Here is a 114,077-nt window from a genome sequence, read left to right as displayed (position 1 = left end):
TTCCTCCAGTACCTGGTCCAGACCGGCGCCGACGTCCGGATGTACCCGGCGGATGGCCTGGATCAGGTGGGCGAGCAGCCAGATCTCGTTGTCGTCGTCCCGGTCGATGCCGATCCAGGCGACCGCGGTGTCGCCTTCGCTGAGTTCGGCGCGCCACTGCGCGGCCAGCGTGCTCTTGCCGAAGCCCGCGGGCGCGTGGATCACTGCCAACCTGCGCCGCCCGCCCGCGCGCAGGATGTCCAGCAGACGCGGCCGTGGAATCGGCTCTCGCGTGGGCGTGGGCGGCCAGAACTTGGTCACGGCCGTCGGCGGCGTCGTCGGCACGACCGCCGGATGCTGGGAGACGGCGGGCCGTAGCGTCAACGGCCAGCTGCGCCGCGCGGTGACCGCGGGACGGGAGGCGGTCCACACCGCGGTCGGCTCGCCCACGGCTGCCGGGGTGGTCGTTTCGGGCTCCGGCGTGGTCTCCAGCAGCGCCATCTCGTCCGGCAACTGATCGTGGCCGCGCTGCACCGCGCGCAGCATTTCGCCGAACTCGTAGGCGCTGGCCGGGCGATCCCGCGGATTCGGGGACATGGCCTGTTCGATGACGCCGGCGACATCCGGCGGAATATCCTGTTCACGCAGATCGGGCACCGGCTGGGTGGTGATCCGCAGGAACTGCGCGACCACCCGCTCGCCCGCCTGCCGCTCGAAGGCCGCGTGCCCGGTGAGCAAGGCGAACAATGTCGAGCCGAGGCCGTAGACGTCTGAGCGGATGGTGGGCTCGTCACCTTTGAGGACCTCCGGCGCGGTGAACGCGGGCGAGCCGGTGATCATGCTGCTCGACGTGCGAAACCCGCCCGGGATGCGGGCGATGCCGAAATCCGTCAGCTGCGGCTCGCCGTAACCACTGAGCAGCACATTCGCCGGTTTCACGTCGCGGTGCAGGATTCGGGCGCGGTGCGCGCTCTCGATGGCTCCTGCCAGCTTGACGCCTGCTCGTAGCGAGTCCGCCCAGGTCAATGGGCCTTGATCGCGAATCAGCTTTTCCAGTGACCCGTGGGTGCAGTACGGCATGACGATGAGCGGCATTCCGGTTGCCGTCACGTCCACCTGGAGTATGTCTACGATGTTCGGGTGGCCGGAGAGCCTGCCCATGGCCTGTTCCTCGCGCAGGAACCGCTCTCTGCTCTCCTGGTCGATCTCCGAGGGAAGCACCTTCACCGCGACCACCCGGTCCAACGCGGTCTGGATACAGCGATACACCACCCCGAATCCGCCGCGGCCGATCTCCACCGCACCGGACAGGCCCATCGCCTCCAGTTCGTCGGCGATGTCGACGGGCGGCTGCCGCTGCGTCTTCGTCTCGGCCGCAGGGGATTCGGGGCGCACCCGGCCCGAACGCGTCTGTGGATTCATGTGATCACCTCGAACACTCACATCGAATCGGCGACATCGGCGACCAACTCCGCGCCGACCGCCGGACGCCGTGTCCGATATGCCTGCGCATACTCCAACGTAGCGCGGTGCGGTATCACGCGGGTGACGTTTCCGAACAGGTCGGGTGTGTTCCGAATCCGCGTGTTTCGCGACCGCTGAGCGGTTCCGGCGCCGATGCCGCCTTGGTTGTGACCACCGCCACTTCAGGTCCACATGAGCGGATACCCGGAGTCGATTCGACCAACCACCTCGGCTACGGGAACCCGCTCGGCGCGGTGGTGACCTGCCGTGATATTTTACTTCTTCAAAGATCTTTCTTCTTTGTAGAACTATCTACATGTGAGCAAACATTAGGTGCGGAGGAATAACCGTGTCGACACCTGAACCCGACCGCGAGCCCACGGCGCCCGGACTCCGCGCCGACGCCCGCGAGATCTACCGGCGCTACCTGAGCGCGGTCATGCTGCACGGACAAGCCGGGGCGCGGGCGGTCGATCTGGGCGCCACCGATCTGTACGCGCTCAACATCCTCGAACTGGCCGGGCCGATGACGCCGGGCGAACTCGGCGCGCGCAGCGGCCTGACCACCGGCCCGACCACCCGGCTGATCGACCGCCTGGAGGACGCGGGCTACGTGCGCCGCGCGCCGGTCCCTGGCGACCGCCGGAAGGTGATCGTCGAATTGATCGGCAAGCCAGCCGATCTCGACGAGGTGCTCGCCCCCGCACGGCAGCGCATCGGCGAGATCATCGGCGGCTACGCACCCGAACAGCGGGAGGTGCTGTTCGACTACTTCACCAGGGCGGCTGCCGCGTACCAGGCCGCCGCCGAGGAGCTGCGTGGCACGGACTAGGCCACGGCGAGGGCGATGATCTGGGTGATCTGGCGGCTGTCGAAATTGTCGTCGCTGACCAGAACCAAGGTGCGCTCACCGGAGGGCAGACGCGGCCCCCAGGTCATGCCCTCCACGTTGTCGACGGCGGCGAGCCCGACGTCGTCGAGATCCACCAGCAGCCGCTTGGCCACTGGGCGGGCAGCGCCGATCGAGGCGTCGAGGATGTTGGTCGCGGCGCTCAGATCGGCCTCGTAGACGCGGATCTTGTTGGGCGTGCCCGGCGAGAAGGACCGTTCCAGCACAAGAAGTTTCGTGGGGTCCAGCGGATCGGCGGCGAGGATCGAAGCGATCCCGTTCGTGCCGCGGCCGGGCTGCGACCGCGACTCGGCGAAGACCGGATCCAGCGGATACGCGTACTGGGCGAGCAGTGGCCCGGATCGCGCCTGGACGGTGATCCGCGTAAGTGCCCCGCTCGTCGTGGTCGCCGCCGGCCCGTCCTGCAGCAGCGGCCCTTCCGTGGCGGTGGCGAACAACGTGCCGCCCGCGAGGAAGGTCGCGGCCTCCAGTGCCTGGTTCTGTTGCGGCCCGGAGTCGGGGCGCATCCGCTCGTTCTCCGGGATCGGCAGGTCACCGACATAGGAGCCGTCCGGGTGCGCGATCCGCACCGACGGATCTTGCAGCAGCGCGCCGTCCCGCTCGCCTTCTTGCGTCCAGTAGTAATCGCCGGTCCACGGGTCCACCCGGATCTCCTCCGGGTCGACCGACATCGGCGCGTAGGGCGCGCCCGCCGCGGTCAGCAGGGGGTGCGTGCCGGTGAAGGTCACCGGTCCGACTCCGCGCTCGCCGACCTCGAAGCGCGCGGTGTAGTACCGCGCGGGGTTCTTGTTCGAACGATCGTCGCTGATCAGCACGAATTCACCGGTGCGCGCGGAGTAGTCGATCCCGGACAGGCCACCCACGGTGGTGCCCGCGAAGTCCAGGCTCGACGCGACGACTTGCTCGCCCAGCAAACGCACCGATGGCGTCGTCACCGGATCGGCGGCCGACACCGGGGCCGATGCGAGCGCGAGGGCGCAACTGGCGATCAGAACATGGCGACTACGTCTCGGCACGGCTGCCAACCTATCGCGCCGAACGGACGCGCAGGCGAACGGGCCGGAAAACGGCCGAAGCCCGCCACCGCGAAAAGCGATGGCGGGCTTCGGCGTTGCGTCGCGGCGCGCGATTACTTACGCAGCGAGGCCGGAACCTCGAAGCGCTCGCCGTAGGTCTTGGCGAGGTAGTCGGCACGCTCCACGAAGGCCTCCTGGCCACCCGGGTAACCGACGATGAACTGGTGCACACCACCGGTCCAGGCCGGGAAGCCGATGCCGAAGATCGAACCGATGTTCGCGTCGGCGGTGGAGGTGAGCACGCCCTCGTCGAAGCACTTCTGGGTCTCGATCGCCTCCGCGAACAGCATGCGGTCGATGAGATCCTGCAGCGGGACGCCGAAGCCCGCAGTGGTCTTGAAGTGCTCACGCAGGCCCGGCCACAGACCGGTGCGCTTGCCGTTCTCGTCGTACTCGTAGAAGCCCGCCTTCTCCAGGCGGCCCGGACGACCCTCGGACACCATGTAGTCGATGACGTCCTGCGCCGGGTGCCGCTTGACGCCCAGGGTGGTGTCGCCCGCCTGCGCGGCTTCCAAGGTCTCCTTGGCGATCTTCTGCATGAGCTTCATGTTCAGCTCGTCCGACAGCTGCAGCGGCGCGGCCGGGTAGCCCGCCTGCAGACCGGCCTGCTCGATGGTGGCGGGCTCGATGCCCTCCTTGAGCATGGCGATCGCCTCGTTGACGAAGGTGCCGATCACGCGGGAGGTGAAGAAGCCGCGGCTGTCGTTGACGACGATCGGAGTCTTCTTGATCGCGAGGGTGTAGTCGAACACCCGGGCCAGCGCCTCGTCCGAGGTCTTCTCACCCCGGATGATCTCCACCAGCGGCATCTTGTCGACCGGCGAGAAGAAGTGGATGCCGATGAAGTCCTCCTGGCGCTTCACGCCGGTCGCCAGACCGGTGATCGGCAGGGTGGAGGTGTTCGAACCGAGCAGCGCGTCGGGGGTGACGACGTCCTCGATCTCCTGGAACACCTTGTGCTTCAGCTCGGTGTTCTCGAAGACGGCCTCGATGACGAAGTCGACGCCGGCGAAGTCGGCCGCGTCCGCGGTCGGCTTGATCCGGTCCAGCAGCGCCTTGGACTTCTCCTCGGTGGTCTTGCCCCGGGAGAGAGCCTTGGCCTCGATCTTCTCGGAGTAGTTCTTGCCGCGCTCGGCCGCCTCGATGGAGACGTCCTTCAGTACGACCTCGTAGCCCGCCTTCGCGGAGACGTACGCGATGCCCGCGCCCATCATGCCCGCGCCGAGCACGCCGACCTTCTTGATCTCCTTCTTCGGCACGTCCTTCGGACGCGAACCGCCGTTGTTGATCGTCTGCAGGTCGAAGAAGAACGCCTGGATCATGTTCTTCGCGACCGGGCCGGTGAGCAGGTGCACGAAGTAGCGGGACTCGATCAGCGACGCGTTGTCGATGTCGACCTGCGAGCCCTCGACCGCGGCGGACATGATCGCGCGCGGCGCGGGCATGTTCGCACCCTTGATCTGCTTGCGCAGGTTCGCGGGGAACGCGGGCAGGTTGGCCGCGAAGGCCGGGGACGACGGGGTGCCGCCGGGGATCTTGAAGCCCTTCTTGTCCCAGGGCTGCACGCCGGCCTCGGGGTTGGCCTTGATCCACGCCTTGGCGGCGGGGACCAGCTCCTCGACCGAACCGACCAGCTCGTCGATCAGACCGATCTCCTTGGCCTTGGCCGGCTTGTTGCGCTGGCCCTGCAGCAGCACCTGCATCAGGGCGTTCTGCAGGCCGAGCATGCGCACGGTGCGGATGACGCCGCCGCCCGCGGGCAGCAGGCCGAGGGTGGCCTCGGGCAGACCGATCTGCGAACCCGGCACGTCCGCCGCGATGCGGTGATGGGTGGCCAGCGCGATCTCCAGGCCGCCGCCGAGCGCCGCGCCGTTGATGGCGGCGACGACCGGCTTGCCCAGCTGCTCCAGGCGACGCAGGGCGCTCTTGATCTCGGTGAGCTCCTCCATCAGCGTCTGGGCGTCGTCCGGGCCGACCTTCATCATGTTCTTCAGGTCGCCGCCGGCGAAGAAGGTCTTCTTCGCCGAGGTCAGGACGACACCGGTGATGTTGTCCTTCTCCGCCTCTAGCCGCTCGACGGTGGCCGTCATCGACTTCTTGTACAGCTCGTTCATCGTGTTGGCGCCCTGGTTCGGGTCGTCCATCGTCAGCACGACGATGCCGTCCGAATCCTGCTCCCAACCGATCATGTTGGTTTCGCTCACAGCTCTTGTGTCTCCTTGGTGAATTAGCGGCGTTCGCGGCCCTACGTGGTCACGCAGGCTGCCGCCTCCGGGCCCGACGCGCACGCCGCCGTGAATTCTCAGCTGTCGGTTGGGGCTCAGACCCGCTCGATGATGGTGGCCACGCCCATGCCGCCGCCGATGCACAGGGTGACCAGCGCGTAGCGGCCGTTGCGGCGCTCCAGTTCGTCGACCATGGTGCCGGTGATCATCGCGCCGGTGGCGCCCAGCGGGTGACCCATCGCGATCGCGCCGCCGTTGACGTTCAGCTTCTCGTCCGGGATGTTCAGGTCCTTCTGGAACTTCAGCACCACGGAGGCGAACGCCTCGTTGATCTCGACCAGATCGATGTCGTCGAGGGTCAGACCCGCCTTGGCCAGCACCTTCTTGGCGGCCGGGGTCGGACCGGTGAGCATGATGGTGGAGTCGGCGCCGCTGGTGGCGGTCGCGACGACGCGCGCCCGCGGGGTCAGGCCCGAGGCCTTGCCCGCCTCTTCGGAACCGATCAGCACGAGCGCGGCGCCGTCGACGATGCCGGAGCTGTTGCCGCCGTGGTGCACGTGGTTGATCTTCTCGACGAAGTGGAACTTCTGCAGCGCCACCGCGTCGAAGCCGCCCATCTCACCGATCACGGCGAAGGAGGGCTGCAGCTTGGCCAGGTCCTCGGCGGTGGTGCCGGGGCGCATGTGCTCGTCCTTGTCCAGCACGACGATGCCGTTCTGGTCCTTGACCGGCACGATCGACTTGGCGAAGTAGCCGCCGGTGGTGGCCTTGGCGGCCAGCTCCTGCGAGCGCACCGCGTAGGCGTCGACATCGTCGCGGCTGAAGCCCTCGATGGTGGCGATCAGGTCGGCGGAGACGCCCTGCGGGACGAAGTAGGTGTCGTAGTTGGTGGCCGGGTCCAGGGCCCAGGCGCCGCCGTCGGAGCCCATCGGCACGCGCGACATGGACTCGACGCCACCGGCGAGAACCAGGTCGTCGAAGCCGGAGCGAACCTTCTGGGCGGCGAGGTTGACAGCCTCGAGGCCGGAGGCGCAGAAGCGGTTGAGCTGGAAGCCGCCGACGGTGTCGGGCAGGCCTGCCACGGTGACCGCGGTACGGGCGATGTCCGCGCCCTGATCGCCGACCGGCGCGACCACGCCGAGGATCAGGTCGGAGATCCGGTCCTCGTCGAGGTTCGGGAAGCGCCCGCGCAGCTCCTGGATCAGACCGACAGTCAGGTCGATCGGCTTGACCGAGTGCAGCGAGCCGTTCTTCTTGCCACGGCCGCGCGGAGTGCGGATGGCCTCGTAAATGTAGGCCTCTGTGGTCATGGAGTGTTCCTTCCTCAATGTGCGGCGGCCGGACGTTCGTCCGTCCGAGCGCTCCTTGCGGTCGGCCGGTACGTTCGTCCGTCCGAGCGCTCCTGGGCGGTCGGCCGGACGTTCGTCCGTCCGAGCGCTGGTGTGCGGCGACACCGCGGATGCGGCATGGCTGCGGCTGACCTCGCCGACCGGCCTTGCGACCGACCGTTCCTAACGCTGTACAAAACCAGGCAAGACAGGACGAACGTACGGCCAGGTCGCCCGTACGCCTGGGCATACCATAGAACGTCGGCGTACCGAAGCTCCCGGCTACCCGTCCATACTACCGTGGAGTGCGAACTCCGGTTAACTTAACGTTGCGAGAACGATGGTTGTCAACCATCCAATCGTGTGGCACCCAGCTCACTCTTCAGCAATTCGAGGGCGACCTCGTCCGGGTCGCGACGGTCGCCGGGAGCCACCGGATCGGCCGCGGCTGCCATCATCTCCTGCTCCTCTTCCGGGGTCGAGGCGGGAATGACCCGGGCCCCGTCCCAGTCCAGGTCGGTCGACGCGTCGCCCGCGCTCGGCCCGGCGTCGTACCGCGGATAGTCCGCGGGGCCGGGGTCGTCGGGTAGGTCGGGGTAGTCGGGCGGCGGGATATCGTCGTCCGTGGAATACGGCCGCTTGTCGGCGCCGCCTGCGCCGGAACGCCCCCCGCCGCCGGCCTTGTCGGCGTTCGCGTTCTTCGCCTGACTCGGGCGGGAGAAGCGCGGCGCGGGCGCGGCCGAACCACGGCTCGCCGCGTTGCCGGATTCACGTCCCGGCTGGTTGCCCGCCTGCCCGCGGGGTCGGTTCGCGGCACCGCCCGATCGCGGCGCGGCGGCGGGCCGTGGCGCGGCGCCGCCCGCTTCCCAGCGCACCTCGTGGTCGCGGCCGAGCACCGCCCGTACTGCCGACCGGACCGCCTCCAGGTTGCGCGGATCGGACAGGCGCTGGGCCAGCGGCGCGTGCTGGTGCGCGAAGACGATGACCTCGCCCTCCACCCGGGCGACCGACGCACCGGCGAGCATCGCCTGCACGGCCGCACCGAACTCACGCACTTTGGCGCGAATGTCCGCCCAGGCGGCTTCCACTTCCCGCAACAGATCAGCGCTCGGTGTGGCAACAGAACCGGCGGCGAGCTCCTGCGCGGACGAACCGGTCGCATGAGACGCCGGCGCGGCGGACCGAGCCTGATCGCCGTGCCCGACGGCCCGCTCGGCAGCCGAATCAGCCCCGCGCTCGCCCCCGGCAGCAGAACCCCCTTGCTCCCGCCCGGCAGCAGAACCCTGATCGGCAGCCGAATCAGCCCCGCGCCCCAGCCCGGCGGTAGAGCCCCGTCCGGCAGCCGCATCAGCCCCTTGCTCCCGCCCGGCGGTAGAACCCCGTCCGGCAGCCGCATCAGCCCCTTGCTCCCGCCCGGCGGTAGAACCCCGTCCGGCAGCCGGATCGGTCCCTTGCTGTCGCCCGGCGGCCGGATCGACGACCGACGAGGCCGCCCGCGCATTCGTTTCCTGCTCAGACGATCCGCGCTCAGACGTCGCCGAATGGTCGGAAAACTTTCGTGCCTCTTCGGTTTCGGACGAGAGATCGCCCGGCATCGCGCTCGCGTCACGCGCGGCAGCGGATGGCGCAGACGCCGAGCCTGCCGTCCCGCGTTGCGGAGCACTCGACTCGATGGTCGCACTCGCCTCTCGCCGCGGCGTCATTCCTGCCGCACCACCGGATTCGGCGAAATCCGGTTCGGCCACCGGCACAGGGCGATCCGTACCCCCCTGCGCAGGAGAACCCGGCGCGACCGACTCGCCGGCGACAGGCTCCGTCGGACGCCCGCCTCCGGCACCCGGGAATTCCGCACCGGCACTGGAGCCCGCCGTATCGGCAGACGGATTCCCGGCTCGCACACCACCGACCGGCGTCGTGTCATCGACGTTCCCCGCACCCGCGGATGCGCCTCCGGCACGCTCCCCTGCCCCGACATGCGCCGAACCACCGGCTTCCGCAGCGCTTCCCGAGCGGTCACCCCCGCGGTTCTCGCGACGAATCGCGGCCAGCGCCTCGGCACCTCGGCGACGAGGCGGGTCCGACGGCGAACCAACCGCGGGCGACGGCGCGGGAGCATGCGCCGACGACGCGGCGGGCGCCGGGGAGATGGAACCACCGGCCAGACCGCGCTCGAGCCGTTCCAACCGTTGCAGAGTGGCGGATTCCGCGTCGGACACCGAGGGCAGCAACATGCGCGCGCAGACGACTTCGAGCAGTAGTCGCGGCGCTGTGGCGCCGCGCATCTCCCCGAGACCTTCGTGCAGCAGCTCGGCGTAACGAGTCAAGGTGGCCGAACCCAATCGCTCGGCCTGATCGCGCATCCGGTCGAGCACGTCGCCGGGGCCGGTGACCAGGCCGCGTTCGGTGGCGTCGGGCACCGCCCGCAGGAGGATCAAGTCGCGGAAGCGATCGAGCAGGTCGACGGCGAAACGGCGCGGATCGTGGCCCGCCTCCATCACCCGGTCGACGGTGCCGAACAAGGTCGCGCCGTCGTCGGCGGCCAGCGCTTCGACCGCGTCATCGATCAGCGCCACGTCGGTGACACCGAGCAGCGAGACCGCGCGGGCATACGTGACGCCCTCGGGGCCTGCGCCGGCCAGCAGCTGGTCCAGCACGCTCAGGCTGTCGCGCGGTGAACCGCCGCCCGCGCGAATCACCAAGGGGTACACGGCTTCTTCGACCGGCACGTGCTCCTGCTCGCAGATCCGCCCGAGCAGTCCGCGCATGGTGGCGGGCGGAAGCAGCCGGAACGGATAGTGATGCGTGCGCGAACGGATGGTCGGCAGCACCTTGTCCGGCTCGGTGGTGGCGAAGATGAAGATCAGGTGCGCCGGTGGCTCCTCGACGATCTTGAGCAGCGCGTTGAACCCGGCGGTGGTCACCATGTGCGCCTCGTCGACGATGAACACGCGGTACCTGGACTCCGCGGGCGCGTAGAAGGCGCGGTCCCGCAATTCCCTGGTGTCGTCGACACCGCCGTGGCTCGCGGCGTCGAGTTCGATGACATCCAAGTTGCCCGGGCCGCCCGGCCCGAGCGCCACACACGACGGGCAGGTGCCGCATGGCGTCGAAGTGGGCCCTTGCACACAGTTCAACGATCGGGCGAGGATGCGCGCGGAAGACGTCTTGCCGCAGCCGCGCGGACCGGAGAACAGATAGGCATGGCTGATCCGCCCCGTGTCGAGCGCGGTACTCAGCGGGTCGGTGACGTGCTCCTGACCCACCACCTCAGCGAATGTTGCCGGTCGGTACTTCCGGTACAGAGCCACGGCCAGAGGTTACCGGCGACCACCGACAACGCGCATGCCCGCCTACCGCCCGGATCAGCGGCACACGGTCGCCGATAAATGTGATCCAAGTCACAACATGCGCGTCGCCTTCTTCGACGGCCGACCGGGACATGCGCAACAGCAACCTCAGAGCTATCACTTATCCTGCGCGTGTGAATACCGGACGCACCCGCCGCGGCATCCCGTCGCGGTCGGAAAAGATGGACTCCGACCCCGATTTACCTCCACTTTTTGGAAATAACGAAACCGTCACCATGGGTGACATCGATGCAATCGTCTGGCTAACGTGGCAGACGGCAACTTCGGTAGCCAAACCTTCATCAGGTTGGTGACCCCGGCCGGTCCCTCATCCCGACCGGGGCACAACCAACAAAGCTCCGCCAACGGGTGACCAGCGCCAATCCCCACTTCCACCGGAGGACCGTCCACGTGTCGTGTGACGACATCGCCGCCGCCTGGCTCTCCAGCACCGATTTCGCAGGCGACCGCTCCGCCGTCGCCCTCTTGAGCCGCGCCATCAGTCCCCAGGAGTTCGCGATCAAGCGCGACTCGCTGCCGGTGACCGCGGCCGCCGATCCGGCCACCGCCGCCGCCATCCTCGAACTTCTCGAACGCGGCCAGGTGCCCACCATGGCGGCGATCCGCACCCTGACCGCGCAGAACGAGATGCGCCGCGAGGCCGAGCGCATCGAACGCCTCGGCCGCCGCGCCCAGCGCAGCATCGACGACTTCGGCCGGGTGCTCGCCAAACTCGCGGACGCGCACTGGACCGCGCACGGCTACGGCCCCACCCGCCGTGACGTGCTGTGCACCGAACAGATCATGACGCTGATCCGCACCCGCGTCGGCAATATCGCGCCGTCGGCGGTCAAACACCTCTGGCTCATCGAGCGCGCGCAGCGCGCGGGGTGGATCGCCTCCAACGCCAATCCCCGGTCCCTGTGCGCGGCGCGGCGTTTCTACGCGGCGCAGTACGGCAACCGGGTGTCGCTGCGTCCCGTGAACACCATCGGCACCGCGATCGCGACGTATCTGGCGGACTACCAGGCCGAGCACGGCCGCCCGCCGCGCTGGTCGGTGGTCGCGCAAGAACTGCGCGACGACCGGGGCCGCCGGATCTTCCACAACACCGCCGATGCCCGCGCCCAGCAGCTGTGGCTGACCACCGCGGAATGGGTGGAAATGTGCGACGACCTTCCCGTGCCCGGCCGAAGGGGCTTGCGGGCCATCCGTAAGTCCCGCGGTTGACCTCGGGCGCGTCGTGCGAGTTCGACAGCATAGGTTAACGGCGTTACTCTAACGCCGTTAACCTAGCGAGCGGAGCCGCGATGCTGACCCGGATGGCCCGATTCATCACCCGATCTCCGCGTACCGTGCTGGCCGCGGCGCTCGCGGTCGCCGTACTGTGCGGCGTCTTCGGCGCTACCGCGCCCGCGCACTTGAAATCGGGCGGTTTCACCTCCGCAAATGCCGAGTCCGCTCGCGTCGCCCAGTTGATCGCGGACAACTTCGCCGGGGCGGCGCCCAATTTCGTCCTGCTGGTCAGCTCGGACGGGGGCGCGGACGATCCGGCCACCAAGGCGGCGGGCACAGTGCTGGCCGACTCGCTCAAATCCCGCACGGACGTCCAGGGCGTCCAGTCCTACTGGACCACGCCGCAGCCGCTGGGGAACGCGTTACGCAGCACCGACGGCAAGAGCGCCTTGGTGGTTGCCTACATCGAAGGCGACGAGACCCAGGTGCAGCAGACCGCGAGCGACCTGGAACGGCAGTTCGCGGGCGTCTCCAACGGCATCACCGTGCGCCAAGGCGGCATCGCCGCGATCTATCACGACGTCACCGAGCAGACCACCCGCGACCTCGCGCTGGCCGAGGGCGTCGCGGTGCCGCTGTCGATGATCGTGCTGATCCTGGTGTTCGGCAGCCTCGTCGCCGCGTCCCTCCCGTTGGCCATCGGGGTGTTCGCCATTCTCGCGACGCTGGCGCTGCTGCGTATGTTCACGCTGTTCACCGATGTCTCCATCTACGCGCTGAACATGACGACGGCGATGGGGCTGGCGCTGGCCATCGACTCCAGCCTGTTCATCGTCAGCCGTTTCCGGGAAGAACTCGCCAACGGCTTGGATCCAGCCGCGGCCACCATCCGGTCCGTGCAGACCGCGGGACGCACCGTGCTGTTCTCCGCGCTCACCGTCGCGCTCTCGATGGCCGTCCTGAGCGTGTTCGACCTGTACTTCCTGAAAAGCTTCGCGTACGCGGGCGTCGCGGTGGTCGCCGCCGCGGCGATCGCATCGATCGTGGTCTTGCCCGCGGCGCTGGTGCTGCTCGGCCATCGGGTGAACTCCCTTGACCTGCGGGCTCCGCTGCGCCGCCTGTTCGGTCGCGGCGGGCCCGCACCCGGCCCGCAGGCGCCGGAGGACACCGCCTGGTACCGGTTGGCCGGCGTGGTGATGCGACACGCCGCGCCGGTCGCGGTCGCGATCATCGCGCTGCTGCTCGCGCTCGGCGCGCCGTTCCTGTCGGTCAAGTTCGGTTATCCCGACGACCGGGTGCTGCCGGACTCCGCCGCCAGCCGTCAGGTCGGCGACGCCCTGCGGACCGAGTTCCCCCAGGCCGACCCGGTCGCCAGCACCACGATCGTGCTGGACGGCTATCGCGGCGACAGCGCGGCGCTCGGCGGATACGCCGCGCAACTGTCCAAGGTGGACGGCGTGCCCGCGGTGCTTTCGGCCGCGGGCATCTACGTGACGGGCGCGCGAGTCGCGCCGCCGCCGCCCGGAATGATCAACGACACCGGGACCTACTTGAGCGTCGCGACCAAACTCGACCCCTTCTCGCCCGCCGGTGACCGTCAGCTGAAAGCGATCCGGGCGGTCCCCGCACCGGGTGACGCGCTCTACGGCGGCGCCGCGGCGGCCAACGCGGACTCGCTGCAGGCATTGGCCGCCAGGCTCCCGCTCGCCGCCGCCTTGATCGCGCTGACCACGTTCGTCGTGTTGTTCCTGTTCACCGGCAGCGTCGTGCTGCCGATCAAAGCGCTCGTGCTGAACACCCTGTCGCTGGCCGCCGCGTTCGGCGCGATGGTGTGGGTGTTCCAGGAAGGCCACCTGTCGGGCCTGCTCGGTTTCACCGCGGTCGGATACTTGGTGCCGACCATGCCGATCCTGATGTTCTGCCTGGCCTTCGGCCTGTCCATGGATTACGAGGTGTTCCTGCTGTCGCGGGTGCGCGAGGAATGGCTGGCCACGCACGACAACACCCGCGCGGTCGCGATCGGCCTGGCGCGCACGGGCCGGATCTTCACCGCCGCCGCCGTGCTGATGGCCATCGTGCTCGGTGCCCTGGTGACCGCGAAGGTGTCGTTCATGCAGCTGCTCGGACTCGGCCTCACGCTGACCGTGCTCGCCGACGCCACGCTCATCCGCGGCCTGCTCGCGCCCGCGCTCATGCGCCTGCTCGGTCCGGCCAACTGGTGGGCGCCCGCACCCCTGGCCCGCCTGCACGCCAAGATCGGGCTGACCGAGGGCGAGGAGGACACCGCAGCACGCCCGCTGGAAACCGCGGGACGCGCATGATCGGTGGGAGGCGTCCGCGGTCGCCGCGCGGTTCCGGAGCCCAGTTGCGCGACGAGATCCTGCGGGCCACGGCCGAGCTGCTCACCAGCACCGGGCACGCCGACGCCGTCTCGATCCGGGCGGTGAGCAAGCTGGTCGGGGTGAGCGCGCCGTCGATCTACCGGCACTTCGCCGATAAGGACGAGCTCCTCGAGGCGGTCGTCGCCAAGGTCTTCGAAGACCTCGCCGACGCGATCCGGGCCGCCACCGACCCCGCGACCTCTCCGTTGACTCAGCTGCACGACCAAGGCATGGCCTACGTCCGTTTCGCCCTCGAGCATCCCGAGCAGTACCGGCTGGCGACCGCGCCCACCGAGACCGGAGGAGCGGTGGATCAGGTCCTCACCAGCGGGGCCTTCCAGCATTTCGCGGCCACCGTGCGCAAGTGCATGGACGAGGGGACGATCGCGCCGCGCGACCCGCTGCCGATCGTGCTGGAGCTGTGGTCGGTGGGTCACGGCATCGCCTCCCTCCTGCTCGCCAAACCCTTCCTGCCCTGGGGTGACGCGGAAGCGACCGCCTCACGCGTGATGGGCGCGGCATGCATCGGCTACACCGTGCTCGACCTGGTCGGCGCGGACCCGCCCACGCCGGACGCGGTCGCCGCGTGGCTGCGCGGTGTCCGGAAGGATCAGCCCTCCGCCTGACTCGGGAGTCACACTTTCCCGATCTGTTGTCGGCCCGCGAGCGACCATTCGGTAACTTCCTCGCAGCGCATTCGCGCGGAAGGAGTAACCCGTGTCCCCGACCATCGACCCCGCGGCCACCGCTTGGCTGCTGATCAGCACGGCCCTCGTCTTGCTGATGACCCCCGGCCTGGCCATTTTCTACGGCGGGATGGTGCGCTCGACCGGCGTGCTCAACATGCTGATGATGAACTTCATCGCGATCCCGCTGGTGACCGTGGCCTGGCTACTTTTCGGCTACAGCCTGGCCTTCGGCGCGGACGCGGGCGGCGGCCTGATCGGCGGCCTCGATCACCTGGGCATGGCGGGCATCGATCCGGGTTCGGCGCACGGCTCGGTGCCGGAGTTGTTGTTCGTCACGTTCCAGCTCGCCTTCGCCGTCCTGACCGCAGCGCTGATCAGCGGCGCCATCGCCGACCGCGCCAAATTCTCCGCGTGGATGATCTTCGTGCCGGTGTGGGCGCTGGCGGTGTACGCGCCGATCGCCCACTGGGTGTGGGGCCCGGACGGCTGGCTCGCGCGGTTCGGCGCGCTGGACTACGCGGGTGGACTGGTGGTGGAGATCGCCTCCGGCGCGTCGGCCTTGGCCCTCGCGCTCGTGCTCGGCCCCCGCATCGGATTCCGGACCGACGCGATGCGCCCGCACAATCTGCCCTTCGTACTGCTCGGCGTCGGCCTGCTGTGGTTCGGCTGGTTCGGCTTCAACGCCGGTTCGGCGCTGGCGGCCAACGGCCTCGCCGCGGCCGTCTTCCTGAACACGCTGGTGGCGGGCTGCCTCGGCATGCTCGGCTGGCTGGCGGTCGAGCAGATCCGCGACGGCAGGCCGACCACCTTCGGCGCCGCCTCCGGCGTGGTGGCGGGCCTGGTCGCCATCACGCCCTCGTGCGGGTCGGTCAACACCCTGGGCGCGGTGCTGGTCGGGCTGGCCGCGGGCGTGGTGTGCTCGTTCGCGGTGGGCTGGAAGTTCAAGGCCGGTTACGACGATTCGCTCGACGTGGTCGGCGTGCACTTCGCCGGTGGAGTCGTCGGCACTGTGCTGATCGGCTTGCTCGCCACCGCGGTGATGACCGGCGGCGCCGATGGGCTGTTCTTCGGCGGTGGACTCGCCCAGCTCGGCAAGCAGCTGGTAGCGGTGCTGGTCGTCGCGGCCTACGCCTTCGGCGTCTCCTTCGCGCTCGGCAAGGGCATCGACCGGCTCGTCGGCTTCCGCGTCAGCAAGGAGGACGAGACCGCCGGGATCGACTTCGCCCTGCACGCCGAAACGGCATATGCGGAAGGGGTGCACGGACACGCGCCCCGCCGCCTCGGCGAGGGGCATTTCGGACGTCCACATCCCGATCGCACGCTCGACGACGATCCGAAGCTCTGATCGATGGGGCCACTCCCCGCAATCGGCACCGGGCTCGGGGCGGTATCGCGGACTATCTCACCGGAGAGCGCTGCCGCCCTTCGCCCGGCCTCAGCCGGACCGGATGACCACCGCGGGGCCCGTGCCCGCTCGGCGCGTCAGCTGACCGAGCCCGCCGACGCGGTGAACGTATTGCACTGGGCCGCACGGTTCTTGTTCAGTCCGGTCTCGAACCACTGACCGCCGTTCTCGGCGGACCCGTGGTCGCGCATGTCCCCGGCTTGGTCGCCGCGCCCATAGGCGTCCTTGCGGGCCACGGTGATCTGCGGATCGGTCAGCGAGCCGCCCTTCGACGACGAGGAGAGGTACATGCCGTCGAAACAATTGGCCTGCAATTCGACTCGCCGGGACAGTTCCAAACCCTTGGCGGTGCGCGGCCCGGCGTCGGCCCGATCGCTGTTGGCCTTGCGCAGGATGCCGGACATCGCCTGCACATGGTGTCCGTACTCGTGCGCGAAGACCGACAGGTAGACCACCCAGTTGTCCTTGAAGTAGTCCGTCTGCAACTGGCTGATCGGCATGTAGATGGTCTTGTTCGCCGGGCAGTAGAACGCCGCGAAATTGCTGGTCGAGCCGGTGCACGGCGTGGTTATGCCCGACGTGGTCGCGCTGACGTTCAGCGACGGCGGCTGGAACGGCAGATTCGCCTCGCGCAATACGGGTTTCCACGCCGACTCCAGGCACGACGCGGCGCTTTCGAAGAACTTGCGGGCGGCGTCGACCTGGGTGCCCCACGGCGAGTAGTCGCATCGCGCCGGAACGAGTGTCGTGCTCGGATCGGTCAGCAACGGGTTGGTTCCGGTTTCCGACGGTCCGGTCGACCCGTCCGGCTGGGCGTCGAACGTGAAACTCGGTCGCGGGCCGGACGCGTCGTTGTCGCCGCGTCCCACCGAGATCGCGTTGCGCACCAGCCCCGCCGCGACCAAGAACACGATGACGATCAGCAGCACCACCCATCCACCGCCACCGCGTTTGCGCCGCGGCGGGTAAGGAGGCCGCCCGGGCGGACCATAGGGCATCGGCGGAGGGACCGGAGAGCCGTAACCCGGCGGCGGTCCGTAACCGGGCTGGGCATACCCCGGCGGCTGGCCGTAGCCGGGTGGCGGGCCGTATCCAGGTGGCGGACCGTAGCCGGGGCGTGGTCCATAGGGCGCACCGTAGCCGGGCGGCGGAGGAACCGGACGCCCCCTGTGCGGGACCGGTCCGTGTCCGTACGGTGGTTGTGTCACGCCCCCGTACCCCCTCGTCTCAGTGATCGCCGACAGCCGCTGACGCAGAATAGCAAGCTGTCTAAAGTAGGCAGCCATGCTGACTTTTCGGGGGGCCGCCCTAGGCGTGCTGCTTCTCGCCATCGCGGCAATGTTCGCGGCGGCCCCGGTCGCCCAAGCCCAGCCCGCACCCGACGGCGTGACCATCACCGCCGATCTGAAGCTGAATCGCGAGGGTGTCCTCGAGGTCGTCGAACAGATTTCGGTGCCGACGGACGGATCGTTCCGGATGTCGCTTCCACTACGGCTGAAGGTGAGCGACGATGCCGAGCGCGTGTTCCGGGTCACCGATGTGAACACCGAAGGCCCTGGCACCGCGACGGTCGCAAACGACCAGTTCACCATCGAGGCGCGGCCGGGCAAGTCCACCTTCCAGTACTCCGTGCAGAACACCGTCAGTGACGCGCCGGGCACCCAGGTGTTCCATTGGCTCGGCGTGCTGGGCGCCGACATCGCGTCCATCAGCGCCTCGCTGATCAGCCCGAGCTTCGAAATGGGCATCGTAGACTGCAAACTCGGGCCGCCCGGCAACACCCGCCCGTGCGCCGACGTCAAGATCGAGTCCGACGGCGTCCTCTTTCTCGAGCAAACCGACCTGCACAAGGGCGACGCGATCGACCTGACGCTGCAATTGCCGCCCGGCACCGTGCCGAGCAACGCCGACGTGCGCGGCGGCGGCGACGCGGGCCCCTTCGCGATCACCGCCCCGGTGCTCGTGGCGTTCGGTGTCCTGCTGCTCGCGCTGGCGATCCTGGTCGTCTTCGTGCTGCGCGCCCGCCGCCAGGACGCGACGGTGGGCGGCGGCACGGAAACGATCGACCCGCTGCTGCGCGAAGGCGATCGAGTGCAGTTCACCTCACCCGAGGGCGCGCTGCCCGGCGAGGCAGGCCTGCTGCTGGACGGGTATGTCGATCCGGTCGACGTCGCCGCCACTGTGGTGGATCTCGCGGTGCGCCGGTACATCCGGATCACGCCGCTCAGCGACAGCGACTGGCGGATCACCCGGGTGAATACGCCCGACGATCAGCTGCGCGACTACGAGAAGGCCGTCTACGAGACATTGCTGCCCGGTGGCGCCGACGCGGTGACACTGGGTGAGCTGCGCGCGCCGGGCCGGATGACCTCCGGTCCGGTTCGCGCCGCACTGATCGCCGACGCCGTCGCCCGCGGCAACTTCCTCGATCGCCGACGTCCCGGCATCGCGGTGTGGCTCGGTGGGGCGCTGGTGGTCGCGGGTATCGCGGTGACCGTAGCGCTCGCGCTCACCTCGGGGCACGCCTTGGTCGGTGTCGCCATCGCGCTCGGCGGTGTCGCGACTCTGCTCTCCCCGAAGTACCTGCCGGTGCGGACGACTCGGGGGCTGGAACTCGCCCGGCAGATCCGCGCGCTCCAGCGCGGCCTGGAGACCACGCGGCGCGAACATATCCCGCCGATCGACCAGGAGACCGTGTTCTCTCGCGCCCTGCCGTTCACGGTGCTCGGTGCGCGGGCCGACAATTGGATCCGCGCCTTCCGCGACCTCGATCCGTCGGCCGACGCGCAACCGGGCCTCTACTGGTTCGGCGGCTTCGAACGCGACCGCAACTTGCAACGCTTCGCAAGCCACTTCCCGTTCTTCATCACGGCGTTGGAAGGCTTGTTCGCGAACGCGGGCGACCCGCATCGGTAAACGACCCACACGCACGAAAAGGGCGACCGGACAGCACGTCCGGTCGCCCTTCGTCGTATTGCTCAGTCGGTCAACGCGGTTCGCCGGACTGCGGCCAGCGGATCGGCGTAGAGGACGCTCAGCGAGGTCACCACGGCGGCGTATTCCTGTACCTTGCCACCGAATCCGCTGATGCGGATATCGGTGGGCGGCAGCGTCGAACCCTGGTTGAACGCGCGCGCCACATGCGCTACCGCCGGGCGATAGCCGGTGAAGGCCTGGCCACCGAGGATCACCCGATCAGGGTTGAGCATGTCGCGCACCATCGCCACGGTGTGGCCGAGGATGGTGGCCCGCTCGGCGAGCAGCTCGCGCGCCGATTCCGAACCTGCCTCCGCCGCGCGATACAGATCCGCGATGGTCGAGCCCGCGGTTCCGTTGTGCGCCGGAATGATGCCGCGGCCGACGGCCCTGGAGTGCAGCGACCGATCACCGACGGTCACCTCCAAGCAACCACGCCGTCCGCAGGTGCATTCGACGTCCGAACCGGTGGGGAGGTGCGCGATCGATCCTGGACCGTTGCTCGGCGTGTGCACGCGACCGTCCAAAGTCACCGCGATACCGGCGGTTTCACGCACGTAGAAATACAGGCTGCTGCCCCGCTCGACGCGGGCCTGGTCTTTGGGCTCACCGGTGGGCAGCAACAACTCCGAGCCTGCCATCGCCTCGACGTGCGGCGCGACCGAGACGGGCAACTCCAGCACCTCGCCGAGCACCGAACCCACCTGCGCGCCACGCCATTCCAGCTTCGGGTGGTCGACGACGCCGGTCAGCGGGTCGACTCGGCCACCGATCGCGACACCGGCCCACAGCGCTTTGCGACGGTGCCAGCGCTGCAGGAACGCCTTGGCGCTGCGGGCGACGGTGGTGGTGGCGAATTCCTGGCCGGTCTGCGGCGTGGCGATGGCCAAGCCGCCGAGGATGCGGCCGCGCAGATCGGCGGCGACGATCTTGGTGACCGCGGCGCCGATGTGGATGCCGATGGTCAGGTAGGCGTCGTGATCGATTTCGAAGGGGACGCGGGGGCGTCCGACCGCACCCGAGGCCGTCAGGTCGGGACGTTCCCGCAGCAGGCCGGCCGCGAGTAGTGCGGAGACCTGGCGGTTGACCGTGGCGATGCTCAAACCCGTTGTGCGCGCGGCATTGTCGCGGGAGACGGGACCGCCGGTCGCGGAGCGCAGCACCGCGGCCGCCGGATTGTCGCCGATGCGGAGCTCGGGGGCGACAACCGGGCGCTGGACGCGGGCACGGCTGCCCGCAACCCTGGAGACGGATCGTTCAAGGGTGGGAAGGGACATTGTGCAGATCCTTGCTGAAGTCCCGTAATCGAACGGGACATGCCTACATGGGCGGCGAGGCAGCAAACGAGCAGGAAAAACAGCTCAGCTGCAGCAAGAGAGGCGACACAGTTCGCGTGTCAACGGCAGCCGCAGACCCAACGCGGCGGTCACGTAAGTGACGCGCAGGAGGTTCCATCGGCCGGCAGACATGTCATTAAAATTAACACCGATTTGCCCGACGCACCAACCCTCGACGCGCCGCTGTGTGCACACGCACATTGTTTCCCCAGGTCGCGAGCACGCGAAAAAGACCCCGCTCACCCGGAAGACGGGCAGAGCGGAGTCTTTTCACGCGGAAGGATTACTTCGGTGCGACGAACGGCTGATTGATCGTCGTGAAGTACTGGATCGCGGCGCCGATGGCGACCGGGGCGGTGATCAGGATCTGGCCCGCGAGGGTGCCGAGCGCGCCGACGGCGACGATGCCGCCGAGGCAGCCGATGGCCGCGGCCGGGATGAACGCGCCGAACAGGCCGACGATCGCGGCGGAGGCGACGGTCGCCCCCGCGATGCCGCCGAGCACGCAGCCGATGGCGCCGCCCGCCAGGCCGCCGACGAGCGTGCCGATGGTCGCACCGGCGGAGATCGTGCTGGTCAGACGGGTCCAAGCGGCGACCTCACGGTCGTACTCGGTCTTCCACGGGGCCTTGTCCTCGTACGGCAGAGCGACCGGCTTGTAGACCGCGTGTTCCCGGTCGAACACCGGCGTCAGCGTCGCGGTGCGGCCGGAAACCGCTGCGGCGATCGGGAATTCGAAGTCGTCGAGTTGAAACCGCAGCGGCTGCGCGGCGAGCACGGTACCGTTGGAGGCCTTCACCTCGAGCACCTCGTTCTCGACCACCAGCGAGCCCGCGTCGATTTCGATGATCGACTGGGTATCGGTCGCGTGCGCGGTGAAATTGATTGCGCTTTCCGCGTTTTCTTCTGCCGGGGCGGCACCGGACGTACCAGCGGCCACTCCGGTCGCAATGGTCACCAGCGCCGCCACCACGGCGAGCTTCCTCATCCTCATGTCCTGCAATCCCTCATCTCAGGTGGAGCCGTACCAGCCAAAAGCATCGGGCACCGACTCTGCGATAACGAGGAAAAAACGCAGGGCGATTTCAAATAGGCAACCGGGGAGTTACGGTCACCGCACTACTTCGCTTTGGCTGCCGCTTTCGCCTGCTTCTTGAATTCCCTTACCTGCGCGAGGGATTCGGCGTCGGTAACGTCGGCAACCGAACGGCGCGAGCCCTCGTCGCCGTACGCGCCCGCCGCCGCGCGCCAGCCTTCCGGCCGCACGCCACGTTGCTTGCCCAGGAGGGCCAGGAAGATTTTCGCCTTCTGCTCGCCGTAGCCGGGGAGGTCCCGCAGGCGGCGCAGCACCTCCTTGCCGTCCGGGTCTCCCGCGGTCCAGATGTTCTCGGCCTTGCCGTCGTAGTGCTCGATGACGTAGCGAGCCAACTCCTGGGCGCGCCGGGCCATGGACCGCCCGTAGCGGTGGATCGCGGGCGGGGTCGCGGCGAGATCCTCGAACTCCTGCGGATCGGCCTCGGCGATGCGCTGGATGTCGAAGCCGCCCATCCGGTCGGCGATCTTCTTCGGGCCGCGGAAGGCGTGCTCCATCGGATATTGCTGGTCCAGCAGCATGCCGAGCAGCGTGGCGAAATGGTCCTCGGTCAGTAGCCGGTCCGCCTCGGCGTCCTGCGCCAGGCACAGCGTGCGCGTCACTGTCCCGCCTCTCCGTCTATTCGGGCAGTACCAGACTAGTCATCGACCATAGTGACCCACCTCACATCCCCTACGCGCGGGTAGATGACCTGCCGCGTAGGCTCCAGGCCATGCCTCAGACGACGGCGACACCGACCAAGACGACGGCAACGGCCAGGGATGGACACGGGCCCATGAACACCTACGCATTGCGCCCCGATCGGTTCGACCGGGCAGGCCACGACCAGCTCGTCGACGTGCGCGACCTACAGGCCGCGCTGCCCGGTATCCGCCGCTTGCGCACCTGGGCGCACGAAGCGCTCGCGCTGCGGCCCGGCGAACACGCCGTGGACATCGGCTCCGGCACCGGGTCGGAGGTCATCACCTTCGCCGAAGCGGTCGGCCCGAACGGCAGCGCGGTCGGCGTCGAGCCGGACCCGCAGCTGCTCGCCTCCGCCGAGCGCCGTGCCGCTCAGGCCGGCTCGACGGCCAAATTCCACTCGGGGGATGCCTACGGCGTGCCGTTCGGCGCGGACTGCTTCGACGCCGTTCTGTGCGAGCGCGTCTTCCAGCACCTCACCGCCCCCGCCCGCGCGGCCAACGAGATCGCCCGCGTGCTGCGTCCCGGCGGCCGCGTGGTCGTGGTGGACAGCGATTGGGGCACGGCGATCGTGCACCCCGGTGACCGGCGGGTTGTCCGCGAGGTGATCGAGACACTCGTGTCGGCGACCACCAATCCGCTGTCGGGCCGTCGCCTGCCCGGCCTGCTCACCAAGGCGGGCCTGGTGGTCGACGACATCGGCTCGGAGGCCCTGGTGCAGGACCGCAGCGTGGGCGCGGGCTCGCTGATCACCAGGATCTCGGCGATGGCGGTCGCGCGCGGCGCGATCACCGAGGCGGAGCGCGATCGCCTACTCGCCGACCTCGACGCGGGCGCCGCCAATGGCGACATCCACCTCTCGGTGACCATGTTCGCCGTCCTCGCGCACAAACCCCGCTGACCCGGCCGATGGCCGTCGACGTGCTGACCGACGTCGTGATCAACCGATCGCGCGAGCTGGTCGCCGCGTACTCGGCCGATCCGGGGCACGCTCCGGCCTGGTACTCGCGCATCCACAGCGTCACGTGGGAAACGGAGCCGCCGCTGCGCGTGAGCTCGCGGATGACGTTCGTCGCCCACTTTCTCGGCGGCAGGCTCACCTATACCTACGAGGTGGCCGACTACGCGCCCGGCCTGCGGCTGGTGATGCGTGCCGTGACAGGTCCGTTTCCGATGGAGACCACCTACACCTGGGCCGATACGTCCGAAGGCGGTACCCGCATGACGCTGCGCAACCGGGGCGAGCCGAGGGGTCTGCGAAGGCTGGCCGCGCCCGTGCTGGAAGCAGCGATCCGGCGGGCGAATCGCGCGGACCTGGCGCGGCTGAAGGAACTGCTGGAGACCGGGTAGGCGTCGGGCCTCGGTCAGGGTCCCGTTCGCGGCGCGGTTTCCGCCAGTGCCGCCAGTGGTGCGCGCGTCGCAGCACGGCTCGAAGCGGGCTCTTCGGCAGCGCAGCCAGCCGTCCCGCCTCGATCGGAACACTGTCTCCTTCGTTTCGGCCGCGCCTCCGGCGTTCGATACAAACGGGAACGCCCGGCACGAAATCCGTGCCGGGCGATCAATCGTTGGGGTCTGCTCCTACTTGCCGAGCAGCTTCTCGGTGGCCGCCAGCAGCACGCACGTGGCCAGCCCGTCCATCGCCTTCTCCAGCTCGGGCAGCTTCGGGAAGCTCGGCGCGATCCGGATGTTCTTGTCCTCCGGATCGTTCCGGTAGGGGAAGGCCGAACCGGCCGCGGTGAGCGCGATGCCCGCGTCCTTGGCGAGGGCGATCACCCGCGCCGCGGTGCCCTCGAGCACGTCGAGGCTGATGAAGTAGCCGCCCTTGGGCTCGGTCCAGGAGGCCACCTTGGAGGCGCCGAGGCGGTCCTCGAGGATCTTCAGCACCAGGGCGAACTTCGGCTCCAGGATGGCGCGGTGCTTCTGCATGTGCGCGCGCACGCCGTCGGCATCGCGGAAGAAACGCAGGTGGCGCAGCTGGTTGATCTTGTCGGGGCCGATGCTCTTCTTCGAGGCGTGGCTCAGGTACCAGTCCAGGTTCGCGGTGGAACCGCCGATGAAGCTCACGCCCGCGCCAGCGAAGGTGATCTTCGAGGTGGATGCGAACACCAACGGGCGGTTCGGATTTCCGGCGGCGGCGGCCAGCCCGAGCACGTCGATCACCGGGGCCGCGGTGTCGGTGAGCGGGTGCACCGCATACGCGTTGTCCCAGAACAACCGGAAGTCGGGCGCTGCGGCGGGCATCGAAACGAGTTCGCGGACAACCTCTTCGGAGAAGACGACGCCGGTCGGGTTGGAGTAGTTCGGCACCGCCCACAGACCCTTGATCTGCGGGTCGCTCGCCAGCAACTCGGCGATGGCGTGGGTGTCCGGGCCGTCGTGGCGCATCGGGATCGGGATCATCTCGAAGCCGAGCGCCTCGGTGATCGCGAAGTGCCGGTCATAACCGGGGGCGGGGCACAAAAACTTCAGCGTGTCCTCGGCGGCCCAGCGGCGCTCGGAATCATTGGTGCCGTACAGCATCGCGTAGGTGATCACGTCGTGCATCAGCTCGAGGCTGGCGTTGTTGCCCGCGAGCAGGTTGTCCACCGGGATACCGAGCAGCTCGCCGAAGATGGCGCGCAGTTCCGGGAGACCGTGCAGGCCACCGTAGTTACGGCAGTCGGTGCCGGTGCCGTCACGGAAATCGCCGTCGCCGGGCAGGTGCAGCAGTTCGGCGGACAGGTCGAGTTGCTCCGGCGAAGGTTTTCCCCGGGTCAGGTCCAGCGTGAGCTTCTCGGTCTTGAGCGTCGCGTAGTTCGCGGTCTGGGTGTCGTGCTCGAGCACGAGCTCCTCATGGCTCATCAAACCGATCTGCGTTTGCCGGGGCATCCTGGGCAGCCTTTCAAGCAGCGAGGGGACGATGGGTTTGGCCGGACCGATGTGCGGCGGCGACCGAACAGTTGTCCGCGCAGACGCACGTGCACCCGCGGACGGTGTTCACGTTACCCGTGCAGCGGCTGGAATTGGAGGCGTTATCCGAGGGCGGGATGCAGAGGCGAAACCGAACCGCGCCCGCACCGGCCGGGCACCGCACGAGGCCAATGAAAGGGGACCCCGCGCACCCGGCAGAGCCCGTTGACCCTTGCTGCCTTCCGGCCCTGGGGGGGTTCACAGGATGCGCGCCGCGCGGGATCCGTCGGCCAGTGTAGCGCCTCCGGCCCGCAAACCCATCTTCCGGGTCCACCACCCCCGACCGACCAGGCACTTCCCCCACGTCACCCCACCTATTTGGCGACCGGCCGGGGGCTACCGGTATGCTGCTCCACGGAGGATTCGCCTAGTGGCCTATGGCGCTCGCCTGGAACGCGGGTTGGGTTAACGCCCTCAGGGGTTCAAATCCCCTATCCTCCGCTGAAGGGCCTGGTCAGGACGGTTTTACCCCGTTCTGACCAGGCCTTTTCTCATCGGCGGCCGAACGCATCGAAGAGATGTCGGCTCGGTCGTAGCGCCTCTGGAGGGTGACCCGGCGGGCAGATGCCGACTCCGCGACCAGCGTCGGACAGCCTGTCCGACGAATAGCGCGCCCCGCCTCCATTGATTCGGGCGCGGGCCGAATCGCTGTATCCGGTGTGCCGGTCTACTTCTCCAGCTTCTCCGACATCCACGTGCCGAGGGCGTACATGTCGTCGGCGGGGATGGTGCGCGTGTAGTGCAGGGGCGGGGTTATCCAGCGGAACCGACGCCACCCAGTGGCCGGACGGATCACCCAACCGCCGTATTCGCGGTGAGGATGCCACTGGCCCTCACCGGTATAGCCGGGCTCGCGGGATTCGCGCCGGAACCAGGCGTGCATGTGGCGGCGCAACAGAAACCAGCGAGTGGACCATGTCGGAGGGCCGCTAGTGATAACGAGCAGCTTCATCGGAGTGAACCTAGCACTGGAGGATGGCGGTCACGGTTTCTTCGCGCCGGCCATACTGCGTTGCAAGTGGTCGAGCAAACCGCGTCCGACCGTGTCGCGAAGAAGCTGGCGAGGGTGTACAACCGCACCGGGCAGTTCGTGACGGTGGGCGCGGTGGTCGAGTTGCGGGAGCGGATGCGGCCACTGGTTGCCGCGACAGCATAGGAGCACATCGGGATGGTGCGGATCGGCGTCACCGGGCATATGAACATCACCGAGGCTACGGCACCGTTGGTGTACGACGCGGTGTGCGCGCTGCTCGATGAGCATGATCCGAGCGATCTGGTCGGGGTGAGTTGTATTGCGCGCGGGTCTGATTCGGTGTTCGCACGGGCGGTCCTCGATGCGGGCGGCCGGCTGGAGGTGGTGTTGCCGTCCCGGAACTACCGCGAGCGGAAGGTGAAACCGGATCACGCCGAACTGTTCGATGAGCTTGTGAAACGCGCGACCACCGTGCGCGTGCTGGATTTCGACGACGCGGGCCGGGAAGCGTACGAGGCGGCCAACGATGTCGTGGTCGGGTCGGTCGATCGACTGATCGCAGTGTGGGATGGCGACGCGGGGCAGAAGGCGGGCACCGGGACAGTGGTCGAGCTCGCGCGTGAACGTGGTGTGCCGGTCGATGTCGTGTGGCCGAACGGCGCCGCACGGGACTGACACCGGTCGAGCTTTCGGATTCCCCTCGGAGTTGCCGGACGAGCCCAGTTCGTCCGATCTGGGCTGTGCGACTGCCCATTCCGGTGGAATGATCTTCTCCGTGACTCAGTGGCTCCCGCTCTTCGGTTCTCTCATCGTTGCCATTGCGGCATTGGTCGGCGTGCTGGTCAACAACCGCACGAACCGTGCGGCGCTCACCGCCGCGGACGAGCGGAACCGGGTCACCTTGGACGCGGCGCAGCGCAATGTGGAGTCGACCAACGCGGCGGCCGAGCGGCGCGAGCACGACAAGTGGCGGCGGGAATCGGTGCTGACCGCGGTCTCGTCCGTGCTGTCCATCTCGAGCGACGTCCGCCAGCAGTTGCTGCATTGCGAACTCTGGGAGGCCGACGAGCTCGATGAGGTCGATACGGAGATCCGGCAGATCATCACCGGCTCGCGAGGCTACATCAGCAACCTGCGCGTCGTGTCGCATCGCAAGATCCCCAATCGCTGCGAGGACCTGATGCGCACGCTCACCGCGGCGCTCAACATCAGTTTGCAGCGCCGCCGGATCGAATTCGACGGCGAGGCCACCGCCGAAGAGATCACCGAGATCCAGGCGCTGTGGTCGCGGGCGATCGAGAACACCGTCGAGGAGGAGCGCTCGGTCATCAACGCCACCCGGCTCGAACTGGACATCAAGATCTCCGCCGAAGTGCACCAGGCCGCGCCGCAGCCGGCCCTCGTCCGTTCTTGACCGGCGGGCTCGTCACACCGATGGCGACGCCGGAGCGGAGTCGACCCGCGTGAGGTGCGCTTCGAGCAGCGCGGCACGCAGGTGGGCGGCGTAGGCGTCGAGGTCGGGCAGCACCGCCGGGTCGGCGTGCAGCGAGATGGTGACGGTGTCGCCGAGTCCGTGCACGCCGTGGGTGAGGTGCATGACGGAACCGAGGGCCGGGAACCCGGCCGTGAACCGTACCGCGCCGCCACCGAACGAAAGATCGGCTGGACCACGGTCGACACTCGAGACGACGGTGTGGCCCGCGATCGAGTCGGGCACGGCGTCGAGGGGGTAGCGATCCACGTCGCGGCGCAGCAGCGGGGCCGGCATGGCCGCGGTGACCCGGCCCTGCGCGGACAGCAGCGGGTGCTGTGCGCGGACGCGCCGGTCGGCGAGCGCCGCGGCGATCTTGTCGGCGCGCAGGCGCAGATCGGTCTCGTCGATGAACAGGTCGACGCCGAGACCGCGATAGTTGTTGCGTGCGCGGCCGGCTTCGGGAAGCGCCATCGGCACCTGCGCACCGAGCCGCTCCACCGGCTCGCCCAGCTCGGCCAGGTAGCGGGCGAGCGCCAGCGACACCGCGGTCAAGACGACCACCGTGACGGTGCGGCCGGACACCCGCAAGTCGGCGGAGGGGAACACCAGCATTCGAGCTTCGTGCCGCGAGATGCCTTGCGGTGAAGACCGATTCAGCACACTCGGCGGGAAACCGGCTGCGGGTGGCGGCACTTCACCCGACTCGGTCAGTTCCGCGAGCCGCCGCTGCGCCCGAAATGCCTGGTAGCCGCGCACCGCGGTCGCCGCCACCCGGACCGGCATGCGCAGCACACCCACCGCCGAGTCGACCAGCACCCCGGCCGCCGACACCGCGTCACCGATCGTCCGCGCCCGTGCCGTGACCTCCGGCCACCGCGCGAGGGTCTCCAGCCGCGATCCGGGCGCGGTCCTGGCGTCCGCCGCCGAACCCACCGCTTCGGGCGCCGCCGACGCTGTCCGGCTTCCGTCTTCGACCGCGGGAGTCTCCGAGAACAGCGCACGCGCGATCGCTGAGGACCGCCGCCCATCGGCCAGGGCATGGGACATCTGGAGCACCGCCACCAGCGCGGGCTCGCCGCCCAGCCCCGGCGCGTCGGCGATGGCACGGAACACGTGCAGCCGCCACGGGTGCACGGCGGCATCGACTCCGGTGCCGAGCAGATCGCCGAGGACCTCCAGCAAGCACGACCAACTGCGCTCCGGCAGTTCGTGTTCCACGAATTGCTCGGCGCCGAATTCGCATCGGGTCCACATCGGGTAATCGATGTCCGCGGGCAGTTCGCGCAGCCGGACCCCAAGGTCGGCGATCCGTGCGCTCCGTTCGGCGACGGCGGCGCGCAGTTCCACCGTGGGCAGTCCACGATCGGCGAAGCAATACAACAGAAAAAGGTCGTTGCGCGTACGTTCGGACAACCAATACATCGTCGCGTCCTGCGGTGCCATCGCGCTCACAGGTAAAACGATATCGACTCGGACCGGATCGCCTCCGGCGGGCCGGAGCAATGTGAATGATCTTGTTCCACAATTCCGTCCGGAAAATCCCATCGATTCCGCCACGCAGCTCTGCTACCGTCTGTAGTAGGAACGGATACCACTCACCCAGGCGGGGTGTCGGCCATGGCTATAGATCTAGCTCGCAGAATCGCCAACCAAGCCGATGAGGCGGACGAGCGATATAAGGCCGCCGCGTTCGTCAAGCGGTCGATCAACAAGGTGTTCCCCACGCATTGGTCGTTCCTGCTCGGCGAGATCGCGCTCTACAGCTTCATCATCCTGCTGCTGTCGGGCGTCTACCTGACACTGTTCTTCGACCCGTCCATGACGGAGGTCGTCTACAACGGCTCCTACCAGCCGATGCGCGGCGTGACCATGTCGCGCGCCTACGAGACGGCGCTGAATCTGTCCTTCGAGGTTCGTGGCGGCCTGTTCGTGCGGCAGGTGCATCACTGGGCGGCGCTGCTGTTCGCGACCTCGATCATCGTGCATCTGTTCCGCATCTTCTTCACCGGCGCGTTCCGCAAGCCGCGTGAGGCGAACTGGGTGCTCGGTTCACTGCTGCTGATCCTGGCGATGTTCGAGGGCTTCTTCGGTTACTCGCTGCCCGACGACCTGCTCTCGGGCACCGGCCTGCGGGCCGCGTTCTCCGGTATCACGATCTCGATCCCGATCATCGGCACCTGGCTGCACTGGCTGATGTTCGGCGGCGACTTCCCCGGCGACATCATCATTCCCCGGCTCTACGTCGCGCACGTGCTGCTGTTCCCCGGCATCATCCTGGCGTTGATCGCCGCGCACGTAGCGCTGGTGTGGTATCAGAAGCACACCCAGTTCCCCGGGCCCGGCCGCACGGAGAACAACGTGGTCGGCGCCCGGATCGTGCCGGTGTTCGCCGCCGACCAAGGCGCGTACTTCGCCTTCACCCTCGGCATCGTGGGCCTGCTCGGCGGCATCTTCCAGATCAACCCGATCTGGAACCTGGGTCCGTACAACCCGTCACAGGTGTCGGCGGGTTCGCAGCCGGACTTCTACATGATGTGGACCGACGGCATGGCGCGATTGATGCCGCCGTGGGAGCTGTACCTGGGCCGCTACACCGTGCCCGCCGTCTTCTGGGTCGCCGTGATCATGGGGCTGGTCTTCGTCGTCCTCATCGCCTATCCCTGGATCGAGAAGCGGCTCACCGGCGACATAGGCGCGCACCACAACCTGCTGCAACGCCCCCGCGACGTGCCCGTTCGCACGGCCATCGGCGCGATGGCCATCGCGTTCTACACGGTGCTCACGCTGTCGTGCGTCAACGACATCATCGCGTACAAGTTCCACATCTCGCTCAACGCGACGACCTGGGCCGGACGCATCGGCCTGCTGCTCGCGCCCCCGATCGCCTACTTCCTGGCCTACCGCATCTGCATCGGCCTGCAGCGCAGCGACCGGGCCGTGCTCGACCACGGGGTGGAGACCGGCGTGCTCGTGCGCCTGCCGCACGGCGAGTACATCGAGGTCCACCAGCCGCTCGGCCCGGTGGACAAGCACGGCCACCCGGTTCCGCTGGAGTACCAGGGCGCGCCCGTGCCGAAGAAGATGAGCAAGCTGGGCGCGGCGGGCAAGCCGGGCACCGGCAGCTTCCTGCGCGCGGATCCGCGGGACGAGAGCGCGCAGCACTTCGAGATCGAGCACGAAGAGGAACGCAAGCAACTCGCGGTGCTGCGCAAGGTTCAGGAACGGGCGAACGGCGACGGAAACGGTTCCGCCCACTGAACATTCGGCACCCGACCCGCCCGGAAAACCGCGAAGGCCCCGAGTCCGATACGACCCGGGGCCCGCTTTGCCTTGTTCAGGCGATTCCGGAGCAGTTCAGCCGCACCGGAATGCTCCCGTCGAGACCCCCACTAGGAATGCATCCCACTCACCCGGCGCAAACGCCAAGACCGGACCACGTCCACTGGCTTTGGTGTCACGAACCGCGACACGGCCGTCGACGAGAAAAGCGACTTCCACACACGCGCCATCCGGACCGCTGTATGTGCTCTTGCGCCATACAGCGCCCGTCCAACCAACCTCCACGGTACTAGCTCCTTTGCTGCGTCGAGAGCGAGATTTCTCCTGACATCGTTCCAGCTAGCAGCGGTATCCGACTGGAAAGCCGAATCCCGTGGTGCACCTTTTGCCGGAGCCCACTTTCCCGGTGCGTCGATATCGCACATCGAGTTCGAGAGGAAATTAACCTCGCGCGGGGCCCGTCCCCGCGCGGTAACACTAGCAGGTCCTTCGAAAGTTTGCCCGGCTCTTGCCTATTCAATCATCGCAACCACACACGTTTGCGAAGCAACAGGGTTGCGGGAACATTGCCGACCCTGGGTATTCATTCCAAACACTGGCGTACCACAATGTTTTTAACGGATGTGATTGCTCTGTTATCGGCTGACAATTCCCCTCCGGCCGAGGGCCGCGTCGACGGCGGCACAGCGGCCGTGCATGATGGAACCTATGGTCGAACGCGATCGAGACGACGCAGGTCGCGCCCGTAATGCCCGTCCGCGCGACCGCCTCGGGCGTCCGCTGCCTCCCGGCAGTACCGGAGTTGCCCGAATTCCGGATGATCTCGATCTTCCACCCCAGCAAACCTTGACCTTCGCCCAGCAACTGCTGGACGAGGGACTCGCATTCAATGCACACGAGGTTTTAGAGGCCGCATGGAAGAACGGATCGTTCGCCGAGCGGATGCTGTGGCAGGCGCTCGCGCAGTTCGCTGTCGGTCTGACGCACATACAGCGCGGAAATCCCAAAGGGGCGCGTACACTGCTCGCCCGCGCGGTGTCGCGGATGACGGCATACCGACCGGAGAGCGGGCAGGCGCCCTACGATATCGACCTACCCGGATTGATCGCCCACGCCGAAGCTCTGCTCGCGACGCTGGAAGCGGGCGGCGAACCGGCGGACGCCGACCTGCGGCCGCGTCTGCGCGGCTGATCGCCTCGCTTCTACCATGGCCGGGGTGCGCTTCTCATCGTCCATCAGACGAGCCCGTGCCTGAGCCGGGTGCGGGCCGGTATGCGCCGAGCCCGTCCGGGGACCTGCATCTGGGCAATCTCCGCACCGCACTGCTTGCCTGGGCATTCGCTCGTTCCACCGGCCGCCGCTTCCTGCTCCGGATCGATGACCTGGATCGAGTGCGGCCCGGTGCGGAGCAGCGGCAGCTCGACGATCTCGCCGCGATCGGCGTGGATTGGGACGGGCCCGTGGTACGACAGTCCGATCGGTTGCCGCAGTACGAGGCGGCCATCGAACGTCTCACCGCCGCCGGGCTCACCTACGAATGCTTCTGCACGCGAAGGGAGATACAGAAAGCAGCGACGGCGCCGCACGGACCGATGGGCGCCTATCCCGGAACCTGCCGCACCCTGATTCCCTTGGAGCGCGAGCGGTTGCGCGCGCAGGGCCGCCCGGCCGCACTCCGGCTGCGCGCCACGGCCACCGAGTTCGAGGTGTACGACGAGTTGCACGGTCGCTACCGGGGCCCGGTCGACGACGTGGTGCTACGGCGCGGTGACGGCATCCCCGCCTACAACCTCGCCGTCGTGGTGGACGACGCGGCGCAGGGCGTCGACCAAGTGGTTCGCGGCGACGACCTGCTGCCATCGACCCCGCGACAGGCATACCTCGCGACGCTGCTCGATCTGCCGGTGCCGCACTATGCCCACGTGCCGCTGGTGCTCAATTCGGAGGGGCGGCGGCTGGCGAAACGGGATGGGGCGGTGACACTCCGCGAACGATTGGCGCTCGGCAACACGCCGGAGGAAGTAGTCTCGGCACTGGCCGCTTCGCTCGGCTTCACCGCGACATCGTCGTCCGAGCTACTCGAGCGTTTCGACACCCGGCGGCTACCCCGTGAACCGTCGGTATTCGACGTGGACGGGTTGTTGCGAAGCAGCCCATGTCCGTAACGTACGCATCGTCCAACTACTGATCAATCGACGAGGACAAACAACTATGACAAGCGGTGGGTACGACCCCAACCAGTATCCGCAGGGCGGGCAGCCGTACGGCCAGCCGTACCCCCAGGGGGGCGACCAGTACGGCCAGCAGCCGCAATACGGGCAGCAGCCCCAGTACGGCCAGCAGCAGCCGCAATACGGGCAACAGCCCCAGTACGGCCAGCAGCAGCCGCAATACGGACAGCAGCCCCAGTACGGGCAGGAACCCTACGGTCAGTACCCGCAGCAGCCCGGGTTCAACAACTACAGCGGACAACCCGGCGACCTCTTGACCCGGTTCGGCGCACGCGTTCTCGATGCCATCTTCAGCGGCATTCCGGCAGGCATCGTCTACTGGCTGGTCGCGTACGGCATCGGCGGCTTCGTCGGCGGCATTCTCGCCACCGCCATCGCCTACGTCGTCATCGTCGGCTACTACGTGCTGCTGGAGACCTCCCAGGGCGCCACCTTCGGCAAGAAGATCCTCGGACTGAAGATCCTGGCTCCCGGTGGCGCGGCGAAGATCGACCCGCAGACCTCGCTCAAGCGCAACCTCTTCGTCGCCCTGAACATCGTCTACTGCATCGGCGGCCTCGCGTCGTTCGGCTTGGCGATCTACATCGCGATCACCATCGAGCAGGACCCGAACAAGCAGGGCTGGCACGACAAGTTCGCCGGCGGCACCCAGGTCGTGAAGGCCTGATCCGCCGGAGGCCCGGAACCGCGAAGCGGGTGTGCGCTGAACCAGCGCACACCCGCTTTCTTTGTTGCGGGACAAGCAGGATCACATACCGCTTACATCTGATTCCTTCTGTCCGACAGAGAATTACGTCTACTTCGACTCGATAATGCCTATCGTCGTCCGGGTCGTGAAAGTAGGATCGCACTAACCCACTCCGGCCACGCGGCCGCGTAGTGAGGTCAAGGGGGGATTCGCCAGATGGCAGCGCGTGGCTTCGTGGACCTGTTGGGTCCGGTCAGCCTGCGTACGGCCAGGCAACCGAGTAGCGCCTCGAGTTCCTCGCGCGGGCCCCGTTAGCAGCGACAACAGAGAGTCTCGGTATGAACATCATCAGATCAGCGGCAGCCGCCACCGTTCTCGTCGGCTCGGTGCTCGGCATGAGCACCGTCCTGCCGGCAGGTGCGGCGGGAGCACAATCGACGCAGAGCGATTGCGGGAACATCACTTGCACGGTCCGGCTCGATCGCGCGCAGACACGTAGCGCGAGAGACAAGAGCTGGCTGGTAGGTGCCGGTTCCGGCCTGATCTGCGCTCCCCTCAATGTGGCGGGTACCGTCTGCGCGGGAGTGATCGCGCTCGTCGCGACCGACATCGCGGTCGACGCGGGTACCTACTACGAGAACGGTAACTGCGTCGGCATCAGGTTCATTCCCCATGGCCTCACGTTCGCGGGGACGACGGAAGTCACACGCGGGACCTACAACTGCGCGTGAGCCGGACGAGGTGCCATTCGTTCGCGAATGGCACCTCGATGGCTCGACTCGTACGGTGAACTACGCGCTGGTCGTCCCCGCGATGATCACGACGACGAACCACAGGATGGCGAGCACGATGGCGCCGACGCCGATCCAGATGCCCGCGAGCGCCATACCGCGGCCCTCTTGGCCGTTCTGCTTGATCTGGTTCAACGCGATCACGCCGAGGATGATGCCGACGATCGAGCCGAGCCCGCAGGTGACGAACCCGACCAGCGACGAGATCAGCGCACCGATCGCCATGCCGTTGGTGCCCTGCGCCGGGACTCCGTAGGGCTGGTACGGAGTCTGGTAGCCGTATTGCGGCTGCGGATACGGCTGCGCGGGCTGCTGATAGGAGGGGTACTGCGGCTGCGGGGGCGGCGTCATCGGCTGCGAAGGCGGCTGCACCGGGTACTGCGGCGCCGACGGGTAGCCCGACGGCTGCTGCTCCGGGCTCGGGTATTGCGGGACCGAATTCTGTCCACCGGACTCCGGCGACACGCCTTGGCCACCGTACTGCTTCCACCACTCGTCGGAGTCCCCGGGATTCGTCATTGCTACAGCGTATTCCACAACCTGGTTGGATGATGCGGGTGAGTGAGTCGAAAACCACACAAGAGCACGGCGGGCCTGGACGCCCCGCGGACCACGCGGCATTTGCCCAGGTAGCGCGGGGGTACTACGCACCGATCGTGGCCCTTTTCACGGCAACCCTGATCATTTCCAACATCTGCGCCACCAAGGGGGTGGAGTTCTTCGGCGACCGATCGGTGTCGCTGGGGCCGCTGCAAATCCTTCCGATCGCCACCGACGGCGCATTCTTCCTGTTCCCGCTGGCCTACATCCTCGGCGACGTGCTGAGCGAGGTGTACGGCTTCCGCGCCACCCGGCGGGCCATCTACTACGGCTTCGCTGCCCTGCTGCTGACGGTCGTGTGCTTCGCCATCGCGATCCGGCTGCCCGCCGCGAGCTTCTACGACAACCAAGAGGCGTTCCGCACCGTCCTCGGGACGACGCCTCGGCTCGTCATCGCGGGCCTGGCCGGGTACTTCGTCGGCCAGCTGCTGAATTCCGCGACGTTGGTGCTGATCAAGGAGCGGACGAAGGAAAAGTACCTGTGGGCCAGGCTGATCGGATCGACCATCGTCGGCGAGTTCGCCGACACGCTGATCTTCTGCTCGATCGCCGCGGGCGCCATCGGCATCGATACCTGGCAGCAGTTCATCAACTATGTGATCGTCGGCTTCATCTGGAAGACCCTCTGCGAGGTGTTCGTGCTCCCGATCACCTACCGAGTGATCGCGTTGCTCAAGAAGCACGAACCGAGCTACTCGCCGACCGAAGTGGATCCGCTGCACACCTGACGAAATCCCCGGCAAACCCAAGAGGGCGCGGGCCACGAGAGACGATCGAAGACTTCGCGGAGCTACCGATCCACTTCGTGCCCCGCGCCCTTCTTACTTCTCCAGCGGCCCAGTGTCTGCGCCTTGTGTTCATCGAAGTAACCGCCCTCGATGCTCTCGCGGATCCGGTCGACCAGGCGAATCGTGAACCGCTCGTTGTGAATCGTGCACAGCGTGGCGGCGAGCATCTCCTTGGCCTTGAACAGGTGATGGAGGTAGGCGCGCGTGTAGTTGGCGCAGGTGTAGCAGTCGCAGTTCTCATCAATCGGGGTGAAGTCGCGACGAAAGCGGCTGGTGTTGATGTTGAACCGGCCGGTGTCGACGTAGATCGCGGCGTTGCGGGCGACCCGGGACGGGTTCACGCAGTCGAAGGTGTCCGCACCGTTCTCGATGGCGGTGAAGATGTCCTCCGGCTCGCTGATGCCCAGCATGTGGCGCGGTTTGTCCTCGGGCAACTCGTCACAGCACCACCCGACGATGGCACCCAGATTGTGCTTCTCCAGCGCGCCGCCGATGCCGTAACCGTCGAATCCCGTTCCCGCGTTTCCGCGAATCGACTCGAGTCCGCGGCATGCCTTTCGGCGCAGGTCCTCGTACTGCGCGCCTTGGACGACGGCGAACAGCGCTTGATACGGCCGGTGCGTGCGCGCGGCGGTCAGCCGCTCGTGCTCATCGATGCAGCGCTGCGCCCACTCGTGGGTGCGCTGCACCGATTGCTCCTGATAGGCGCGGGTGTTCAGCAGCGTGGTGAGTTCGTCGAACGCGAACATGATGTCGGCGCCGAGCTGGTGCTGGATGTTCATCGACACCTCGGGCGTGAAGCGGTGCACCGAACCGTCGAGGTGGGAGCGGAACGTGACACCGTCGTCGTCCACGGTGGCCAGCCGCTCTTTGCCGGGTGCGATCACGTCGTCGCTGCGTACGTCGACCGCTTCCATCGCGAGCACCTTCTTGAACCCGACGCCCAGTGACATCACCTGGAACCCGCCGCTGTCGGTGAAGGTCGGCCCCGGCCAGTTCATGAACGCGCCGAGCCCGCCCGCCTCGTCCACGATGTCGGCGCCCGGCTGCAAGTAGAGGTGGTAGGCGTTCGCCAGCAGCGCTTGGGCGCCGAGTTCCCGCATGGTCTCCGGCAGGACCGCCTTGACCGTCGCCTTGGTGCCCACCGGGATGAAGGCGGGCGTGGCGATCGGCCCGTGCGGCGTGGCCATCACACCGGACCGGCCGTGCCGCCCGTCCAGGCGCGTACCGACGGTGAAGGAGAAGGATTCGGGACCGGACACCCCGCTATCCTCGCAGTTCGGCAGTCGCCGCCCGAACCAGGCCACCGCTCGCCCCGGCCCTCGGCCCCGGTCAGTCGGATTCACCGAGACGCGACACTCGCTCGGTCTGCTCCTGGTGCACGCGCAGTGCGGTGCGCAGGAAGTCGAGCGCGATCTGCAGCTCGTCGGTGTCGAACCGAGTGAGAGCGTCGGCCCCCGCCATGCCGACGGGTTCGAAGATCTCTCGCGCCACCTCCTCGGCCCGCGCGGTGCCTTCCACCAGTATCCGCCGCCGATTGCCGGGATCTTGTGCGCGCGAGACGAATCCGGCCCGCGCCAATCGGTCGATGACGGTGGTGGTGGCAGCGGGACTCAGTCGCAGCGCGACGCTGAGCTCCCCCGCCGCCAGCGGCCCACGGCCGAGCACGATGTCCAGGCAGCGCAGGTCGGTGCGATTCAATCCCAGGCCCACCGCCGCGGCCTCGTCGAAGGCGTCGAAACTCTGCTGCAGCAGCCGCAACTCCTGCGCGATCGCACCGATCAATTCATCTTTCGACATTCGAAACTTTCGTCTATCGTACATTTCGATCTCCGAATCTTAACATCGAAAGGCACGCTCCCATGAACACGACACTCGACCAGCGCCGCGCCGACGATCCAGCCCTGCGCGGCCTGTTCGACAACCTCATGCAAGCCTGGACCGATAACGATGCCGCCGCCTACGCTGCGCTGTTCACCGAGGACTCCGACTACGTCTCCTACGACGGCACCCGAGCCATCGGCCGCAGCGAGCACCAGGCCAACCACGCCAAGCTCTTCCGCGGCGTCCTGGCCGGTTCGGCACTGGTCGGCGATCTCGAGTCGATCCGCTTCATCAGCCCCGACGCGGCGATCCTGCACGGCACAGCATCGGTCCTGATGCCCTGGCGTTCCCGGCTGCCCGAACGCCGCCTGTCCCGCCAGACACTGGTGACCGTCCGCACCGACCAGGGCTGGAAGATCACCGCGCTGCACAACGGCCGCGTCCGCCCGGTACGCATCCCCGAACCGGATTCCTTCCCGTCGAGAATGTCCCAGCTCATGGCCCGCCTGGCGCGACGCCTCGGTTTCGGCCACAAGCGATCGTGAGAGCCGGTGCGCAGGCGGTCAGTTGCACGGGATAACTACCGCCGGGCTTCTCCCCAGAAGACACCATGCCCGTAATAGGTCCCAGATAGGCCAACCGACAGTCAACTACCACGCGCCGCGTGCGCCTGATGCCGAGCTTTGATGCATAAGTGCGCAGCGCACCGCAGCCACGTCTTTCGAGCGAAGCGAGACCGAGCATGCGCCGTTCGCGGCCCGGCTCGCGTCCGAGCGGCCGCCGCGTCCGCGACGAAGTCGCCAGCGGTGGTCGCTCGGACGCGAGCCATAAGAGGGCCGCGAACACCCAGCGCCGCAGGCGCTGGAAAAACCAACACAGCCGCGCCGAAGGCGCGGCCAAACTACACAGCGCCCGCGAACTGGGCGTTGTACAGGCGGTAGTACGCCCCGCGCTCGTCGAGCAAGCGTTCGTGCGAGCCGTGTTCCACGATCCGGCCCGCTTCCATGACGACGATCAGGTCGGCGTCGCGGATGGTGGACAGGCGGTGGGCGATGACGAAACTGGTCCGGTCGCGGCGCAAGGCGGCGGTGGCGTGCTGCACGAGCAGTTCGGTGCGGGTGTCCACCGAGCTGGTCGCCTCGTCCAGGATGAGGATGGACGGTTTGGCGAGGAACGCGCGCGCGATGGTGATCAGCTGTTTCTCGCCGGCGCTGACGCCGGAGCCCTCCTCGTCGATGATCGTGTCGTAGCCGTCGGGCAGCGCGTGCACGAAGCGGTCGACATAGGCGGCGCGCGCCGCGGCGAGGATCTCCTCTTCGCTCGCGTTCGGGTTGCCGTAGGCGATGTTCTCCCGGATGGTGCCCTTGAACAGCCAGGTGTCCTGCAACACCATGCCGATGCGCGAGCGCAGGTTGTCGCGGGTGATCTCGGTGATGTCGACGTCGTCGATGGTGATGGTGCCCGCGTCCAGTTCGTAGAACCGCATGAGCAGGTTCACCAGCGTGGTCTTGCCCGCGCCGGTGGGGCCGACGATCGCGACCACGTGCCCGGGCTCCGCCACCAGCGACAGCCGCTCGATCACCGGCTTGTCGGGTTCGTACCGGAACGAGACGGCCTCGAACTCCACCCGGCCGCGGTCGACCGGGCGCGCGTCGGCCATCACCGGGTCCGGGCTCTGCTCCTCGGCGTCCAGGATCTCGAAGATCCGCTCGGCCGAGGCGACGCCGGACTGCAGCAGGTTGGCCATCGCACCGAGCTGGGTCAGCGGCTGGCTGAACTGGCGGGAGTACTGGATGAACGCCTGCACCTCGCCGAGCGAGAGGCTGCCCGTGGCCACCTTCAACCCGCCGACGAGCGCGACCAGCACGAAGTTCACGTTCCCCAGGAACATGATCGAGGGCATGATCAGGCCGGAGATGAATTGCGCTTTGAAGCTCGCCTGATACAGCTGTTCGTTGCGCTCATCGAATGCCTTGCCGACCTCGCGGTTGCGGCCGAACGCGGTGACCACCTCGTGCCCGGTGTACGCCTCCTCGACCTGGGCGTTGACCAGGCCGGTGTACTTCCACTGGTCGACGAAGTGCGGCTTGGACCGTTTCGCGATCTGCGCGGTGACCACGATGGCGGCGGGCACGGTGAGCAAGGCGATCACCGCGAGCTGCCAGGAGATCCAGAACATCATGACCAGGATGCCGAGCACCGAGAACACCGAGATGAGCAGCTGGCTCATGGTCTGTTGCAGGCTCTGCGAGACGTTGTCGACGTCGTTGGTCACCCGGCTGAGCACGTCACCGCGCGGCGCGGAGTCGAAGTAGCGCAACGGAAGTCGATGGATCTTGTCCTCGACCTCACTGCGCAGCCGCTTCACGGTCCGGTTGATCACGATGTTGAGCAGGTACCCCTGCAACCACCCGAAGACGGCCGCACCGATGTACAGCGCCAGCACCAAGGCGAGGACCCGCCCGACCGCGCCGAAGTCGACCCCCACCCCTGGCACCACGTCCATGGCGCTGAGCATGTCGGCGAAAGTGTTGTCGCCCTTGGCTCGCAGGGCTTCGATCGCCTGGTCCTTGGACACGCCGGGCGGCAGCTGTTTGCCGACCACGCCGTCGAAGACCAGGTTGGTCGCCTTGCCGAGGATGTACGGGCCGACGGTGTTCAGCACCACCGAGACGATGACGAGCGCGATGATCAGCGCGACCTGTAACCGCTCCGGCGCGAGCCTGCGCAACAGTCGTTTCAGCGAGGGCACGAACGATTTCGCCTTGGTGCCCGGCGCACCGGGCGTTGGCATTCCGGGTCTCATCGCGCCTCCTCGGCACTCAGTTGCGACTCGACGATCTCCCGGTACTCCGAGCACTCCCGCAGGAGCTGCTCGTGCGTGCCGATGCCGGCTATCGCGCCATCTTCGAGCACCACGATCTGATCCGCGTCCCGGATGGTCGCGATGCGCTGCGCGACGATGACAACCGAGGCGTCCGCGGTCTCCGGCTTCAGCGCCTCCCGCAGCCTGGCGTCGGTCGCCACGTCCAGCGCGGAGAACGAGTCGTCGAACAGATACACCCGGGGCTTCTTCACCAGCGCTCGGGCGATGGCCAACCGTTGACGCTGGCCTCCGGAAACGGTGGTGCCGCCCTGCGCGACGGGGGTCTGCAGACCCTCCGGCATCTCGCGGACGAAGTCGGCGGCCTGCGCGATCTCCAGCGCGCGCCACAGCTCCTCGTCGGTGGCGTGCGGATTGCCATAGCGCAGGTTGCTCGCGACCGTGCCGGAGAAGAGGTACGCCTTCTGCGGCACCAGGCCGATCTGCGAGCGCAACACCTCCAGGTCGATGTGGCGCACGTCGGTGCCGCCGATATAGACCGCGCCGTCGGTGACATCCATCAGCCGGGGTATGAGGTTGATCAGCGTGGTTTTGCCCGCGCCGGTGGACCCGACGATCGCGGTGGTGGTGCCGGGGCGCACCTCGAATCGGATGGCTTTCAGCACCGGCTTCTCCGCGCCGGGGAAGGCGAACTCGGCGAACCGGAAATCCACGACAGCCGGGTCGTCGGTGAACGGCTGCGGCAGGCGCGGCGGGTGCACCGAGGACTCGGTGTCGAGCACTTCACCGATCCGGTCGGCCGACACCGCGGCGCGCGGCGCCATCATGGCCAGGAACGAGGCCATCATCACGGCCATCAGGATCTGCATGATGTAGGACAGCATCGCGGTGAGCGAACCGATCTGCATGTGCCCGGCGTCGATCGCGTGCCCGCCGAACCAGATCACCGCGACCGCGGTGACGTTGCTGATCAGCATGACCGTGGGGAACATCAGCGCCATCAACCGGCCGACCCGCAGCGCGGTGTCGGTGAGTTCGGTGTTGGCCAGGCCGAACCGCCAGGTCTCCTGCCGTTCCCGCACGAAGGCCCGCACCACGCGAATGCCGGTGATCTGCTCGCGCAGTACCCGGTTCACCTCATCGATCCTGGCTTGCATGTCGCGGAAGCCGGGCACCATCTTGGAGATCAGCACGGCCATGGACAGGCCGAGCGCGGGCACCGCGATCAGCAGCAGCCAGGACAGGCCGAGATCCTCGCGCAACGCCATGATGATGCCGCCGACGCACATGATCGGCGCCATCACCAGGATGGTCGCCGACATCACGATGAGCAGCTGAACCTGCTGAATGTCGTTGGTATTGCGGGTGATCAGCGAGGGCGCGCCGAACATGCCCACTTCGCGCGCGGAGAAGGTGCCGACGCGGTGCAGCAGCGCGCCACGCAGATCGCGGCCCGCGCCCATGGCCGCCTGGGCGCCGAGATAGACCGAAGCGGCCGACGCGACGATCTGCACGCCCGTGACCGCGAGCATCCACAAGCCGGTGCTCCAGATGTAGCCGAGATCACCTTTGGTGACGCCGTTGTCGATCAGGTCAGCGTTGAGGCTCGGCAGATACAGCATCGCGATCACGGAAATCAGCTGAAGCACAACGACCCCCGCGAGCTGGGTGCGGTAGGGGTACAGATGCGTGCGGAGCAGTTGGGTCAGCATGATGAATCGCAGGCTACCGGCTGTCGGCGCGATACGCCGTGAAGATTTCTGACCTGCATGAATGCTCTCCCGTCGGGGTCTGCGGAGCTAGCGGCGCGCCCAGGCGCCTGGGTCTTCGGTGAGCGTTTCGACGAATCCGGGCAGCCGGTTGCTCGCGATGTCGGCGATGGTGACGTTCTCCAGCACCGCGCGAATATTGACCCGCAGCGCGATCCACACCCGCTGCAACGGCTCGGCCGCACCGGCATAGCGGACGTCCTCCGGCCGCGCGCCGCGCACCGACGCGAGCGGGCCCTCGATCGCGCGGATCACGTCGGCGATGGAGATGTCGGCGGCCGGCCTGGCCAGCCAGTAGCCGCCGTCCGGGCCGCGCCTGCTGATCACGAGTTCCGCGCGGCGCAGTTCGCCGAGCACGGACTCGAGCACCTTGGGCGGAATCCGCTGGGCGGTGGCGATCGCTTCGGCCTTGACCACCGGCGCGGCCTGCACAAGGGGTGCGCCGAGTCCGACCGCCGACTGGTCCAGCCGCGGCGCACTGGCGATCTCGAGCAGCGTTCGCACCGCGTAATCGACCTTCGCGGTGATGTGCACAGCAGCGACTCCTGGCGTCGAGGGGATGGCTCGAATCTACGCGGCGCCGCCGCCCGCGAGCACACAGGTCGCGGCGTCCAGCAGTGACGATTCCACCAGCGAGTCGTCCGCACCAGGCACGAGTTCCTTGGACACCAGCGCAACACCGATCACCTCGAGCGCGGCGCAGGCGCGCAGGTGCGCCTCCTCGGTGGCGTCCGGTCCGGCCAGCCACTCGCGCAGCGCCTTGCTGGTGTTCATCAGATCGGGGTAGCGGTCGGCCATGGCGTTGATGATCGCGACCGTGTCGCGCACGACCAGCGCCCCGGCGTCACGGTGATGGATCAGACCGCGCAGATACGTCCGCAGCACCTGGCGGATGCCTTCGGCGTCGTGCGGCACCCGGTCGAGATCGTCCACCACCGAACGCATGAGATCGACGATCGGATCGATGATCGCCAATAGCAGATCGAGCTTCGACGCGTAGTGATAGTAGAGCGACGCCTTTGTGATTCCTACCGCATCCGCGACCTCGCGCAGGCTCGTCTGTTCGAATCCTTTGGCTCCGAACAGCTTTACCGCGGCGTCCCGAATCGCGATTTTAGTGCTTCCACCTGCGGCTACAGCGCCGGGTGCGTCACGCACGGCCATTCGACGATCCTCTCATCACCTTCGCATCGAGCGAAGATCACCCGTAAAATTGAGGTTGTACCTCCGCTTAGCTCCTGGGTAGTCTACCTACCGCACGGTAGGCAGAAAGCGTCAGTGGAGGCGGAGGCAGGCAGGGCACCTCCGCGAGTGCTGTCTACACGCAGAACCAGCACGATCCCAGTCATCGCTAGGAGTAACCAGTCGTGTCCGTTTACCTGTACAGATGGGGGAAGTTCGCCTTCCGCCGGAAATGGATAGTGCTTCCCGTCTGGCTCGTCTTGTTCGTGCTCCTCGGTGGCCTGGGCGCGCAGCTCAGCAAGCCGATGAGCAACGACTTCAGCATGCCCAACCTGCCCTCGGAGCGTGCCAACGAAATCCTCGACAAACACTTCCCCGGCGCCTCCGCCGCGTACAAGTTCGACGCGGTCACCGGCACCTACGTCGCCGCCGCGCCGGAGGGTCAGACGCTGACCGATCCGGCGAACCGTGCGGCGCTGGACGCGTTCATCGCCAAACTCGGCCAGCTCGACATCGTCGACCACGGCAAACCCATCACCAACCCGGTCGAGGCGACCGAGAAGATGGGCTGCCTGAGCAATCCCGATCCCGCGCAGTGCAGCGCCGCCCCGCTGAACGTGCTGAGCAAGACCGCGCCCGCGACCGTGGCTGTGATCAATGTCCCGTTCACGATCGCGAAGGTCACCGACGTGACCGACGCCCAGAGGGAAACGGCCTACGACGTGGCCGCCGACGCGCGCAACGCCGGGCTGACGGTCGAGATGAGCGGCTCGATCGCGCAGAAGCAAGAAGCGCCCAGCGGCAAGTCCGAGATGATCGGCATGGCCGTCGCGCTGGTCGTGATGGTCGTGGCGTTCGGCGCCATCGTCGCGGCGTTCGTGCCGATCGTCACCGCGATCATCGGCCTCGGCGCGGCCACCTCGCTGATCATGCTCGGCACCTCGGTGATCGAGATCCCCAGCTTCACCACCTTCCTCGCCTCGATGATCGGCATCGCGCTGTCCATCGACTACGCGCTGTTCATCGTGTCCAGGTACAAGCACGAACTCGCGGTGCAGGATTCGCCGGAAGAGGCCGCCGGCACCGCGCTCGGTACGGCCGGTTCCGCCGTCGTGTTCGCCGGTCTGACCGTCATCATCGCGCTGGCGGGCCTGAGCATCGTCGGTGTCGAGTTCATGACGTTCATGGGTCTGGGCGGGGCCATCGCCGCCGGTTTCGCGGTGCTCACGGCGATCACGCTGATGCCTGCGCTGCTCGGCGCGTTCGGCCGGTTCCTGTTCAAGCCGAAGCTGCCGGTGGTCGCACAGCACGATCCCGAGGACGAGAACTCGGTCACCAACGGCATGCGTTTCGGCCGCCTGATCGGCCGCGCGCCGTGGGTCGCGCTGATCCTGAGCGTCGTGGTGCTCGGCGCGCTCGCCGCCCCCGCGGCCGGCTTGAACCTGGGCCTGCCCGGCGAGGACAGCATGCCGAAGACCTCCACCATCCGGAAGGCCTACGAGCTGCGGACCGAAGGCTTCGGCGAGGGCAGCAACGGCGTGCTGAACGTGGCCGCCGACCTGAGCGCCGTCCCCGCCGAGAACCGGGACGCCGCGGTGAAGGCGCTGCGCGACAAGCTCGCGTCCTACCCCGACATGGACTACGTGACCGAGCCGCAGTGGAGCCAGGACCAGCAGGGCGCGCTGCTGAACGGCGTGCCCAAGTCCGGGCCCAACAACCAGGCCACCAAGGATCTGGTGCGCGACGCCAGGGAGGCCGAGGGCCAGCTGAAGGCCGAGTACGGCATCGAGTACGGCATCACCGGCACCACGGCGATCTTCGCCGACGTGGACCACGTGCTGCTCAGCAAGATCGTGCCCTACCTGGCGATCGTGGCGGGCGCGGCGTTCGTCCTGCTCATCCTGGTGTTCCGGTCGATCCTGGTGCCGCTCACGGCGGCGCTCGGGTTCCTGCTGTCGATGGCCGCGACCTTCGGCGCGACCGTGCTGATCTTCCAGGAGGGCAAGCTCGGCCTGATCGAGGACCCGCATCCGCTGGTCAGCTTCATGCCGATCATGCTGATCGGCTTGGTGTTCGGCCTCGCGATGGACTACCAGGTCTTCCTGGTGACCCGGATGCGCGAGGAGTTCGTGCACGGCAGGTCGGCCAAGGACGCGGTGGTCGCCGGCTACCACCACGGCGCGCGCGTGGTGACCTCGGCGGCGATCATCATGATCTCGGTGTTCGGCTCGTTCCTGCTGGAGACCGACGTGACCGCGAAGTCGTTCGGTTTCGCCCTGGCGGTCGGCGTGCTGCTGGACGCGTTCATCGTCCGCATGGTGCTGATCCCGTCGCTACTGGTGCTGATGGGCAAGTGGTCGTGGTGGATGCCGAAGTGGCTCGACCGCATCCTGCCCGATATCGACGTCGAGGGTACGAAGCTGCGTGAGTTGCAGCGGCGTTCCGCCGAGACGGCGAAGGTGCCGGTCGGCGTCAGCTGATCCGAAGGCCATGGCTCGGCCCCGCATCCGGAGTCCGGATGCGGGGCCGAGTGCGTTTCACCGGCTCGGTTGCGGCAGTTCGCAGTCGCCGACCTTCGGATCGACGCCGACATAGTTGAGCGGGCCCGCGAGGGCGGTGAGACCGATCGTGCCCCAACCGGCGCAGTTCAACGGCGGCCCGCTGTCGAAATAGTGCCGCTGCCCGGCCGCGAGCAGGCCGATCGCCAGCCAGGCCAGCAGCAGGAACCCGAGCACCCGGGAGCCTATGCCCGGGCCGCGGCCGGCACGCGCACGACGTTCGTAATCACGCTCACGACGCCCGTAATCACGCATCTCCTCGGTTCCTTCCGTGCTCCCCGTCGAGGGGGATACCCGGCCACACCGACAGTTACCCAATCAGCCCGAGGTAGTGTGGATCGAATCGCGTCTCAGCAAATATTTGGTTCACGGCCCGGCAGACGAAAAGCGGACAGCCGGGCGGTATACCCACCCGGCCGTCCGCGGTTACTCGATCGAACTACGGGCTCGGTTGCGGGACATTGCAATCCGCGACCTTCGGGTTGACGCCCATGTAGTTGAGCGGTCCCGCGATCACCGTGACGGCGATGGTGCCGAAACTGGCGCAGTTGACCGGCCCGCTGTCGAAATAGTGCCGTTGTGCTGCGGCGACCACGCCGATCAGCAACCAGATCAAGACGATTACACTTCCGATTCTCATGTTTCTCTCGCGCATCGTTCCCGCGCGGATTGTCCGACGGCGCATCTGGCATCGCGTCCTTCCCCGCACTTGCGTATCGGGCGTATACCCGCGATCACGTCGGTTACCCCTCATGAAAAGGACAATTTTCACTCCGGTTCTACGGGACTGCCGGCTGGTACCTTCGGTGGCATGGCGGCGCTGTTCCAGTGGACGATTCCAGGCTGGGTGATCCTGCTCGTGCTGGTGGCCGTCTACGAGTTGACCGTGAACAAGCGCCGCAGGCGCCGCCGCACACCGATCTCCGGCACGTTCACCGACGAATTCACCGCGCTGTTCTACTCGACCAAACGCATGGAGCTCGACCATCGCGAATCGGTGTCGATGTTGCGCGACGAGCAGGACCAGGGGGCACCGCCGCTGATCGGTGTCGACCTGGCCGGTCGCAAGGTCGTATTGCGCAGGGTCGGTAATGAGTAGCGCTGCGCGCCCGTGATTCTCAGCGAAGGTGACCGTCGTCGGACAGAATGAGGCCCATGCGCGGCTCGATGAATGAGAAATGGCAGCTGTTCGGCGAGCATCTCGAGTCCGCCCCAGCGCGGCTGTCGAGCCGGGTCCGCCGGGCGCTGCGAGCCAGAGCCGCCGGGACAGCCGACTCCGGCCAGGACGTTCCCGCTGAACTCGCCACGTTCGCGGACCTGGTGGCCGACCGCTCCTATCGGGTCACCGAGCAGGAGATCACGGCGCTCAAAGCGGCCGGGCACACCGACGACGAGATCTTCGAGGCGACCGCGGTCGCCGCCTACGGCGCGGCCGACCGGCGCCTGCGCGCCGCGCGCCTGGCTTGGGAGGGGTACTGAGATGTGGCTGGAGGCAGTGCGTTCCGGTCACGACCGGCCGACCAAACTCGTGTTGTGGACCATGCGGCGGTTCAGCGGCGTGGAGGTTCCCGCCGTGCTCAAAGTGTTGTTCTACCGGCACAGGTTCTTCGGGTCGCCGCTGTCGGAGCTGATCCAGGACATCATGCGCGGACCGTCGTACTGGACCGTCGCCGAACGGGAGATCTTCGCGACGCATACCTCGCAGGCCAACGAGTGCCCGTTCTGCGCCACCTCGCACGAGGCGATCGCGGGCGCCTACGTCGACGCCGACGTGGTGACCCGCGCCTTGGCCGGCGGCGCGGACTCCCCGCTGCGTCCCGAGGCGCGCGCGATGCTGGCCTTCCTCGCGAAGATGGCTCGTGACCCGGGCGGGTTGACCGCCGAGGACGCCGCGCTGGTCCGGCTGGCGGGCGTCTCCCGGGAAGCGTTCGACGAGGCCGTCTGGGTCGGCACTTGCTTCAACGTGATCAACCGGATGATGAACACGGTCGGAGCGGGCCCGCTGGAGGACGCGCAGCGCAGCGTGAGCGCCCGATTCATCAAACTCGCCGGCTACCGTATGCCGCCTCCGGTGACATTGTTCTCGCGCGGCGTCTGACCGCATTTCACCCGATCCGCTCGCATGCCGGATCCATGTGTGTTTTCCTCGAATGGTGAGCCAAGTCCACTTGGGGCACATTTTCCACATCGCCGGAAGTCCCGCAGCCGGCGATGCGGCCGACGCGTTGGCCGATCTGCCGGACGGTGCGCTGATAATCGGGGAAAGCGGCCGGATAGTATTCTGCGGATCGCGCTCCGATATCCCGGCCGAGCACCGCGCCGGAGAAGTGTTCGATCATCGTCCAGGATTCCTGCTTCCCGGATTCGTCGACACGCATATCCACTTCCCTCAGACCTTCGCGGGCGATGCCTACGGCGGCGGCCAACTGCTGGAGTGGCTCGAATTATGTATGTACCCCGCGGAATCCCGTTATGCCGATCCAGAATTCGCGCTATCGGCGGCCACCGAGTTCTGTGCACGGCGCATCGCAGCGGGGACCACGGCGGCGATGGTCTTCGGCTCGGCGTTCCCGCATGCGCAGGACGCCCTGTTCACCGAGACCCGGCGGCGTGGTCTGCGGATTGTCGCAGGCCGGGGAATCCAAACGACCGGAGCGGATGCGGCGGCGCCGCTGATCACCACCGAAGACGACGCCATCCGATTGACGAGCGAAGAGATCGACAAATGGCATGCCGCCGACACCGGTGACGTGGACACGGCGCTGCTGCACGTGGCGGTCGTTCCGCGATTCTCGCTGGCGGTTACTCGCACGACGCTGAAAAACCTGGGCGATCTCTATGATTCGGTACGCGAACGCGGCGTCTATTTCCACAGTCATCTCAACGAGAACAACCGCCCTGGCACCGGCGAAGTCGATGCCACCAAGCAGGCGTACGACGTGGCGACCTATCTGGACACCTACGACGGGAAGTTCCTGCCCGGATCGGCCGTGGGCGGCAAGAGCATGCTCGGCAAGCGCGCCATTCTCGCCCACTGCGTGCACTGCCAGGACGACGAACTGCGGCGGATGGCCGAAACCGGCACGTCGGTCGCGCACTGCCCGGTATCGCAGCAGTTCCTCGGTTCCGGCACGATGCCGTGGAAGCGGACGCTCGCCTCCGGCGTCACGGTGGCCGCGGGCACCGATTACGGCGGTGGCGACGAATGGCTTATTCCACAGGTACTTTCCGCCGCGTTCAAAGTGCACATCTCCGAGCCGGGCGAGCAGGGCGTGTCGATGCATCCCGCGGAAATGCTGTTCACCGGCACGCTGGCCGGTGCGCGTGCCTTGGATATGGAGAACCGTTTCGGGAATTTCGACGTCGGTAAGGAAGCCGACTTCATCGTGGTCGAACCGGCGCGTGTTCCAGCGCTGGAAAGCACGCTGGCATACGGCGTTCGCTCCGACGACCCCGTACTGGCCCGGGATCAGACACTGTTCGCCTTGCTGATGGGTATCCGAGAGCCCGCGATCACCGAGGTCTACGTGCGGGGCCGTCGCGTCGACGTCGTGTAGCGCCGATGAATGCCGCGGCGACCGTCGTAACGGTCTTTCACCGGCCGGCGAACGACGCGGCCTTCCGGGACTGGTTGGCGCGGCTGACCGAAATCGCCCGCGCGATGCCCGGGTTCACGCATTCCTCCGTCGCGGTGACCGAGAGCCCGATGCTCGAACCGGGATTCAGCGTCACATTCCGATCCGAGTCATTGCTGCACGAATTCCTGGACTCGGCCGAACGGGCAGCCACCGTCGCCGATGGTGAAGCGCGCGGCTTCCATTGCAAGAGCGCCGATCTGATCATCGTCGAGGGAGAGTCGCCGCCGCCGGGCGTCTGCGTGTTCCGGCACAGTGTCGCACGCGACAAGGAATTCGAATTCGAGGCGACCGAGGCGCAGCTCGTCGCGGCGAGTTCGAGATTTCCGGGATTCGAGGGCGCCGCCCTTTTCCCGGCGGACGGCGGCCGCTGGTTCTCGGTGCTCCGATTCCGGACACAACGGCAGTTGACGGAATGGCTGCGCTCGGACGAACGCGCCGCCGCGCTACCGGAATTGCGTTCGAAGCTGACCGAGGACTTCACCGTGGACGCGCACACCACGCCGTTCGGATCTACCGTCCGCACGGTCGACGGCGAGACCAGGATGACACCGACTTGGAAGACCGCCATGCTGGTGTTGCTGGTGTTGTATCCGACGGTGATGGTGCTGTCCCGATTTCTCGGTCCGGCGCTCGACCGGCTCGGCGCGCAGCCGTGGCTGGCGTTGTGGCTCAGCCAGATCGTGAGCGTGGGCGTGATGAGCTATTTCCTCTCACCCGCGGTCGCGCGCCGGTTCCGCCGGTGGCTGGACCCGGTCGACGGCGCGAACCCGCGGATCAGCATCGTCGGAGCGGCGGTGGTCGTCGTCCTCTACGCGCTGACACTGCTGCTGTTCGCGTCGGTGCGCTGGCTGCAGTACTGGGACTACGACTGAAGACTCAGGACAGGTCGAGGTGCCGGTTCATCGACATCGCCGCCTCGGCGAGGTCGGCGAGCTCGACCACCGTGACCCCCGCCTGCCGCAGTTTCTCCACGCCCACGCAGTTCGCCACGAATGTCGACGGCTCGCGCCACGCGATCACCACGACCGGAATACCGGCCCGCAGTATCCGGTCCGTGCACGGCAGCCGATCCTTCGACCCCCGCTCCGAGCAGGGTTCCAGCGTGCTGTAGATCGTGGCACGCGCCAGCCGGGGATCGGCCGGGTCCACCTTGCGGAGCGCGGCCTCCTCGGCGTGCTCCTTGGGATCGGACTCACGCGAATAGCCGGTGGCGATCTCCGCACCATCGGCGACGATCACCGCACCCACCGAGAACGCGCCCTCCGCCACCGGGCACAAGCGCGCGAGTTCGATGGCCCGGTTCATCCAGTAATGGTGGTCGGGCTCGGTCACCGGAATCAATCTCCTTCGACTCGTCCTGCGGAAGATGAAAAAAGCCCCTCACCTGCACGAACAGATGAGGGGCTTTGGCGGTGGCGGAGGGATTTGAACCCTCGGAGGGGGGTTACCCCTCACACGCTTTCGAGGCGTGCTCCTTAGGCCGCTCGGACACGCCACCGCCGACAACCATACCGGACCGGTGCCGGATCACTAAATCGCCTGTAGACCTGGGGTGTGGGTGGCTCAGCGCTGGGTGCGGAAGAACTCGTCGAGCAACGCCGCGCATTCGTCCGCGAGCACTCCGCCGCGTACCTGCGGCCTGTGGTTGAGACGGCGGTCACGCACCACGTCCCACAGCGACCCGACGGCGCCGGTCTTCGGCTCCCACGCGCCGAAGACCAGACGCCCTACCCGCGCGAGCACCAGGGCGCCAGCGCACATGGTGCACGGCTCCAGCGTCACGGCGAGCGTGGCGCCCTCCAGCCGCCACCCGTCACCGTGGACCGCGGCGGCACGACGCAGCGCCAAGATCTCCGCGTGCGCGGTCGGATCGCCCAGCGCCTCCCGCGCGTTCGCGGCTCGCGCGAGTTCCATTCCGGCGGAGTCGAACACGACAGCGCCGACGGGTACGTCACGCTCCCCGGCGGCCGCCGCGGCGGCGATGGCCGCCCGCACCATATCGGCGTCGACGGAGAACGGGTCGTCCGGGAGAACGCGCACGTCAGCGCGGCAGTTTATCCAGCACCGCGGCGAATTCACCGGCGAAGCCGAGACGCTGGGCGATCATGCCGAGCTGCTCATCCGGATAGAGATCGGTCTCGGCGAGGATGACGCTCAGCACCGGTTCGGGCAGGCCCAGATCGGCGAGCACACCGAGGTCGCCCTCCTCCCACGGCTCCACGTCGTCCAGTTCATCCGGATCGATATCGGGGATTTCCACGTTCAGGGCCTCTAGGACGTCCGCGGCGATGTCGTAATCGATCGCGGCCGTGGCGTCCGAGACGAGCATCCGGGTTCCGCTCGGCGCGGGCCGGAGCACGATGAAGAACTCGTCGTCGATGTCGAGCAATCCGAACACCGCTCCGGAGCTGCGCAAAGCCTTCAGTTCGTTTTCCGCGGCGGACAAATCGGTGAGCGCGTCCCGGCTCAGCGGACTGCACCGCCATTTGCCTTCTTCGCGGACAACCGCCACTGCGAACCCTTCCACGTCGTCGTAATCGTCCGACGCCGCCCTGTTCGTGCCCGAGCGCTGTGCTGCCATGGCCGCAACGGTAGTCTGCTCGAGCGGAAATGTTGAAGTCGTATGCCAATCTGTTCGGGTGACTTCGGCGAAGAAAGCACCCGTGTGCGTCCTCGGGACCGGTTTGATCGGTGGTTCGCTGTTGCGTGCGGCCGTCGGCGCGGGCTACGACGGCTGGGGATACAACCGCTCCGCGGTGGGTGCGCAGGCCGCCCGTGCCGACGGATTCGACGTCACCGAAGACCTACCTGCCGCGCTGCGGCGCGCCGCGGAGACCGACGCGCTGATCGTCGTCGCGGTGCCGATGCCCGCGGTGGACCACATGCTCTCGGCGATCGCCGACTACGCGCCGGAATGCGCGCTCACCGATGTGGTGAGCGTGAAAGGGCCGGTCGCGGCGGCCGTACGCGAACACGGACTCGCCGAGCGGTACGTCGGCGGCCATCCGATGGCCGGTACGTCCGAATCCGGCTGGGCCGCCACCGATCCCACGTTGTTCCGCGACGCGGTGTGGGCGGTCGGCGTCGACAAGGGCACGCGGGTCGACCCGTGGAGCCGCGTCGTGCGCCTGGCGCTGGATTGCGGCTCGGTGGTGGTACCGGTCGTGGCCGCGGAACACGATCGCGCTGTGGCCCGCATCTCCCACCTTCCGCATGTGCTCGCCGAGGCACTGGCCCTGGCGGGCGCCACCGGAGGTGAACTCGCGCTGGGACTCGCGGCCGGGTCGTTCCGGGACGGCACTCGCGTCGCGGGCACGGCGCCCGACCTGGTTCGCGCGATCTGCGAACCGAATTCCGCGGCGCTACTGGAAGTTCTGGACGAGACACTCACCGTGCTCGGCGCGGCGCGCGACAGCCTGCGCGACAAGCAATCCCTCGCGGACCTGGTCGAAGCCGGGCACGACGCGCGACAGCGCTATGAATCCGCGCGCCGCTGGGAGATCACGGACATTCGTCCCGGCGACCGCGATTGGCTGGAAGACCTGCGGGCGGCAGGCGAGCGCGGTGGGGTCATCACCCGGCTGAACTGACCGCGCGAGAACCGTCCCCTCCCCGACATTCCAGAGTCGTCCGGCCGCTGCCGATCGCGGGTGAACACTTCGCGACGTTTTCTCCGGCGGAGGTCCATCCGCGTCCAGCTGCGCGAGTCTGGGCAGCTCCGACGACACTGCCTCCCGTCCAGTAGTCGCGGCGCCGAGAGACCGGCCGCGGGTGTCGACCCGGCGCGGCCTTCGGTGGCAGGCGCGTTCCGGGAGCGCCGGTGGCGATCACCGGAACCTCGGGGCTCGACGACCCGGGTCCTCGGCACGAAAGCCTCGACTCGCGCAGCCAGGTCGTGGGCCGTCACGCGGTGCCGCGTCAGATCCGTTCGGCCAGCCCCGGGTAGTCCAGCAGGAAGCCGTCGGCGTCCACCGTGACCGTCGCGCTGGAGACCGGCGACAGCACGCTGATGCCGTCGGCGGCGCTGCTGTAGACCAGCGTGGCCTCTTGGACGAGCAGGTCGGGCAGACGGACGTAGACCACAGGGACCTGGACGTCCTCGACCGCGTGCTGCAGGTCGTAGCGGCGGATCGGCAGGGTGTTGAAGAACGGGCTGAGCACCACGTCAACGTCGAGTGCTCCGGCGAAGGTGGAGCGCACGTGGTTGCCGCCCGCGTCGACGAGCCAGTAGTTCTCCTCGTCGCGGGCGATGGAGGCGTGCCGCTCCCCGGCGGCCGTCGTGGTGCGCAGCGACAGCCGCTTCGTCACGCCGTTCTCGTCGGTGACCAGGTCGTACGACGCGCTGAACGCGGGATGGTCGGCGCCGGCCCCGCCGATCATCCGCCCGGTGGCGCGAATGCGGTTGCCATTGAGCTGTACCCGCACCGACTCCATCCGGGTCGCGTCGTGGGCGCGCCAGGTGAGGATCGCCGGCCACCGGGATTCCTGCGTGTTCGCGGCGGGGCTCTCGGGGTCGGAGGCTGGGGTCGTCACGTATCTACCGTAAGCGACGTCCGGCCCCCGCCCGTAGAACCGCCGCTCATCACACGAGCGACTCCCGCCACGCCGCGTGCAGGTCGGCGAACCGGCCGGTCCCCGCGATCAGGGCATCCGGCGCGCCGTCCTCGACGATCCGGCCGGACTCGAGCACCAGCACCCGGTCCGCGATCGCCACCGTGGACAGCCGGTGCGCGATGATCACGGCCGTGCGGCCGCGCAGCACGGTCTCCAGCGCCCGCTGCACCAGCCGTTCGCTGGGGATGTCCAGGCTCGACGTGGCCTCGTCCAGCACGATCACGGCGGGATCGGCCAGGAACACCCGCGCGAACGCGACCAGCTGCCGCTGCCCCGCCGAGAGCCTGCCGCCGCGTTTGCGCACGTCGGTGCCGAAGCCCTCGGGCAACGCCTGCACGAAGTCGTACAGGCCGACCGCGCGGGCCGCCGCGAACACCTCCGCGTCGGTGGCCTCCGGCCTGCCCAACCGGATGTTGTCGGCCACCGAACCGGAGAACAGGTAGGACTCCTGGGTGACCATCACCACGTTGCGGCGCAAATCGGCGTCGGACAGCAGGCGCAGGTCGACGCCGTCCAGGGTGACCACGCCGCCGGACGGGTCGTAGAACCGCGTCAGCAGCTTCGCCAGCGTCGACTTGCCCGCACCGGTCGCACCGACCAGGGCGATGATCTGCCCGGCCGGGATGTCCAAGGTGAACTCCGGCAGCACCGGTCGCGTCCGGCGATCCGACCGCACCGGCGAATCCGCGGACGGTACCGGCAGGGCGTCGGCAGGCGCGTTCGACTCCGCCGCGACGGCGCTGCTCGGCGAGCGCCCGCCGACACTCCTGGGCGCACCGGGCGGGACGTGCGAACCGGCCAACGGCTTGCCGGTCGCGGCCAGGCCTCGCACATCCGACGGGCTGTCCGGTTCGTCACCGGTCGGGGCGCCGCCCGGGCGGACCGCCGAATCACCCACCGCGCCGGCACGACGGCCGCCGTCGTCCAGCCGGACGGCATCCGACTTCGCGGATGCGCCGCTGTCGGCTGTCGAACCGGCCGCGTAGCCGAACCACACCTTCTCCATCCGTACCGCGCCGGACGCCTTCGCCAGGGCGATCGGCCGCGCCGGCTCCGGCACGGACGGCTCCTCCTCGAGCACTCCCGAGATCTTCTCCAACGCGGCCGCCGCGGACTGGTAGGCGTTGAACACCTGCGCCAGCTCGTCCAGCGGCCCGTAGAACTCGTTGAGGTACAGCAGGTAGGCCGCGAGCACGCCGACCGCGAGATCGCCCTCGATCACGCGCCAGGCGCCGACCACGATGATGGTCACCGTGGTGAGGTTGCCGAGCAGTTTGGTCAAACCCGCGTAGTCGCCCATGCCGCGCATGGCCGCGGTGGTCGCCTGGCGGTATTCGGAGTCCTCCACCGCGAGCACCGACTCGTTGCGCTGCTCCCGGCGGAACGCCTGCACCGCCCGCATGCCGCCCATCGACTCGACGAACTGCACGACCACCTTGGCGATCGCGGCGCGCGTGCGCCGGTAGCCCGCTCGCTGCCTGCGCTGCGCCCAGCGGGTGACCAGCGCCAGGGGAACGAATCCGATCAGCACGATCGCGGCGAGCGCCTGGTCCAGGTAGATCAGCAGCGCCGCGATGGTCAGCACCGACAGGATCGCGCTCAGCGCCTGGTTGAGCGCACTTTCCAGCAGTTCCTGCAGCGTCTCGATGTCGCCGGTGAGCCGCGCCACCACCTTGCCGGAGGTGTACTTCTCGTGGAAGGCGACGCTGAGCCGCTGCACATGTGTGAACGCGCGCACGCGCAGGTCGAACAACACGCTCTGGCTGAGCCTGCCGGTCACCCGCAGGAAGGAGTACGTACAGATCGAGCCGAGCATGATCGAGCCGACGTAGCCGCCCACGGCCCTGGCCAGCGGCGCCCAGTCGCCCGCGACACCGCGCGCGATGCCGGTGTCCAGCGCGTGCGCGACGAACAGTGGCGCGGACACCTTCGCGATGTTGTCCAGCACGATGAGCACCAGCGCGAGGCCGGTGAGCTTGCGGTAGGGCCTGACCAGGTCGAGCAGCAGCCGCCGGGAGCGTCCGGCCAGCACCAGGTTCCCGGTCTCGGTGACCTCCTTGTCCTCGCCCGCGATGCCGCGCCAGTCGGCCGCGCCTTCCGCACGGGTCGGATCACTCTCCGGCGCTTCGTCTTCCGAGACAGTGGTCGTAGTACTCACAGCTACTCACCTCCCATCAGTTCGCGGTAGCTCTTACTGGTGCGCAGCAATTGATCGTGGGTGCCCTCCGCGACGACCCGGCCGTCGGCGAGCACCGCCACCCGGTCGGCCAACGCGGCCGTGGACGGACGGTGCGCGACGAGCAGCGTGGTCGCGTCGGCCAGCACGGTGCGCAGGCGTTCCTGCACTCGCTCCTCGGTCTCCACGTCGAGCGCGGACAGCGGGTCGTCGAGCACCATGATCCGGCTGCGCCTGCCTCCGCCCGCGCCGGTGAGCACCGCGCGAGCCAGCGCGAGGCGCTGCCGCTGGCCACCGGACAGGCTCAAGCCCTGTTCACCGATCCTGGTGTCCAAGCCCCAGGGCAGGTCGTCGACGAACGCGGTGGCCTGCGCGACCTCCAGGGCGCGGCGCACATCGGCGTCCGTGGCGGACGGGTCGCCGAGCGCGACGTTCTCCCGCACACTCGCCGAGAACAACACCGGTTCCTCGAAGGCGACCGACACCAGCGATCGCAGGTCGGCGACCCGCATCGCCGCGATGTCGATGCCGTCGATGGTGATCGCACCGCCCGTCACGTCGTACAAGCGCGGGATCAAGTTGAGCAGCGCCGTCTTGCCGCTTCCCGTCGCGCCGACCAGCGCCACCGTCTCGCCGGGGCGCACCCGCAACGACACCTCGCGCAGCACCTCGTTCTCCGCGTCGGGAAAAGCGAAACGCACAGCCTCCAATCGCAATTCACCACGGATGCGGTCCGGCAAGCGCACCGGATCGGCCGGATCGGTGATGTCGACCGGGGTGTCGATGATCTCCCAGTATCGGTCGGCAGCGGTGCGCGCGTCGTTCAGTTCCGCGAGCAGGAAGCCGGTCCAGATGATCGGCCACTGCAGGAAGGTCGCCAGCGTGATGGCCGCGATCAAGGTGCCGAGCGTCATCGTGCCGTGCGCCACCGCGTACCCGCCGTAGCCGAGCGCGAACGCGATGGCCAGTTGCGGAATGCTCAGCATGCTCGACCACAACGTCGCGTCCAGGCGCGCTTTCAGCAGCTCGGTCTGCCGCAATTCCTGCGCCTGGGCGGTGAAGCGGCGGCCGAAGAACACGCCTCGCCCGAACGCCTTGAGCACCCGAACGCCCTGCGCGGACTCCTCGGCCGTGGTGGCCAGGTCCCCGGACTGGTCCTGCGAATGCCGCGAGGCCACCGCGTACCTGCGCTCGAAACGAATGCAGATGAACACCAGCGGAATGGCGATCACCGCGAAGATCAGCCCGATCTGCGGGCTCAGCCCGATCAGCACGAGCAGGCCTACCGGAATGATCACGCAGTGGATGAGCAGGAACGGTCCCGCGAACGAGACGAACCGGCGCATGGTGGCCAGGTCCTCGATCGCGCGGGACAGCAGCTGACCCGACTCCCACGCGTCGTGCCTGCCGATCGACAACGCTTGCAGCTTCCGGAAGATCTTGGCGCGCAGCGTGATCTCGATTCGCGTCGCGGGGGCGGCGATCAGCCAGCGGCGTCCCCACACGCCACCGGCCTCGACCAGGCCGAGCGCCAGGACCACGGCCACCGGCCCGAGCGCGCCCGCGAGATCGCGGTGGGCGACCGGGCCGTCGATGATCCGCGCGATCATCAGCGGGATGACGACGGCCGTCAGGCCGGACAGCAGCGCCAGTCCGCTGGCGGCGAGCAGAATGCGGACGTGCGGACGCAGGTACGGCCAGAATCGGCGCAGGGAATGCAAGCGGCCCGTGGCGGCGGGCCGCTCCGTTCTGTCGGCCTCCGATTCGGCCGACGAAACGTCCAGCGTGACAGACAAGACTCCCCCTGTAGGTATGTGACTGGCGGCGGAGAACGAGACCCACGGTGATGTTCGCAGCAGGGTCCGACATCTCAGGGTCGCACCGGAACGCTCGTCGACCAACCGATTTTCCGGCCGCCGCCGGACATCCACGGCTCGTCGCGGCGACGGATTCGGCACTCATTCGCCCAGTTCACAACCTCTAGCGAACTCGAGGTCAAGTCGCGCGGATCCAGGCCCCGGCTGCTCATCGCCGGATACCCGCGGGTCACCGATCGCGACCGCTACCTCGAGACCTAGCTCTAGCCGACGCCCGCGGTCTCCGACTCCCACTCTTGCGGCGCGTCCGGGAAAGCCTGCTGCTGGTGGCCGCCGCGCAGCGTGCCCTCCAGATAGGCTGCCCGGCAGGCGCGGCGGGCGATCTTGCCGCTGGAGGTGCGCGGGATCGACCCCGCGGGCACCAGCAGCACGTCACGGACCATGACGCCGTGGCGGCGCGCGATCGCGGCACGCACCGTGTCGGCGACCGGCTCCGGCTCGAGCTTGCCCGCGCGGGCATTGCGCTCCGCGACGATCACCAGCTGCTCGGAGGTGTCCTCGGCGTCGAACCTCAGACCGGACTGGCTGCCCTGCTCGAAGACCAGCGCGGGCAGTTCGTTGGCGGGTACCGAGAACGCCGCGACGAAGCCGGGGCGCAACGCCGTGCTCGATTCCTGTGCCGAGAACTCCAGATCTTGCGGATAGTGGTTGCGGCCGTCCACGATGACCAGGTCCTTGACCCGTCCGGTGATGTACAGCTCGCCGTCGAGGTACGCGCCGAAGTCGCCGGTGCGCATCCAATTGGCGTCCTGCGGCGTGCCCTCCGCGTGACTGCCCTCGGGCAACCGAGCGGTCAGCTCGGCACGGAAGGTGGCGGCGGTCTCCTCGGGACGGCCCCAATACCCGGTGCCCATGTTCTCGCCGTGCAACCAGATCTCGCCGACCTCGCCGTCACGCCTTTCTGTGCCGTGCTCCGGGTCCACGATCACCGCCCACTGCGACCGCGCGACATATCCGCAGGACACCTGTGCGATCGCGTTGACCGCGTCCGCCGCGACCTCGACCATCCGCCCGGCGTTCAGCTCGGCCCGATCGACATAGACCACCTTCGCCTTGTCCTCGGCCCTGGTGGCGGAGACGAACACCGTCGCCTCGGCCATGCCGTAGCACGGTTTGATCGCCGTCTCCGGCAACCCGTACGGCGCGAACGCCTCGTTGAACTTCTTCATCGACGACACCGACACCGGCTCGCTGCCGTTGATCAGCCCGATCACATTCGAGAGGTCCAATTTCTCGCCGGGCTTGGGTCTGCCGCGCGCCGCGGCGTGCTCGAACGCGAAGTTGGGTGCGGCGGCGAAGGTTCCGGCGCCGTCCGACGCGGCGGCCAGTTCCTTGATCCAGCGATAAGGACGGCGCACGAACGCGCTCGGCGACATGATGGTGATGAACCCGCCGCCGACGGTCGGCAGGATCACGGCCAGCAGACCCATGTCGTGGAACAACGGCAGCCAGGTGACCCCGCGCGAATTCTCGGTGACGCCGATGGCGTCGATCATCTGCAGCAGATTCGTGCCCACCGCGCGGTGGGTGATCTCCACGCCCGCGGGCGTCCTGGTGGAACCCGAGGTGTACTGCAGGTAGGCGACGCTGTCGATGTTGATGTCCGGGCGCACCCACGAAGCGCCGACACTGTCCGGGATGGCCTCCACCGCGATGATCCGCGGACGCTCCTGCGGCGGCAGGTGCCGGAAGAATTTCCGCACACCGCTCGCCGCCGAGCCCACCGTGAGGATCGCGGCGGGCTTGCAGTCGCCGAGCACCGCGTGCAGCCGGTCGGTGTGGCCCTGCTCCTCCGGATCGAACAGCGGAACCGCGATATTTCCCGAGTACACCGCGGCGAAGAGCGAAACGACGTAGTCGAGTCCTTGCGGAGCGAGGATCGCCACCCGGTCGCCCGGGCGCGTGACCTGTTGCAGCCGGGCGGCCACCGCGCGCAGGCGCACACCGAACTGCCGCCAGGTGAGTTCCAGGTATTCGCCGTCCCGCTCCCGGGAGTAGTCGATGAAGCGGTAGGCGAGGTCGTCGCCGTTCTCCACGCTGTGCTTGTCGACGAAGTCGATCAGGGTCTTGTCCCCACGAATCTCGATATTGCCCTGATCGTCCAGATAGTCGTCGAAAGTTTCGTCGATCATCGCCTTATCCTTTTCCAGCGCACAGACACTCGGGCCGTGCAATGACACCGAACACAGGTCGATAACGAAGCGTCGGGAAGGCTAGCAGGTGTCCCGGCCACCTGGCCCTCAGTACCGGCCGAAGGCGAGCGCGACATTGTGCCCGCCGAAACCGAACGAATTGTTCAAGGCGTAATCGATACGGCCCGGCCTGCTTCCGCCGTGCACCACATCCAGATCGATCTCGGGATCTTGATTGTCCAAATTCAATGTGGGCGGAATGATTTCGTCCCGAACGGTGAGCACCGTGAGCACCGATTCGAGCGCGCCGACCGCGCCGATGGAATGCCCGAGAGCCGATTTCGGCGCGTAGACCGACGCATGGGTGCCAACGGCCTCGCCGATCGCACGCGCCTCCGCCGTGTCGCCGATGGGAGTGGCGGTCGCGTGCGCGTTGACGTGCGTGACATCGGACTTGGCCAGGCCCGCCGTCCGCATCGCCCGCGACATCGCGCGCGCGGCGCCGGTGCCCTCGGGATCCGGCGCGACCAGATGGAAGCCGTCGGAGGTGACGCCCGCGCCCATCAGCCGGGCGTGAATGGTCGCGCCGCGCGCTTTGGCGTGCTCCTCGGTCTCCAGCACCATCAGCGCGCCCGCCTCACCGAAGACGAAGCCGTCGCGGTCGGCGTCGAAGGGACGGGAGGCGCTCTTCGGCGCGTCGTTCCGGGTGCTCATGGCACGCATCATGGTGAACGCCGCGATCGCGAGCGCCTGGATGGAACCCTCCACGCCGCCGGTGACCATCACGTCGGCGTCGCCCATGACGATCATCCGCCATGCGTTGGCGATCGCCTCCGCACCGGAGGAACAGGCCGAGACCGGCGTGGTCACCCCGGCCCGCGCACCGATCTCCAGCGCGACGCAGGCCGCCGCGCCGTTCGGCATCACGGCCTGGACCGTGTACGGCGACACCTTGCGGTAACCGCCGTTGTGCAGCTTGTCCCGAGCGTGGATGATCGCCTCCGCGCCGCCGAGCCCGGTGCCGATGGACACCCCGAGACGGCGCGTGTCCACCTCGGGGCTGCCCGCGTTGCGCCAGACCTCACGCCCGAGCACGAGGGCCAACTGCTCCACGTAAGCGAGCCTGCGGGCCTCGGCGGCGTCCAGATACGCGGCGGGCGGCACCTTCAGATGCCCGCCGATGCGGACCGGCAGCTCGAATTCGTCGATGAACTCGTCTTCCAGGACGTCGATACCGCTGTCGCCGTTGAGCAAGCCTTTCCACGTGGAATCCACGTCACCCGCGATGGACGTGGTCGCCGCCAGGCTGGTGACCACGACCGAGGGAAACTGTCCGTTTCTAGTGGAAGGCATCTGCATGTTTCGCTCACTTTCCCTAGCGTCGCTCTGGAACTTCGTCGAGCAAAAGCAATGCGCGAGCGCGCCACCAGGATCGTGGGCGGCCCGCGCGGATGGCACTGGAGCGCAGGCGGATCGGCCGGTCATCACGTCCGGGTGCGACCACCCTTGTGCATTATTGGAAAAGCGCACCGATCGCACGGCGTGACACGCGGACCGTACCAGGTGCCGGGGACGATGGTCGCGTTGTTCGGGGAACGCCTCGGACGACTCGAGTAACCTGCTCCCCGGGCACAGGACGCGCGGGCGGCGTCCGGTGTGGACGCGAGAAAGGGAAGGTCGTTGACGGGCGCGCGGATGGTCGGGCTGTTCGCCGGGATCGGCGGACTCGAGCTCGGCCTCGGCAGGCACGGCTGGCACACCGAGTTGCTGTGCGAGATCGAGCCCGGAGCCCAAGGCGTGCTCGCCGCCCGTTTCCCGGACGTGCCGCTGCATTCCGACATCACCAGACTCCGCGCCATCCCGGCGGGAACGGAACTGGTCGCGGCGGGATTCCCGTGCCAGGACCTCTCCCAGGCGGGGCGCACCGCCGGTATCACCGGCACGCGCTCGGGTCTGGTCGACGAGGTGTTCCGCCTGGTTCGCCGGAAGCGGGGCCCACGCTGGCTGCTGATCGAGAACGTGCCGTTCATGCTGCAACTCGGCCGCGGCGCGGCCATGCGGCACATCACGGGCGCGCTCGACGAGCTCGGCTACACCTGGGCCTACCGGGTGGTGGACGCCCGCGCGTTCGGCCTGCCCCAGCGCAGGCAGCGGGTGCTGATGCTGGCGTCCCGCACCGAGGACCCGCGCGGGGTGCTGTTCGGCGAGGACGCCGGTCCCCGCGCGATCGGCGATCCCGAGATCGATCCGTGCGGCTTCTACTGGACCGAGGGGGTGCGCGGACTGGGCTGGGCGGTGAACGCGGTTCCGACCCTGAAGGGCGGCTCCGCGCTCGGCATCGCCAGCCCGCCCGCGGTGCGGCTGCCGTCCGGGGAGATCGTCACGCCCGGCATCGCCGACGCCGAACGTCTGCAAGGTTTCGACGCGGGCTGGACGGCGCCCGCGACCGACGTGCCCGGCATCAGGAAGGGCCACCGCTGGAAACTGGTCGGCAACGCGGTGAGCGTGCGAATGGCGGCCTGGGTGGGGTCCCGGCTGGCCGCTCCGCTCGCACCGATCTCCGGCGAGCAACCGCTGTCGCCGGGCACTCCGTGGCCGGTCGCCGCATGGGGACACAACGGTGCCGCCTATCGGGTGCCGGTTTCCACGTGGCCGGTGCACGAGCCGTACGAGGACCTGGCCCACTTCCTCACCGACGCGCAGTTGCTCTCCGCCCGCGCGACGGCCGGATTCCTGCGCCGCACCACCATGGGCAGTCTGCGCTTTCCGCCCGGCTTCCTCGCCGACGTGGAAAGCCATCTCGATCGGATGGGTGGATGGGCGGCATGACCCGCAGGCCCACGACCGACGCGGTGACCAGCGCGAGGATGGCGCGTCAACGGCGCACCGGAACCGATCCGGAGCTGGCGCTGCGCCGGGAACTGCACCGGCGCGGGTTGCGCTACTTCGTCGATCGCGCGCCGATCCGGGGACAGCGCAGGCGCGCCGACCTGGTGTTCCCGCGCAGGCGCATCGCGGTCTACGTGGACGGGTGCTTCTGGCACCGCTGCCCGCAACACGCCACCGACCCGAAGAACAACGCCGAGTGGTGGGCGGCCAAACTGGCGGGCAACGTGGCCAGGGACCGGGCCACCGACGCGGCGCTCATCGCCGCGGGATGGCACGTGGTCCGCGTTTGGGAGCACGAAGATCCCGTCAGTGCGGCCGACCGCGTGCAGGCCGCGCTGTCAGCGGTGTCGCACCCGCACGAGTGAACGCGGAGCGTGGGCGGCCAGATAACCGGACGCCACCATCACCGTCATGACCGCGATTCCGGCGGCGGCAGTCGCGAAACCGAGCATGGGGACCTCCTCGAGTTGCAGCTGTCGACCAGCGTGCCGGGCGAAGCTGACAAGACCCTGTGTGCCGGATGGTAATGACGTGTGCGGCCCGCCGCTGTCCGGCGCGCTCGAGCGACCAGCAGAATGAAGGCGTGACGAGTGGCCCGAAGATCGCTGTTCGGCGCGTACGACCGGCGATGGTGCTGGTCGCCGCGGCGATCGCGATCGCTGGGATCTGCTACTCGTCCTGGGTGCTGCAGTTCGTGCTCGGCATCGACCTCGACCCGGTCGACACGTTCCTCAGCGAACTGGACGCGGAGGGCAAGCCGTACCGGGAGGTGTTCGCGACCGCCGACCTGATCGTCGGGGTGGTCCTCGCGCCCGCGGCGATCGCGGGCCTGGTGTTGTTCCCGCGCCGCAGACTGACCAACGTCGGCTGGGTCGCGCTGTTCTGCTTCGGCGCGGCGACCGTCGCCGACGTACTGCTGCCGCTGCACGACTGCGTCCCCGGTGAGAGCGGGTGCGGCGGCCCGAGTGAACTATTCCCGCAACTGCATCAGCCGCACGCGCTGACGAGCACGCTGGCGGTCACCTCGATCGCGGTCGCCGCCTTCGCCTTCAGCCTCGCCGCGTTCCGGTATCGACGCTGGCGGGTGTTGCGCGAATCCGGCCTGGTCGTGCTGGTGATCGGGTCGCTGGCGACGGTGTGGATGCTGGTGGCCGACAACCTGCCCGGGAACTACGCCCTCGGCATCGCCCAGCGGATCCAGGTGGGCGCGATGTCGCTGTGGTTGATCGCGCTGGCCGCCGCGGTGATCGTGGAGGGCCGGGAACCTGCGCATGGCCGCGCCGAGCGCCGTGGGATGCTGTCGCCCATGAGTGATCGCGTGAACATCGCCTCGGGTTCGGAGTTCGAAGACATCGTCGGCTATTCGCGGGCGGTCCGGCTCGGCGATGTCATCGCGGTCAGCGGCACGACCGCGTCGGCCCCCGGCGGCACGGCGGTCGGCGGCGACGACATCGGCGAGCAGACCAGGGAAACTCTGCGGCGCATCGCCGCGGCGCTGGAAGAGGCGGGCGCGAGCCTGGCCGACGTGGTGCGCACCCGCATCTTCGTCACCGACATCGCCCGCTGGCCCGAGGTCGCGAAGGCGCACGCCGAGGTCTTCGACGAGATCCGTCCCGCGACGGCGATGTACGAGATCAAGGCGCTGATCACCCCGGCCTTGCTGGTCGAGATCGAGGCCGACGCGATCGTCGGCGGGTAGATCGCCGAGCGGGCTTCCAGGCCGCCGTGGTCTGTCCGGCTACCTGCCGAACTGGCGAGCCGTCATGCCGCCGAAGCGGATGATCGTCGCGCGAAACGAGCGGCGATCGCACTCATCCCAGATCGCCCCAGCCCGCTGGCAGTCCTGGGCGGAATCACGGCTTGTCGCCCACGACGGCGGCACGCCCATCGCTAGGGTCGAAACCGTGACCACCGCCTCGCAGACTCCCGTGCACCTCGACACCGTCGCCGAGGCGACCGCACGCCTGCTCGACACCATCCGCGGCCTCGACGAGCACGCCGTCACCGAGCCCTCCCTCCTGCCCGGCTGGACCCGCGGCCACGTCCTCGCGCACCTCGCCCGCAACGCCGACAGCTTGGTGAACCTCCTGCTGTGGGCGCACACCGGCGTCGAAATCCCGCAATACGCCAGCCCTTTCCTGCGCGACGCCGACATCGAGGCGGGCGCACCCCGTCCACTCGCCGAACAGCTCGCCGACAACGAGGCCGCCGCGACCCGTTTTCTCGGCCTCGCACGCTCCCTCACCGACGACGCTTGGCGAGCACAGGTCCGCACCCGCCAGGGCCGCCCCATCTCCGCAACCGAAGTCCTGTGGATGCGCTTGCAAGAGGTCGAAATTCACCACGTAGACCTGAACGCGGACTACCACCCCGCCAACTGGCCCGCCTCCTTCGTAGCCCGCATCCTCCCCCAGGCCACCGCCGACCTCACCCGCCTCACCGCCGACACCCCCCTTGCCATCACCATCCAGGCCACCGACGCCGACTTCACCGCCCCCATCGGCCCCTCACCCACCGACACCATCTCCGGCCCAGCCGCCTCCCTCGCCGCCTGGCTCCTCGGCCGCACCCCCGGCACCGACCTCACCGGCCCCCTCCCCACCCTCCCCGCCTGGAAGTAACCACGAGTGGCACACCACTGCGGCATCGCCCGAGAAGCCGTCTCGCTGGTGTGCCACTCGCGAGCGTCACCTACATGGATGTAATGCGAGAAGGCCCCTCCGCTGCTACCGGAGGGGCCTTCTACCTGCGTGCGCCCGAAGGGATTCGAACCCCTAACCTTCTGATCCGTAGTCAGATGCTCTATCCGTTGAGCTACGGGCGCATGTGTTATTCAGTTGTACCCGGTTTCCCGGGTGTGGCGGAGGCGAGAGGATTTGAACCTCCGGTCCCCGTGAAGGGACAACTCATTAGCAGTGAGTCCCATTCGGCCGCTCTGGCACGCCTCCTGGAGCCTTCTCTTCGAGGGCACCGGTCCTTTCGAACCGCCGAGCAGAAAGGTTACAGGAGCTACCGACCAGATCACAAAACGGCTGGTCAGCGTAGGTTGCTGTCGAACCAATCGAAGATTCTGGTCTGCGAATCGACCGCGTCGCCGTCGTCCGCCTCGGAGGTGTCGGCTCGGTGGTGCAGGCCGGAGTAGGTGACCACCAGGCTGGCGACCGCGGCGCGGGCGGTCGCGTCGCGTAGCTCGTCCACCTGGGCGGGCGGGGTGGATGGGTCGTCGACGCCGAACAGGCCGAGCCACGGCGCCTGCAGGTTGGGCGCGGCGCGCACGAGGGCGTCGGCCTGCTCGGTGAGCGGCTCGGTGATGCCGTGCGCCGCGACGCTCACCGCGGCGCCGATCGGGCGATTGGTCGCGACCAGGAACGCGGCGGTGCCCGCGGAGTCGAACCCGAGCACGCCGATGGTGTCGGGGAACACCCCCCGCCGGGTGAGCCAGTCGAAGCAGGCGTCGAAGTCCGCGAACAGCTCGTCGCCGAAGACCCCGGCGCCGGGTTCACCGTCGCCCCGATGGAAGAGTTTGGGCGCGACCACCGTCCAGCCCTCGCCGGCCAGCGCGTTCATCAGGTCGCGTAACGCGCCGCTGAACTCGCGCGACTCGTGCAGCAGCACGATGCCGCCGCGGGCGTTTCCATCCGGCTCCACCACCGTGATGGGCACCTGCCCACCGCTGGCCGGCCGCTCGTCTTCCTGGTCGCTCGCCCGCAGCGGAGCCAAATCGTCGTAGGTGCCCGACATGAAACCAGCGTAGGGCGAGTTGCTGAACTTCGGTAGAAGTTGCACGTGAGGGCCTATATCCCAGAGAATTTCCGGTACGCCGATCGGGCTTTTCCCGGCGCCGATTAGGGTTGGAGTGTGACAGCGCAGATCCGGCCGGACCTCGAATCGATCCCGGCGTACACCCCCGGCCGCAGCAATCCCGGCGCGGTCAAGCTGGCCAGCAACGAGACGACCGTCGGTCCGCTGCCCGCCGCCGCCAAAGCCATCGCCGAAGCGGCCGAGCTGGCCAACCGGTATCCGGACAATCAGGTGACCGAGTTGCGGACGGCGCTGGCCGAGTTCCTCGGGGTCGGCTTCGAGAATGTCGCGGTCGGCTGCGGCAGCGTGGCGCTGTGCCAGGAGCTGGTGCAGATCACCTGCTCGTCACCGTCGGACGAGGTGCTGTACGCGTGGCGCTCGTTCGAGGCGTATCCGATCGTGACCAAGGTGGGCAACGCCACCGCGGTGCAGGTGCCGCTCACGGCCGGTCAGGTGCACGATCTGGACGCGCTGGCCGCCGCCGTGACCGAGCGGACCAAGTTGATCTTCGTCTGCAACCCGAACAACCCGACCGGCACCGCGGTCGGCCGAACCGAGCTGGTCCGGTTCCTCGACGCCGTGCCGTCGCACGTGCTGGTGGTGCTCGATGAGGCGTACTACGAATACGTGCGGCTCGCCGACCGCCCCGACGGCGTCGAGATCGGCCGGACCAGACCCAATGTGGTTGTGCTGCGCACCTTCTCCAAGGCGTACGGCCTGGCCGGGTTGCGGGTGGGCTACGCGGTGGGCGATCCGGCCGTGATCACGGCGCTGCTGAAGGTGCACATCCCGTTCAGCGTGAGCAGGCTCGCGCAGGCGGCGGCGATCGCGTCGCTGGAGTCACGCCACGAATTGCTGGATCGCACGGACGTTCTGGTCGTCGAACGCGAGCGGGTGCGCGACGCGTTGGTGGCGGCGGGATACCCGGTGCCGCCGAGTGAGGCGAACTTCGTCTGGCTGCCGCTGGGCGCGCGCAGCGCCGAGTTCGGCGAGGCCAGCGCGGCGGCCGGGGTGCTGGTGCGGCCGTACGGGACCGACGGGGTGCGCGTCACCATCGGCGACCCTCACGAGAACGACCTGTTCCTGAGCTTCGCCAGCGCCCCGGAGGTGCTCGCCCGGTTCCTGGGTTAGCGGACGCCTATCGCGGGCGCGATCGTGGGCCAGGAGAGGGCGAGCTCGTCCTCCCAGTACGGCCAGGAGTGCGTGCCGGTGGCCCGGAAGTGCGCGGTGACCGGGATGCCGAGCGACCGCAGCCGGTCGGTGAGCCGCCGGGTGCAGGCGTTGGTGGCGGCCTCCAGCGGGCCGCCGAACGTGATGGCGCTGGGCAGGTCGACATTCGGCGTCCCCGGCACGTCGTGCACACCTGGCAGGCCGCTGCCGACCGACAGGTAGATCGTCTTGCCCCGCAACGCGTCCGCGTGCAGGGTGACGTCGTGCGCCAGCCAGTCCGGGTCGTCCTGCTTGCCGAACATGTTGTCCGGCTCGCCCATGTAGGTGGCCACCACCGCCCGCGCCTGCGCCTGGCCGATGTCGGTGCCCATCGAGAAGCAGCCGCTGTGCGCCCCGATGGCTTTGTAGAGCGTCGGCTGCCGGAACGCGAGCATCATCGCGGCCTCCGCACCCATCGAGACGCCCATCACCGCGTTGGTGCCGTTGCCGTCGAACTTCGCGTCGATCAGCGGAGGCAACTCCTTGGTCAGGAATGTCTCCCACTTGTTGGTGCCGAGCACCGGGTCCGGCTGCTGCCAGTCGGTGTAGAAGCTGGCCGGCCCGCCGACGGTGAGCACGACGTTGACGTCCTTGTCGGCGTAGAAACGGTCGGCGTGCCCGAGTTCGGTCCAGTTGTTGCTGTCGGGGCTCGCGCTGCGGCCGTCGAGCATGTAGACGGTGGGACGCGGGCGCGACTGGTCGCGTGGCAGCAGCACCTGCACCTCGACCACCCGGCTCATCGCGGGCGAGGCGACGTAGACCCGCAGCCACCGATCGTTGATCGGTTCGATGCGCTCGATTCGCGGCGTCGAGGGCTGTTTACTGGTCGGCTCCGCCGGGCCGGGACCGTCCGACGATCCGGTGTTGACCGGCGGCGGATTGCCGGGCGCCGCCGTGACCTGGGGTGCACCGAATGACACCACACCGGAAACGAGTGCGGCACTGATCAGAGCGCTGGAAAGCCAACGCCGCACCCCGCGACACAGCATGCCGACCATCCTGCCAGAGATGTCGATGGCCGCAGGAAGGCCGTCGCCGTGTCGAAGACCACGCACCGTGCTCACCGGGCGGGCAGACCGTCCTGCCAGCGCCGCTCCACGCCGGTGAAACGCCACACCGCGACGGCGACCGCCCAGGTGAGCACGAACAGCCCGACGATGATGAACCCGAGATCACCGAGGTCGAGATTTCCGATCCAGGCGACGACGCCCGATCGGACCTCGAGCCGCTCGGCGAAGATCGAGACGATCTCCTGCCCGCCGATCAGCAGCGCCACGGCCACCGACAGTCCGGTGATCACCAAGTTGTAGTAGATCTTCCGCACCGGCTCGGCGAAGGCCCAGTCGTAGGCGAAGCTCATGAACGAACCGTCCAGCGAGTCGAACAGCGCCATGCCCGCCGAGAACAGCACGGGCAGTACCAGGATGGAATACCAGGGCAGCCCGGTCGCCGCCGCGCCGCCCGCGATCACGAGCAGCCCGACCTCGGTGACGGTGTCGAAGCCGAGGCCGAACAGCACGCCCACCGGATACATGTGCCGCGGCCTGCGGACGAGGCCGAGCACCGGTCGCAGCAGCCGGTTGAGCAGGCCCCGGCTGTCCAGCTGCCGTTCCAGCTGCGCCTCGTCGAATTCGCCGCGGCGCATCTGCCGGAACACGCGCCAGATGCCGATTAGCGACGCCAGATTGAGCAGACCGATCAGGATCAAGAACGTGCCGGAGACGCTGGTGCCCCACAAGCCCGTCCAGCGTTGCAGGGCCGAATCCTCGTCCGCCAAGGTGGACGCCAGCGCCCGCACACCGAAGGCGAGCAAGGCCACGAGCACGAACACGACCGTGGAGTGGCCCAGCGCGAACCAGAAGCCGACCGTCCGGACCTTTTGCTTCCCGCTCTCCGCCACCAATTTTCGAGTGGTGTTGTCGATGGCGGCGATGTGGTCGGCATCGAACGCGTGCCGCATGCCGAGCGTGTACGCCGTCACCCCGAGACCGATGCCGAACACCGAACCGTCGATCACATAATGGTTCGGCGCGACGAACAGCAGCAGCGTCCCCCAGCCGAGGACGTGCAGAGCCACGACGGTGATGGTCATTCCGATGACACTGCGCACGAGCGAACCCCTCGACCCCCGAAATGCAGACGCGTCAACGATACTCGACCGCACCGGCATCGGTCCGCGCCTCGGGGCGATCCAGCAAATCCAGCAAATCGCGGCACACCATCAGCACACCCGCCGTACGCTGAGCGCCGAGCCTTTTCCGGGTATCGAACTAGGACGGGCATGATCGCGCATCCACACTATCGGCGCCGAGGTCACCGCACTGCGCTGCACCGCACCGTGCGGACCGGCCGCCCGGTTCACAGTCGCGACGGCCCCCGTGTCTCCTGAGTTGGCCTCGAATAAAAGCTAATCCGTGGCATCTGCCATGCGCGGGCCACCCCGACGAAGCGGTGCCCGCTGCGCTTCCCGCGCGAATTCTCTGCTCGATTCGTCTGTTTCATCGCAGCACCTATGCCCGACCGGAGAAAACCGTGAATCCAGTGTCGCCCGTCTCCTCGATCGAGAACGAACCGGACACAAATCCTTTCCCGCCCGATCTGGAACGCCGGATGCGGGAGTGCGACGAGTTCTTCCGGCTGCCCGAGTTGGCGCACCTGAGCGCGCAGCGCCGACGCTGCGCGCTGGAGCAGCTCGAACAGACCGGCTCCTACCTCCAGACCGCCGAGGAGATCCTGATCGGAGCCAAACTCGCCTGGCGCAATCACGCCCGCTGCGTCGGCCGCAAGCACTGGCGCTCGTTGAAATTGCTCGACGCCCGGCGGGTCCGCTCGGCGCGCGACCTGGCCGAGGTCTGCTGGCAGCACCTGCACATGGCCACCAACAACGGCGCTATTCAGTCGATGATCACCGTCGGGCCGCCGCGGCAACCGGACGGGCGCGAGTTCCGCATCGTCAGCCCGCAGATCATCCGCTACGCGGGCTATCGCAACGGGGACGGGACGGTCACCGGTGACGCCGCCAACGTCGAGCTCACCGAATTCGCGATGAAGCTCGGGTGGCGCGGCGCCGGAACGCCTTTCGACATCCTTCCGCTGCTGATCAGTACGCCGGACGAGCCGGTTCGCTGGTTCGACATCCCGCCCGAACTCGCACGCGAGGTGGAACTCGAGCATCCCGAGTTCGAGTGGTTCGCCGGACTGGGCCTGCGCTGGCACGCGCTGCCCGCGGTGTCCGACATGAATCTCGAGATCGGCGGCATGACCTATCCGTTCGCACCGTTCAACGGCTGGTATCTGGGCGCGGAGATCGGTGCGCGCAATCTCAGCGACACCAACCGCTACAACATGCTCCCGCTCATCGCGGAGATGATGTGCCTGGACACCCGGGCAGAGCGCAACCTCTGGCGCGATCAGGCTCTGGTCGAACTCAACCGCGCGGTGCTGCACAGCTTCCGCAAGGCGGGCGTGTACATCGTCGACCATCACACCGTCGCCAAACAGTTCTGCGATCACGTCGAGCGCGAGGAAGCCGCGGGCCGCGCCTGCCCCACCGACTGGTCCTGGATCAACCCGCCGATCTCCTCCGGCCTGACCCCGACCTTCCACCGCTACTACGACCCACCCGACATGGACATCCGGCCGAATTTCGTCCGCAGAGACTTCCGCGCCGACACGGGACTATAACCAGCGGCGGTTCCAACGGGACAGTGCCGAGCCATCAACTGAAGGTCCAACCGTCAACGGCAACCTCCGGCCATCAGCGGGTGCCCGGACCAGCAACGCGACCCAGCCAGCAGCGGAAGACCCGGCTCAACCCACAGCGGGTCCGGGGGCGAAGCCCGCCGGACGGGGTGTGGGGGTTGCACCCCCCACAAAAAATTGCGAAACGAGCCCGGCTCATGCTCTCCATGAGCATGAGCCAGCGACGAGTGGAGCGGAGACGGAGGGATTTGAACCCCCGGTCGCTCTCGCGACGCTCGCTTTCAAGGCGAGTGCATTCGGCCGCTCTGCCACGTCTCCAGGGACCTGATCGTAGCGGACGGCTCAGCCGGAGTGCTTGCCGATTTCCTCGTCGACGCGGCCGAAGACGTCGGCGATCACCTCGAGCTGGGCCGGAGCCAGCAGGTCGATGAAATGGCGGCGGACGGCTTCGACGTGGCCGGGCGCGGCGGCTTGCAGGCGGCGCAGGCCCTCGTCGGTGAGTTCGGCGAGCACGCCGCGGCCGTCCTCCAGGCAGGTGTTGCGGCGGACCATCTTCTGTGCCTCCAGCCGCCGGATCTGGTGGGTCAGCTTGCTGCGCGAGGACAGCACGCCGTCGGCCAGCTCGCTCATCCGCAACGAGCGGTCGGGCGCCTCGGAGAGCAGGACCAGGATCCGGTATTCGGCGACGGTCAGGTCGCTGTCACGTTGCAGCTGACGATTCAGTGCTGTCATCAGGCGCTGGTGGCCGTCCATGTACGCGCGCCAGGCGCGCTGCTGGGCCGGGGTGAGCCAGCGGGGCTCGGCCACGACGCGACCGCTCGGTTCGGGATGCACGGTGGTCATTCTATGCGCGACGAACTGCCGAAATGGGCAACTCTCGCAGGTCAGCGCACCGTGGACAGCAGTGCGCGGTTCACCGCGGCCGGGCTGGCGCATCCGGCGAGGCCGAGGGTGGAGTCGAAATCGGCGAGCAACGTGCGCAGCGCGTGCCGTACCCCCGCGGCGCCCGCGAGCCCGAGGCCGTAGGCCCACGGCCGCCCGTACAGCACCGCCTTCGCACCCAGGGCCAGCGCCACGAGCACGTCGGAACCGGTGCGCAGGCCGGAGTCGAACAGGACGTCGGCGCGGTCGCCGATGGTGGCCACCACCGCGGGCAGCGCGTCCAGCGCCGCGATCGAGCCGTCCACTTGGCGGCCGCCGTGATTGCTCACCACCACCGCATCGGCGCCGGCATCCACTGCCTGACGTGCGTCGTCCGGGTGCAGGATGCCTTTCACCGCGATCGGGAGATCCGTCCATTCGCGCAGCAGCGCGAGGTCCGCGAGCCGCAGCGTGTGGTTGCCGAACAGGCCGACCCAGGTGAGGATGGCCGTCCGCATCGCCTCCTCGCTCTCCTCCGGCGCGGCGGGCAGCTTGGCCCGGAACACCGGGTCGGACAAATAGTTGGCGATGCCCTTTGCGTGCAGGAACGGCAGGTGCGCCTGTTCCAGGTCGCGCGGCCGCCAGCCGAGGGTCGGAGTGTCCACGGTGACCACGATCGCCGAAGCTCCGGCCTGCTCGGCGCGCCGGACGAAAGAGCAGGCCAGTTCGTCATCCGCGGGCCAATACAGCTGATACCACCACGCACCGGCCGCCGCGCCGACGTCCTCGATGGTCGAGGAAGCGGCCGTGGACAGCACCGTGCCGAGGCCGAGTTCCTTGGTCACCTCCGCCACGATCACCTCGCCGCCCTCGTGCAGGAGTTCCAGGACGCCGACCGGCGCGGTGAGCACGGGCGCGGCCAGTTTCGTGCCGAGCACCTCGACGGACAGATCCCGGGCGCCGGGGCCGGTGGAGCCGCGCAGCATCCGCGGCAGGATGCGGTAGCGGTCGAAGGCGGATCGGTTGGCGGCGGCGGTGCGCTCCGCGGACGCGCTGCCCGCCACGTAGGCGAAGGCGGCCGGATCCAGCCGCTCCCGCGCCAGCGACTCCAGACCCGCTGCGGTCATGGGCAATTCGGGTCTCACGCCGCCCAGACCGCCGAGGTAGATCTCGTTCTGGAAATCGATGAAGCCGCCACTCATCACCGGAACGGTAGTCCGTGACGCCGGTCACCGCAGGCCGCTTGCCGGATCGGTCCGGAAAGGTCGGCTCCGGGGGCCAGCGCGCGGCCGTCCGTCCGCGCGGAGCACTATGGCATGGTGCGCGCTATAGATCTGAACGGTTTCGGCGGTCCCGATGTCATGGTCTTGGCCGAAGTGCCGGAGCCGAAGCCGGGACACGGAGAAGTGCTGATCGAGGTGGCCGCCGCGGGTGTCAACCGGGCCGATCTGTTGCAGCGTCAGGGCTTCTACCCGCCCCCGCCGGGAGCCAGCCCGCTACTCGGCCTGGAATGCTCCGGCGTGATCGCCGGAATCGGCGACGGAGTGCGCGACTGGGCGGTCGGCGATCGGGTGTGCGCGCTGCTGTCCGGCGGCGGCTACGCCGAGCGGGTCGTGGTGGCCGCCACCCAGTTGCTTCCGGTTCCGGACGGCCTGGACCTGGGCGCGGCGGCCGGGCTGCCCGAGGTGGCGGCGACCGTGTGGTCGAACCTGGTGATGACCGCGGGTCTGCGGGCCAACCAGCTGGTGCTGATCCACGGCGGCGGCAGCGGGATCGGTACGCACGCCATCCAGGTCGCCAAGGCCCTCGGCGCGCGCGTCGCGGTGACCGCCGGATCGGCCGAGAAGCTGGCGCGCTGTGCGGAACTCGGGGCGGACGTGCTGATCAACTACAAAGAGGACGACTTCGTCGCGGCCGTGCGTGCCGAGCGGTCGGGCGCAGGCGGCTCCGGCGCGGACGTCATCCTCGACAACATGGGCGCGGTCTACCTGGGACGCAACGTCGACGCGCTGGCCGAGCACGGCCGCCTCGTGGTGATCGGCATGCAGGGCGGAGTGACCGCCGAACTGAACCTGGGCGCCCTGTTGCGCAAGTGGGGCACCGTCCACGCCACCAACGTGCGCGCGAGGCCCGCGACCGGAGCGGGCGGCAAGGCCGAGATCGTGGCGGAGGTGCGCGGGCAGCTATGGCCGTTGATCGCCGACGGCACGGTGGCGCCCGTCATCGCGGCCGAACTGCCGATCGAGGAGGCCGCCGAAGCGCACCGGCTGCTGGACTCCGGCGAGGTGGTCGGCAAGGTCGTGCTGCGGGTGGCGGAACTCTGAGCGGCGCTCACTCCAGCGCCAGCAGCGCCCTGCCGAGCTGATCGATCTCGAACTTGGTGGTGTAGGGCGCGAGCCCGATGGTCACGGCGCCGCCCTCGTCGTTGACGCCGAGCGCGTCCAGCAGCCTGCTGCCGCCGTGCACACCGCTCACCGTGCCGATCCGGTTGTCGGCGAGCTTCGCCGCGACCTTCTCCGCCTGCATGCCCGCGAGCGTGAAGCTGACCGTGGGAATGCGGGTGGACGCGCGGCCGATCACGGTGAGGCTCGGGATCGAGTCGAGCATGCTCATCAGGTGCTCGAACAGCTGGTCGTGGTAGTCCTGCAACGAGGTGATCGACATCTCCAGCCGCTCGCGCCGGGTGCCGTGGGCCCGCTCGTCCAGCCCCGCCAGGAAATCGATCGAAGTGGTCAGGCCCGCGAGCAGCGCGTATTGGTGCCCGCCGACCTCGAGCCGCTCGGCGCCCTTCGCGTAGGGGTTGAGCGACATGGACGGGATCCGATCCAGGAACGCGGGGTCACGGAAGACCAGCGCGCCGATCTGCGGACCGCCCCACGCCGGTGCGCTCAACGCGACGACGTCGGCGTTCAGTTCCTCGATGTCGATGAGCGCGTAGGGCGCGGCGCCGAACGCGTCGGCCACCAGCAGGCCGCCCACCTCGTGCACCCGGTCCGCGGCAACCCGCACGGCGGGCGCCGAGCCGACGATGGGCGAGGCGGCGGTGAGGGCGACCAGCCGCGCCGTGGGTCCGATCAGCTCCTCGAACTGCCAGGACGGCATCTCGCAGGTCTCGATCTCCACCTCGGCCCAGCGCACGTGCGCGCCGTAGCGGTTGGCGATGCGCAGCCACGGCGCGACATTGGCCTCGTCGTCCAGCCTGGACAACACGATGCCGGTGCCGAGTCCGAGGCGGGAACTCAGCGATTCGGCCAGCCAGGCCAGCAGGACCGCACGGTCGGGACCGAGCACGACACCCGCCGGGTCACCGCCGACCAGGTCCGCGACGGCCTCGCGGGCCGCGTCCAGAATCGCCGCGCTGCGCACGGCCGCGGCGGTTCGGCCGATATGCGAGAAGGAAGAAGTTCGGAAACCCGTTGAAACAGCCCGGGATACCGCGTCCGGGATCAGCATGCCCGCTTGCGGGTCGAGATGGATCCAGCCGTCGCCCAGGGACGGTATCAGGCCCCGAACCCGCGCGACGTCGTAAGTCATGCTGGCCACTCTAAGGGCAGCGGGCGAGCCTGTGTAACCGCGTTCCCCTCCACATCGTGGCGAGAGCACAGCGACCTGGGACTCAGCATGGCGACCGACTTTCGACAAATCCGAATCACACGACCCGAACAGAATAGAACGCCGGCTCCCAGGGCGGTGCGTACCAGCGACACGCGCCGCGCCCTGCCCAGTGTGCCCGTCCGCGGAACACCGGCTTAGCGCGTTCGGAGCGAACACGACATGATAGGGACCATGACGCACTCGGACGAGGCACCGGACCACATCGTCGTTGTCGGACCCGACGGCAGGCCGTTGGCCATCCCGGCGGCGGCCGGACCGGGGGCTCCCTTCACCGCGCAGGTCGTGACCGACGATAACAAGGACAAGTCGGACGATCGGGACGACTCCGGCGAATCGCTCGCCGACATGGTCGAGCAGCCCGCGAAGGTCATGCGCATCGGCACCATGATCAAGCAGCTGCTCGAGGAGGTGCGCGCCGCCCCGCTGGACGAGGCCAGCCGCAATCGCCTGAAGGAGATCCACACGTCCTCGGTGCGGGAGCTGGAGCAGGGCCTCGCCCCGGAACTGCGGGAGGAGCTCGAGCGGCTCACCCTGCCGTTCACCGACGACGCCGTCCCGACCGACGCCGAGCTGCGGATCGCGCAGGCCCAGCTGGTCGGCTGGCTGGAGGGCCTGTTCCACGGCATCCAGACCGCGCTGTTCGCCCAGCAGATGGCCGCGCGCGCCCAGCTCGAACAGATGCGCCAAGGCGCGCTGCCGCCCGGCCTCAACGCCGTCGACCCGCGCGGCGGCCAAGCCGGTCACGTCACCGGCGGTTCCGGCCAGTACCTGTGAGACCGGCGACGCGCGTGTGCCACGCGGCGGCGGGAAGCGGCCGGGGTAGTCTCGTGCACCGTGCCCGCCGCTGCCGCTCGCTCCGACTCGGTCTCCGATCCGAGTGCGGTGCGTCCTGAAGAGAGCTCAGTTGGTTCCGATGACCAAGCACGTTCAGATGACAGCTCGCCGACCCCCTCGGCCGAGCACACGGAGCGTTCCGGCGACGACTCACCGGAGGACCCGGTGAGCGCGGCAACACCGGAGACGGAGACCCTGCACGCCGGAGCCACCGTGGCGAAGATCGTGCCGGACTCCCAGACGTTCCGGCGCGCGTTCCAGGACTTCGCGGTCGGCTTCGCGCAGCGGGAGCTGTGGCTGTCGCTCGGCTGGCAGGACATCAAGCAGCGTTACCGGCGCTCGGTGCTCGGTCCGTTCTGGATCACCATCGCCACCGGCTTGCAGGCCGTGGCGATGGGTGTGCTGTACGCGGCGCTGCTCGGCCAGCCGCTGCGGGAGTATCTGCCCTACGTGACGGTCGGCTTGATCATCTGGAACGTGATCAGCGCGAGCATCCTGGAGGGCTCGGAGGTCTTCATCGCCAATGAGGGCCTGATCAAACAGCTTCCTTCGGCCCTGAGCGTGCACGTCTACCGGCTGGTGTGGCGGCAACTGCTCTTCTTCGCCCACAACATGGTCATCTACGTCGTGATGCTCGCCGCGTTCGGCGTGTGGCGCCATCTCGGGGTGGCCAGCCTCATGGCGATTCCGGCGATCGCGCTGATCTTCCTGAATTCGATGTGGGTGTCGATCGTGTTCGGCATCTTCAGCACGCGCTACCGCGACATCGCGCCGATTCTCGGCAGCACCACGCTGATGCTGTTCGTGCTGACCCCGGTCATGTGGACGACCAAGACGCTGCAATCGCAGATGAACAACGGCGACCGCGCGAAGCTGGCCGAACTCGTGCCGACGTTCCACTATCTCGAAATCGTCCGGGCGCCCCTGCTCGGCGAACCGCAAGAACTGCGGCACTGGCTGGTCGTCGGCGTGATCACCCTGCTGGGCTGGATCGTGGCGATCCTCGCGATGAAGCAGTTCCGTTCGCGCGTGCCGTACTGGGTATAGGAGCGCCCCGATGAGTCGTGTGAGTATCGAGACCCAGGAAGCCTGGGTCGAATTCCCGATCTTCGACGCCAAATCGCGGTCGTTGAAAAAGGCGTTCCTCGGCAAGGCCGGCGGCGCGATCGGACGCAACAAATCCGACGTCGTCGTGGTCGAGGCCCTGCGGGAGATCAACCTGTCGCTGAAAGAAGGCGACCGGGTGGGCTTGGTCGGGCACAACGGCGCGGGCAAATCGACGCTGCTGCGCCTGCTCTCGGGCATCTACGAACCGTCGCGGGGCAGTGCGCGCATCCGCGGGCGGGTGGCTCCGGTGTTCGACCTCGGCGTCGGCATGGACCCGGAGATCTCCGGCTACGAGAACATCATCATCCGCGGACTGTTCCTCGGGCAGACCCGCAAGCAGATGCTGTCGAAGATCGATGAGATCGCCGATTTCACCGAGCTCGGCGAATACCTGTCCATGCCCCTGCGCACCTATTCCACCGGTATGCGGGTGCGCCTCGCGATGGGCGTGGTCACCTCGATCGATCCCGAGATCCTGCTGCTCGACGAGGGCATCGGCGCCGTCGACGCGGAATTCATGAAGAAGGCCCGCAAGCGGTTGCAGTCGTTGGTGGCGCGTTCGGGCATCCTGGTCTTCGCCAGCCATTCGAACGAATTCCTCGCGCAGTTGTGCGACACGGCGTTGTGGATCGACCACGGCCAGATCCGCTTGCGTGGCGGCATCGAAGAAGTGGTGCGAGCCTATGAGGGGCCGGAGGCGGGGAATCACGTCGCGACCGTGCTGCGCGAGATGGAAGCGGAGCGGGGCGAGAAATCAGATCGAGAATTGGAGCGGAATCAGGCATGAGCGGTCAGGCCCGGAGGCGGCGGCGAAGCGTGACCACGGAGGGCCCCGCACATGCCAGGAAGGCCACAGCATGAGTGAGCCGACCGGGCAGGACACCCCGATCGACGAAGGGGCGCAGGCCCGGATCGGCTCCGCACCGGAGGATGCCGTCGAGCTCGCCGATCCCGCCGCGGAATTCGCGGCGCCGGATCCGGATTCGCAGCCGCGCGTCGTTGCCGTCGTCGTCACGCACAAGCGCCGCGAACTGCTCGCCGAGTCACTGAAGGTCGTCACCTCGCAGTCCCGGCCGGTGGACCACCTGATCGTGGTGGACAACGGCAACGAGACCGAAGTCGCCGACCTGGTGCGCGACCAGCCGGTGGAATCCACCTACCTGGGCTCGGCGCACAACCTCGGCGGCGCGGGCGGGTTCGCGCTCGGCATGCTGCACGCGTTGAGCATCGGCGCGGACTGGGTGTGGCTCGCCGACGACGACGGCAGGCCAGAAGGCCCCGATGTGCTGTCCACCCTGCTGGACTGCGCGAACCGGCACGGTCTGGTCGAGGTTTCGCCCGTGGTCTGCGATATCGACGAACCCGACCGCCTCGCCTTCCCGCTGCGCCGCGGCGTGGTCTGGCGCAGGCTGCGCTCGGAACTCGGCGACGACGACTTCCTGCCCGGCATCGCCTCGCTGTTCAACGGCGCGCTGATCTCCGCGCGGGCGGTCGACGTGATCGGCGTGCCGGACCTGCGCCTGTTCGTGCGCGGTGACGAGGTGGAGGTGCATCGCAGGCTGGTGCGCTCCGGGCTGCCGTTCGGCACCTGCCTGCAGACGGCATATCTGCATCCCAACGGTGCGGCGGAGTTCAAGCCGATTCTCGGCGGCCGGATGCACACGCAATATCCCGACGATCCGGTGAAGCGCTACTTCACCTACCGCAACCGCGGCTATTTGATGTCGCAGCCGGGTATGCGGAAACTACTGCCCCAGGAGTGGGTTCGCTTCTCCTGGTTCTTCCTCGTCACCCGCCGCGACCCGGCCGGCCTGCGCGAGTGGTTCCACCTACGCTCACTCGGCCGCCACGAGCAGTTCGGCAAGCCCGACTGAGCTCGGAAGGTCGCCGCGCGGCGCCTCGGATCAGTCCGATGCGTGGCGCTTCCCGACCCGAATCGGTAATTCGGTTGTGCGGAGCCGGAGTCGAGTGCAAGAGTGGGCAGAACTGCGAGAGAGGCAAGGAGGTGTGGACCGTGACGAGGAACGTTCGGGTTGTCGTGTTCAGGCGAGCTGACGTCGGTCATGCCGCCACACGAAACTCCACCTCATTCTCCGCTCGCTGAACCCTTCGTCGGGTTCGGCGCCCGACGAAGGACTCCTTCCATCATGGTCGACCACGACCTTCTCGTCCCTTACGGCTGGACCGAAGCCGTTGCCGCGCAGTACGCCTCGATGATCGAGGAATACTGTGTGCCCGCGCGAGTGATCCGCATGGACCGCAGCGAATGCGATGTGGCCACGCCCGACGGGCTCGCCCGCGCTCGCTGCCCGCGCCCGGATTCCGAGGTCAGCGGGCTGTGCACCGGCGACTGGGTGACCGTCGACGCCACCTCGGCGGTGCGCCGGTTGCTGCCGCGCCGATCGGCGATCATGCGATCGTCGGTCTCCGGCCGGTCCCAGGGCCAGGTGCTCGCCGCCAACGTCGACACCGTGCTGATCTGTGCCGCCGCCGACGGCGACGTGGATCTCGGCCGCATCGAACGCATGCTCGCGCTGGTGTGGGAGAGCAATGCCCAGCCGATCGTGCTGCTCACCAAGGCCGACGCGGCCGACGACCTCCCGCTCGCCCAGGTACGCGCCGTCGCGCCGGGCGCTGCCGTGCTCGAGGTGAGCGCGAACACCGGCCTCGGGCTCGACGTGCTCACGGCGCTGCTCGACGGCACCGTCGCCCTGCTCGGCCCCTCCGGTGCTGGGAAGTCGACTCTCGCCAACGCGCTGCTCGGCGCGGAGGTCTTCGCCACCAACGCGGTTCGCGACACCGACAAGAAAGGCAGGCACACCACGGTGCACCGGGAGCTGCGCCCGCTGCCCGGCGGCGGCACCCTGATCGATACGCCGGGGCTGCGCGGCGTCGGGCTTTGGGACGCCGCCGAAGGCATCGAGAAGACCTTCAGCGACATCGAAACCCTTGCCGCCCAGTGTCGTTTCGGCGATTGCGCGCACCACGGCGAACCCGGGTGCGCGGTGCGGGAGGCGATCGACAACGGCGAACTCACCCAGCGCAGACTCGACAGCTACGACAAGCTGGCCCGGGAGAACGAGTGGATGCGGGCGCGCACCGACAAACGGCTGCAAGCCGAACGCGAGCGAGCCTGGCGGGACATCAGCAAGCGACACCGCAAGATGTTCCGGGAGCGGAACTCGCGACGCTGATCGAGCGGGGGCACGGTAGGGTGCCCTTCGCATCGTTCGCTATCTGGGAGGGATAGATGAGTCAGCCCGGCGGGTACCCGCCACCCGGTCAGCAGCCCGGCCAATGGCCCGGACAGCCGACATTCGGTCAGCAGCCGCCAGTCGGCCAGTACCCGCCTCAGCAGGCGCCCGCGCAGTACGCGCCGCCCGCGGGGCAGCATCCGAGCCAACCGCATCTCGCCCAACCTCAGGTGGGCCAGTCGCCATACGGGCAGCCCGCGCCCCAATTCGCCCAGCCCGCACCGCAGTACGGGCAGCCGCAGCCCTACGGCCAGCCGCAACAGTTCGGTCAGCCGCAACCGTACGGTCAACCGCAGCAGTTCGGCCCGCAGGGCTACGGCAGGCCCGCCGATCCGCCGGGCATCACCATCGATGCCTCGTACTCGCTCTGGACGTTCATGCTCGGGCTGACCAAGCCGAAGATCCTGGTCAACGGACAGCGGGTGCCCAACACCCGTTGGGGCGCGAACCACATCCCCGTCGGCCCGGGCCAGTACCACGTCCGGGTCACCACCCCGTGGTTGTTCGACATGGGTTCGGCCAACGTGACCGTGCCGATCGCCGAGGGACAGGCCGCGCGGTTCTACTACAAGCCGCCGGTTGTGATCTTCCTCAACGGCGCGATCGGACCGGTTCCGCAGAAAGCGCCGGGCCTGCTGTTCCTGTACATCGTCTGGGCCCTGGTCGGCCTGATGTTCTTGCTGAACATCGTGCTCATCGCCGCCACGGCCTGAACCGGAAGAGGGCACCGGCACGCCGGTGCCCTCTCTTCGCACCACCTATGCAACTGGTTGCATAACGAGCGGGTTTACGCTTAGTCTGCAAGCGCGTACAGCCGCGGGCTGATGCCTGCGGCGGAAACGAAGGAGCAGGTCAGATGACGGAACCGGGATCCAAGCCGCTAGCGGGCCGGACGATGATCATGTCCGGCGGCAGTCGCGGCATCGGGCTGGAGATCGCCAAGCGGGCCGCGGCCGACGGCGCCAACATCACCCTGATCGCGAAGACCGATCAGCCGCATCCCAAGCTGCCGGGCACCATCCACACCGCCGCCGCGGAACTCGAGGCGGAGGGCGGGCAGGTACTGCCGTTCGTCGGCGACGTTCGCGTCGACGAGTCGGTGGCCGAGGCGGTACGCCAGACGGTCGAGCGGTTCGGCGGCATCGACATCGTGGTGAACAACGCCTCCGCGATCGACTTGTCCCCCACGGACGCACTGCCGATGAAGAAATACGACTTGATGCAGGACATCAACTGCCGAGGCAGCTTCCTGCTGTCCAAGCTGAGCATCCCGCATCTGCGCGAATCGGCGAAGGCCGGGCGCAACCCGCACATCCTGACGCTGTCCCCGCCGCTGAACCTGGACCCCAAGTGGGCGGGCATGGCCCTGGGCTACACGATCGCCAAGTACGGCATGTCGCTGACCACGTTGGGGCTGGCCGAGGAGCTCAAAGGCGACGGCATCGGCGTCAATTCACTGTGGCCGCGCACCACGATCGCCACCGCGGCGGTGAAGAACCTGCTCGGCGGCGAGGAGATGGTCTCCACCTCGCGCACCCCCGACATCTACGCCGACGCCGCCTACCTGGTGCTCACCTCGCCCGGCAAGGAAACCAGCGGCAACTTCTTCATCGACGACGATGTCCTGGCCGCCCACGGCATCACCGACCTGGACAAGTACCGCGTCACCCCCGGCGACGGGGAACTCACCACCGATCTATTTCTCTGACGCGCACGCAAGATACGGGCGCCCCGAAACCGGTCAGTGACCTGAACGCGGTTTCGGGGGCACTCGGGTCAGGCGCGTGGAGCGCCGGACCTTTCGATCCCGTACAACCGCTCCCAATTCTCGCGGCTGGTCAATTCCGGCATGGCCGCGCGGTACTGCGCCTGGACCGCGGGCAGCTCACGGCGCAGGCGACGCAGCACACGCACCATACGACGCAGCAGCCGCAGCGCGCGGGCCTTGTCGCGCCGACGCACCCGGACACCGGATTGCGAGGCGTCGGTGACCACCACGTGGTCGAACAGCGAGACATGCCACCAGTAGGCGTCTTCCCTGGTGACGCCGATGATGCCGTGCTGGGTGCGGCCCAGCCACTGATTGATCGCGCGCTTGATCAGCACCAGCTTCGCGCGGCTGGGTTCCCCACCGGCACGGCGCAACTGGATGTCCGCGGAACGGACCGGCGGCGTCGAGGCCGGATGCTTGATCGTCTCGGCGTAGTCGGCCCGGCTGGTCCGCGCGGCGGCCAGCGCCTCGATACCGCCGTCCCGCAATACCTTCGGGCCCTTCAAGAAGTCCTCGATGCCCTGCAGGGTGGTGTGCACCAAGCCGTACTGCATCGCGACCAGCTGCTCGGCCATCTCCCGGAACAGCCGGCCCGAGATGTCCTTACCGTCCAACTCGGTGTGCAGCGAGCCGACGATCAGCGAGTTGCGGGTGCTGAAGTAGCGCGCCCAGTCGTCGTAGTCCTTCCAGTAGAAGTCCGCGTGCCAGACCGCGGCGTTGGGCAGCGTGACGGTGACGAAACCGTGCTCGCGCGCCCGGATGCCGTACTCCACGTCGTCCCACTGGAAGAAGATCGGGATCGGCAGGCCGATCTTCGCGACCACCTCGGCCGGGATGAGGCAGGTCCACCAGGCGTTGTAGCCCGCGTCCACGCGGCGCTCCTGGTTCTTCTTCAACATGCTGGTGTTGCGCAGCGCCTTGGGCACCTTCTGGCCGTGCCGCAGCCGGTTCAGATGCACTTCCTCGGCGCCGACGTTGAGGTAGTCGGGGTTGAGCAGGAACAGCATCTGCGCGCCGACCAGGGTCGGTTCGACCGTCAGGTTGGCGAACGCGTTCAGGCGCAGCACCGTCTCCGGTTCGCACAGGATGTCGTCGTCCATCAGGATGACGTCGGCGTGCTCGTTGACCGCGGACACCTCATACAGCCCCCGGGTGAAGCCGCCCGCGCCGCCCAGGTTGGGCTGACGCAGGTAGCGCAGCTTCTCGCCGAGGACCGGTGCGACCTCCTGGTAACGCGGCCGGTTCTCGACCAGATCGGTGCCCTGGTCGACGACGTACACCGCGTCGATCGCGGCGAGCACGGTCGGGTCGGAGGACAGCGCCGCGACCGTCTCGGCGCAGTCCTCGGCACGGTTGAAGGTGCAGATCGCGATGGCGACCGGACGGACGCGTTCCGGCGCGACGGCGGTCCAGCTCAACTCCGCGATGCCGAGCGCGCCGCCGATGGCGTCGAACTCCAGCCACAGCGCGCCGCCGTCGACGTACTGGTCCAGCGGGGCGGTCAGGGTGACCGAACCGCTCGCGTCGACCCGCTGGGTGTCGATGATCCTGCGGTGACCGGCGATGTCGGAGGCCACCAGACGGATGTTCGCCTTGGCGGCGACGTCGAGCACCATGGTGACCCGCACATCGGTGACCGTGGTCCAGCGCTGCCAGTAGCTCGCGGCGAACCGGCCGAAATAGGTGTTGGTGTGCGCGGTCGCGCCCTTGTCCAAACGCAGGGTCTGGCGTTCTCGGTGCGCGCCACCTTTCACGACGGCGTACAGCTCGTCGCTCACCTTCGCCGACGGACCGGCGAAGATACCGCGCTGGAGCACGAGCCGGTCCGGCGCCCGATGGTCGGCGCGCAGCGCGGCAGGCGCCTCAGCGGCCGTCGAGCGATCGTTTGTTTCGGTAACGGCCTCGATAGCCGACTGATCCATGAAATCCTCGAAATTCTCATTGTGCCGGACGGGACAGACACGCCCCTCGATGCCTTCACGGCGGGGGTGAGGATATCAACCGCCCTGTGCGGCTGCCCGCCGTACGGCCACGCCGACGTGTGCTCGAAGCATTGCTAAACGTTCGCCGATTCGTTGTCGGTGGCGCTGCCGGTACCCGCTCGCGCTCCGGTGAAGACGAACTTGTCATAGGCCCAGTACCGGAACACCACGGCCACGATCTGCCCGATCAACGTACCGGAGATGTTGTCCGACAGCGGGCTGGACAGGTCGAGCACGTAGCGGGAGAAGCCGAGACAGCCCAGTTGCAGGCCGATCGCGACGACGTTGAACACCGCGTACAACAGGTATTCGCGACCGGGATTGTCGGTCCGCTTGTGCGCGAAGGTCCACCACTTGTTGCCGAAATAGGTCACCACCGTGGCCACCGCGATCGCGATGATCTTTGCCGGCAGTGGGTAGTGATAGAGCACGCCCTCGCCACCCCAGAAGACCAGGAGGTTGTACGTGCCCGCGTCCACCAGGAACCCGATCGCGCCGACCACCAGGAAAGCCCCGCCTCTGCGCAGCGCGGTGAGCACCTTGCGAACGATCGCTTCGGTCTCCTGCGTCACTGGCTCGTCCGCGGGTGCGGTGGACTCACTGGATGGCACGGCCCGACGGTACCGCAGGAGCGCCGAAGCGCCCGCGCCGGGAAATTCCGCCTCCGCACACGGTGAGGTCGGCCACGCGCAAACTGTGAGTTCCCTGTACCCTCCCCGTGTTCCCACATTCACCACCGATCGCGAGGATTGACCCGGGTGGACTCCACCGAGCTCCGTATTGCCGCCGTGGTTCCGTGTCACAACGAAGAGGCCTCGGTCGCCAAGGTCGTGGCCGATCTGCAGGCCGCCGTGCCGGGAATCGTCGTCTACGTCTACGACAATCTGAGCACGGACAAAACCGCCGAGCGCGCACGCGAGGCCGGAGCGATCGTGCGCCACGAGCACACCAAGGGCAAGGGCAACGTGGTGCGCCGCGCCTTCGCCGACATCGAGGCGGACGTGTACTTGATGGTCGATGGCGACGACACCTATGAGGCGTCCGCCGCGCCGCTGATGATCAAGACGTTGCTCGACGGCCCCTACGACCATGTGCTCGGCGTGCGCAAGCAGGACGAGGGCGCCTCGGCCTACCGCGCGGGCCACGAGACCGGTAACAAGGTGCTCAACGGCGTGGTCGGGAAGGTGTTCGGCGAGAACGTCGAGGACATGCTCTCCGGTTTCCGGGTGTTCTCCCGCCGGTTCGTGAAGAGCTTTCCGGCGGTGTCTCGTGAATTCGAGATCGAAACCGAGCTCACGGTGCATTCCCTGCACCTGCGGGTGCCGCGGACGGCGGTGCCGGTCGGCTTCCGCGATCGTCCGGCGGGCAGCGAGAGCAAGCTGCGCACCTATCACGACGGATTCAAGATCCTCGCCCTGATCGTCGGGCTGGCCCGGCACGAGCGGCCGGTCGCGTTCTACGGCCTGTTCGGCACGCTGAGCTGGCTGGTCTCGATCGTCCTGACCATTCCGATCGTCGTCGAGTTCTACAACACCCACACGGTGCCGCGGTTCCCGACGCTGTTCCTCGCCTTCACGCTGCTGCTGCTCGGCAGCCTCGCCTGGACCGCGGGACTGATCCTCGACGGCATCCGGCGCTCCCGCCACGAGGCCGCGCGCCTGGTCTACCTGCGCTACACCGCGGTGGGCGCGGAGGACCCGCGCAGCGCGGGCAACGGCGGAGCCGGGCGTTGACGACCTCGGCGGATCGGGCCGCGACACCGGAGGAGAATCTGGGCGAGCGTTCGGACACCGCGCCGCTACCCGCCACCGACACCGCCCCGCTACCGGCTGTGGACGCCGAGGCGGCGACCACCGGCACGGACCGGTCGGCGAAAGGTCTCGCGGAGCGAGTGGTGACGCGCCTGGGCGCGGCGACGATCGCCTTCACCCTGCTGGCGACGATCTTCGGTGCGCTGTTCACCGTTCTCACCCCGCCGTTCTGGGGTCATGACGAGATCACCCAGTTCGGTCGCGCCTACCAGGTCGCGCACGGCGGGTTCCTGCCGCAGCGGATCCACGACGATCGCGGCATCGCCTACGGCGGCGACGTCCCGTCCAGCATCACCGAGCTGATGGGCTACGCGCTGCGGGACTACTCCACCAACCCGGACGAGCCGGATCCCATGGTGGCCGACCCGGCCCGCTACGACCAACTGACCGGCGCCGCGGTCTCGGACGCCACCGAACCGGTGTGGTTCACCAATACCGCGGCTTACTCGCCGATCCCCTACATTCCGGCCGCTATCGGCATCCGCCTCGGCGAACTCTTCGGGCTGAACGTGGGTGGCCTGCTCCTGCTCACCCGGTTCGCCGGACTGGTGGCCTATCTCGCTGTGGTCGGGTTCGGCCTGTACGCCTTGCGCGCGCACCGGGTGCAGTGGCTGGCGTTCACCGTCGCCGTGCTGCCGATCGCGGTGTTCCAGGCGGGCACGGTGACCGCCGACACCATGACCAACGCGCTGGCCATCTTGGTCTCCGCGCTGCTGGTGAAGGCCATCTTCCTCGGCATGCGACTGGGCCGGGTGGAGATCGGCGCGCTGCTGGCCGCGACGATCCTGCTGCCGGTGAGCAAGCCCACCTACGTGTTGCTCGCGCTGCTGGTCGCCCTGGTGCCCGCCGACCGATTCGGATTCAGCGGGTGGCGGCGCGGGATTCCGTGGGTGTTCGCCGCGGCGGGCGCGCTCGCGTTCGCGGTGTGGATGAAGATAGCGGCGCCGACCGGCGACGGCATGGGCCTGATGCGGCCGCCGCACCAGTGGCACTCGGTGCGTCCCGGTGACCAGCTCAGCGGCATCCTGCGCGATCCACCGGAGTTCGTGCACGTGTTCGGCGAGAGCATCGCCCTGCGCGACCAGCGCTGGTTCAGCCAGTTCTTCGGCGAACTCGGCTTCGCCTACGTCGACGTGCCCGCCATCGCCATGCTGGCCTGCCTGCTCGCGTTCGCGGTGAGCATCGGCATCGCGGAACGGATGACCGTCCCGGCCTTCCGCCGCACCCTGATCGTCGCGCTCACCATGGCCGCGAGCGTCGCGATGATCTACGTGACGCTGTACATGTCGTTCACGCCGGTCGGCTACTACATCATCGACGGCGTGCAGGGCCGCTATTTCGTGCCGCTGGCGATCGTGACGCTCGCGGTGCTGCTGCGCTGGATGCCGCTGCGGCTCACGGACTCCGCGGGGAAGACCCCGACCGTGGGCCCGGCCGTCACCGTGCTGGTGGCGACGAGCGTGGCGCTGATCGCGGCGGCGGCGAAGTACTACACCATCGTCTGGGGCTGAGCGGCGTCTCGGGTATCTCCCGGGGCGCCTTTCAGTCTCCCGCCGCGCTGAGAGTCCGCTCGCCCGCAGCGAGGTAGGCGTGCTCGGTGGCGGCCTTGTACGGGCGCCACCAGTTCTCGTTGTCCCGGTACCACTGAATCGTCGCGGCGAGTCCGGCGCGGAAGTCAGCGTAACGGGGGCGCCAATCGAGTTCGGAACGCAGCGACGTCGCGTCGATCGCGTAGCGCTGGTCGTGGCCGGGCCGGTCGGTCACGTGGTCGAAATCGTCGGGGTCGCGGCCGAACTCCGCGAGGATCATCTGCACCACGGACTTGTTGTCTAGTTCGCCGTCGGCGCCGATCAGGTAGGTCTGCCCGATCCGGCCCCGGCGCAGGATCTCCCACACGGCGCGGTTGTGGTCGTCGACGTGGATCCAGTCGCGTACCTGGTGTCCCGCCCCGTAGAGCCGGGGACGGACCCCATCGATCAGATTGGTGATCTGGCGCGGGATGAATTTCTCCACGTGCTGGTAGGGCCCGTAATTGTTACTGCAGTTGGAGATCGTGGCGCGTACGCCGAACGAGCGGGTCCACGCGCGCACCAGCAGATCGCTCGAGGCCTTGGTGGCCGAGTACGGGCTGGACGGGTTGTAGGGGGTGGTCTCGGTGAAGGCCGGATCGTCCGGGGCGAGGTCGCCGTAGACCTCGTCGGTCGACACGTGGTGATAGCGCACGTCGTGCCTGCGCACGGCCTGCAGCAGGGAATACGTGCCGACGATATTGGTCTGCACGAACGGCCACGGCTCGGCGAGGGAGTTGTCGTTGTGCGACTCCGCGGCGAAGTGCACCACCGCGTCCATGCCGCTGACCAGTTCGTCGACCAGGTCGAGATCGGCGATGTCGCCGTGCACGAACTCGATGCGATCGGCCACCGGGTCGAGCGAGGCTCGGTTCCCGGCATAGGTCAGGGCGTCGAGGACGGTGACGGCCGTATCCGGGTGGGCGGACACGGTCTGCTGGACGAAGTTCGCGCCGATGAATCCGGCGCCACCGGTGACGAGCAATCGCACCCCATGACTGTACGTGGGGCCCCGCCGCACCGGCGACGGACTCGAAACCCGGTGCGGCCAAACCGAACTCCAGGTTTTCGATCTGTGACATTCGTCTCATTGACTTCCCAACGATTGGAACTCTCAGATTGATATGGCACGGAAAAGCCCGGTCAGCGCCCCTATTTCCGCGACCCCACCAAGCCGTGGGTCTCGATGGTGAACAAAATTTGAATAAACAGTCACAAGGGGTTCACCACGCGTTAGCTGGTCTAGATTTTGCTCGTCTAGTCCCCTCCGAACGCTTCAATCGAGGTTCCAAACAAAATGCTGATGAGGAAATTCGCCGCGACGTCGGCACTGCTGATCGCCGCCCTCGGCGTCACCGCCGGCACCGTGAACGCGGCTCCGGCCGCCGAGGCCGATGACGCGGTGAACTTCACCGCTCACGCGACCGACACCCAGTCCATCATCACGACCGATGCCGGTTCCATGGTCGTCGAGGATGGCGTTTTCAAGGTCAAGGCGGCCAACGGCAACGTGCTGACCGGCATGCCGATGACCTTCCGGGTGGATGATTTCGAGTTCCCGATCGCTGCCGAGATCGCGGACCACACCGCCACCCTGACCCCGCAGTTCGACATGGCGCACGCGACCTACAAGCCCGTCGCCCTGCCGTTCGAGGACAAGGCGCCCTGGAAGTCCGAGTACGACCGTGAGCAGGCCGCCTTCAACCGCATGAAGGACACCATCTCGACCGGCGCCACCATCGGCACCCTGGTCGGCGGCATCGGCGGCGGCGCCGTCGGCTGCGTCCTCGGCGGCATCGCCGGCGCGACCGTCGCCTCGGCGGCCATCGTCGGCCTGTTCGGCGCGTTCATCCCGGCCGCGGCCATCGGCTGCCTCGGCGGCATCATCGCCGTCGGCGCGCTGGGCACCCTCGCGGGCCAGCTGCTGATCACCGCCCCGGTCGCCATCGGTGCCGCGATCCAGTACTTCACCACCATCAACCAGCCGTTCGTCGCCCCGAAGTAATTCCCCGCGACCGTACGGACAACTGAAAACGAATCGAAGCCCCCTCCGCGCTGTCCACGCGGACGGGGCTTCATTCATTGCCGCCGCGAACGAAAGTTAACTAATCCTGAACAAAAAGTGAAGCGCCAAGATTGCGACGTCGTGACCTCGGCTATCAAGGATAGATAACTTCGATTCGGAAATAATTTCGCCCGGAGCAGTGCACCACCCCTGCACAGACGCGAGCCCCGTCCCGTCTGATGCGGGGCGGGGCTCGCCTGGGCAGGGCCCGACCGGTTACGCCGTCCGAGCCCGCTGGTCCCCTTCGATCCTGGCCCGCACGAACCGCGCGACCCGCGCCAGCGCCGCCCTGCTCTCCGGCAGATTCGGCGCGATGCTCATGAAGGCGTGGACCTGGCCGCGCCACAACTCCAAGGCGTTCGGCACGCCCGCCGCGGTGAGCCGCTGCGCCATCAGTTCGGAATCGAAGCGCAGCACCTCGTCCTCGGCGGCGACCAGCAGCACGGGTGGAAGCGCGGACAGCGCCGCGTTGACCGGCGAGAGGCTCGGATCCAGCGTCCCGTCGACCTCCGCGCCGATGCGCACCACCGCTTCCAGCGCCGAGAGCGGGATATACGGATCGCGCGCGACGTTCACGTAGTCCCGCTTCGCCGCGTAGTCCAGGTCGAGCAGCGCGCTCAAGCCGACCAACCCGGCCGGTGCGGGCAGCCCCGACTCCAGGGCCAGCAGGGCGGTCGCGAAGGTGAGGTATCCACCCGCCGAATCACCCGCGAAGATGATCCGCCCTGGATCCGCGCCATGGCGCAGCAGCCAGCGATAGGCCGCGAGGCAGTCCCCCACCGAATCGCTGATCCGCGTCCGGGGCAACTGGCGGTACTCGACGTTGATCACGGGCAGGCCGGTGCGGCGGGCCAGGCTCGCCGCGACCGGGCGATGACTACGGGTACTGCAGATCGCGAAGCCACCGCCGTGCATGTACAGCACCGCGCCGTGGCGCAACGCACGCGACGCACCGGCCGGGCGGATGATCTCCAGGCGGATGCCGTGCAGCGACACCTGCTCTCGATCGATCCCCTGCGGTCGAGGACGTAACCGCGCCAGCCCGTCGACGGTGGCCGCGCCGACCGGGATGGTCGTCCTCGTCACCGGAAAGGTTCGCAGCATCGGGCGGACCACGCCCATGCAAGTGGCCAGCAGCAGACGCGATTGCGCGCTGGGGCCCTTCGGATTCATCACCGCACCGGGCTCGCCGTCTCTGGTCGCCATCGCGCACCTACCTCACAACTGGCGCGCCGAATCACGACCGGACCGTGCCCAGCGAGCTGTCGGCGCTGACATCTCACACAGTGTCTTTTCAGAACACCATGCGCATCGTGACCTACGCAACAGAATCGCTCGAAGCCCGCCGCCGCGGAACGCCCGTAACCGAATCGAGGACTACTCGGAACCTCACCGAATCCCGGAGCCGCGAAACTGGCAGACTCCAAGGCATGCGCGGAATCATTCTGGCGGGCGGCACCGGCTCCCGGTTGCACCCGATCACGCGCGGGGTGAGCAAGCAGCTGGTCCCGGTCTACGACAAACCCATGGTCTACTACCCCCTTTCCACGCTGATGCTCGCGGGGATCAGGGACATCTTGGTGATCACCACGCCCGAGGACGCGGCGGCGTTCCGGCGGCTGCTGGGCGACGGCACGCAGTTCGGGCTGTCCCTGAGCTACGTGGTCCAGCCGGAGCCGGACGGCCTGGCCAGGGCCTTCGTCCTCGGCGCCGACCACATCGGCGGCGATTGCGCCGCACTGGTGCTCGGCGACAACATCTTTCACGGCCCCGGCCTCGGCACCAGCCTCAATCGCTTCCACGGAATCGACGGCGGCGCGGTGTTCGCCTACTGGGTGTCCGACCCGACCGCCTACGGCGTGGTGGAGTTCACCGAGGGACGCGCGGTGTCCATCGAGGAGAAGCCCAAGACGCCGCGGTCGAACTACGCCATTCCAGGGCTGTACTTCTACGACAACGACGTGGTGGAGATCGCCCGGTCGCTGCGCCCGTCCGCCCGTGGCGAGTACGAGATCACCGACATCAATCGCGCCTACCTGGAACAGGATCGTCTGAGCGTGGACGTGCTCGCCCGCGGTACCGCCTGGCTGGACACGGGTACCTTCGATTCCCTGCTCGACGCCGCCAATTACGTACGCACCATCGAGGAACGGCAGGGCCTCAAGATCGGCGTCCCCGAGGAGGTGGCCTGGCGGATGGGCTTCATCGATGACGAGCGGTTGTGCGCGCTGGCCGAGCCGCTGGTCCGCTCCGGCTACGGCCGCTACCTGCTCGATCTGCTCGAACGCGGACGGGACTGGTGAGCATGGAGTTCCGGGAACTCGCGGTGCCGGGCGCGTGGGTGATCACGCCGCGCCAGCACGGCGACAGTCGCGGCATGTTCCTCGAGGGGTTCAAGGCCTCGGAGTTCGAGAAGGTGACCGGGCGGCCGTTCGACCTGCGGCAGGTCAACTGCTCGGTGTCGGCCGCGGGGGTGCTGCGCGGGATCCACTACACCGAGGACCCGCCCGGACAGGCCAAGTACGTGACCTGCGTGCGCGGCGCCTTCCTCGACGTGGTCGTCGACCTGCGCCCCGGCTCGCCGACCTATGGCCGCTGGGACAGCGTGCTGCTCGACGACGTCGACCGGCGCTCGGTGTTCCTGTCCGAAGGGCTCGGCCACGCGATCCTCTCGCTGGAGGACGGCTCGACGGTCACGTACCTGTGCTCCCTGGAGTATCAGCCGGAGTTCGACCACGATATCGACGCGTTCGATCCCACGCTCGGCATCGAGTGGCCGCGGGTGGGGCGCGACGGCCGGGAACTCACTTTCGTCCGCTCCGCGAAAGACACCGTGGCCCCGCCGTTCTCGGGAGCCGCATGAGGTGGCGGATATCGCCCGCGCCGAGCCGAGCGCTGCCACCCGATACGGGTGACAGCGCTCGGCAGCACGGCAGTCAGGCGACGAGTTCCAGTTCCTTCGCCTCGTCCGCCGCCTGCTCCCGGCCGCGGAATCGCGGCACGAAGGCCAGCAGGGCGACCAGCGCGCCGACGATGGACACGCCCGCGGCGAACTCCAGACCGGGACGGTAGGTGTCGAGCATCCCGGCGGCCGAGATGTCGGCGTGTGCGCCGGAGGCGATGATCGCCGTGGTCACCGCGAGCACGATGGCCGCGCCGACCTGCATGGACGTTTGCAGCACGCCTGCGGCGAGACCCTGCTCCTCGTCATCGATGCCGTTGGTGGCCTGGATGTTGATGGCGGGGAAGCCGACCCACCCGATGCCGATGAGCAGCACCGCGGGCAGCAGCATGGTCAGGTAGGAGGGTGCGGTGTCCAACCGCAGGAACAGCAGGTAACCGACGGCCATCACGGTCATGGTCACCGCGATCACCGGCCCGGTGCCGAAACGATCGACGAGTCGGTCGGAGAAGAAGGCCGACAGCACGACCAGCAGACCGACCGGCAGCAGCGCCATGGCCAGCTTCAGCGGAGACCAACCGAGAGTGTCCTGCATGTACAGGGTCACGATGAACTGCCAGCTGAAGTAGGAGCCCGCCACCGCCACGATCGCGAGACTGGCCCGGACCAGCGAGGACTTGCGCAGGATCCCGAGGCGCACCAGCGGGTAGCGCACCCGCTTCTCCACCGCGACGAATCCGGCGAACAGCGCGGCGACCGCGACGAACGAACCGATGGTGCGCGCGGACGCCCACCCGGCTTCCGGCGCGGCGACCACGGTGTAGACCAGCAGCAGCATGGCGGCGGTGGACAGCAGCGCCCCGAACAGGTCGTGTCCGCCTTCCTCGGCCGGCTTGTCCTTGGGCACCAGCACGTAGGCCGCGGCCAGCGCGGCGAGCGCGATCGGCACCGGGAGCAGGAACGTCCAGCGCCAGCCGACGCCGGTCATCAGACCGCCGAACAGCAGGCCCATGGAGTAGCCGCCCGCGCCGAACACCGTGTAGATGGACAACGCCTTGTTGCGGGCGGGTCCCTCGGCGAAGTTGGTGGTGATGATCGACAGGCCGGTCGGTGCGGTGAACGCGGCGGCGAGGCCCTTGACGAAGCGGGTGAGGATCAGCAGCGGACCGGAGCTGACCAGACCGCCTGCCAGCGAGGCGACCGCGAAGACGGCGAGCGCGATCAGGAAGACCTTGCGCCGCCCGAGCAGGTCGGCGGTGCGGCCGCCGAGCAGCAGCAGACCGCCGTACCCGAGGACGTAACCGCTGACCAGCCATTGCAGGGTCGAGGTGGACAGATCGAGTTCCGTGCCGATGGACGGCAGCGCGACGCCGATCATCGAGACGTCGAGACCGTCGAGGAACAACACGATGCACAGCGTGATCAGCATGCCCCAGAGCCGGGCTGCCCATCTGGTCGGATCGCTCGCCTGAGCGGCCGAGAGCGTTGCTGGTGAAGTCATGCGGAGGACATTACATGCGCACGCATTAAATGCCAACACATTTAATGCAGTTGCATGGACATGCCGTGCCCACTAAGATGGGGCCATGTCGAAGCCGACCACCGTGAGCACAGCCCGGCGCGCCCCCGCGCCGGCCGGGCTGGTTGGAGAGTGGCGCGAGCTGCTCGACCGGCACGCGGCGGTGAGTTGTGCGCTCGAGAAAGCGCTTCAGAACGGTCATCACATCGGGCTCAGCGAATTCGAGACGCTGGACCGGCTGATCGACGCGAACTGTGGCGACTACCGGATGAGCGACCTCGCCAACGACATCTACCTCAGCCAGAGCGCGCTGTCGCGGGCCGTGGCACGGCTGGAGCGCGACGGCCTCGTTCAGCGCACCATGTGTGCGGAAGACCGCCGCGCCGTGTTCGTCTGCCTCACCGAGAAGGGCCGCGAGGTCTACGACCGGGCCCTGCCCACCCACCGGGCGGTATTGAGCGACACCTGGGAATTGCCGGGGCCGCCGAAGTGCTGATCAGCGCGGGCTGAAGCGTTTACTCAGAGCGCTTTCCGTGCGTCCTCGATGTGCGCACGCGCGTCGATCGTCGCCGCCTCGATGCTCGCGAACGCCGCTCGGAAGCGCGCGATCTCGTGCTCCTTGTCCACGTAGACGGGACCGGTGAACGTCTCCAGGTAGACCACCGGCGGTTCCGGCCGCTCGCCGGAACCCGCCTCGGCGAACTCCAACAGCACGAAACGACCCGACGCCATGCCGTCGTGATAGCCGCAATCCGCGGGCACCAGCCGGATCCGGACGTTAGGCAGCTGCGCCATCCGGAGCAGATGGTCGAGTTGCTCGGCGGTCACCGCCGGGCCCCCGATGCGCCGTCGCAGCACCGCCTCATCGATCAGCGCGTCCAGCCGCAGCGGCGCGTCGGCCCGGGTGACCAGGGTCTGCCGGGCCTGGCGCAAGCGCACCCGGCGGTCGATCTCGTGCGCGGCCAACTCCGGGTGCGCCGCCGTGCACAGCGCGCGAGTGTAGCCCTCGGTTTGCAGCAGGCCGGGTAGGAGTTCGTTCTCGTAGGTGGACAGCCTGGTGGCCGCCTCTTCCAGCCCGATATAGACGTCGAAGCCCTCCGCGATCACGTCGCCGTAGGTGGTCCACCAGCCCTTGGCCTTCGTGTCGCGCGCCAACGCGCGCAGCGGTTCGAGCAGGTCGGGCGGCGCGCCGTAGACCTTGCACATCGCCTCGACGTCGAGGCCGCGCAGCGAGGTCTGCCCGGTCTCGATCCGCCAGATCTTCGCCTCCGACCACTCCAACTGCTGCGCGGCCACCCGCGTGGTCATCCCGGCCCGGTTGCGCAGATCACGCAAATGCCTGCCGAGCTGCCGCCGCGGCATGGTCGATCCGGTCGTTCCCTGCGGTAAAGCCATGCTTCCCCCCTGTTCGCCCTACACCGCGCGCACCGTGAACCATCCTCGGTCTGCGACGCGGCACGCCCTCGGACACCCGAGGTGGATGCCGGGTATCCGAACAGCATTGTTCACAGTGAAGCTCGCAGCGGTCACGGCGCGTGTCCCAGCCAGGCCGGTGGCCCCTGCGAGTCAAACTACTTCCGCACGACGCGATTTCGTCCCTACCTGCGCGGGTTTCGCTTGCGGAAGCGCCAGAATTGCACCGCCCGAACGTCTTCGGACAGCTGGTTGACCGGCTCGGCCACGTCCGACAACGCCTGGAACAGGTCGTCGGCCAACTCGCTGATGTGCTCCACCCTGGTCGCCAGACGCGAGGCGTTCACCAGGAACTCGAGCATCAGGCGCACGGCGGCGGCGATGGTCAGGCCGAGCGGCACGCCCAGCACCGCGGCGAGCACGCCGAGCACCGCGGACACCCGCCACGCCGATACCGTCAACGTGATGGGCACGGCGAAGGCGAACACCAGTCCCAGGATGTAGGCCAGCGGCAAGAGAGTGCCGGTGGCCGGGCGGTGGAACTGCACGTCGAGCAGGGCGCGCGCAGCCGCGGCGCTCCACTGCGCGAACGCGCGCGGGCTGCGGAACGGCTCGGCGGGCTGCTCTTCGCCGGGAGCGGACCTGGAGAACCGCTCGGCCGCCGACTCTTTCCACGTGATCCAGCGCGATTCGGCCTCGTACTCGTCGGCGTCCGCGGGCGCGCCGGGTCCGTTGGCTTCGTCACTCATGCCGGGTCCTCCTTCGAGCCTGACGCTCATGCCGAGAATCCTCCCTGTCCGGGGCGGGGGGATCCAGCCGGAAACACACGCCCCCGGTATGTTTTCGCACCCGCAACACCCATTACGCCCACCCCACAGCGATCTCACAGCTCCGGCGCAGCGAGTGGCCAGGTCCACGGCCGAAAGTAGCTGCGTGGCAGGCATGGCGAGCCACCTCGGGATGCCCGGCGATACACGGACGAACCTTCCGGAAATGAGACGTAGGCGACACTCTGGAAATTCTTTCGGAGAACCCGTAACGCCCACGGCGTCCCCCGCCGATACGACCCATGAATGCAGGACCCAGAGATCTACCGGGGAATGGAGAAGACAGTGCGCACCACGTTTCCGACTTCCGTCACGGCGGCCGAGCTGACCGCCGCTGCGCAGGACTACAACCAGCGCGGGTGGACGGTCGCCGAAACGGCCAACGGTCTGAGCCTGATCACCGACGACGACCTGTCCGGCATCGAAGTCACCGGCGAACTGGCCGGCGAGGTCCGCCGCTTCCTGCGGGCGAACAACCTGTCGGGTGCGGTTATCGAGATCCCGGGCACGGAGCGTCGCGAGATTCACCTGGTCACGGGCGTCCGCAAGGCGGCGATGGCGCTCGAGGCGCTGCGCGAGGCCGGAGCGACCGTGTACACCGACGGCGCCGGCATCCCGCTGCCGCCCACCCACCTGTCGGCCGGTTCGGCTTGCTGGGGCGTCGCGCCCGGCGAGGCCCGCTGGGTTCCGCCGGTCGTCGCGATCGCCGCGGCCGTGCGCGCCGCCACCACGTCGCGCCGCGCCAAGCTGACCATCGCCTGCTGAGCAACGCACCCCTGAGCGAGTTCACCTGCTGATCGCGGGCCGGGGCCGCGCTACCCGGCCTGTTTGCGACCGGTATCCGTCCCGGCGCTCCGGACCCCCACCCCGGAGCGCTGCCGGGTACCGGTCGTTCGGCGTCGCCGATATCAAGCGTTCTCTTTTCAGTTCCACTGTCGAACGCAAAGATGGGGTATGGCCCCGATCACGCAATCGCGCAATCTGCTGCGGACCTGCCCGCTCTGTGAGGCGGTCTGCGGCCTGGAAATCACCCTGGATCCCGACGACCACGTGACCTCGGTCCGCGGCGACCGCAGTGATCCCTTCAGCAAAGGCTTCATCTGCCCGAAGGGAGCCAGCTTCGGTCATCTCGACGAGGACCAGGACCGGGTGACCGACCCGCTGATTCGTGACCGCGCTACCGGTGCCTGGCGCACCGTGACCTGGGACGAAGCCTTCGATTACATCGCCGAGCGGTTCCCCGCCGTCGTGGCCGAGCACGGAACACAGTCGGCAGCGGCCTACTTGGGCAATCCCAACGCGCACACCGTGGCGGGCACGCTGTACGTACCGGCGTTGCTACGCGCGCTGGGCACCAAGAACATCTACTCCGCCAGCACCGCCGATCAAATGCCCAAGCAGGTGGCCAGTGGGCTGATGTTCGGCGATCCGCTCACCGTGCCGGTGCCCGACCTCGACCGCACCGATTACCTGCTGATGCTGGGGGCCAATCCGCTGGAATCGAACGGTTCGCTGTGCACCGCACCGGATTTCCCGGGCAGGCTGAAGGCGCTGCGTGGCAGAGGCGGCCGCTTCGTGGTGGTCGATCCGCGGGTCACCCGCACCGCGAAACTCGCCGACGAGCACCTGTTCATCCGGCCAGGCAGCGATGCGTACCTGCTGTTCGGCATCGTGCACACGCTTTTCGCCGAGCAATTGACCGATCTGCGCGTCGAGGTGACCGGCCTGGACGAATTGCGCACCGCCGCCGCCACGTTCGACCCGGAGACGGTCGCGGCCCGCACCGGCGTACCGGCGTCCACGGTCGTGCGGCTCGCCCGTGAGCTCGCGGCGGCGCCGACCGCCGCGGTGTACGCCCGTATCGGCACGTGCACCGCCGAATTCGGCACCATCACGCAGTGGCTCGTCGACGCGATCAACGCGCTCACCGGCAACCTCGACTCTCCCGGCGGCGCGATGTTCGCCACCGCCGCGGCCGGCGGCATCCCCCGCACCAAGCCGTTCCGCGCCGGGCGCTGGACCAGTCGAGTCCGCGGGCTGCCCGAGGCGATGGGCGAGCTGCCCGTCGCGACGCTCGCCGACGAGATCACCACGCCGGGCGAAGGGCAGATCCGTGCCCTGGTGACGGTCGCGGGCAATCCGGTGCTGTCCGCGCCGAGCGGGGCGCGCCTGGACGAGGCGTTCGCCCAGCTCGAGTTCATGGTGAGCGTGGACCGGTACGTGAACGAGACCACCAGGCACGCGGATGTGATCTTGCCTCCCCCGCGTCCGACGCAATCCCCGCACTACGACTTCGCGCTGCTGCAATTCGCCGTGCGCAACTACACGCGATACTCGCGCCCGCTGGTGCCGCTGGGTGACCGGCCTTCCGAACCCGCCGTCCTGGCTCGCCTCGCCGCCGCGCTGACCGGCAGGCCGCACGACGGCTCCGACGGAATCGATCCGCTCACCGCCGTGGACGAACTCGTCATCGCGGGGATGTTGCACAAGGCCGGTTTCCCCGAACGGCGCGGCGACCTGATCGGCGAGAACAGCACCGAGCAGCGCATCGACCTGATGCTGCGCCTCGGGCCGTACGGCGAATGGAACGGCGGCACACTCAATCTGCGAGTGCTGTTGGACAACCCGCACGGTATCGACCTGGGTCCGTTGCAGCCGCGCCTGCCGGGCGCGCTGCGTACGGCGAGCGGGCGGGTGGACCTGGCCCCGCAGCCGCTGCTGGACGACGTGGCACGGATGCGGGCGCGCCTGGCCGACGCCGCGCCGGAGATCGTGCTGATCGGACGGCGGCAGCTGCGGTCGAACAACAGCTGGATGCACAACATCTCGACGCTGGTGAGCGGATCGAATCGGTGCACGTTGCATATCAATCCGGCCGATGTGGAGCGACTGGGGCTGGGTGACGAGGCGGTGGTGAAATCGGCCGCCGGAACGCTGACGGTCCCGCTGGAGCCGACCGAGGCCATCATGCCCGGGGTGGTCAGCCTGCCGCACGGGTGGGGCCACGCCGACAGCGCGCAGACCGTGGCCCGCACGCACGCGGGCGTCAATGCCAATGTGCTCACCGATGATTCGGTGGTCGACGCGCCCTCCGGCAACGCCGTGTTCAACGGCGTTCCGGTGACACTGACTCCGGCCTGACATCTCTCCAACCGATCCCGCAAATCCCGACCGGCCGGACATTATTCCGGCCGGTCGGCTTTTAGCCAACCGTCGGAAATACTTGCGCCGCAGCCGAATCAAGGGCATTCTCGACGGGGATTTCGACGTTTTGCCGCGTGGATCTCATCTAAAATGGACGCGATCTCGAGACGACCGCGGTTCAACGTCGAGCCTGGTGTAACCCGCATTCCGGCGACCGGAGGGGGCTGCGATGCCCGGTGGACACAGTGGCAGCGACGGAGAGCGTGAGCTGCAAGAACGGTACGGAACAGAAGATCGAGCACAGCGCTTCTACGACGATCAGGTGCTCGACCGGCTCAATCCGACGATGATAGATTTCATCGGCCGGATGGATATGGCGTTCATCGCCACAGCCGACGAACACGGCGAATGCGACTCGAGTTTCCGCGCCGGATTGCCCGGTTTCCTCCATGTGATAGACGACCGCACGATCGCCTATCCGGAATACCGCGGCAACGGCGTCATGGCGAGCCTCGGCAATATCCTGGAGAATCCGCACGTCGGGATTCTGCTCATCGATTTCGTGCGCGACCTCATCGGACTGCACATCAACGGCTCGGCCCGCATCGTCTCCGACCCGGCACTTCGCACCACCGTGCCCGACCTGCCCGTCAACCACAAAGGCCGCGCCGCGGAGCAGTGGGTGGTGGTCGATGTGCAAGAGGCATACATCCACTGCCGCAAGCACATCCCGCACCTGATCCCCGCCCCGCGCGAACAACGCGAGTGGGGCACCGACAACATTCGCGCCAAAGGCGGCGACTACTTCGGGGCGAAGGCGGAGAAACGTGAGCTGGCCGACACGATGATCAGCGGCTCCTGAAGGGCGTGGCGCGGCGGATCACCGGCTGCGGCGAGATGTGCCGGGCGCCGCCAGCGGTGGACCAGGCCCGTCCACCTCGCTGATGGTGCGCGAGCAGGCGGGTGAGCAGGCGGGTCAGTTCGTTTCTGTCCTCGGCCGACAGCGGTCCGAGCAGGTCGTCTTGCACCTTCTCGAGCGCTTGATCCATGCGCCGCAGTTGCCCTTTGCCCGCCTCGGTGAGGGTCACGATATTGCGCCTTCGGTCGTCCGGGTCCGGCGTCCGCTCGACGAAACCCTGGCCGACCAGTTCGTTGATCGCCGCCACCACGTCGCTGCGGTCCATGTTGCACCGGCGCCCGAGCTCAGCCTGGCTCGCCGCCCCGAACTCGTCCAGCGCGGCCAGAATGCGGTAGTGGTACCCACGCGCACCCACCTCGCCGAAGCTGTCGGACGCCAACCGGTGGGCATGCACGGCCAACTGGGTGACCAGCCAACTCGGCTTCGCGACCAGGCGCGCGGGTGTCTCCTCCACAACAGCCACCATACATCGTTGGGACTGCCAATCAATCGGGCTGCCCGCGAGCGACGCGTCATCGAGACCTCCCTCGGGCAATCCGCAGCCGTGTGCCTGGACGACAGCAGGGTCTAATTGCTTGGTGCGCAACATACTTCGTAACGTCGGGGTAATTGCTGCCGATCAGTCGGTTGCGCGGCCTTACGAGCCGCCATCCAGAACCACGGAAAGAGGCCACCTGATGAAGAAGCTTGTCGTCGTCACCGCCGTGATCGCAGGACTCGTCGTTCCGGTGGGCTCGGCCGCCGCGGAACCTGTCGCCGCACCTGTCTCCACACCCGTCGCCACGATCTCGGCCGTGACCCCGGTGGGTTCCTGGTCGGAGGATCTGTTCTGCGCCGTCATCAAATTCCTGAAGGGCGGCTGGGCAGGCCGTCCCACCGACTGCTCGTTCTGACCGGCTGAGCGCGATTCCTCGACTCGAACCTCTCTCGACCGGTCCCCGACGAAGTGAATCGTCTGGTCGGCGCCTTCCTGGCCGACCACGCCGCCACGAGCGGATAACTCAGCGGAGCTTGAAGATCACCAAGCGTTGGACGATGAAGTTGATGACGGTCGCGGTGCCCTGGGCCACGACGAAGGCAAGCGGCTGGCGCCACCACTCGTCGGCCAGCGAGAAGTACAGCAGGTTGTTGATGCCGACCTGCACCGCGAAGGTCACCGCGTAGAGAACGACCACCGCGAGGAAGCGGATGCGGCTGGGCGGAGCCTGGAAGGTCCAGCGGCGGTTGATCAGGTATGCCGTTGTGGTGCCCGCCACGAAGCTGATCGACTTGGCGACACCGACCGGGAGACCGACCAGGTTCAGCAGCAGGCTGTAGAGCCCGTAGTCGACGACGGCCGAGAACCCGCCGGTGAGAGTGAACCGGATGATCTGCGTCTTGAGGTCGACCTCGGTGCCGCCGGGCTCGTCGACCAGGGGCAACTCGGCCGGAAGCGGCAGTTGGGGTTCGGCTTGCACGCCGACGAGCGTAGCGCCGGACCGGGTCGGGCACTCATTACGGTTCTAAACCGACGTGTTCGTCACTACCCATGGGTAGAGCGACCGCGTCCCCATCTGCCGTCATACCTGTAGCCTCTATGCCGATGTCCACGAAAGCTCCGACCGCCACCAAGACAACCGGGAACGACAAAGGCGCCGGCGTCGCGAACGACGGCCCGGCCGCGGGCACCGCGTTCACTCTTCCGACGCGCACCCGCACGTTGACCGGGTGGGGTCGCACCGCACCCACCTCCTCCGAAGTGCTCTCGACCAGCGATCCCGAACTGATCGCCAAGGCAGTCGCCATGGTCGCCGAGGACAACGACGGCAAGCCCGCCCACCTGCGGCGCGGCGTGATCGCGCGCGGCCTCGGCCGCTCCTACGGCGATCACGCGCAGAACGCGGGCGGTCTGGTCGTCGACATGACCGCGCTGAACAACATCCACCGGATCGACCGCGACACCCGCATCGTGGACGTGGACGGCGGCGTCAGCCTGGACCAGCTCATGAAGGCCGCGCTGCCGTTCGGCCTCTGGGTCCCGGTGCTCCCCGGCACCCGCCAGGTGACCATCGGCGGCGCGATCGCCTCCGACATCCACGGCAAGAACCACCACAGCGAGGGCAGCTTCGGCAACCACGTGCGCTCGATCGATCTGCTCACCGCCGACGGGCAGGTGCAGCACATCACGCCGAAGCGCAACGCCAAGCTGTTCTGGGCGACCGTCGGCGGCAACGGGCTCACCGGCATCATCCTGCGCGCCACCATCGAGATGGTGCCGACGGAGACGGCCTACTTCCTCAACGACGGCGTGAAGACCACGACCCTCGACGAGACCATCGCCGCGCACAGCGACGGCAGCGAGGCCGACTACACCTACTCGAGCGCCTGGTTCGACGTGATCAGCCCGCTGCCCAAGCTGGGCCGGGCCACCATCACCCGGGGCAGGCTGGCGAAGCTCGACGAGCTGCCCAAGCGGCTGCGCAGCAAGCCGCTGAAGTTCGACGCGCCGCAGCTGATGACCGTCCCGGACATCTTCCCCAACTGGACGATGAACAAGCTGACGCTGATGTCCATCGGCGAGGCCTACTACCGGATGGGCGGCAACTACACCGGCAAGGTGCAGAACCTGACGCAGTTCTACCACCCGCTGGACATGATCGCGGAGTGGAACCGCGGCTACGGCTCCAACGGCTTCCTCCAGTACCAGTTCGTGGTGCCGACCGAGGCGGTCGAGGAGTTCAAGCGAATCATCGTCGACATCCAGGCCTCCGGGCACTACTCGGCGCTGAACGTGTTCAAGCTGTTCGGCCCGGGCAACCAGGCCCCGCTGAGTTTCCCGATGCCGGGCTGGAACATCTGCGTCGACTTCCCGATCAAGCCCGGTCTCAACGAGCTGGTCGGCGAGCTGGACCGGCGCGTGCTGGAGTTCGGCGGGCGGCTGTACACCGCGAAGGATTCGCGGACCACCGCCGAAACCTTCCACAAGATGTATCCCCGGATCGACGAGTGGATCAAGGTCCGCCGTAGCGTCGACCCCACAGGCGTTTTCATGTCCGATATGGCGAGAAGGCTGGAGCTGCAGTGATCAATGCCGTTGGTAACCCGCAGTCGATTCTGCTGCTGGGTGGCACGTCGGAGATCGGCTTGGCAATCTGCGCGGAGTACCTGAAGAAGGGGCCCGCGCGCATCACTCTGGCGGCGCTGCCCGGTGATCCGCTGCGCGAGGGCGCGGTCGCCCAGATGAAGGCCGCGGGCGCGAGCCAGGTCGAGGTCATCGACTTCGACGCGCTCGACACCGATGGGCACGCCAAGGTGATCGACGCCGCCTGGGACGCGGGCGACGTGGACGTCGCGATCGTCGCCTTCGCCCTCGACGGCGATCCCGAAGAGCTGTGGCAGAACCAGGCCAAGGCCGTGCGAGTCGCCCAGATCAACTACACCGCCGCGGTCTCCGTCGGCGTGCTGGTCGGCGAGAAGATGAAGGCGCAGGGCTTCGGCCGGATCATCGCGATGTCCTCCGTCGCCGGCGAACGGGTGCGCCGCTCGAACTTCGTCTACGGATCGACCAAGGCCGGTCTGGACGGCTTCTACCTCGGGCTCGGCGAAGCGCTGCGGCCGCACGGCCCGCGTGTACTGGTGATCCGGCCCGGCATGGTGCGGACCCAGTTCTCCGCGCACGTCAAAGAGGCTCCGCTCACCGTCGACAAGGAAGACGTCGCGGCGCTGGCGGTCGCGGCATCGCAGCGGGGGAAGGAACTGGTCTGGGCGCCGGGGACCTTCCGCTACGTGATGATGGTGCTGCGGCACATCCCGCGCTCGATCTTCCGCAGACTGCCGATCTGATCGGCGACCGAACTCGGACATGGTGCCCGCGTGATCAGTGATCGCGCGGGCACCTATCGTCTGACGGAGTGACCCTGTGAACCCGGAGGCGCCATGCGAGTAATCCAGTGCGACGAGCGCGGAGCGGTCCGTTGAGCACGGTGACCGCGGCGGACGAAGCGCCGCCGCGTCCCGTCGATCCGGCCCCCGCGCCGGGGCGCGGGTCACTCGTGGCACGTCAGATCGCGGCCGGCGTCGGCGAGGCCGCGCTCGCGGCGGTGGTCGCCGCCGTGGTGGCCGTCGTCGGGCTCGTCGCGTTCTCGCTGGTGCAGTGGCCCGCGTTCAACTCCTCCAACGTGACGCGGGCGCTGACCACGGTCGGGCAGGTCGGCGCTGCGGTCGTGCTCGCGGTCGCGATCGCGCTGCTGCGGCTGCGCAAGTGGCCCTGGATAGCGAAACTGCTGTCCTGGGTGGGTCTTTCGACGTTCGTCACGTTCACGCTCGGCATGCCGCTGGCGGCGACGAAGCTGTATCTGTTCGGCGTCTCGGTGGATCAGGAGTTCCGCACCGAGTTCCTCACCCGGCTCACCGATTCCGCCGCGCTGCGCGACATGACGTACGCGGATCTGCCGTCGTTCTACCCCGCGGGCTGGTTCTGGATCGGCGGGCGGGTGGCGAATCTGCTCGGGATGGACGGCTGGGAAGTATTCAAGCCGTACGCGATCACGTTCCTCGCCGTGGCCGCGGTGGTCGCGCTGGTGTTGTGGTCGAAGCTGATCCGCGCGGACTGGGCGGTGGGCGTCGCGGCGGCGAGCACGGCGGTCACCCTGGCCTACGCCGCCCCCGAGGCCTACAGCGCCGTCATCGTGCTGCTGCTGCCGCCCGCGCTGGTGCTCGCCTGGGGGGCGCTGTATCGCCCGCTGGAGGGCGTGACGGAGGAGCATCGCACGGCCGGTGGCTGGGGCGCGGTCGTCGGCACCGGGCTGTTCCTCGGCTGGGCGGCCACGTTCTACACCCTCTACTTCCTCGCGGCGGCTTTCGCGGTGGCCCTGATGGGTCTGGTGGCGGCCTTCCTCGCGGTGCGTGCGCGGCGCGCCGACCGTCCGCGCCGCGCGCGCGCGGCGACCGGGCCGACCCGTCCCGCGTGGCGCGCGGCGGCGCCGCCGCTGGTGCGGCTCGGGGTGATCGCGGTGATCGCCGGGCTGTTCGCGCTCGTCGTGTGGGCGCCGTACCTGGCGAAGGCGCTGCGCAGCGCGACGGCGAGCTCCGGGACCGCCCAGCACTATCTGCCGGAAGCGGGAGCGGAACTGCCGTTGCCGATGTTCCAGTTCTCCCTGCTCGGGGCGTTGTGCCTGGTCGGCATCATCTGGCTGGTGCTGAGCGGCGCGTCGTCGCGACGGGCGCAGGCGCTGGGCATCGGGGTGGCGGCGATCTACCTGTGGGCGCTGCTGTCCATGGCCGCGACCGCGGCGGGCACCACGTTGCTGTCGTTCCGTCTGGAGCCGGTGCTGTTGGTGCTGCTGTCGGTCGCGGGCGCGTTCGGGTTCGTGGAGGGCGCGCGGGCGATCTACCAAGCGTTGAACGAGCCCGCCCGGTTCCGGCTGGTGGCGATCGTCGTCGCGACGATCGGCGCGTTGGCGTTCGCCCAAGACATCCCGCACGTGCTGACTCCGGAGATCACGACTGCCTACACAGACACCGACGGAGACGGAAAGCGAGCCGACAAACGGCCTGTGTCGGCCGTGTCTTTCTACGACGAAGTGGATGCGGCGCTCACCGCGCAGACCGGCCGACCCCGCTCGGACACGGTGGTACTCACCGCCGACACCAGCTTCCTGTCCTTCTATCCCTACTTCGGCTTCCAAGCGCTCACCTCCCACTACGCCAACCCGCTCGCCGACTTCGCGGGCCGGGCGGCGACCATCGAGCGCTGGAGCAAGCTGAAGACGCCGCAGGAGTTGCTCGACGCGCTGGCGGCCGGCCCGTGGCGCGCGCCCGACGCGTTTCTGTTCCGGCACAGCGGCGACACCTACACGCTGCGGCTGGCCAAGGACGTCTACCCGAACGACCCCAACGTGGCGCGCTATTCGGTGAGTTTCCCCAAGGAACTGTTCGCCGACCCGCGTTTCACCACCACCGACATCGGACCGTTCACGCTGGTCACCGTCCACCGCTGAAATCGCGGCGGTTGAACTCGCGCGCAGTGGATACCCCTCTCGTTTGTCGGTCCACGCACAGCGTGGTTGTAACGGAGCGCGCTGGCGAGGAGTGATGCGCAGGTGACACAGGCACAAGACGCCGAGACCGACCTACCGGCGGAATCGGCGACGGTCGCGATCGCGACGAAAGAGGCGACGGCGACCGGAGTGCTCACCACTCCCGCGCGTACCCGGCGGCTGCCCCGACTTCCGCTCGCCGATCTGCTCGTATGCGCCGGTTACCTGGCGCTGGCAGCGACGGTGCTATCGGGCCAGTGGCGCGATACCGACAACGGATATCTGATCAAGAGCGGTCAGGACCAGACGATGTGGGAGTGGTTCTTCGCCGTCACCGCGCACTCGGTGGCCGCCCTGCACAACCCGCTCGGTACCGATCTGCAGAATTTCCCGGCCGGGGTGAACATGATGGCCAACACGGCCATGTTCGGTGTCGGCGTGCCGCTGACACCGGTCACCTTGCTTTTCGGGCCGACCGTCACGTTCGTACTCGTGCTCACCCTCGGTCTGGCCGGAACGGCGTTCGCGTGGTATCGCCTATTCGTCCGCGAGCTCGTCCGGTCCCGGGTCGCGGCGGTGATCGGCGGACTGTTCTGCGGATTCGCGCCCGGAATGATCTCGCACGCCAACGCCCACCCGAATTTCGTCGTGCTGCTGTTGCTTCCGATCATCGCGGGCCTGCTGATCCGGATGGCGCGGCGAGCGGCCGCGGCGGAACGGGAACGGCCGGGCGGGCGGGTACGGGATGCCGCCGTTCTCGGACTTCTGGTCGCGACGCAGATCGCGCTCGGCGAGGAACCGCTGTTGATCTTCGCCCTCGCGTTCGGCCTGTTCGGGATCGTGTACTACGCGCATGCTCCGCGCACCGCGCTGCGCGTGACGCGAGTGGTCGCCCCGACTTTCGCGCTGGCCGCGGTGATCACGTTGGCACTCGCCGAGATTCCGCTGTGGTGGCAATTCTTCGGCCCGCAGAGCTATCGATCGATCGACCACGGCCCGATGGGCAACGACCTCGAAGCGCTGGTGCAGTTCCCGTCCGAATCGCTGGGCGGCGTGTTCGCGCCCGGCGCGAACGTGGCGATCAATCCGACCGAGCAGAACGCGTACTTCGGCTGGCCGCTGCTGCTGTTGGTCGTGTTCACGGTGGGAATGCTGTGGCGCGACCGCGTGGTGCGGGCCGCGGGCGTGGTGATCGCGGTCTTCGGCCTGCTGTCGCTGGGCGCGGTCGCCACGATCGGTAAACAGCCGACCGGCGTCGACCTGCCGTGGCGCTGGGCCGAACATGTTCCGCTGCTGAACACCGTGCTGGAGAGCAGGATGAGCATGGCCGCGATCCCGGCCATCGCGGTGGTGCTCGCGCTGGCCAGCGACCGCGCGGTGGGGACATGGACGCAATCGGCGGTGGACTGGAAGCCGCTGGCCTGGTTCGCGGCGCTCACCGGTGCGCTGCTGCCGCTGATCCCGACCATCCTGCCGGTGGTCGAGCGACCGCCGACACCGGACTTCTTCGCCGACGGCGCCGTCCGCCGTTACGTCGGCGACGGATCGGTGGTCCTGGTGCCGCCGCCCCGGCCACCCGACGCACGGGCGCTACGTTGGCAGGCCGACGCGGGTTTCACCTTCCCGCTGGCGGGCGGCTACTTCGTCGGCCCTACCGGTGCCGGCAAGAAAGGCATCTACGGTCCCGAGGCCCGTACGACCACCGCTCTGCTGGTACAGGCCCAGGACAGTGGAGTCGTACCGCCGATCGACGCGGGCGTGCGTACCCGTGCGACGGACGATCTGCGGTTCTGGCAAGCCGACGTCTTGGTGCTGCCCGCGACGAAGAACGGCGAAGTGTTGCGGGAGACCGTGACCCAGCTGCTCGGATTCACGCCGACGCGGGTCGAGGACGTCTGGCTGTGGGACGTTCATTCGCTGCGCGCGTCGGGGGCAGTCGGCATCACACCGGGCGGTAGCTAGCATCAACCACCGTGCGACCGGACCGATCTTCTCCAGCGTTCACCCGTATCCGCTTGATCGCCCTCCTCTCCGGGCTTCTCGGATTCCTGCTGGCCTTGCTGACCCCGCTGCTGCCGGTGCGGCAGGATCGGGCGAGCCTGGACTGGCCCGAGTCCGGCGCCGGGAGCGTGGCGGCGCCGCTGGTGTCCTACGAGCCGCTGCGGTTCAGTGCGACGCTGCCCTGCTCGATGACCGGAGAGCTCGGATCGGGCGGTACGCTGCTGTCCACCGCCCCCGTGGCCTCCGGGCGGGCGGCTACCAAGGGCCTGGTGGTCTCGGTCGCCGACGGCGTCCTCTCGGTGGTGCAACGCGACATCCCGCTGTTGTCCGCGCCGCTGGCCGAGGTCGGGTCCTGCGCGACGATCCGCATCGAGTCGACCGCCGCCGCGACGACGGCTGAACTCACCGGCGTCACCCGGCGGGACGGCACGCCGTTCCAGTCCACGGTCGGCCGGGACATCCGGCCGCAGCTGGTGGGCGTGTTCACCGATCTGAAGGCCGATCGGCTCGCCGGAGCGCAGGTGCACGCGGACATCGACTCGCGTTTCTCCTCCACGCCGACGCCGTTGAAGCTGGCCGCAATGATCGCCGCCGCCGTGTTCACGCTGATCGCACTCGTCGCACTGCATCTGCTGGACACCGCCGACGGGCGCCGACCGCGCCGGTTCCTGCCCGCGCACTGGTGGCGGGTCACCCCCGCGGACGGCGTCGTGCTCGGCACGCTGGCGCTGTGGCACGTCATCGGGGCGAACACCTCCGACGACGGCTACATCTTGAACATGGCGCGCGTCTCCGGGCACGCGGGCTACATGGCGAACTACTACCGGTGGTTCGCGGTCCCCGAGGCCCCGTTCGGGTGGTCGTACGAGGTGCTGGCGTGGATGTCGCGGATCTCCGACGCCAGCCTCTGGATGCGACTGCCCACGCTGCTGGCGGGCGTGATCTGCTGGCTGGTGATCAGCCGCGAGGTGCTGCCCCGCCTCGGCGCGCGGGTGCGCCGCAACAAAGTGGCGCTGTGGACGGCGGGCCTGGTCTTCCTCGCGTTCTGGCTGCCCTACGACAACGGCCTGCGCCCCGAACCGCTGATCGCGGCGGGCGCGCTGCTGACTTGGTGCTCGATCGAGCGCGCCATCGCGACCGGACGGCTGCTGCCCGCCGCGGTGGCCGTCCTGATCGCCGCGTTCTCCCTCGCGGCGGGCCCCACCGGCCTGATCTGCATCGCGGCGCTGATCGCCGGTTCACGGCCGGTGCTGCTGATCATCATCAAGCGCGCTCGCGGCGCCGTCCCGGCCCGGACCGGGCCCGATGCCGACGCGGCTGCCGCCGGTTCCGCCGAAGCCGCGGCCGCGGTGAACGCCCCCGCGAAGGTGCGCGAGCCGTCCCGGGCGGGCGCGGTGTTCCGGTTCGCCGCGCTGGTCGCCCCCGGCCTCGCCGCGGGCACGCTGGTGCTGGTGGTGATCTTCGCCGACCAGACCTTGGCGACGGTGCTGGAAGCCACCCGGGTGCGCACGATCGTCGGCCCGAACGTCGCGTGGTTCGACGAGCGCACCCGCTGGGACTCGTTGCTCATGCTCTCGCCGGACGGTTCGCTGGCGCGGCGGTTCGGCGTGCTGGTGATGCTGCTGTGCCTGCTCGTGAGCGTGCTGCAAGTTCTGCGCAAGGGCCGGATTCCGGGCACCTCGCGCGGCCCCTCGGTGCGCATTCTCGGCATCGTGTTCGCATCGCTGTTCCTGATGATGTTCACCCCCACCAAATGGACGCACCACTTCGGCGTGTACGCCGGACTGGCCGGATCGCTGGCCGCGCTCGCGGCGGTCGCGGTGGGCACCACCGGTATTCGCTCGCCGCGCAACCGCGCGTTGTTCGCCGCCGCCGTGCTCTTCCTGCTCGCCGTGACGTTCACCGGCTCGAACGGGTGGTGGTACGTGTCCAGCTACGGTGTCCCGTGGTGGGACAAGGCGCCGTTGATCGCGGGCAAGGGGCTGTCCACGTTGTTCCTCGGGCTCAGTGTCCTCGCGCTGCTGGTCGCGATATGGCAGCACTATCGCGAGCCGTACCGGCGTGAGCGGCCCGGAGCGCCACGGCGATTCGACCGGTGGGCCTCCGCGCCGCTGACCGTGGCCGCCGCGCTGCTGGTGATCTTCGAGGTCGCCTCGCTCGCCAAGGCCGCTGCCACGCAGTACCCCGCGTACTCGATCACCAAGTCGAATGTGCAATCGGTCGGCGGGGATTCGTGCGCGCTGGCCAACGAAGTGCTCGTCGAGACCGACACCGCCGATTCGCTGCTGCAGCCCTTCACCGGATCGCCTGCGGACGGCTTGGCCGCGCAGAACAAAGGATTCACCCCGAACGGGGTGGCGCGTGACCTCACCGCGGACGCGGAGGAGACGGTCACCGGCGGCGCGAACTCCGTGGACAAGGATTCGGAGAACAAGACCACCAACACCACCGGCGCGGGCACCGGCGGCGGCACCACCGAGCAGGCGGGCATCAACGGCAGCACCGTCGCGCTGCCGTTCGGTCTCGACCCGGCGAGAACCCCGGTGCTGGGCAGCTACCAGGAGGGCGAGCAACAGCAGGCGAAGCTGACCACCCAGTGGTACCGGCTCGACCTGACCGACAGCATGCGCAACGACCCCGCCTACCAGGTGCTCGCGATCACAGCGGCGGGCCGGATCCGCTCGGTGGACGCCGACGGTGTGCTCACCTACGGACAGGAACTGCACCTGGAGTACGGCGTACGTGGCGCGGACGGCGAGGTGCGCACGCTCGGCTCGATCGATCCGCTGGACATCGGCCCAGCGCCGTCCTGGCGCAACCTGCGGGTGCCGCTGGACCGGCTGCCGGCGGAAGTGAACGCGGTGCGGCTGGTCGCGATCGACAACGACATCACGCCCAAGCAGTGGCTGGCCGTCACCCCGCCCCGGCTGCCCAAGCTGGCCACGCTGAATTCCGTGGTCGGATCGCAGGCTCCCGTGCTACTCGACTGGCACGTCGGCCTCGCCTTCCCGTGCCAGCGGCCGTTCGACCACAAGGACGGCGTGGGCGAGATTCCGCAGTGGCGCATTCTGCCCGACCGGGTCGGCTCCGACGCCTCGAACGCCTGGCAAGACGACATCGGCGGCGGCCCACTCGGCTGGACCGGCCTGCTGCTGAAATCCCAAACCGTCCCCGCATACCTCGACCGCGACTGGGCTCGCGACTGGGGCTCCCTCGAACGCTTCACCCCCTACGACCCCACCGCCATTCCTGCCCCCATCACCACCACAACCCGAACCCGCACCGGCCTCTCCACCGACGACCCCATCCGCATCCGCTGACTCCGCGAGTCGCACATGGTGGAGCTGGCTTCTCGCGATTCGCCGCAGCCGTGTGCCACTCGTGGAGGGTGTCAGGGGATGAGGACGAGGCGGCCGCGGAGGCCGCCGAGGGCTAGGCGGGATTGGGCTTCTCGGACGGCGGTGAGGGGGTGGGTCGCCGCTACGCGGAGGGTTAGTTTGCCCGCGTCTACTCGGGTTACGAGGTGGTCGAGTCGGGTGCGGTCGGCGCGGACAAGGACTGTGTGGACCTTGGTGCCGCGCAACGGGATCGGGGTGTCGGGAACGCTGATCGACGCGAATCGCCCGCCGCCGCGCACCGCGGCGAGCGTCGCCGGGCCGAGGGCAGCCGCGTCCAGGGCGGCGTCGACGCCGCCGGGGACGATGGCGCGGACGGCATCCGGCAAGGACGCCTGGCGCGGAACGAAATCGGTGGCGCCCAAGGCGCGCACCGCGTCCTCGTCGGCGGGTGCGGCCGCGGCGATCACCCGGATACCCTGCGCCGCCGCGAGTTCGACCGCGAAGCCGCCGACAGCCCCCGCCGCGCCGGTGACCAGGAGCGTGTCGGTGGACGCGAGATCCAGCGCGTCGAGAGCCTGGAGCGCGGTGAGACCGTTGAGCGGGAGGGTCGCCGCTTGCACCGGCGACACGGAAACCGGAGCGGGTGCGACGTTCCCGACCTCCAGCACCACGTAGTCGGCCTGCGCACCGAGCGAGACGTCGAGCCGGTCGCTGATGCCGATCACCGCTTGCCCCACCGTGAACTCCGTGACGCCCGCGCCGAGCGCGTCGACCGTGCCCGCGACATCCCAGCCGACGCCCCACTGATCGCGCTGCGCGGCGAACGGCGTGCCGCCCACGCCCGCCCGCACCATCAGATCCACGGGGTTCACCGTCGCCGCCGCGACCGCGATGCGAACCGTACCCGGGCCGGGCTGCGGAGTCGGCACTTCCACGATCTCCACCACGGCTTCCGGTCCCGGCCGGCGGACTACCACTGCACGCATGATGTTCCTTCCTGTCTGCTGCCGACCAATCTAGGAACGGTTACTATC

101 protein-coding genes, 5 tRNA genes, 1 other RNA gene and 1 pseudogene (1 of these 108 only partly in view) are annotated in these 114,077 nt (G+C 68.2%); 57 read left to right on the top strand and 51 right to left on the bottom strand.

Annotation, left to right across the window (positions count from 1 at the left end):
- Window positions 1-1,401 carry the start of a protein kinase gene (locus ACFV2O_RS04040; RefSeq protein WP_379250006.1) on the bottom strand. Its footprint begins 2,181 nt before the window's first position, so only the first 1,401 of its 3,582 coding nucleotides appear in the window; it begins with the start codon at window positions 1,399-1,401; its stop codon lies off the left edge, out of view.
- 391 nt (window positions 1,402-1,792) lie between these two features.
- On the opposite strand from ACFV2O_RS04040, the gene ACFV2O_RS04035 reads away from it, so the two are divergent.
- Entirely contained in the window at window positions 1,793-2,275 is a 483-nt protein-coding gene (locus ACFV2O_RS04035) for a MarR family winged helix-turn-helix transcriptional regulator (RefSeq protein ID WP_379250004.1), read from the top strand.
- Here ACFV2O_RS04035 and ACFV2O_RS04030 read toward each other — a convergent pair.
- From ACFV2O_RS04030 to ACFV2O_RS04015, 4 genes are all read right to left on the bottom strand, one after another.
- Window positions 2,272-3,369 carry an esterase-like activity of phytase family protein gene (locus ACFV2O_RS04030; RefSeq protein WP_379250002.1) on the bottom strand — a complete coding sequence of 366 codons (1,098 nt, stop codon included), beginning with the start codon at window positions 3,367-3,369 and terminating at the stop codon, window positions 2,272-2,274. The two genes, ACFV2O_RS04035 and ACFV2O_RS04030, sit on opposite strands and share 4 nt — an antisense overlap.
- Window positions 3,370-3,482: 113 nt before the next feature.
- Complete coding sequence (locus tag ACFV2O_RS04025) at window positions 3,483-5,633, bottom strand: 3-hydroxyacyl-CoA dehydrogenase NAD-binding domain-containing protein (protein WP_379250000.1); 2,151 nt, start codon at window positions 5,631-5,633, stop codon at window positions 3,483-3,485.
- A gap of 116 nt (window positions 5,634-5,749) precedes the next feature.
- The gene (locus tag ACFV2O_RS04020; RefSeq protein ID WP_379249998.1) at window positions 5,750-6,964 is read right to left on the bottom strand and encodes an acetyl-CoA C-acetyltransferase; all 1,215 of its coding nucleotides are present in this window, start codon (window positions 6,962-6,964) and stop codon (window positions 5,750-5,752) included.
- Between the two features lie 365 nt (window positions 6,965-7,329).
- The gene (locus ACFV2O_RS04015) at window positions 7,330-10,290 is read right to left on the bottom strand and encodes a DNA polymerase III subunit gamma and tau (RefSeq protein ID WP_379249996.1); all 2,961 of its coding nucleotides are present in this window, start codon (window positions 10,288-10,290) and stop codon (window positions 7,330-7,332) included.
- Between the two features lie 173 nt (window positions 10,291-10,463).
- On the opposite strand from ACFV2O_RS04015, the gene ACFV2O_RS04010 reads away from it, so the two are divergent.
- The 5 genes from ACFV2O_RS04010 to ACFV2O_RS03990 all read left to right on the top strand — a co-directional run bounded on the left by ACFV2O_RS04010 (window position 10,464) and on the right by ACFV2O_RS03990 (window position 15,980).
- Window positions 10,464-10,643 carry a hypothetical protein gene (locus tag ACFV2O_RS04010; RefSeq protein WP_379249994.1) on the top strand — a complete coding sequence of 60 codons (180 nt, stop codon included), beginning with the start codon at window positions 10,464-10,466 and terminating at the stop codon, window positions 10,641-10,643.
- Window positions 10,644-10,740: 97 nt separating this feature from the next.
- Window positions 10,741-11,559 (top strand): hypothetical protein, encoded by an 819-nt coding sequence (locus tag ACFV2O_RS04005; RefSeq protein ID WP_356963416.1) that lies wholly within the window; start codon window positions 10,741-10,743, stop codon window positions 11,557-11,559.
- A gap of 80 nt (window positions 11,560-11,639) precedes the next feature.
- The gene (locus ACFV2O_RS04000; RefSeq protein WP_379249992.1) at window positions 11,640-13,886 is read left to right on the top strand and encodes an MMPL family transporter; all 2,247 of its coding nucleotides are present in this window, start codon (window positions 11,640-11,642) and stop codon (window positions 13,884-13,886) included.
- Between the two features lie 44 nt (window positions 13,887-13,930).
- Window positions 13,931-14,572, top strand: coding sequence for a TetR/AcrR family transcriptional regulator (locus ACFV2O_RS03995; RefSeq protein ID WP_356963414.1), 642 nt, complete (start codon window positions 13,931-13,933; stop codon window positions 14,570-14,572).
- A 91-nt stretch (window positions 14,573-14,663) separates the two neighbouring features.
- The gene (locus tag ACFV2O_RS03990; RefSeq protein ID WP_379249990.1) at window positions 14,664-15,980 is read left to right on the top strand and encodes an ammonium transporter; all 1,317 of its coding nucleotides are present in this window, start codon (window positions 14,664-14,666) and stop codon (window positions 15,978-15,980) included.
- 137 nt (window positions 15,981-16,117) lie between these two features.
- Here ACFV2O_RS03990 and ACFV2O_RS03985 read toward each other — a convergent pair whose 3' ends face one another.
- Window positions 16,118-16,972, bottom strand: coding sequence for a neutral zinc metallopeptidase (locus ACFV2O_RS03985; protein ID WP_356963412.1), 855 nt, complete (start codon window positions 16,970-16,972; stop codon window positions 16,118-16,120).
- A 352-nt stretch (window positions 16,973-17,324) separates the two neighbouring features.
- Here ACFV2O_RS03985 and ACFV2O_RS03980 point away from each other — a divergent pair, with 352 nt between their 5' ends.
- On the top strand, window positions 17,325-18,956 hold the full coding sequence (locus ACFV2O_RS03980) for a DUF2207 family protein (protein ID WP_379249988.1): 1,632 nt from the start codon (window positions 17,325-17,327) through the stop codon (window positions 18,954-18,956).
- Window positions 18,957-19,018: 62 nt separating this feature from the next.
- Here the strand turns inward: ACFV2O_RS03980 and ACFV2O_RS03975 are convergent, their stop codons facing one another.
- The 3 genes from ACFV2O_RS03975 to ACFV2O_RS03965 all read right to left on the bottom strand — a co-directional run bounded on the left by ACFV2O_RS03975 (window position 19,019) and on the right by ACFV2O_RS03965 (window position 22,048).
- Window positions 19,019-20,293 (bottom strand): ROK family protein, encoded by a 1,275-nt coding sequence (locus tag ACFV2O_RS03975; protein WP_356963410.1) that lies wholly within the window; start codon window positions 20,291-20,293, stop codon window positions 19,019-19,021.
- Between the two features lie 343 nt (window positions 20,294-20,636).
- The gene (locus ACFV2O_RS03970) at window positions 20,637-21,347 is read right to left on the bottom strand and encodes a hypothetical protein (protein ID WP_379249986.1); all 711 of its coding nucleotides are present in this window, start codon (window positions 21,345-21,347) and stop codon (window positions 20,637-20,639) included.
- A 125-nt stretch (window positions 21,348-21,472) separates the two neighbouring features.
- Entirely contained in the window at window positions 21,473-22,048 is a 576-nt protein-coding gene (locus tag ACFV2O_RS03965) for an HhH-GPD-type base excision DNA repair protein (protein WP_356963408.1), read from the bottom strand.
- A gap of 173 nt (window positions 22,049-22,221) precedes the next feature.
- On the opposite strand from ACFV2O_RS03965, the gene ACFV2O_RS03960 reads away from it, so the two are divergent.
- Window positions 22,222-23,028, top strand: coding sequence for a methyltransferase domain-containing protein (locus ACFV2O_RS03960; protein WP_379250147.1), 807 nt, complete (start codon window positions 22,222-22,224; stop codon window positions 23,026-23,028).
- Between the two features lie 8 nt (window positions 23,029-23,036).
- A complete protein-coding gene (locus ACFV2O_RS03955) occupies window positions 23,037-23,477 on the top strand; it encodes an SRPBCC family protein (RefSeq protein WP_379249984.1) in 441 nt (146 codons plus the stop codon).
- A gap of 228 nt (window positions 23,478-23,705) precedes the next feature.
- On the opposite strand, the gene ACFV2O_RS03950 is transcribed toward ACFV2O_RS03955, so the two are convergent.
- The gene (locus ACFV2O_RS03950) at window positions 23,706-24,995 is read right to left on the bottom strand and encodes an aminotransferase class I/II-fold pyridoxal phosphate-dependent enzyme (protein WP_379249982.1); all 1,290 of its coding nucleotides are present in this window, start codon (window positions 24,993-24,995) and stop codon (window positions 23,706-23,708) included.
- A 214-nt stretch (window positions 24,996-25,209) separates the two neighbouring features.
- An RNA gene (gene ffs / locus ACFV2O_RS03945) (signal recognition particle sRNA small type) lies at window positions 25,210-25,304 on the bottom strand.
- Between the two features lie 128 nt (window positions 25,305-25,432).
- Here ffs and ACFV2O_RS03940 point away from each other — a divergent pair.
- Window positions 25,433-25,517: transfer RNA gene (locus tag ACFV2O_RS03940), tRNA-Ser, on the top strand.
- A 226-nt stretch (window positions 25,518-25,743) separates the two neighbouring features.
- Here ACFV2O_RS03940 and ACFV2O_RS03935 read toward each other — a convergent pair.
- Window positions 25,744-26,028, bottom strand: coding sequence for a hypothetical protein (locus tag ACFV2O_RS03935; RefSeq protein WP_379249980.1), 285 nt, complete (start codon window positions 26,026-26,028; stop codon window positions 25,744-25,746).
- 66 nt (window positions 26,029-26,094) lie between these two features.
- Here ACFV2O_RS03935 and ACFV2O_RS03930 point away from each other — a divergent pair, with 66 nt between their 5' ends.
- The 3 genes from ACFV2O_RS03930 (at window position 26,095) to ACFV2O_RS03920 (ending at window position 27,463) form a co-directional block, all read left to right on the top strand.
- On the top strand, window positions 26,095-26,232 hold the full coding sequence (locus tag ACFV2O_RS03930; RefSeq protein WP_379249978.1) for a hypothetical protein: 138 nt from the start codon (window positions 26,095-26,097) through the stop codon (window positions 26,230-26,232).
- A gap of 12 nt (window positions 26,233-26,244) precedes the next feature.
- Window positions 26,245-26,724: a hypothetical protein gene (locus ACFV2O_RS03925; protein ID WP_379249976.1), complete on the top strand. Its 480-nt coding sequence runs from the start codon at window positions 26,245-26,247 to the stop codon at window positions 26,722-26,724.
- 100 nt (window positions 26,725-26,824) lie between these two features.
- Window positions 26,825-27,463 (top strand): hypothetical protein, encoded by a 639-nt coding sequence (locus ACFV2O_RS03920; protein WP_379249974.1) that lies wholly within the window; start codon window positions 26,825-26,827, stop codon window positions 27,461-27,463.
- A 12-nt stretch (window positions 27,464-27,475) separates the two neighbouring features.
- Here the strand turns inward: ACFV2O_RS03920 and ACFV2O_RS03915 are convergent, their stop codons facing one another.
- On the bottom strand, window positions 27,476-28,975 hold the full coding sequence (locus tag ACFV2O_RS03915) for a WS/DGAT domain-containing protein (protein ID WP_379249972.1): 1,500 nt from the start codon (window positions 28,973-28,975) through the stop codon (window positions 27,476-27,478).
- A 165-nt stretch (window positions 28,976-29,140) separates the two neighbouring features.
- Between ACFV2O_RS03915 and ACFV2O_RS03910 the strand changes: the two genes are divergently transcribed.
- A complete protein-coding gene (locus ACFV2O_RS03910) occupies window positions 29,141-30,781 on the top strand; it encodes a cytochrome bc complex cytochrome b subunit (protein ID WP_379249970.1) in 1,641 nt (546 codons plus the stop codon).
- A gap of 96 nt (window positions 30,782-30,877) precedes the next feature.
- Here ACFV2O_RS03910 and ACFV2O_RS03905 read toward each other — a convergent pair whose 3' ends face one another.
- Window positions 30,878-31,087, bottom strand: a complete 210-nt coding sequence (locus tag ACFV2O_RS03905; protein ID WP_356963395.1) for a DUF397 domain-containing protein — start codon at window positions 31,085-31,087, stop codon at window positions 30,878-30,880.
- A gap of 423 nt (window positions 31,088-31,510) precedes the next feature.
- Here ACFV2O_RS03905 and ACFV2O_RS03900 point away from each other — a divergent pair, with 423 nt between their 5' ends.
- The 4 genes from ACFV2O_RS03900 to ACFV2O_RS03885 all read left to right on the top strand — a co-directional run bounded on the left by ACFV2O_RS03900 (window position 31,511) and on the right by ACFV2O_RS03885 (window position 34,452).
- Window positions 31,511-31,993, top strand: a complete 483-nt coding sequence (locus ACFV2O_RS03900) for a DUF309 domain-containing protein (RefSeq protein WP_356963394.1) — start codon at window positions 31,511-31,513, stop codon at window positions 31,991-31,993.
- A 56-nt stretch (window positions 31,994-32,049) separates the two neighbouring features.
- Window positions 32,050-32,967 carry a tRNA glutamyl-Q(34) synthetase GluQRS gene (gene gluQRS, locus ACFV2O_RS03895; protein ID WP_379249968.1) on the top strand — a complete coding sequence of 306 codons (918 nt, stop codon included), beginning with the start codon at window positions 32,050-32,052 and terminating at the stop codon, window positions 32,965-32,967.
- A 46-nt stretch (window positions 32,968-33,013) separates the two neighbouring features.
- Window positions 33,014-33,700, top strand: a complete 687-nt coding sequence (locus tag ACFV2O_RS03890; RefSeq protein WP_379249966.1) for an RDD family protein — start codon at window positions 33,014-33,016, stop codon at window positions 33,698-33,700.
- 359 nt (window positions 33,701-34,059) lie between these two features.
- Window positions 34,060-34,452 carry a hypothetical protein gene (locus tag ACFV2O_RS03885; RefSeq protein ID WP_379249964.1) on the top strand — a complete coding sequence of 131 codons (393 nt, stop codon included), beginning with the start codon at window positions 34,060-34,062 and terminating at the stop codon, window positions 34,450-34,452.
- A gap of 60 nt (window positions 34,453-34,512) precedes the next feature.
- Here the strand turns inward: ACFV2O_RS03885 and ACFV2O_RS03880 are convergent, their stop codons facing one another.
- Window positions 34,513-35,031, bottom strand: a complete 519-nt coding sequence (locus ACFV2O_RS03880; protein ID WP_356963390.1) for a DUF4190 domain-containing protein — start codon at window positions 35,029-35,031, stop codon at window positions 34,513-34,515.
- A gap of 29 nt (window positions 35,032-35,060) precedes the next feature.
- On the opposite strand from ACFV2O_RS03880, the gene ACFV2O_RS03875 reads away from it, so the two are divergent.
- On the top strand, window positions 35,061-35,840 hold the full coding sequence (locus tag ACFV2O_RS03875) for a queuosine precursor transporter (protein WP_356963389.1): 780 nt from the start codon (window positions 35,061-35,063) through the stop codon (window positions 35,838-35,840).
- A 62-nt stretch (window positions 35,841-35,902) separates the two neighbouring features.
- On the opposite strand, the gene tgt is transcribed toward ACFV2O_RS03875, so the two are convergent.
- Window positions 35,903-37,162: a tRNA guanosine(34) transglycosylase Tgt gene (gene tgt, locus ACFV2O_RS03870; protein WP_379249962.1), complete on the bottom strand. Its 1,260-nt coding sequence runs from the start codon at window positions 37,160-37,162 to the stop codon at window positions 35,903-35,905.
- Between the two features lie 70 nt (window positions 37,163-37,232).
- Window positions 37,233-37,700, bottom strand: a complete 468-nt coding sequence (locus ACFV2O_RS03865) for a MarR family winged helix-turn-helix transcriptional regulator (protein WP_379249960.1) — start codon at window positions 37,698-37,700, stop codon at window positions 37,233-37,235.
- A 62-nt stretch (window positions 37,701-37,762) separates the two neighbouring features.
- On the opposite strand from ACFV2O_RS03865, the gene ACFV2O_RS03860 reads away from it, so the two are divergent.
- Entirely contained in the window at window positions 37,763-38,269 is a 507-nt protein-coding gene (locus ACFV2O_RS03860) for an SgcJ/EcaC family oxidoreductase (protein ID WP_379249958.1), read from the top strand.
- A 356-nt stretch (window positions 38,270-38,625) separates the two neighbouring features.
- Here the strand turns inward: ACFV2O_RS03860 and ACFV2O_RS03855 are convergent, their stop codons facing one another.
- The 4 genes from ACFV2O_RS03855 to ACFV2O_RS03840 all read right to left on the bottom strand — a co-directional run bounded on the left by ACFV2O_RS03855 (window position 38,626) and on the right by ACFV2O_RS03840 (window position 43,481).
- Window positions 38,626-40,530: an ABC transporter ATP-binding protein gene (locus ACFV2O_RS03855; RefSeq protein ID WP_355073006.1), complete on the bottom strand. Its 1,905-nt coding sequence runs from the start codon at window positions 40,528-40,530 to the stop codon at window positions 38,626-38,628.
- Window positions 40,527-42,260 carry an ABC transporter ATP-binding protein gene (locus tag ACFV2O_RS03850; RefSeq protein WP_356963385.1) on the bottom strand — a complete coding sequence of 578 codons (1,734 nt, stop codon included), beginning with the start codon at window positions 42,258-42,260 and terminating at the stop codon, window positions 40,527-40,529. Before ACFV2O_RS03850 ends, ACFV2O_RS03855 begins: the two co-directional genes overlap by 4 nt.
- Before the next feature lie 87 nt (window positions 42,261-42,347).
- A complete protein-coding gene (locus tag ACFV2O_RS03845; RefSeq protein WP_355073010.1) occupies window positions 42,348-42,851 on the bottom strand; it encodes an Rrf2 family transcriptional regulator in 504 nt (167 codons plus the stop codon).
- A gap of 36 nt (window positions 42,852-42,887) precedes the next feature.
- Complete coding sequence (locus ACFV2O_RS03840; RefSeq protein WP_355073012.1) at window positions 42,888-43,481, bottom strand: helix-turn-helix domain-containing protein; 594 nt, start codon at window positions 43,479-43,481, stop codon at window positions 42,888-42,890.
- Between the two features lie 203 nt (window positions 43,482-43,684).
- Here ACFV2O_RS03840 and ACFV2O_RS03835 point away from each other — a divergent pair, with 203 nt between their 5' ends.
- Window positions 43,685-45,979, top strand: a complete 2,295-nt coding sequence (locus ACFV2O_RS03835; RefSeq protein ID WP_379249955.1) for an MMPL family transporter — start codon at window positions 43,685-43,687, stop codon at window positions 45,977-45,979.
- Window positions 45,980-46,036: 57 nt separating this feature from the next.
- On the opposite strand, the gene ACFV2O_RS03830 is transcribed toward ACFV2O_RS03835, so the two are convergent.
- Window positions 46,037-46,312 (bottom strand): hypothetical protein, encoded by a 276-nt coding sequence (locus ACFV2O_RS03830; protein WP_355073016.1) that lies wholly within the window; start codon window positions 46,310-46,312, stop codon window positions 46,037-46,039.
- Between the two features lie 184 nt (window positions 46,313-46,496).
- Window positions 46,497-46,697, bottom strand: a complete 201-nt coding sequence (locus ACFV2O_RS03825; RefSeq protein ID WP_379249953.1) for a hypothetical protein — start codon at window positions 46,695-46,697, stop codon at window positions 46,497-46,499.
- Window positions 46,698-46,868: 171 nt separating this feature from the next.
- Here ACFV2O_RS03825 and ACFV2O_RS03820 point away from each other — a divergent pair, with 171 nt between their 5' ends.
- From ACFV2O_RS03820 to ACFV2O_RS03800, 5 genes are read left to right on the top strand one after another with little or no spacing between them, the layout of a single operon-like run.
- Window positions 46,869-47,156: a DUF6191 domain-containing protein gene (locus ACFV2O_RS03820; protein ID WP_355073018.1), complete on the top strand. Its 288-nt coding sequence runs from the start codon at window positions 46,869-46,871 to the stop codon at window positions 47,154-47,156.
- Between the two features lie 56 nt (window positions 47,157-47,212).
- The gene (locus ACFV2O_RS03815) at window positions 47,213-47,536 is read left to right on the top strand and encodes a hypothetical protein (protein ID WP_356963383.1); all 324 of its coding nucleotides are present in this window, start codon (window positions 47,213-47,215) and stop codon (window positions 47,534-47,536) included.
- A 1-nt stretch (window position 47,537) separates the two neighbouring features.
- A complete protein-coding gene (locus ACFV2O_RS03810; RefSeq protein ID WP_379249951.1) occupies window positions 47,538-48,155 on the top strand; it encodes a carboxymuconolactone decarboxylase family protein in 618 nt (205 codons plus the stop codon).
- A gap of 52 nt (window positions 48,156-48,207) precedes the next feature.
- The gene (locus tag ACFV2O_RS03805; RefSeq protein WP_379249949.1) at window positions 48,208-49,614 is read left to right on the top strand and encodes an amidohydrolase family protein; all 1,407 of its coding nucleotides are present in this window, start codon (window positions 48,208-48,210) and stop codon (window positions 49,612-49,614) included.
- 5 nt (window positions 49,615-49,619) lie between these two features.
- The gene (locus ACFV2O_RS03800) at window positions 49,620-50,567 is read left to right on the top strand and encodes an antibiotic biosynthesis monooxygenase (RefSeq protein ID WP_379249947.1); all 948 of its coding nucleotides are present in this window, start codon (window positions 49,620-49,622) and stop codon (window positions 50,565-50,567) included.
- A gap of 4 nt (window positions 50,568-50,571) precedes the next feature.
- On the opposite strand, the gene ACFV2O_RS03795 is transcribed toward ACFV2O_RS03800, so the two are convergent.
- From ACFV2O_RS03795 to ACFV2O_RS03780, 4 genes are all read right to left on the bottom strand, one after another.
- Complete coding sequence (locus ACFV2O_RS03795) at window positions 50,572-51,027, bottom strand: deaminase (RefSeq protein WP_379249945.1); 456 nt, start codon at window positions 51,025-51,027, stop codon at window positions 50,572-50,574.
- Between the two features lie 75 nt (window positions 51,028-51,102).
- Window positions 51,103-51,193 (bottom strand) — tRNA-Ser (locus ACFV2O_RS03790).
- 65 nt (window positions 51,194-51,258) lie between these two features.
- Complete coding sequence (locus ACFV2O_RS03785; protein WP_379250145.1) at window positions 51,259-51,693, bottom strand: nucleoside deaminase; 435 nt, start codon at window positions 51,691-51,693, stop codon at window positions 51,259-51,261.
- Between the two features lie 43 nt (window positions 51,694-51,736).
- Window positions 51,737-52,276 carry a tRNA adenosine deaminase-associated protein gene (locus tag ACFV2O_RS03780; protein ID WP_195079751.1) on the bottom strand — a complete coding sequence of 180 codons (540 nt, stop codon included), beginning with the start codon at window positions 52,274-52,276 and terminating at the stop codon, window positions 51,737-51,739.
- On the opposite strand from ACFV2O_RS03780, the gene ACFV2O_RS03775 reads away from it, so the two are divergent.
- On the top strand, window positions 52,275-53,285 hold the full coding sequence (locus ACFV2O_RS03775; protein WP_379249943.1) for a prephenate dehydrogenase: 1,011 nt from the start codon (window positions 52,275-52,277) through the stop codon (window positions 53,283-53,285). The genes ACFV2O_RS03780 and ACFV2O_RS03775 overlap by 2 nt on opposite strands.
- A 328-nt stretch (window positions 53,286-53,613) precedes the next feature.
- Here ACFV2O_RS03775 and ACFV2O_RS03770 read toward each other — a convergent pair whose 3' ends face one another.
- The 5 genes from ACFV2O_RS03770 to ACFV2O_RS03750 all read right to left on the bottom strand — a co-directional run bounded on the left by ACFV2O_RS03770 (window position 53,614) and on the right by ACFV2O_RS03750 (window position 61,853).
- On the bottom strand, window positions 53,614-54,228 hold the full coding sequence (locus ACFV2O_RS03770) for a putative glycolipid-binding domain-containing protein (protein WP_379249941.1): 615 nt from the start codon (window positions 54,226-54,228) through the stop codon (window positions 53,614-53,616).
- A gap of 49 nt (window positions 54,229-54,277) precedes the next feature.
- On the bottom strand, window positions 54,278-56,467 hold the full coding sequence (locus ACFV2O_RS03765; RefSeq protein ID WP_379249939.1) for an ABC transporter transmembrane domain-containing protein: 2,190 nt from the start codon (window positions 56,465-56,467) through the stop codon (window positions 54,278-54,280).
- A 2-nt stretch (window positions 56,468-56,469) separates the two neighbouring features.
- Complete coding sequence (locus ACFV2O_RS03760) at window positions 56,470-58,281, bottom strand: ABC transporter ATP-binding protein (protein ID WP_379249937.1); 1,812 nt, start codon at window positions 58,279-58,281, stop codon at window positions 56,470-56,472.
- 284 nt (window positions 58,282-58,565) lie between these two features.
- Window positions 58,566-60,494, bottom strand: a complete 1,929-nt coding sequence (fadD32, locus tag ACFV2O_RS03755; RefSeq protein ID WP_379249935.1) for a long-chain-fatty-acid--AMP ligase FadD32 — start codon at window positions 60,492-60,494, stop codon at window positions 58,566-58,568.
- A gap of 108 nt (window positions 60,495-60,602) precedes the next feature.
- On the bottom strand, window positions 60,603-61,853 hold the full coding sequence (locus tag ACFV2O_RS03750; protein ID WP_379249933.1) for a KasA/KasB family beta-ketoacyl-ACP synthase: 1,251 nt from the start codon (window positions 61,851-61,853) through the stop codon (window positions 60,603-60,605).
- Between the two features lie 336 nt (window positions 61,854-62,189).
- Between ACFV2O_RS03750 and ACFV2O_RS03745 the strand changes: the two genes are divergently transcribed.
- From ACFV2O_RS03745 to ACFV2O_RS03725, 5 genes and pseudogenes are all read left to right on the top strand, one after another.
- On the top strand, window positions 62,190-63,323 hold the full coding sequence (locus ACFV2O_RS03745; RefSeq protein ID WP_356963509.1) for a DNA (cytosine-5-)-methyltransferase: 1,134 nt from the start codon (window positions 62,190-62,192) through the stop codon (window positions 63,321-63,323).
- Window positions 63,320-63,748, top strand: a complete 429-nt coding sequence (locus tag ACFV2O_RS03740) for a very short patch repair endonuclease (protein ID WP_355073042.1) — start codon at window positions 63,320-63,322, stop codon at window positions 63,746-63,748. The genes ACFV2O_RS03745 and ACFV2O_RS03740 overlap by 4 nt, the downstream gene beginning before the upstream one ends.
- A gap of 155 nt (window positions 63,749-63,903) precedes the next feature.
- Window positions 63,904-64,563, top strand: a pseudogene (locus ACFV2O_RS03735) (DUF998 domain-containing protein); the annotation flags it as partial.
- 126 nt (window positions 64,564-64,689) lie between these two features.
- On the top strand, window positions 64,690-65,082 hold the full coding sequence (locus ACFV2O_RS03730; RefSeq protein WP_379250143.1) for a RidA family protein: 393 nt from the start codon (window positions 64,690-64,692) through the stop codon (window positions 65,080-65,082).
- A gap of 205 nt (window positions 65,083-65,287) precedes the next feature.
- Window positions 65,288-66,004, top strand: a complete 717-nt coding sequence (locus tag ACFV2O_RS03725) for a maleylpyruvate isomerase family mycothiol-dependent enzyme (protein WP_379249931.1) — start codon at window positions 65,288-65,290, stop codon at window positions 66,002-66,004.
- A gap of 130 nt (window positions 66,005-66,134) precedes the next feature.
- Here ACFV2O_RS03725 and ACFV2O_RS03720 read toward each other — a convergent pair.
- The 3 genes from ACFV2O_RS03720 to ACFV2O_RS03710 all read right to left on the bottom strand — a co-directional run bounded on the left by ACFV2O_RS03720 (window position 66,135) and on the right by ACFV2O_RS03710 (window position 67,124).
- Window positions 66,135-66,207 (bottom strand) — tRNA-Arg (locus ACFV2O_RS03720).
- A 34-nt stretch (window positions 66,208-66,241) separates the two neighbouring features.
- Window positions 66,242-66,331 (bottom strand) — tRNA-Ser (locus ACFV2O_RS03715).
- An 88-nt stretch (window positions 66,332-66,419) separates the two neighbouring features.
- Window positions 66,420-67,124: a dienelactone hydrolase family protein gene (locus tag ACFV2O_RS03710; protein WP_379249929.1), complete on the bottom strand. Its 705-nt coding sequence runs from the start codon at window positions 67,122-67,124 to the stop codon at window positions 66,420-66,422.
- A gap of 117 nt (window positions 67,125-67,241) precedes the next feature.
- Here ACFV2O_RS03710 and hisC point away from each other — a divergent pair, with 117 nt between their 5' ends.
- Window positions 67,242-68,315, top strand: a complete 1,074-nt coding sequence (hisC, locus tag ACFV2O_RS03705) for a histidinol-phosphate transaminase (protein WP_355073049.1) — start codon at window positions 67,242-67,244, stop codon at window positions 68,313-68,315.
- Here hisC and ACFV2O_RS03700 read toward each other — a convergent pair.
- Together ACFV2O_RS03700 and ACFV2O_RS03695 are read right to left on the bottom strand one after the other, a co-directional pair.
- A complete protein-coding gene (locus ACFV2O_RS03700; protein ID WP_379249927.1) occupies window positions 68,312-69,382 on the bottom strand; it encodes an alpha/beta hydrolase in 1,071 nt (356 codons plus the stop codon). The two genes, hisC and ACFV2O_RS03700, sit on opposite strands and share 4 nt — an antisense overlap.
- Window positions 69,383-69,453: 71 nt before the next feature.
- Complete coding sequence (locus ACFV2O_RS03695) at window positions 69,454-70,485, bottom strand: HoxN/HupN/NixA family nickel/cobalt transporter (protein ID WP_379249925.1); 1,032 nt, start codon at window positions 70,483-70,485, stop codon at window positions 69,454-69,456.
- A gap of 518 nt (window positions 70,486-71,003) precedes the next feature.
- On the opposite strand from ACFV2O_RS03695, the gene ACFV2O_RS03690 reads away from it, so the two are divergent.
- Complete coding sequence (locus ACFV2O_RS03690; RefSeq protein WP_379250141.1) at window positions 71,004-72,077, top strand: nitric oxide synthase oxygenase; 1,074 nt, start codon at window positions 71,004-71,006, stop codon at window positions 72,075-72,077.
- A 251-nt stretch (window positions 72,078-72,328) separates the two neighbouring features.
- Here ACFV2O_RS03690 and ACFV2O_RS03685 read toward each other — a convergent pair.
- The 3 genes from ACFV2O_RS03685 to ACFV2O_RS03675 all read right to left on the bottom strand — a co-directional run bounded on the left by ACFV2O_RS03685 (window position 72,329) and on the right by ACFV2O_RS03675 (window position 74,158).
- A tRNA-Ser gene (locus ACFV2O_RS03685) sits at window positions 72,329-72,413 on the bottom strand.
- Between the two features lie 24 nt (window positions 72,414-72,437).
- Window positions 72,438-72,938: a MarR family winged helix-turn-helix transcriptional regulator gene (locus ACFV2O_RS03680; RefSeq protein ID WP_379249923.1), complete on the bottom strand. Its 501-nt coding sequence runs from the start codon at window positions 72,936-72,938 to the stop codon at window positions 72,438-72,440.
- Between the two features lie 41 nt (window positions 72,939-72,979).
- The gene (locus ACFV2O_RS03675) at window positions 72,980-74,158 is read right to left on the bottom strand and encodes an alpha-hydroxy-acid oxidizing protein (RefSeq protein ID WP_379249921.1); all 1,179 of its coding nucleotides are present in this window, start codon (window positions 74,156-74,158) and stop codon (window positions 72,980-72,982) included.
- 117 nt (window positions 74,159-74,275) lie between these two features.
- Here ACFV2O_RS03675 and ACFV2O_RS03670 point away from each other — a divergent pair, with 117 nt between their 5' ends.
- Window positions 74,276-75,280 (top strand): NAD(P)H-quinone oxidoreductase, encoded by a 1,005-nt coding sequence (locus tag ACFV2O_RS03670; RefSeq protein ID WP_379250139.1) that lies wholly within the window; start codon window positions 74,276-74,278, stop codon window positions 75,278-75,280.
- 7 nt (window positions 75,281-75,287) lie between these two features.
- On the opposite strand, the gene ACFV2O_RS03665 is transcribed toward ACFV2O_RS03670, so the two are convergent.
- Complete coding sequence (locus ACFV2O_RS03665) at window positions 75,288-76,490, bottom strand: cysteine desulfurase-like protein (protein ID WP_355073057.1); 1,203 nt, start codon at window positions 76,488-76,490, stop codon at window positions 75,288-75,290.
- A 252-nt stretch (window positions 76,491-76,742) separates the two neighbouring features.
- Here ACFV2O_RS03665 and ACFV2O_RS03660 point away from each other — a divergent pair, with 252 nt between their 5' ends.
- The 7 genes from ACFV2O_RS03660 (at window position 76,743) to ACFV2O_RS03630 (ending at window position 83,474) form a co-directional block, all read left to right on the top strand.
- On the top strand, window positions 76,743-77,345 hold the full coding sequence (locus ACFV2O_RS03660; protein ID WP_379249919.1) for a bacterial proteasome activator family protein: 603 nt from the start codon (window positions 76,743-76,745) through the stop codon (window positions 77,343-77,345).
- A 225-nt stretch (window positions 77,346-77,570) separates the two neighbouring features.
- The gene (locus ACFV2O_RS03655; RefSeq protein ID WP_379249917.1) at window positions 77,571-78,452 is read left to right on the top strand and encodes an ABC transporter permease; all 882 of its coding nucleotides are present in this window, start codon (window positions 77,571-77,573) and stop codon (window positions 78,450-78,452) included.
- Window positions 78,453-78,462: 10 nt separating this feature from the next.
- Window positions 78,463-79,299: an ABC transporter ATP-binding protein gene (locus tag ACFV2O_RS03650; RefSeq protein ID WP_379249915.1), complete on the top strand. Its 837-nt coding sequence runs from the start codon at window positions 78,463-78,465 to the stop codon at window positions 79,297-79,299.
- Window positions 79,300-79,369: 70 nt separating this feature from the next.
- Window positions 79,370-80,386, top strand: a complete 1,017-nt coding sequence (locus ACFV2O_RS03645) for a glycosyltransferase (RefSeq protein WP_379249913.1) — start codon at window positions 79,370-79,372, stop codon at window positions 80,384-80,386.
- A gap of 273 nt (window positions 80,387-80,659) precedes the next feature.
- Window positions 80,660-81,706 carry a ribosome small subunit-dependent GTPase A gene (rsgA, locus tag ACFV2O_RS03640; protein ID WP_379249911.1) on the top strand — a complete coding sequence of 349 codons (1,047 nt, stop codon included), beginning with the start codon at window positions 80,660-80,662 and terminating at the stop codon, window positions 81,704-81,706.
- 56 nt (window positions 81,707-81,762) lie between these two features.
- Window positions 81,763-82,479 carry a hypothetical protein gene (locus ACFV2O_RS03635; protein WP_355073066.1) on the top strand — a complete coding sequence of 239 codons (717 nt, stop codon included), beginning with the start codon at window positions 81,763-81,765 and terminating at the stop codon, window positions 82,477-82,479.
- A gap of 143 nt (window positions 82,480-82,622) precedes the next feature.
- Window positions 82,623-83,474, top strand: a complete 852-nt coding sequence (locus ACFV2O_RS03630; protein ID WP_355073068.1) for an NAD(P)-dependent oxidoreductase — start codon at window positions 82,623-82,625, stop codon at window positions 83,472-83,474.
- A gap of 68 nt (window positions 83,475-83,542) precedes the next feature.
- Here the strand turns inward: ACFV2O_RS03630 and ACFV2O_RS03625 are convergent, their stop codons facing one another.
- Window positions 83,543-85,459, bottom strand: a complete 1,917-nt coding sequence (locus tag ACFV2O_RS03625; protein ID WP_379249908.1) for a glycosyltransferase — start codon at window positions 85,457-85,459, stop codon at window positions 83,543-83,545.
- A 134-nt stretch (window positions 85,460-85,593) separates the two neighbouring features.
- On the bottom strand, window positions 85,594-86,130 hold the full coding sequence (locus ACFV2O_RS03620; RefSeq protein WP_355073072.1) for a GtrA family protein: 537 nt from the start codon (window positions 86,128-86,130) through the stop codon (window positions 85,594-85,596).
- A 147-nt stretch (window positions 86,131-86,277) separates the two neighbouring features.
- Between ACFV2O_RS03620 and ACFV2O_RS03615 the strand changes: the two genes are divergently transcribed.
- A complete protein-coding gene (locus ACFV2O_RS03615; protein ID WP_379249906.1) occupies window positions 86,278-87,252 on the top strand; it encodes a glycosyltransferase in 975 nt (324 codons plus the stop codon).
- On the top strand, window positions 87,249-88,841 hold the full coding sequence (locus tag ACFV2O_RS03610) for a DUF2142 domain-containing protein (RefSeq protein ID WP_379249904.1): 1,593 nt from the start codon (window positions 87,249-87,251) through the stop codon (window positions 88,839-88,841). Before ACFV2O_RS03615 ends, ACFV2O_RS03610 begins: the two co-directional genes overlap by 4 nt.
- Window positions 88,842-88,872: 31 nt before the next feature.
- Here ACFV2O_RS03610 and rfbB read toward each other — a convergent pair whose 3' ends face one another.
- Entirely contained in the window at window positions 88,873-89,889 is a 1,017-nt protein-coding gene (gene rfbB / locus ACFV2O_RS03605; RefSeq protein ID WP_379249903.1) for a dTDP-glucose 4,6-dehydratase, read from the bottom strand.
- Between the two features lie 306 nt (window positions 89,890-90,195).
- Between rfbB and ACFV2O_RS03600 the strand changes: the two genes are divergently transcribed.
- Window positions 90,196-90,903 (top strand): hypothetical protein, encoded by a 708-nt coding sequence (locus tag ACFV2O_RS03600; protein WP_355073080.1) that lies wholly within the window; start codon window positions 90,196-90,198, stop codon window positions 90,901-90,903.
- A gap of 276 nt (window positions 90,904-91,179) precedes the next feature.
- Here ACFV2O_RS03600 and ACFV2O_RS03595 read toward each other — a convergent pair whose 3' ends face one another.
- Window positions 91,180-92,169, bottom strand: a complete 990-nt coding sequence (locus tag ACFV2O_RS03595) for an alpha/beta hydrolase (protein WP_379249901.1) — start codon at window positions 92,167-92,169, stop codon at window positions 91,180-91,182.
- Between the two features lie 224 nt (window positions 92,170-92,393).
- Between ACFV2O_RS03595 and rfbA the strand changes: the two genes are divergently transcribed.
- Window positions 92,394-93,266: a glucose-1-phosphate thymidylyltransferase RfbA gene (gene rfbA, locus ACFV2O_RS03590; protein WP_355073084.1), complete on the top strand. Its 873-nt coding sequence runs from the start codon at window positions 92,394-92,396 to the stop codon at window positions 93,264-93,266.
- Window positions 93,267-93,268: 2 nt separating this feature from the next.
- The gene (locus tag ACFV2O_RS03585) at window positions 93,269-93,826 is read left to right on the top strand and encodes a dTDP-4-dehydrorhamnose 3,5-epimerase family protein (protein ID WP_379250137.1); all 558 of its coding nucleotides are present in this window, start codon (window positions 93,269-93,271) and stop codon (window positions 93,824-93,826) included.
- A 73-nt stretch (window positions 93,827-93,899) separates the two neighbouring features.
- Here ACFV2O_RS03585 and ACFV2O_RS03580 read toward each other — a convergent pair whose 3' ends face one another.
- Window positions 93,900-95,366, bottom strand: a complete 1,467-nt coding sequence (locus ACFV2O_RS03580; RefSeq protein WP_379249899.1) for an MFS transporter — start codon at window positions 95,364-95,366, stop codon at window positions 93,900-93,902.
- A gap of 85 nt (window positions 95,367-95,451) precedes the next feature.
- On the opposite strand from ACFV2O_RS03580, the gene ACFV2O_RS03575 reads away from it, so the two are divergent.
- On the top strand, window positions 95,452-95,880 hold the full coding sequence (locus ACFV2O_RS03575) for a MarR family winged helix-turn-helix transcriptional regulator (RefSeq protein WP_379249897.1): 429 nt from the start codon (window positions 95,452-95,454) through the stop codon (window positions 95,878-95,880).
- 23 nt (window positions 95,881-95,903) lie between these two features.
- On the opposite strand, the gene ACFV2O_RS03570 is transcribed toward ACFV2O_RS03575, so the two are convergent.
- Window positions 95,904-96,779 (bottom strand): helix-turn-helix domain-containing protein, encoded by an 876-nt coding sequence (locus ACFV2O_RS03570; RefSeq protein WP_379249896.1) that lies wholly within the window; start codon window positions 96,777-96,779, stop codon window positions 95,904-95,906.
- Window positions 96,780-96,982: 203 nt separating this feature from the next.
- Window positions 96,983-97,546, bottom strand: a complete 564-nt coding sequence (locus ACFV2O_RS03565; RefSeq protein WP_364432945.1) for a DUF4282 domain-containing protein — start codon at window positions 97,544-97,546, stop codon at window positions 96,983-96,985.
- Window positions 97,547-97,870: 324 nt separating this feature from the next.
- On the opposite strand from ACFV2O_RS03565, the gene ACFV2O_RS03560 reads away from it, so the two are divergent.
- The 3 genes from ACFV2O_RS03560 to ACFV2O_RS03550 all read left to right on the top strand — a co-directional run bounded on the left by ACFV2O_RS03560 (window position 97,871) and on the right by ACFV2O_RS03550 (window position 101,630).
- The gene (locus ACFV2O_RS03560; RefSeq protein WP_355073094.1) at window positions 97,871-98,389 is read left to right on the top strand and encodes a hypothetical protein; all 519 of its coding nucleotides are present in this window, start codon (window positions 97,871-97,873) and stop codon (window positions 98,387-98,389) included.
- A gap of 189 nt (window positions 98,390-98,578) precedes the next feature.
- Window positions 98,579-100,765 carry a molybdopterin-dependent oxidoreductase gene (locus tag ACFV2O_RS03555; protein ID WP_379249894.1) on the top strand — a complete coding sequence of 729 codons (2,187 nt, stop codon included), beginning with the start codon at window positions 98,579-98,581 and terminating at the stop codon, window positions 100,763-100,765.
- Window positions 100,766-100,997: 232 nt separating this feature from the next.
- On the top strand, window positions 100,998-101,630 hold the full coding sequence (locus tag ACFV2O_RS03550; protein WP_379249893.1) for a pyridoxamine 5'-phosphate oxidase family protein: 633 nt from the start codon (window positions 100,998-101,000) through the stop codon (window positions 101,628-101,630).
- Here ACFV2O_RS03550 and ACFV2O_RS03545 read toward each other — a convergent pair.
- Entirely contained in the window at window positions 101,617-102,141 is a 525-nt protein-coding gene (locus ACFV2O_RS03545) for a MarR family winged helix-turn-helix transcriptional regulator (RefSeq protein ID WP_379249892.1), read from the bottom strand. The genes ACFV2O_RS03550 and ACFV2O_RS03545 overlap by 14 nt on opposite strands.
- A gap of 223 nt (window positions 102,142-102,364) precedes the next feature.
- On the opposite strand from ACFV2O_RS03545, the gene ACFV2O_RS03540 reads away from it, so the two are divergent.
- Window positions 102,365-102,580 carry a hypothetical protein gene (locus tag ACFV2O_RS03540; RefSeq protein WP_355073102.1) on the top strand — a complete coding sequence of 72 codons (216 nt, stop codon included), beginning with the start codon at window positions 102,365-102,367 and terminating at the stop codon, window positions 102,578-102,580.
- Between the two features lie 108 nt (window positions 102,581-102,688).
- Here ACFV2O_RS03540 and ACFV2O_RS03535 read toward each other — a convergent pair whose 3' ends face one another.
- The gene (locus ACFV2O_RS03535; RefSeq protein WP_355073107.1) at window positions 102,689-103,144 is read right to left on the bottom strand and encodes a GtrA family protein; all 456 of its coding nucleotides are present in this window, start codon (window positions 103,142-103,144) and stop codon (window positions 102,689-102,691) included.
- Window positions 103,145-103,263: 119 nt separating this feature from the next.
- On the opposite strand from ACFV2O_RS03535, the gene ACFV2O_RS03530 reads away from it, so the two are divergent.
- The 5 genes from ACFV2O_RS03530 to ACFV2O_RS03510 all read left to right on the top strand — a co-directional run bounded on the left by ACFV2O_RS03530 (window position 103,264) and on the right by ACFV2O_RS03510 (window position 113,025).
- Window positions 103,264-104,751 carry an FAD-binding oxidoreductase gene (locus ACFV2O_RS03530; protein ID WP_355073109.1) on the top strand — a complete coding sequence of 496 codons (1,488 nt, stop codon included), beginning with the start codon at window positions 103,264-103,266 and terminating at the stop codon, window positions 104,749-104,751.
- Window positions 104,748-105,509 (top strand): decaprenylphospho-beta-D-erythro-pentofuranosid-2-ulose 2-reductase, encoded by a 762-nt coding sequence (locus ACFV2O_RS03525; RefSeq protein WP_355073111.1) that lies wholly within the window; start codon window positions 104,748-104,750, stop codon window positions 105,507-105,509. The genes ACFV2O_RS03530 and ACFV2O_RS03525 overlap by 4 nt, the downstream gene beginning before the upstream one ends.
- Window positions 105,510-105,649: 140 nt before the next feature.
- Entirely contained in the window at window positions 105,650-107,665 is a 2,016-nt protein-coding gene (locus ACFV2O_RS03520; protein WP_379250135.1) for a galactan 5-O-arabinofuranosyltransferase, read from the top strand.
- A 102-nt stretch (window positions 107,666-107,767) separates the two neighbouring features.
- Window positions 107,768-109,666: a glycosyl transferase gene (locus ACFV2O_RS03515; protein ID WP_379249889.1), complete on the top strand. Its 1,899-nt coding sequence runs from the start codon at window positions 107,768-107,770 to the stop codon at window positions 109,664-109,666.
- 11 nt (window positions 109,667-109,677) lie between these two features.
- Entirely contained in the window at window positions 109,678-113,025 is a 3,348-nt protein-coding gene (locus ACFV2O_RS03510; protein WP_379249887.1) for an arabinosyltransferase domain-containing protein, read from the top strand.
- Window positions 113,026-113,096: 71 nt separating this feature from the next.
- Here ACFV2O_RS03510 and ACFV2O_RS03505 read toward each other — a convergent pair whose 3' ends face one another.
- Window positions 113,097-114,029 carry an NADP-dependent oxidoreductase gene (locus tag ACFV2O_RS03505; RefSeq protein ID WP_379249885.1) on the bottom strand — a complete coding sequence of 311 codons (933 nt, stop codon included), beginning with the start codon at window positions 114,027-114,029 and terminating at the stop codon, window positions 113,097-113,099.
- Window positions 114,030-114,077 lie beyond the last annotated feature (48 nt).

Source organism: Nocardia sp. NPDC059691 (assembly GCF_042733915.1).
Lineage (GTDB): Bacteria > Actinomycetota > Actinomycetes > Mycobacteriales > Mycobacteriaceae > Nocardia > Nocardia sichangensis.
Note: the sequence above shows the minus strand (reverse complement) of the source record. Positions and strands in the feature narration are given on the sequence as shown.

Bases quoted from the DNA above. Each gene is read 5' to 3' on its own strand.
- ACFV2O_RS04020 (WP_379249998.1), bottom strand. From the start codon at position 6,964: ATGACCACAGAGGCCTACATTTACGAGGCCATCCGCACTCCGCGCGGC.
- ACFV2O_RS04000 (WP_379249992.1), top strand. From the start codon at position 11,640: ATGCTGACCCGGATGGCCCGATTCATCACCCGATCTCCGCGTACCGTG.
- ACFV2O_RS03980 (WP_379249988.1), top strand. From the start codon at position 17,325: ATGCTGACTTTTCGGGGGGCCGCCCTAGGCGTGCTGCTTCTCGCCATC.
- ACFV2O_RS03975 (WP_356963410.1), bottom strand. From the start codon at position 20,293: ATGTCCCTTCCCACCCTTGAACGATCCGTCTCCAGGGTTGCGGGCAGC.
- ACFV2O_RS03970 (WP_379249986.1), bottom strand. From the start codon at position 21,347: ATGAGGATGAGGAAGCTCGCCGTGGTGGCGGCGCTGGTGACCATTGCG.
- ACFV2O_RS03960 (WP_379250147.1), top strand. From the start codon at position 22,222: ATGAACACCTACGCATTGCGCCCCGATCGGTTCGACCGGGCAGGCCAC.
- ACFV2O_RS03955 (WP_379249984.1), top strand. From the start codon at position 23,037: ATGGCCGTCGACGTGCTGACCGACGTCGTGATCAACCGATCGCGCGAG.
- ACFV2O_RS03950 (WP_379249982.1), bottom strand. From the start codon at position 24,995: ATGCCCCGGCAAACGCAGATCGGTTTGATGAGCCATGAGGAGCTCGTG.
- ACFV2O_RS03935 (WP_379249980.1), bottom strand. From the start codon at position 26,028: ATGAAGCTGCTCGTTATCACTAGCGGCCCTCCGACATGGTCCACTCGC.
- ACFV2O_RS03925 (WP_379249976.1), top strand. From the start codon at position 26,245: ATGGTGCGGATCGGCGTCACCGGGCATATGAACATCACCGAGGCTACG.
- ACFV2O_RS03910 (WP_379249970.1), top strand. From the start codon at position 29,141: ATGGCTATAGATCTAGCTCGCAGAATCGCCAACCAAGCCGATGAGGCG.
- ACFV2O_RS03900 (WP_356963394.1), top strand. From the start codon at position 31,511: ATGGTCGAACGCGATCGAGACGACGCAGGTCGCGCCCGTAATGCCCGT.
- ACFV2O_RS03890 (WP_379249966.1), top strand. From the start codon at position 33,014: ATGACAAGCGGTGGGTACGACCCCAACCAGTATCCGCAGGGCGGGCAG.
- ACFV2O_RS03885 (WP_379249964.1), top strand. From the start codon at position 34,060: ATGAACATCATCAGATCAGCGGCAGCCGCCACCGTTCTCGTCGGCTCG.
- ACFV2O_RS03880 (WP_356963390.1), bottom strand. From the start codon at position 35,031: ATGACGAATCCCGGGGACTCCGACGAGTGGTGGAAGCAGTACGGTGGC.
- ACFV2O_RS03875 (WP_356963389.1), top strand. From the start codon at position 35,061: ATGATGCGGGTGAGTGAGTCGAAAACCACACAAGAGCACGGCGGGCCT.
- ACFV2O_RS03865 (WP_379249960.1), bottom strand. From the start codon at position 37,700: ATGTCGAAAGATGAATTGATCGGTGCGATCGCGCAGGAGTTGCGGCTG.
- ACFV2O_RS03860 (WP_379249958.1), top strand. From the start codon at position 37,763: ATGAACACGACACTCGACCAGCGCCGCGCCGACGATCCAGCCCTGCGC.
- ACFV2O_RS03855 (WP_355073006.1), bottom strand. From the start codon at position 40,530: ATGAGACCCGGAATGCCAACGCCCGGTGCGCCGGGCACCAAGGCGAAA.
- ACFV2O_RS03850 (WP_356963385.1), bottom strand. From the start codon at position 42,260: ATGCTGACCCAACTGCTCCGCACGCATCTGTACCCCTACCGCACCCAG.
- ACFV2O_RS03840 (WP_355073012.1), bottom strand. From the start codon at position 43,481: ATGGCCGTGCGTGACGCACCCGGCGCTGTAGCCGCAGGTGGAAGCACT.
- ACFV2O_RS03830 (WP_355073016.1), bottom strand. From the start codon at position 46,312: ATGCGTGATTACGGGCGTCGTGAGCGTGATTACGAACGTCGTGCGCGT.
- ACFV2O_RS03825 (WP_379249953.1), bottom strand. From the start codon at position 46,697: ATGAGAATCGGAAGTGTAATCGTCTTGATCTGGTTGCTGATCGGCGTG.
- ACFV2O_RS03820 (WP_355073018.1), top strand. From the start codon at position 46,869: ATGGCGGCGCTGTTCCAGTGGACGATTCCAGGCTGGGTGATCCTGCTC.
- ACFV2O_RS03815 (WP_356963383.1), top strand. From the start codon at position 47,213: ATGCGCGGCTCGATGAATGAGAAATGGCAGCTGTTCGGCGAGCATCTC.
- ACFV2O_RS03810 (WP_379249951.1), top strand. From the start codon at position 47,538: ATGTGGCTGGAGGCAGTGCGTTCCGGTCACGACCGGCCGACCAAACTC.
- ACFV2O_RS03805 (WP_379249949.1), top strand. From the start codon at position 48,208: ATGGTGAGCCAAGTCCACTTGGGGCACATTTTCCACATCGCCGGAAGT.
- ACFV2O_RS03800 (WP_379249947.1), top strand. From the start codon at position 49,620: ATGAATGCCGCGGCGACCGTCGTAACGGTCTTTCACCGGCCGGCGAAC.
- ACFV2O_RS03785 (WP_379250145.1), bottom strand. From the start codon at position 51,693: ATGGTGCGGGCGGCCATCGCCGCCGCGGCGGCCGCCGGGGAGCGTGAC.
- ACFV2O_RS03775 (WP_379249943.1), top strand. From the start codon at position 52,275: ATGGCCGCAACGGTAGTCTGCTCGAGCGGAAATGTTGAAGTCGTATGC.
- ACFV2O_RS03780 (WP_195079751.1), bottom strand. From the start codon at position 52,276: ATGGCAGCACAGCGCTCGGGCACGAACAGGGCGGCGTCGGACGATTAC.
- fadD32 (WP_379249935.1), bottom strand. From the start codon at position 60,494: ATGATCGACGAAACTTTCGACGACTATCTGGACGATCAGGGCAATATC.
- ACFV2O_RS03750 (WP_379249933.1), bottom strand. From the start codon at position 61,853: ATGCAGATGCCTTCCACTAGAAACGGACAGTTTCCCTCGGTCGTGGTC.
- ACFV2O_RS03745 (WP_356963509.1), top strand. From the start codon at position 62,190: ATGGTCGGGCTGTTCGCCGGGATCGGCGGACTCGAGCTCGGCCTCGGC.
- ACFV2O_RS03740 (WP_355073042.1), top strand. From the start codon at position 63,320: ATGACCCGCAGGCCCACGACCGACGCGGTGACCAGCGCGAGGATGGCG.
- ACFV2O_RS03730 (WP_379250143.1), top strand. From the start codon at position 64,690: ATGAGTGATCGCGTGAACATCGCCTCGGGTTCGGAGTTCGAAGACATC.
- ACFV2O_RS03710 (WP_379249929.1), bottom strand. From the start codon at position 67,124: ATGTCGGGCACCTACGACGATTTGGCTCCGCTGCGGGCGAGCGACCAG.
- ACFV2O_RS03700 (WP_379249927.1), bottom strand. From the start codon at position 69,382: ATGCTGTGTCGCGGGGTGCGGCGTTGGCTTTCCAGCGCTCTGATCAGT.
- ACFV2O_RS03695 (WP_379249925.1), bottom strand. From the start codon at position 70,485: ATGACCATCACCGTCGTGGCTCTGCACGTCCTCGGCTGGGGGACGCTG.
- ACFV2O_RS03690 (WP_379250141.1), top strand. From the start codon at position 71,004: ATGCGGGAGTGCGACGAGTTCTTCCGGCTGCCCGAGTTGGCGCACCTG.
- ACFV2O_RS03680 (WP_379249923.1), bottom strand. From the start codon at position 72,938: ATGACCACCGTGCATCCCGAACCGAGCGGTCGCGTCGTGGCCGAGCCC.
- ACFV2O_RS03675 (WP_379249921.1), bottom strand. From the start codon at position 74,158: ATGAGTGGCGGCTTCATCGATTTCCAGAACGAGATCTACCTCGGCGGT.
- ACFV2O_RS03665 (WP_355073057.1), bottom strand. From the start codon at position 76,490: ATGACTTACGACGTCGCGCGGGTTCGGGGCCTGATACCGTCCCTGGGC.
- ACFV2O_RS03660 (WP_379249919.1), top strand. From the start codon at position 76,743: ATGACGCACTCGGACGAGGCACCGGACCACATCGTCGTTGTCGGACCC.
- ACFV2O_RS03650 (WP_379249915.1), top strand. From the start codon at position 78,463: ATGAGTCGTGTGAGTATCGAGACCCAGGAAGCCTGGGTCGAATTCCCG.
- ACFV2O_RS03645 (WP_379249913.1), top strand. From the start codon at position 79,370: ATGAGTGAGCCGACCGGGCAGGACACCCCGATCGACGAAGGGGCGCAG.
- rsgA (WP_379249911.1), top strand. From the start codon at position 80,660: ATGGTCGACCACGACCTTCTCGTCCCTTACGGCTGGACCGAAGCCGTT.
- ACFV2O_RS03635 (WP_355073066.1), top strand. From the start codon at position 81,763: ATGAGTCAGCCCGGCGGGTACCCGCCACCCGGTCAGCAGCCCGGCCAA.
- ACFV2O_RS03630 (WP_355073068.1), top strand. From the start codon at position 82,623: ATGACGGAACCGGGATCCAAGCCGCTAGCGGGCCGGACGATGATCATG.
- ACFV2O_RS03625 (WP_379249908.1), bottom strand. From the start codon at position 85,459: ATGGATCAGTCGGCTATCGAGGCCGTTACCGAAACAAACGATCGCTCG.
- ACFV2O_RS03600 (WP_355073080.1), top strand. From the start codon at position 90,196: ATGCTGATGAGGAAATTCGCCGCGACGTCGGCACTGCTGATCGCCGCC.
- ACFV2O_RS03595 (WP_379249901.1), bottom strand. From the start codon at position 92,169: ATGGCGACCAGAGACGGCGAGCCCGGTGCGGTGATGAATCCGAAGGGC.
- rfbA (WP_355073084.1), top strand. From the start codon at position 92,394: ATGCGCGGAATCATTCTGGCGGGCGGCACCGGCTCCCGGTTGCACCCG.
- ACFV2O_RS03585 (WP_379250137.1), top strand. From the start codon at position 93,269: ATGGAGTTCCGGGAACTCGCGGTGCCGGGCGCGTGGGTGATCACGCCG.
- ACFV2O_RS03580 (WP_379249899.1), bottom strand. From the start codon at position 95,366: ATGACTTCACCAGCAACGCTCTCGGCCGCTCAGGCGAGCGATCCGACC.
- ACFV2O_RS03575 (WP_379249897.1), top strand. From the start codon at position 95,452: ATGTCGAAGCCGACCACCGTGAGCACAGCCCGGCGCGCCCCCGCGCCG.
- ACFV2O_RS03570 (WP_379249896.1), bottom strand. From the start codon at position 96,779: ATGGCTTTACCGCAGGGAACGACCGGATCGACCATGCCGCGGCGGCAG.
- ACFV2O_RS03565 (WP_364432945.1), bottom strand. From the start codon at position 97,546: ATGAGTGACGAAGCCAACGGACCCGGCGCGCCCGCGGACGCCGACGAG.
- ACFV2O_RS03560 (WP_355073094.1), top strand. From the start codon at position 97,871: ATGCAGGACCCAGAGATCTACCGGGGAATGGAGAAGACAGTGCGCACC.
- ACFV2O_RS03555 (WP_379249894.1), top strand. From the start codon at position 98,579: ATGGCCCCGATCACGCAATCGCGCAATCTGCTGCGGACCTGCCCGCTC.
- ACFV2O_RS03550 (WP_379249893.1), top strand. From the start codon at position 100,998: ATGCCCGGTGGACACAGTGGCAGCGACGGAGAGCGTGAGCTGCAAGAA.
- ACFV2O_RS03540 (WP_355073102.1), top strand. From the start codon at position 102,365: ATGAAGAAGCTTGTCGTCGTCACCGCCGTGATCGCAGGACTCGTCGTT.
- ACFV2O_RS03530 (WP_355073109.1), top strand. From the start codon at position 103,264: ATGCCGATGTCCACGAAAGCTCCGACCGCCACCAAGACAACCGGGAAC.
- ACFV2O_RS03505 (WP_379249885.1), bottom strand. From the start codon at position 114,029: ATGCGTGCAGTGGTAGTCCGCCGGCCGGGACCGGAAGCCGTGGTGGAG.